Genomic DNA, 115,343 nt, shown 5'->3' with positions numbered 1-115,343 from the left:
ACTCGACACCGTATAGGCCAAAACCGCCGAGGGCTTTCACTACTTTTTCCGCCACGGCTTGAGCGGCTGTCAGCGCCGTTTGGCTCATCTGTTGTGGTTGCCAGCTTTCCCGATAATCGCCATCTTCCTGCCTGTGGCCGATCGGATCACAGAAATGCACACCGTCAGATGCCAATACCGTGAGTAGGGTGATCTCATAATCGAAGTCGACAAACCCTTCAACGATCACGCGGCCACCACCAGCGCGTCCTCCTTCCTGAGCGTACTGCCAAGCGTCGGCGATATCACTGGTTTGGCGGATCACACTCTGACCTTTACCAGAAGAGCTCATGATGGGTTTTATCACACACGGCATGCCAACCGCGGCGACACCAGCAGTGAGTTCTTCCTGCGTATCAGCAAAGCGATAGGGTGATGTGGGGATCTGTAGCTCTTCAGCAGCTAGTCGTCTGATGCCTTCGCGATTCATGGTGAGTTGCGTGGTGCGGGCGTTGGGAACGACTTTTACTCCCTCTTGCTCTAGGGCAATCAAGGTATCGGTGGCGATCGCTTCGATTTCAGGAATTATATAATCCGGTTGTTCTTTCTCGACGATCGCACGCAATGCATCGCCATCAAGCATATCAATGACATAACTACGATGGGCTACCTGCATCGCAGGAGCATCGGCGTAGCGATCGGTGGCGATGGTTTCAACCCCTAATCGCTGTAGCTCGATGACCACCTCTTTGCCTAATTCACCACTGCCCAGCAGCAGTGCTTTGGTGGCGTGAGACGCGCCTGGTGTACCTATCATCCCATGTTCCTTTTCATTCAATAGTGAATTGAAATTTCCGCGACATTATAGCCGTGGTTAGTCTCTTTGAGTTGACTAGGCGCAGTTTCTTTTGCGCATTTTGTTGACGCCGTTGCCTGGCGGCCTGCAGGTAATGGAATTGTCATAGTCATTGCTGGCATGACTGGCTAAACTCCGAACCTTTGATCTTTCGTTGCACCGAATATTCAGGTGTTGGAAATAGGATGAGGGTGGAGAGTTGTTGTGAATGATGTGAAAGGTATTAAGCGGATCGTGAATGCCACCCGATATTCATGGCAGGGTTTTAAAGCTGCATGGCGCGGTGAAGAGGCATTTCGTCAGGAGTTGCTGCTGGTGTTGGTGATGATCCCTGTGGCTATCTGGCTCGGCACCAATGCCGTTGAACGTAGTTTATTGATCGGTTGTTTGTTATTGCTATTGATTGTTGAAATGCTTAATTCTGCGGTAGAAGCGGTGACCGACCGGGTGGGCACAGAACGCCATGAACTTAGTGGCAAAGCTAAAGATATGGGCTCAGCAGCGGTACTCCTTGCACTCATTAATGTTGCTGTGGTGTGGGGGCTGATCGCCTATCAGCGTTTTATCGCCTAGCTTGCCTTGTTTCGCGCTGTAGCAAGCAACAAAGCGTTTAATCGAAGACGCCTTGTTGCTTTTGACCGCGACCTAAGCCAACAAGGTTAGCGGTTTAGTGTGCTCTCTTTGTACTGTTCAACCCACATCGCCGTCGCGCCGCAAACGGCCACAGGCATCACGACTAAGTTAACCAGCGGGATCATGGTGAATAGGGTCACTATGCTGCCAAAGCTTAGGCTGGCGCCTTTCTGCTCGGCTAGTTTTTCTCTCATTACGTGGAACGGTACTTTGTGATTATCAAATGGATAATCGGCATATTGGATAGTCATCATCCAGGCAGTAAATAGGAACCAGATCACCGGTGCAACGGTCTGGCCGATAACTGGGACAAAAAATAGGATGAGGCAACCAAGGGCTTTCGGCAGGTAATAGACAAATTTCTGCCACTCCCGTTTGAATATTCGAGGTAGGTCTTTGACCATATCCATCATGCCACCAGTGTTGAATGGCTTGTCGCTAAGCATCAACTCGACTTTCTCTGCCAATAGGCCATTAAAGGGGGCGGCTATCCAGTTGGCCACTGTGCTGAAAATGTACGAGAAGACCACTAACGTGGTGATAACCAAGAGCGGCCAGATCAGATAATTTAGCCAGCTTAACCACTCTGGGATATAGCCGTTAACATACTGAATGAATTCATCGATTTTTAAAAATAGGTAATAGAACGCGGCTGCAAATAACACCAGGTTGATGGTGAGCGGCACAATAACGAACTTTCTGAGTCCTGGGGTTTTAACCAGTTCAAATCCGCGAAAGAAGTAACTGGCACCGCTGTGGCCTTGTTTAAGCAGGTGATCTGCCATCTGGATTGTTTCCTTACATTACGATATCTGTGCAGTATAGAGAGAGCTGCCTCTCAGTAAAATGCCTGTCTTGTTACAAACTTTTATACAATCTGCTAAAGTCGCCGCGTCTCCATTTTCAAGATTACTCCGAAGCACCGAAGCCTCCATGAGATTGAAGCAGATCAAGCTGGCAGGGTTTAAGTCATTTGTTGACCCGACGACGGTGCCATTTCCCGGCAATATGACGGCAGTCGTTGGCCCTAACGGCTGTGGTAAATCGAACACCATTGATGCAGTGCGCTGGGTGCTGGGCGAAAGCTCGGCTAAAAACCTGCGTGGTGATGCCATGACAGATGTCATCTTTAATGGTGCAGCCTCCCGCAAGCCTGTTTCTCAAGCCAGTGTTGAACTCGTTTTCGAAAATCACCAAGGCCGTATTGGCGGTAATTATGCCAATTTTGCTGAAATATCGGTGAAGCGGGTCGTTACCCGCGATGCGGTGTCGACCTACCTGTTAAACGGCAGTAAATGTCGTAAGCGTGATATTACCGATCTGTTTTTGGGTACTGGTCTCGGCCCCCGTAGCTACGCCATCATTGAACAGGGAATGATCTCCCGGCTGATTGAATCAAAACCGCAAGAGCTACGCATCTTTATTGAGGAAGCCGCGGGGATCTCCAAATATAAAGAGCGCCGTCGTGAAACCGAAAACCGGCTTAAACATACTCGCGAGAATATGGAACGCTTGGCTGATGTACGGGATGAGTTGGGTAAGCAGTTAGAAAAACTGCAGCGCCAAGCGGTTGCCGCGAAACGCTTTAAGGAACTTAAAGCGCGAGAACGCCAGCTTAAAAGTGAGTTGTATGCGATCCGTTGGTATCAGTTGAATGAGCAGCTGAACCGCTGTGAGCGCGAGCAAGCGGAGCAGGAAACGGCGCTTGAGCAGTTTAATGCCCAGCAGCTAGGCAAAGAATCCCGTCTGATCGCTTTGCAGACAGAACGGGAACAGCTGAAAAGCGATCAGCAACATAGCCAACAAAAATTGTTCCAGTTAACGACTGAGATCACTCGCCTTGAACAGCAGATGATGGCAAGCCGTCAACAACGGGTGCGGTTAGAAGATGAATTAGCTCTGCTTGCTGCTAAGCAGGAGGAGCTTGAACTCTTGATTGCCAGCGAAGTTGAGCAGCAACAGATCTCAGCCGATGAATTAGCAGCGCAACAAGAAGCTGCACTGCTCCTTGATGAAGAGATCGAGCAAGCACAAAACATGCTCGATGACGCCGAATCGGCCGTTATCGATTGGCAGCGGCGCTGGCAAGCTTCAGAGCAGGCTGAGGCCGCAGTGCGGCAGCAACAAGCGCTGTTGGAGAGCAAGTTAAATCATTTAGTACAACTGTCTGCACAACAAGGGCAGCGTCTGCAGCAGGTCAGTGATGAACTGGTCGAATTAGATGATGCCGAATTAACGCTTGAGTTGAACCGGCTGGCAGAAAGCCTGGCGATGCAAACTGAGCAACTAGCGGAACAGCAACTATTGCTGGCCGAGAGTGAGTCAGTTGTCGGTGACGCGAAAATGGCGTTGACGGATCTCGATAGTAAGATCCATCAGAATGAATTAGCTCTTGCCGGATTACAAGCGCAGTGGCAAGCCCTCGATAGTCAGTTATCTCAGGCTGCGGAGAGCGAAGCTTTACCGGACGGGGTGAAGCCGCTGTATCAGGCGATGACGGTGGCCCCAGAGTGGACGCTGGCGGTTGAAAAGGTATTGGCAAGTTTTAGCCAGGCTCATCTATGTGATGCACTTGCCGCCGACACGGCGGGAGCCGCGGGAAGATTACTCCAGCTCAGTAGTGGCGCTGCGGCGGCGTCTCACCTCTTAGCCAGTAAAGTAGACGGTGAAGCTAAATATGCCGTAGCCAATCTGCTTCGTGGTATTGAGTGCGTAGATACGGCAGAGCAGGCGTGGCAACGGCAACCAACTTTAACTGAAGGGCAAACGGTGATCAGCCGCTGTGGCGTTTGGTTGGGGCAACACTGGTTACATCCGGATGTCGACACGGTGGCTGGGCCAATTAAGCTCCGCCAGCAGCAATTGATGTTGGCTGAACAGATCAGTCCGCTGCAAGTGCAACTGACCCGTGACAAACAGGATCTGCAACAGGCGCAGCAGCGAGTCGCTCGCTGTCAACAGCAATGCACTGAGCAGCAGGGGCTTTGTCGGCGTATTGACGCTGAGGTGGCTACACTGCGCCAACAACGGCATTTTGCCGACCAGCAGCACAGCGAACGCCAACTCAGAAAACAGCGACTGCAACAGGAGCAGACGCTGTTACAAGAACAGGTTGCAGAACATCAAGCGGAGCAGGAGTTACTGCTTGCACAACAGCTGGAGGTTGCCGAGCGTCTTGATGATATGGGGCAGCAGGATCAACTACGGCTGCAAAAAGAATCATTTGATCAGCAAGTGTCGCAGGCTAAGCAGCAGGTACAACAGCGGCAACAGCAACGCCAGGGGATCGCGTTGCGGCAGGAAAACCTCAAGGCACAACTTACTGCTTTGAGCCAGGCCCAGCAACGGACGGAAAAAGATCGCCACGAAGCCTTATTACGCAAGCAGCAGTTAGTTGAAGAGCTGCAGCAACATGAAACCCCCGATGTCGATCAAGCCGAGCAGCTGGAGATCTTGCTGGCTGAACGACTTGAACTCAGCAGTGAGCTGGAGCTACTGACCGAGCAGTTATCAGGCCTTGATGAGCAGACTCGCGAGCTAGAGATGGGACAGCGGGATGTGCTGCAACATCTGGAAAAACAGCGGGTCAGGATCTCTGATCTGCAGATTGAAGCTGAAGGTTTCCGTGTTCGTGCGCGCTCTGTGTTGGAAACCCTGCATGAAATGCAGGCCAATTTGAAAGAGTTATTGGTCGCGTTACCTGATAGCTATAGTGAAGATGAGTGGCAGCAACAGCTGGAAAAAACCACTCAAGCGATCTCTCGCCTTGGTGCTATCAACTTGGCTGCGATTGAAGAATATGAACAACAAGCGGAACGAAAACAGTACCTTGATAGTCAGAATGAAGACTTGGAAGGGGCGGTTGATACTTTGGAAACTGCGATACGTAAGATTGACAGAGAAACACGTCAGCGCTTCCGTGAGACCTATGAACAGGTGAACACGGATCTGCAGCATCTGTTTCCGAAAGTATTTGGTGGAGGGAGCGCACATCTAGCATTGACTGATGATGACTTACTGGAAACAGGTGTTACTATCATGGCGCAGCCTCCAGGCAAAAAGAATAGTACGATTCATCTGTTGTCGGGTGGCGAAAAGGCGTTGACCGCTTTATCATTGGTGTTCGCTATTTTCCGACTCAATCCGGCGCCGTTTTGTATGCTGGACGAGGTCGATGCACCATTGGATGACGCGAATGTCGGGCGGTTCTGTAATCTGGTGAAAGAGATGTCAGAAACAGTTCAGTTTATTTTTATCAGTCACAACAAAGTATCAATGGAAATGGCCAGTCACTTGACTGGGGTAACCATGCAGGAACCTGGCGTATCTAGGTTAGTCGCAGTCGACGTTGAGCAGGCTGTGGCGTTAGCTGAGCTAGGTTAGTCTAAGAATTATTACTAAAAGCAAGTGTGTATATGGAAGGATTTCGTATCATTCTCATCATTATTGGGGCTATCGCCATTGGCGCGATTCTTATTCATGGCCTCTGGTCTATTCGTAAGCAGAATAGCAATCATAGGATACATCAGGGCGACGTCGGCGTGCCTGATGTTGCATCCGGTGCTGAGTCTTCGTCAGTGTCTGATGGTTTTGATCAAGATGGTATTGGCAAAGTGCGGGTGCTTGGCAGTGCTGATGATGAGAGTATTCAACAGCAAAGTCTTCCAACGGATGCATCACTGCAAAGTGACGTTGAGCAGCGGATTGAACCGGGTATCGCAGGTTCCGGAGCCGGTGACGCCGGTTTTACTGAGACCTCGATTAAGGCAGAAAAAGTTGAACCGAGCTTCACTGTGCCTAAGGTTTCTTCAGAGCCGACTTCTGCCCCAGAATTAACAGAACAAGTGGATCTGTTTGCTGAGCCAGTTGAGGAAGTGGCAGAGATCAAGCCAGAGTCGCAACCGAGCTCTGCGGCTATCGATAAGCCAGCCGATAACGAAGCTGCGCAAGCGCCTGCGGCCGACGATGAACCATTGGGAGAGCCACAGGATGTGTTGGTTCTGAATGTGGTTGCAGGTTCCTCAGGGACACTTGAAGGCGCGGTAATGTTGCCTTGCTTGCTGACCTTGGGCTTAAAGTTTGGTGAAATGTCTATTTTCCATCGCCATCAGTCGCCAGCAGGCACCGGTCCAATATTGTTCAGCCTAGCTAATATGGTGAAACCGGGTACGTTTGATCCAGAATCGATGGAAAGCTTTAATACGCAGGGGATCTCGCTGTTTATGACGCTGCCCTGTTATGGCGAAGCGCAGAAAAACTTTGGCTTGATGTTAAAAGCCGCGGAACAGTTGGCCGCAGAGATGCGCGGGCAGGTGCTTGATGATCAGCGAAATGTGCTGACTAAGCAGAAGATCCAGCATTATCAGGAGCGGATCCGCGAGTTCGAGCGTAAGAAACTGCTTAGCGTCTAATTATCTTCTCTTTTTAAGAAAAGCCTCCGTTATGGAGGCTTTTTCACTTAACACTTTGAAACAGGGTTACCGATGTCGGATATACAATCGGAAATGGCAGCGCTGAGTGCGCAGATAGAAGAGTTTAATTATCAATATTACGTGCTGGATACGCCGACGGTGCCAGATGCGGAATATGACCGCGTTATGCAACGTTTACGCGCGTTGGAAGAGCAGAACCCTGAGTTGTTGCAGTCTGATTCGCCGACGCAAAAAGTGGGTGGACAGGCGTTGGCGGCTTTTGAGCAGGTGGCCCATGAAGTGCCTATGTTGTCATTGGACAATGTGTTCAATGATGAGGACTTTGTGGCATTCGCCAACCGTATCGAAGAGCGCTTGGATGGTGCCGCGTTCAGTTTTTGTTGCGAGCCGAAATTGGATGGTTTAGCGGTTAGCTTACTTTATGAAAATGGACGATTAGTTCGGGCTGCCACCCGTGGCGATGGTCAGACCGGAGAGAACATCACCGCCAATGCAAAGACGATAACCTCTGTACCCTTGAAGTTGCGAGGTGATGATTTTCCCCCACGCCTAGAAGTGCGTGGCGAAGTTTTTATGCCGAAGGCTGGTTTCGATGCACTTAATCAGCGTGCGCGGCAGCGCGATGAAAAGCAGTTCGCTAATCCTCGTAATGCTGCCGCTGGTAGTTTAAGGCAGCTGGATAGCCGCATTACGGCAAAGCGCCCACTGGCTTTTTATGCTTATTCTACCGGTGTCATCGAGGGGGATTATGCGGCTGTCAGTAGTCACTATGAGCAGCTAATGCAGCTGAAGTCATGGGGGCTGCCTGTGAGTCCGGAAGTGAAACGTCGTGACAGCCAAAATGATGTTATTGCTTACTATCGCGACATCATGGAGCGCCGCGCCGCTTTGCCTTATGAGATAGATGGTGTGGTGTTGAAGGTCGACAGCTTGGCCCAGCAAAACAGCCTTGGTTTTGTGTCTCGGGCACCGCGCTGGGCAACGGCGTTTAAGTTTCCTGCCGAAGAAGAGATCACCTTGCTGCAAGATGTCGAGTTTCAGGTGGGACGTACCGGGGCGATCACGCCGGTTGCCAGATTGCAGCCGGTGTTCGTTGGTGGCGTGACCGTGTCTAACGCCACCTTACATAACGCTGATGAGATCGCCCGTCTTGGTGTGAGGGTGGGGGATACCGTTATAGTGCGGCGTGCTGGGGATGTGATCCCACAAATTGTTGCCGTGGTTGCTGACCGACGCCCTGAAGATGCCAGAACCATTTCATTTCCAACGACTTGTCCGGTTTGTGAGTCCGTTGTCGAACGCGCCGAAAATGAGGCCGTTAGCCGTTGCAGCGGCGGACTCTACTGTGGTGCGCAGCGCAAAGAAGCGATTAAACATTTCGCTGCTCGGCGGGCGATGGATATTGATGGGTTGGGCGATAAGTTGGTTGAGCAATTGGTTGATGAGGGGTTGATAGCCAGCCCTGCAGACCTGTTTAAACTGTCTATCGTGGAACTCTCCGGTTTACCCCGCATGGGACGTAAATCGGCAGAAAATTTAATCGCGTCGCTGCAACAGAGTAAGCAAACGACATTGCCGCGGTTCCTTTTTTCTCTTGGTATTCGGGAAGTGGGGGAGGCCACCGCACTCAATTTAGCTAACTATTTTGGTACGCTCAATGAAGTGATGGCAGCAGATGAAGCTACCTTACTCAAAGTGCCTGATGTCGGGCCAATCGTCGCCCACCATATCGTTACCTTCTTTAAACAGCCGCATAATCTTGAAGTGATCGAAGCTTTGCTGGCAGTCGGACTGCATTGGCCTGATGTTGAAGTACGGGAAGCATCGGCGCAGCCACTTGAAGGTGAAACATGGGTGTTAACCGGCACATTGAGCCAATTGGGGCGTAGCGAGGCGAAAGCAAAGCTGCAGCTCTTAGGTGCTAAGGTGGCTGGCAGTGTGTCGAAGAATACCCATTGTGTGGTAGCGGGGGATGCTGCCGGATCCAAACTGACTAAAGCGCAGGATCTGGGAATAAAGGTGCTGGATGAACAGGCGCTGATTACGCTGTTTACCGAGCATCAAGTGTAGATAGCTGGTGGGTATACCTAGGCTATGAACATCAGAAATAGCCCGATTGAGAGTCAGTGTATGGCATTTAATCGGGCGGATTCAGAGGCAAAGTGAGTTGAAAGCGCACACCATGACCAATCTGACTGGACGCCTGGATTGTGCCGCCTAGTTTTTGGCGTACAACGTTATAGACGATATGCAGCCCTAACCCCGTGCCGCCGGATGCCCGTCGGGTGGTATAGAAAGGGTCGAATAACCGCTTCAAGGCTTTCTCTTCTACACCTTTACCATCGTCCTGATAGTCCAAGATCAAATTTTCCGTATCAGTATGGAAGTGGATGGAGATATGGTGCTGTTGCTGCGGATCGAACCCATGCCGAACGGAGTTGACTATCATGTTGGTCAACACTTGACTGAATGCACCTGGGTAACTGTTTAAGGTCAGGCTTTCATCGCCGGTGGTTGTTATCTCTACTTTATGATTTTTAAACTCTGGGGAGAGACTGGTGAGCAGATCTTTGATGTAGTCTAGCAGCACGAAGAAGCGTTTTTGTTCACTACTTTGGTCAACGGCCACCTCTTTAAAGTTGCGGATTAACTCAGCCGCTCGGTTGAGGTTGGATAGGATCATCTCAGCACATTGTGTCGTCTTATCTATGTGTTGCTCTAACCCTGAACGGGTGAGTTGATTCTCGCCGGCGGCTTTGTTTAGCTGTGTCATTTCATCTTGCAGCAGGGTTGCAGCGGTTACGCTGACGCCTACTGGGGTATTGATCTCGTGAGCGACGCCTGCGACCAGCTGCCCCAATTGCGACATCTTTTCCGCTTCGACTAGCTGGTCTTGTGTTGCTCTCAACCTTTCCATGGTTGAAGTGAGTTCTTCATTGGTGGTTTGTAGCTCACGGGTTCGACTGGCAACCCGCATCTCTAATTCTCTTTGATCATCCTGGATCCGCTCGGCCATTTGGTCGAGCACCAGGGCGATGCGCTGAAGTTCGATAAAAGGAAGCTTCAAGGTTTGTGCGTGATAATCTGCTTTGGCGTATCGTTCAACCAAGCCACTGATCTTAAGTAAAGGCTTTACCAGGCGACGAGATGCAAATAGGGCGATGCCGGCGAATAACAGCGCTAAAATACTGACGATGGTCCACTGTTGCAGCTCCAGATCCTTAACGGAGGCAAGCGCTTGTGAGCGATCGATACCCATAACAATTTCAATGGGTGTATGCTGATGGCTTAATTTCAGTGGTATCTGTATGGTGCGAAAGTCGTCGGTGGCGATATGTTGTGCTTCCAGCCTGAGTAGCGAGTCATCGCTTAAAATATCCAGCATCTCTATTTGTCCAGAACCAGCTTGCTTAAGCAGTGTATTCGCGTTTTCGAAAATGGCGTGGACAGGTAACAGCACGATGATGGCTCCCACAAGTTCGTGGGCTTCTGCGCGATCGACAGCCGATACCCATAGCGGTGAGTAGACGACAAACATGTGATCACTGGTGCGGGAGATGATTTTTCGATCTTTTTCTTTCAGACTAAAGATACGATCCAGGTAGGCGACATCGTTGAGATCGGTAATTTTCTGCGTAGCATTAACTGGATCGGCAAAAAATTGTTCTATCTCAGAATTAAGCGGATCCAAAGGCAGGAGCTCAAAACTGGTTGGAACAACCTCAACTGGCCAGCCAGATTTATCGACTAAAAAAATGCCGTAGGCAGCGGGATGCATCTCACTGAGGGCGGCGAGCTTTAGTTTTGCTTTTGGACCAAAAACTCCAGTGTATGCCGCATAGATAACATCAGGATCTTGACTGGTATTGTGCAAACTGGCGAAAAGTAGCTGATAGGCGCGCTCAATGTCGTTGGCGAGAACATTGGCAGTGAGTTTGAGTGAGCTAAATGCCGTCTCTTCTGCTACGCGTTGAAAACGATCAATCAAGTAGTATGAAGTCAGCAGAGTGGGGATCAAAGCGGCACTTAAAATGATCCAACTTAACGTCCCGCGTAGCGAACGACCCCTATTAAACTGCATTTGGATCCCTCAGTGTTTTATTGGCTATTTTTCTGCAATTCGTGTTCGGAGAATCTTTGCATCAGCGCTGTGGCTTCTTCTGCGCTGCCGTGGCCATCAATAAAAAGCGCGAACCCTTTTCTCATCCCTAACCATGCCGCTGACATCGCCGGTGTAGGAGGAGCCCCTCGCGCGAGTTCCAGCTGCTTTAAAAGTATCTGCATTTCAGGCGATGCGCTACTTTTGATTTTGGCAACAATCTGTTCGTTAACAGGCAGAGCACCCAAATCATCATAGTATCGCTGTTGCATCTCTGGCGACTGCAGATAGCTAGAAAAGCCCTTAATTGCTTCGGCAGCAGGGCTATTAAGCGAATATCCGGGATAGACCAGCGATAAAGTGCCGTACATAGGTTGTATTGGTTTGCCGTTGATCGTGGGCAGCAAGGTAATGCCAAAATCATCGCCTAGTGCGCTGGCTGTTTCCTTAAATGCCCAATCACCGTTGATGGCGTAAGCGAATTCACCGTTTTTAAAGCGATCAAAGCTGCAATCGTAGTCACAGTTGGGATCAATCAGCCCCTCTCGCGATAGATTGCGATAGAAGGTGAGGGCATCTCTCACTGCTTGGGTATCCAAGGTGACCCTATTATCGGCAACAGGAAAGCCACCGAACGGTGGTATAAATGCGCAGAACCAATACATTTCACCATACTTCCAGCCAATCGGTTGCACGTTGATTTCGCGCAGCGCTTTTGCTTGTGTGATGAGTTGTTGCCAGGTGGCCGCCGGCTGTTGGACAAATTTTCTGTTGTAGAACAGAAGCAGGTGGTTACCGCCTTGTAGCGGAACCCCATAATAGTTTTCGTCAAACATGACGGTCGCCAGTGACTCACTTGTTTGTGCGGGGGAGAGGAGTGATGCGTCTACGGTGGACAACTGCAGTTTGCCTCGGTCACCGATGAAGTCAGAAGGCACAAGAGCCATAGCAGGCGCGGTGCCATCAATCACTGAACGAACCAGTGTGGTTTTTAACTCTCCTGTTGGTAAAAAGGCGACATTGATTTTTACACCCGTTTTCTCTTCATATTCTTTGGCAACGTTTGGCAGCCAAAGTTTAGCTTCCTCTTTTTGATGCCAAAGCATGAGTTCAACGGCTTGGGAGCTAAAACTAATGAAGAGCAGCAGAAAACACCAATTTGCCATATAGATATCCCTGATAAATTCGAGATCTTAGGCAAAGTATAGATGTTTGAAATAAAGAGAGGGTTTTTCTTGATGAAGTGGTGGGCGGTACTGGGCTCGAACCAGTGACCCTCGCCTTGTAAGGGCGATGCTCTCCCAACTGAGCTAACCGCCCACTGTATCAATATTGTGTTGCAGGCCAAGAGTGGTGGGCGGTACTGGGCTCGAACCAGTGACCCTCGCCTTGTAAGGGCGATGCTCTCCCAACTGAGCTAACCGCCCATCTTGGTATCTTGCAGCTCAAAGTGGTGGGCGGTACTGGGCTCGAACCAGTGACCCTCGCCTTGTAAGGGCGATGCTCTCCCAACTGAGCTAACCGCCCACTTTGAGTATGTGAAAGATGGTGGGCGGTACTGGGCTCGAACCAGTGACCCTCGCCTTGTAAGGGCGATGCTCTCCCAACTGAGCTAACCGCCCATCGTTCACAGGACGCGTATTATAGGCAGGCTCTTTTTTCTGTCAACTGATTTATGAAGGGCATATGACGAGTTGGGCAAAGTTTAGGCTAATCGTTTGAATTTGCTACATTAGGAGGTAAAACGTTCATTTAATCAGCAGGTTGGACGATATTTGTCTAATTTTTCAGTCGCAGGAATATGTCAGCCTTGAGAACAAAAAAATCATTGACATGCTTAGGGGGGCTGCATAGAATGCGCCTCGCGTTTCGGGGCAGAACAGTTGCTTTGTGCTGCTATTAACTGAGATGCATGTGTGGGGCTATAGCTCAGCTGGGAGAGCGCTTGCATGGCATGCAAGAGGTCGGCGGTTCGATCCCGCCTAGCTCCACCAAAGTTTTAATGTGTATTGTTGCGTCCCCTTCGTCTAGAGGCCTAGGACACCGCCCTTTCACGGCGGTAACAGGGGTTCGAATCCCCTAGGGGACGCCATTCCATTAAAACCGTTATGTAAGTACGTCTAGTCCCCTTCGTCTAGAGGCCTAGGACACCGCCCTTTCACGGCGGTAACAGGGGTTCGAATCCCCTAGGGGACGCCACTTACATAACAACAAAGAAAGTTCCGGGTCCCCTTCGTCTAGAGGCCTAGGACACCGCCCTTTCACGGCGGTAACAGGGGTTCGAATCCCCTAGGGGACGCCATTACTTTCCGCCAGTTTACCAGTTTGCTTAGTCCCCTTCGTCTAGAGGCCTAGGACACCGCCCTTTCACGGCGGTAACAGGGGTTCGAATCCCCTAGGGGACGCCATTATTCGGGGCTATAGCTCAGCTGGGAGAGCGCTTGCATGGCATGCAAGAGGTCGGCGGTTCGATCCCGCCTAGCTCCACCAGAAACAAAAAACCACTCTATTGAGTGGTTTTTTTGTTTCTGCAGCTTATCTTATTAAGTTATCAGAATATAAATCTGGGAGACTGTTTCGCGAAACGAGCCTCCTTATATCGCAACCTATCTATGACAACTTGTCCCTAAACTCTTCATAATTGAACTGCTTAATTAGTTCAAACTCGCCATCTTTGCGCAAAATTCCGATGCTTGGATGTTCTACGCCATTGAAGAAGGTTGTTTTGACCATGGTGTAATGGATCATATCTTCAAAGATGACGCGCGCGCCGGGTTTAAGGGGCTCTTTGAAGCTATATACGCCAATGACATCGCCAGCTAAACAAGAGTTGCCACCTAATTTGTAGTTATAAGTGTGTTGATTGGGCTCACCAGCATCAGTGATAGCAGGGCGGTAGGGCATCTCTAATACATCAGGCATATGTGCCGTTGCACTGATATCTAGAATAGCGATAGCGCCTTCGTTATCTACTATATCTACGACCTCTGAGACAAGCGGCCCAGTTTGCCAAGCCACAGCTGACCCGGGTTCTAAAATAATCTCCAGATCATATTGCTGCTTTAGCCGTTTTAGTTGTGCGATAAGATGGTCGACATCGTAGCCATCTCTGGTCATCAGGTGACCACCACCAAGGTTTAACCATTTCATCTGATGCAGCAGGTGACCAAACTTTTCTTCGACGGCGGCTAAGGTTCGTTGCAACGCATAGGAATCACATTCACAAAGATTATGAACATGAAAACCTTCTATTCCGCTCAAATCTACACCGTTGAGATCTGCCGCAAGCACACCAAGGCGAGAGCCTGGAGCACTAGGATCATATAGCTCGGTATCGGCTTCCTGATGCTGAGGATTAATCCTTAGACCAGCGGTGACGCCACTTGCGCTTACCTTATCTTTATAACGTTGCCACTGGCTTAAGCTATTGAACGAGATATGCTCGACTAAGCTGAGTAGCTTATCTATATCGGCAGGCTTATAAGCAGGCGAGTAGGCATGAACTTCGCCACCAAACTCCTGTTTCGCTAACTTGGCTTCCCATACGGAACTGGCGGTGCAACCTGGTAAGTATTGCTTCACCAGCGGGAACGTACTCCACATAGAGAAACCTTTCAGTGCCAGAATGATCTTGGCACCACTTTCTTGTTGTACGCGCTGCATCAGTTGCAGGTTGGTTTCAAGTTTGGCTTCTTCGCAGACGTAGCAAGGAGAGGGGATATCGGCTGAGTGAAACGGATTATTCATCGCCATTGACCTTCAATACAGAAAACAACGGGGGAAGCATCATGCTTCCCCCTCGTCTTTACTTTATATCCAACAACGGATATCGCTATTTGCTAAAAGGGGAATCACACTCAATCACCTGCCATGGCAGGCCATATTGGTTAAGGCGCTCCATGAATGGATCGGGATCAAACTGTTCCATATTCCAAACACCTGGCTGCATCCAGTTGCCATCTAACATCAACGAGGCCCCGATCATTGCCGGTACACCCGTGGTGTAGCTAACGGCTTGCGCCCCCACTTCTTCGTGGCATATGGCATGCTCGCAGTTGTTCCAGATAAAGATGGTTTTCTCTTGGCCATCTTTAACCCCGGTGATGTAGGTGCCGATGCAGGTTTGGCCGGTATAACCTTCCGCCAACGAGCCAGGATCTGGCAGGACTGCTTTGAGGAACTCAAGAGGAACGATCTGCTGGCCTTGAAACTCCACTGGTTCAATCGACGTCATACCGATACCTTCAAGCACGCGCAGGTGAGTCAGGTATGCGTCGCCGAAGGTCATCCAAAAGCGTGCGCGCTTCAGGGTTGGGAAGTGTTTAACCAGTGACTCCAACTCTTCGTGGAACAACAGGTAGGATGCACGTTTACCGATACCGTGGTAATCGAGATCTTCACGCACGGAGATGGGGTCGGTTTCTTTCCACTCGCCATTTTCCCAAAAACGACCACGTTGAGTAATTTCACGAATGTTAATTTCGGGATTGAAGTTAGTTGCAAACGCCTGGCCGTGATCACCACCGTTACAATCAACGATATCCAAGTAGTGGATCTCATCAAAATAGTGCTTCGCGGCGTAAGCGGTGAAAACGTTGGTAACGCCTGGATCAAAACCTGATCCTAACAGTGCCATTAGGCCCGCTTGTTTGAACTTGTCTTGATATGCCCATTGCCATGAGTACTCGAACTTGGCGACCTCTTTCGGCTCATAATTAGCCGTATCTAAGTAGTGAACACCTGTCTCTAGGCAGGCATCCATGATTGTTAGATCCTGATATGGCAGAGCGACGTTAATGACTAGGGCTGGTTTTACTTTGTTAATCAAAGCGACCAATTCAGGCACGTTGTCAGCATCAACAGCAAATACCTCTTTTACGCGGTCTTTGCCTGCTTCTTGCTGCAGTTTTTCGCATTTGCTGACGGTGCGGCTAGCCAGATAAATTTCAGAGAAATATTGCGGCAGCATGGCACATTTCTTAACGACTACAGAACTAACGCCACCGGCGCCGATAATTAATACCCGAGACATAGGTTATCACCTTATTAAACGTCACTAATTCGAGAAGTTAGCAAAGCTCACTCATCTGTCCAGAAAGCCCCTGAAAAAGAGGTGCTTTAAAAACGCGCATCCTAGCACTAAATCATGAAAATTCTAGTTAAAAACACTGTCGATCGCGGTTTTTTATTGCTTACTAAACTCTGTTTCAGTGTCATTGAATTTACCGCAATGCCAAACGTCAGTGAGTCGCAGGCGTTCACTCGGCTGTTCCCGTTTGGCTAGCTCATCAGGTAGCGTTTCGGGTGGCGCCATTGCACCGATAGCAAATCCGCATACTACTTCATATTTATCCTCTGGTATTGCTAAGGCGGCGTAGACCGCTTGCTTCTTTATTCCACCCATACCATGGCTGTAGAGGCCAAACATCGCAGCTTGTAATGTCATCGACATCCATGCTGCTCCGCAGTCAAATTGTGCCCACTCGTTGGTTTTACCATTGGTAGGGAGGTGGCGTTGGGCAATAACAAAGCCGATCACCGAAGCGTTTTTAGCCCAGGTTTGGTTACTGTCTACAAGCAGAGAAAGAAACTTATCGAAATCTTTTTCATTCTGATTAGTGATAAAGCGCCAAGGCTGCGCATTAAAGCAACTCGGTGCCCACCTTGCAGCATCAAATATGGTGGTTAATACATGCGGCGGGATTGTTTGTTTGCGAAAGGCCCGCGGTGACCAGCGGCGCGAGAAAATATCACTCACGCCATCATCTGCATCTCGGTTGGAGAAGTCGGCGGTGTAGGATGTTTTGAATAGCATCGTGCGTGCTCACATCGTTGTATTTTTGGTCGGTTAGAGCAAGCTTAGTACAGGTGCTTTATTCACAGCATAATTACATGCGGTGACTTGGCTCTCGTTTCTTGGCTAGGAGGACGTTGGTTGCTTGATAAAATGGAGGCTATCGATAGATTGGATCAGATGCCTGAACCTAGCGAGATTGATGAGCAACAAATGCCAGATAGCGGAACTAGCCGATTGATCCATAAGCAGAGTTTTTGGTTTGTCGTGATGGCGTTTATGGGCGCAGTGGCGTATCGCTATACGCTGCCGGTGTTTGGCAATATCGAGCTGGTTTGTGGCAACCTGTTTCCTTTGTTGCTGGTCTATCGCTGCCGACCTTTAGTGGTTGGATTGTGCGCCTTTATTGCTGCGTTGTCGTTATGGCAAAACTGGGATAATCCCTATGTACTGCTGACGTTCACCTTGGAAGCGTTTGTTGTCTCGGTATTGGTACGTAGAAAGATAAATCTGCTGTTTGCTGATTTGGCCTATTGGCTTTTTGTTGGCGTGCCGGCGACCGGCATTATTATTATCTTCATCAATCCTATCGCTCCTGAATACATTATCCATGTGTTGATAAAGCAAGCCGTGAATGGTGCCGCATACGCCATTATTGCGATGGCACTGCTATCCATTCCGGTATTGAAGCGATTGTTGGTTGTGAGAACCAGTGAAACGCGAACCTTTCGGCGCCAAATCTCGCAGAGTCTGCTTAGTGTTATGTTCGCGGTGGTGCTGTTGGCGGGGTTAGTGGTTGAACAAGTGGAAGTCAATAATAGAGCCACTGCTTTACAGCGAGAAATGACTAGCTATGCCCAAAACTTGGTGCAAGGGTTAGATACACAGTTGCTCGTCAGCAAACGTCAAGTCACTGCGTTGGCGGAATTTTTTGGTAGTAATGAGAACTCGGCGTCGGACAGAGATAATTTATTACTGTCAATGCATCGTGCCAGTCCCAGTTTTTTAACCATGTTTATCAGTGATGAGGTCGGAGATATCATCAACGCCAGTCCGGCCTCTTTGATGAAGCTTTCCCATGAGAGTGAAGGTACCCACAATGTCAGTGATCGGCGTTATTTTCGTGTGCCCCGAGATACAGGTGAGTCATTTATTTCCGGTGCGATCCAGGGGCGCGGTTTTGGCAATGACGTGATCGTTGCTATCAGTGCCCCGATCCTTAGAGATAATAAATTTGAAGGTATCGTTGAAGGATCGATGAACCTCTATCGTTTGGGTAGTTGGGAGCAGCTGCAGCAACAAAAGGATTATCTTTGGCTGATTTTGGACGGTGAAGGTCGCACACTTTTCGCTGCAGACAAGCTAAGACTGCAGGCTTTTTCCGCCGCCCCAATCTCCGAGCTTAATCGGCGGGCTAATATCTTCGGCTTGCCCTCTCTTAAGTTGAGTGAGGAGCCTAGTGCCGCGCAATACCTTTACTCCGAGGTTGAATTAGACAACCGCTGGCGAGTCTTGGTGATGCGTGACTATCAGTTGGAGCTGGCAGATAACCAGCAACGATATATTCTATTTCTTGCGATGATTTTCGCAGGAAGTTTGGTTGTATTGGGCTTTGCTGGCTGGTTTGCTCACCGCACGACCCGCCCCATTGAACGTTTGGCGCAAAGCGCTTTGTCTGGGGATGTGGACTGCCTGGAAAAAGATCTATTCAGTGATTCACCAATGGAGATCCAAAAGCTTGCTACCGCAATCCAGGACAAAAGTGAGCAAATCGCAACGCACAACCGCCAGTTGGATGCACAGATCCAGGAGCGCACAGCGCAGTTAAGGGATGCCAATACCCGTTTGACCGAGTCGCAGCAACTGTTGCACAAAGTATTAGACGCTATACCGGCGCGGGTGTTTTGGAAAGACACGCAATTGAATTACCTCGGGTGCAATAGCCTATTTGCTGCCGACGCCCATGTTGCATCGTCTGCGGAAATTGTCGGTAAAAGCGACTTTGATCTGGTCTGGCATGATGTTGCGAGTAATTTTCAGGACGATGATCGCGCCGTGATTGCCAGCGGAGAAGCAAAACTGCACTATCTGGAGCCGCAAACTCGTGCAGATGGCAAAACAAGCTGGCTGGAAACCTCGAAGATCCCCCTGAGTAACAAGCAAGGTCAGGTGATCGGTGTGCTTGGCACTTACCAGGATGTCACTGACCGCATTGAACGAGAGCAAGCACTGAAAGAAGCCACGGTTGCCGCGGAAGCTGCCACCGAAGCTAAAAGCCACTTTCTGGCAAATATGAGTCATGAGATCCGTACGCCGATGAATGCGATTGTTGGCCTGGTTGAACTGCTGCTTAGCGATGAACTTTCAGCTCAGCAGAGCAAATACTTGCAGCGCGTACAAAGCTCTACAGAGCACTTGCTTTCGATTATTAATGACATTCTTGATTACTCTAAGATTGAAGCTGGCAAGCTAACGTTAAGTCCGGAAGCGACTGATTTACGCGTGCTACTAATGGAGACCGGTGAGATATTTGAGCAGGCCATCAGTCAGCAAGGACTCAGCTTTACCTGTGATATGCCTAAAGCGCTGCCTACCATGATGGTTGATCCGTTAAGGTTGCGACAAGTGTTGGTCAATTTGCTCGGCAACGCGGTGAAATTTACCCGCCGTGGAGGTCTGGTGTTGGGCTGTGAGTTGCAACAGGAGAGTGAAACGACAGCCGTTATTGACTTAACTGTGCGAGATACCGGCATTGGTATGAATGGTGAACAAGTCGCGCGTTTATTTACTCCCTTCACACAGGCCGATAGCACAACCACACGTCAATTTGGCGGTACTGGTTTGGGGCTGACTATTTGTAAGCAAATTATCAATTTGATGGGCAGTGATATAACGGTAGAGAGCCAGCCCAATGTTGGTAGTTGCTTTCAGTTTCGATTGCATCTGCCGGTGACTTCGGAACGGCCCGCTAATCAGCCTCAAGCACGTGTTCATCAGCAGTTTCAGCCTTTGGATTGCCACATTTTACTGGTGGATGATAACCAGATTAACCAAGAGGTGGCAGTGGGTATGTTACGGCGGTTAGGCGCAAGAGTCACCGTTGCGAATAACGGTGCAGAGGCGGTCGCTAAGCTCTCATCCGCAAACTATGATCTCGTGTTTATGGATATCCAGATGCCAATTATGGATGGTTATCAGGCAACACAAGCGATTCTTTTGCAGCATAAAAAGCCGCCGCCCATCGTTGCTTTGACGGCTAACGCGATGCCGGATGAGCAAACGAGAGCCATGACGGTTGGTATGTCTGGCTATATATCCAAGCCTGTCCGGCAAGCTGATTTATATCATCAGATCTTAGACAAGCTAGGGGAAAAGGCGTTATCGGCCGACACCACTTCGACACCCGTGCCGCCCGTTGCGGCGGTTAGTACTGAACTTGATACCGAAATAAGTATCGGTTTGTCGCAATGTGGGCAGGATCATGAGATGTATCAGCGTTTAGTTGCTCAGCTTGCAAAGCAGTGGCAAGGGATGTTGCAAACTTTGATAGCAGTCGATTTCGCTCACACATCAGAAACAGTCGTTGGATCTTTGATCGCGCAGATGCACTCATTGCGGGGGATCGCTGGCAATCTTGGCGCGAGAGGCGTTGCAGAAAATGCGGATGCAATGGAGTGTGGCTTGCGAGGAATTGCTGATAATTTGCCGCTTTCTAGCGCGGATCTGCGTGTAGGAGAGCTAATTGAGCAGCGTCAGGAGATAGCAAGGGCGATGGACGATTTCATTTGTCGTGTTAACGCAGCTTATCTGCCAAATAAAGCGCTTGTGAACTCTGACGGTGACCAAAAAGAAGCCCTAGCGGACCATGAAATTCAAGATTTTTTAGCGTTAGTAAAGCAGAGTCTGGTTGGTCATGACTACGTTGATACGGCGCCATTGCAGCGCTTTATACAGGTCACTGATAATGCAGAATTGAAAGCTGACGGTCAGCTTTTATTGGAGTCATTAGATGCGTTTGACTACGAGCAGGCCCAGATCCATTTCTTGAATATTGAGCAACGACTCAAAGCCTGATTGTCCGCCTGACGTGCCAGAAAATTTGCCGACAATTGCGCGGAGTCATTAACGCCTTTGTCTGGCTTTTGATATACTTGCGCTCCGGTTGTACCTGGCCTTCAGGTAAGTACTGTTCCGGACCGCTCCAAGGGATGCACAATGACCAACCCGCTCTATAACAAGCATATTATCTCTATCTCTGATCTGTCGCGAGATGAGTTAGAACTTATCGTTGCCACTGCCCACAAGCTCAAGCGTGAGCCTCAACCTGAATTATTGCGGAATAAGGTGGTGGCCAGCTGTTTTTTTGAAGCATCAACTCGTACGCGTTTATCTTTTGAGACGGCTGTGCAACGCCTTGGTGGCTCCGTCATTGGCTTTGATACCGCAGGCAATACGTCGTTAGCCCAAAAAGGTGAAACGCTGGCTGATTCGGTCAAGGTTATCTCTTCTTATACTGACGCTTTCTTTATGCGGCATCCAAAAGAAGGGGCTGCAAGATTAGCCTCCGAATTTTCGGCCGTTCCGGTGATCAATGGGGGAGATGGTAGTAATCAGCATCCGACGCAAACCTTGCTCGATCTCTATACCATCTATGAAACACAAGGCACCTTGGAAGGGCTAAAAGTCGCTTTCGTTGGGGATTTAAAATATGGCAGAACAGTGCACTCGTTGGCACAAGCTTTGTCACTATTTAATTGCGAGTTCTATTTCATATCGCCTGACGCATTGAGCATGCCGGAGTACCTGTGTGAAGAGCTGATGGATGCGGGTGTCAAGTTTACTAAGGTGGGCACCATTGAAGAGGTGGTGGCTGAATTGGATATTCTCTACATGACGCGAGTGCAGAAAGAGCGCTTTGATCCCACTGAATATCAGCATATGAAATCGAATTATGTACTTAGCGCCAGTATGTTAGCCGAGGTGAAGCCGACGTTGAAGGTGTTGCACCCATTACCGCGTGTCGATGAAATCACGAATGATGTTGATAGCACTCAGCATGCTTACTATTTCGAGCAGGCAGAGAATGGCGTTTATGCCCGGCAGGCTTTATTAGCTCTGGTATTAAGTGAGCAACTGTAAGGAGATGATGATGGAAACTAAAATGACAGTGGAAGCCATCGCTCACGGCACAGTGATCGATCATATTCCTGCGGGGCAAGGTGTTCGCATCCTACGCTTTTTTCAGTTAACCGATGGGAATGAACGGATCACCGTCGGCTTGAATTTGCGTAGTGGCGATAGCCAGGTGAAAGACATTATTAAGGTAGAAAATAATGTTTTTACTGCTGAACAGGCCAACCAGTTAGCGCTTTTTGCGCCTAATGCAACGGTTAACTTAATCGATAACTACCAAGTGGTTGATAAGTTTCACGTGACTCTGCCTGAGCAGATCTCTTCTGTATTAAGCTGCCCTAACAGTAATTGTATTAGCCATGATGAACCGGTGAATAGTCGGTTTTTTGTTGCCGTAAAACATGAAAAAGTGAAGCTGAAATGTCACTACTGTGAAAAGAGTTTTTCTGAAAGGCTGTTCAAAGAACTGAAATAAGTTAAGTCTCTTGCTTGGTCATTAATAAAGCCCGCTACAGCGGGCTTTATTAATTTTATCTCAGTATGTCGCCGTGTTTTCATGTGGGTTCAGCAGTGGTACTGGCTGTCCCATCATATGCCGAAACACCACATTGTATGACAGCACCGCTTGCACGTAGCCTCGAGTCTCTTTGAAAGGAATGGTCTCTATCCAAAGCGCTGCACTGAGTGCTGTAATGTCTGTGTTTCGCCAACGGTCAACGCGATGGGGGCCTGCATTGTAGGCGGCAACGGCATAGATTCGGTTGTTAGAAAAGCGTTCCAAAAGTTCTTTGTAATAGGCACTGCCAAGTTTGATATTGGTTTCCACATCAAATAACTGACGTTTGCTGGGTTTCGCCCCTCCCAGTTTCTTCGACACCATCTTTGCTGTGCCTGGCATAAGCTGCATCAACCCTCTGGCACCAACCCGCGATTCAGCAAATGGGTAAAATGCGCTCTCTCGGCGAGCAATGGACATCAATTCACTCTTCTCTACGCCAGTTTTACTGGCATAGCGTTCAAAGGTATCGAGGTAGGGGGTGGGAAACCTAAGATCCAAAGAGTCCCAGGCAGCCGCTGTATTGGCTGCGGAGATGGCGAGGTTGTGCCATCCCTGTTTTGCTGCCATTAAACCGAGTTGTAACTGTTCACTCTCTTCAACGCCTTGGAGCAACAAACGCCACTCGCTGCTGGCCAGTTGGCGTTCATCATGATACATGAGCTCCTCAACCCGTCGAAAACCGGCTAAGTTAACCAGCTGCGCTTGGCCGTGGCTCGCTTCAGGGACTTTATTGTTATTGAGCTTGTAGGGCTTTTGGCGCAGATCGGCGGCGAGAAAGCCGTAATAAGATCGGTGCTCTGCTAGCTGATCCAGAATAGGTATAGCAGCTTGCGCTAACCCAAGTTCCTGATAACTGATGGCGCGCCAGAATCGCCAGCTATCATCTTGCTGTTTTTTCTTTGATAGGTAGGTGATGAGCTTTGATACGCTGTTCCAATCTTCATCTTTGAGGGCCCAGCGGATCCGTGTTTCTGTGATGACATCATTCTTTATATGGCTGAGTTGACTATCAAGCCATACTTTGTTGGCGGTAACTCTTTGAAAATTAGAACGTTGAGCTATTGTTTTTATTACCGCGGTCCGTTGCTGAGTTGAAAAGCGGTAGGTGAGTTGTGCTTTTTGCCAAAGCTTCAGTGCCGTTTCTGCATCTTCTCGCGCTAGTGCTTGTAAGCCATGGGACACAATATCTGCAGCGTAGGGTGATCCACTTGGCGGCAGTTCGTCTTGCAGTGCAGCGGGATCCCGATAAAGCTTGAGTAGTAGTTTCGCTGTCGGCGTTAGGGCAGGGCTGGTTTGCTTTGCTAGATAGCTCAGTAGGGATTTTTGCCGCGCATCAAATGACTTCAGCATGCGTGCCCAGATCAGCTCATCGGTCAATGGTTTCGCTTTTCGCCACGCGTTAAATAGAGGGTCACAAACATCAGGGCGAGATTTGCCATACACCCAGAGCTTTTCGGCGCCTTGCCAAGCTGTTTCGCTATGACTTTCAGCGAGCTGAGCACGGTAGTAATAGCATTTTAGCCGCGGATCATTGGGGGCGTCGGGACTCACGGTCAGAAAGTCTGCCCAGCGCCGTTCAGCGCCGCTCTTAAAAAGGTATTTACCTTTCATGCGGATCGATAGCGGGGTTCCCTGACTTAAGTTTATAAACTCTAATGCCTGGTCACCACTAACATGGGAGAGGTTGGGTACTAAGCGGTAATAGTCGAGGTAGATGGCCAACGGGTAGTGATTTAGTTGTTTTCTTAAGCTTTCATATTGTGGCCAATCTTTTTGATTTATTGCTTGCAGCGCTTGTTGATACTGATTTCTCTGCGTTGCCAAGTGTCCGCCATCTTCAGCTCTGGCCATCGAGCTCAAAAACAGTGTCAACAGCAGTATTGAGACTAGCCCAACGGGTGCGAAGAATCGTGCTGCAGTCGGTCTGTTCAAGGAATTTGTAACATCCTCTTGCTTAACACTTTCTTTAGCTAATCCAGCGCGTACACTGAAGCGTATAAGAGAAAAGTCATCGTAGGAAGTGTCGTTATGCAGCAACAGGTCCAGCAGGTTCTGAAGGCGCTTGATCAAGTAGTGCTCGGAAAGTCTCATCAAATTCGTCTCGCCGTGTCTTGTTTACTGGCCGGAGGGCATCTCCTGATCGAAGATCTCCCCGGCATGGGGAAAACAACACTTAGCCATGCATTAGCTAATGTGCTTAGTTTAGGCTATCGGCGCGTACAGTTCACAAGTGATATGTTGCCTGCCGATCTGATCGGTATCTCAATTTTTAACAAATCATCTCAAAGCTTTGACTTTCATAAGGGGCCTTTGTTCAGTCAATTGTTGCTGGCAGACGAGATTAATCGTGCCAGTCCTAAAACCCAAAGTGCATTATTAGAGGCGATGGCGGAACGTCAGATAAGTATTGAGGGCACCACATATCAGTTGCCTGCGCCTTTTTTTGTTATTGCGACACAAAATCCTGTGGATCAGTCTGGCACATTTCCTTTGCCTGAATCTCAGCTAGATCGTTTCATGATGAGGATCTCTTTGGGTTATCCCGATGCCAAGGCAGAGAAACGGATGTTGCTCGAACAGGGAGAACAAGCGCAGGTGATTGCAAGCCTTCAGGCGTTGATGTCGGTAGAGGATTTGGTGCGGATGCAGCTAGCGGTGCAGCAGGTGCATGTGTCAGATCCATTACTCGATTATTTGCTTGCGCTGGTAAATGAAACTCGTGCGGACAAACGTTACCCAAATCCGCTCTCCCCCCGAGGCACCAAAATGTTGCTTTCTGCGGCCAGAGCCTGGGCTTATATTGACGGTCGAGATCATGTGTTACCTGAAGACTTACAAGCAATACTGCCGTCGGTGGCTGAGCATCGCCTTCGCAGTAGTTTGGAAGTGAAAGCTATGGATAGTTATGGTTTAAGTGAACGCTTGCTTAGCCAAATTGACCCAGATAGAGCAGCTTAGAGGCGGTATTTCTTTATGTTGAAACGTTGGGTCTCTTCCTTTTTTGACGCTTGGTTAGTTCGCCGTATTCCAGCCAGTGAAGAGATTGCGCTAAGTCAACGTAACATCTTTATCTTTCCTAGTAATTTCGGCTTGGCCTACCTCTTGACCACGCTGGCTGTGTACTTGCTGGGAACGAACTACTCAAACAATTTGGCCTTGTTTCTTGCTTTCTTTCTGGTGAGCATTTTTGTTGGCAGTATTTGGCATAGCTTTCGTAATCTTTCCGGGCTGCATCTATCCAGTGAGTCAGCTTCCGAAGGTTATGTCGGAGATTATGGAAGTTTCTATGTCCGAGCTAAAGCGTCTCAACCCCATATCCAGATCGCCCTCAAGTTTGGCACGGAAACAGCGAGTTACGTAACACTGACCGAACCAGAGGTTACTCGCGTAACTGTCGTTAAGAGGTTGACAAAAAGGGGGCGATTCAAGCCGGGACGCCTAACGCTAGAGAGTTACTACCCTCTAGGCTTGTTTCGCACATGGACACACCTTGATCTCGGCCAAGCCACATTGGTTTATCCAAAGCCAATTGGTTGCCAACTGCCCCTGAGAGGCAGTCAATCAGGGCTAAATCAGGATGAGGGCGAAACAGCAACAGCCAAGGGCAATGAAGAGTTTGAATCTTTACGTAGCTATCAGGCAGGAGAGTCGTTACGCCAAGTGGCTTGGAAGCAATATGCCCAGGGACGCGGCATGATGACCAAGCAGTTTGAGCAACCAGAACAGGAAACCTGTTGGTTAGTATTGATGCATACGCCAGGGCGGGATATTGAAGAGCGTCTCTCCAAACTTTGCTACCGGGTGCAGGAGCTTAGCCGTCAAGGGGGCCTTTACGGATTAGATTTAGGCACAGAGCGTATAACGCCCTCCTTGGGGGAGAAACATCGTCAAACGTGCCTCAAGACGCTTGCGCTTTTTGGCACAGGAGGAGAAGCATGACAGCGGTGGTGCCTTCGCAAGTGGATAGCCGGCGCTTGTTTGTTTGCCTGATGTTGGTTCACTGGGCGGTATTTCTGCCTATTTATGATCAGATTTATCCTCTTTTTTATCTCATCAGCCTATTTGCTATTGGTTGGCGAGCCGGCAGCCTGTGGCTAGGGTGGCGATTACCTAGCAAGTTTGTGGTGACCACTCTCAGCCTAGGTGGCGCAGTGGCATTGGTGTTGTTGGCTAGGCAGCTGGGTTTGCTAGCGACCATGATTAATTTGCTGCTATTTGCTTACGCGCTTAAATTTATTGAGCTAAAGGGATTAAGGGATCTGTACACCCTTGTGTTGATTGGTATCTTTTTGGTTGGCGTCAGCTTTATTTTTCAGCAAGGCATGGGGATGGCTGCCTACCTGTTAGTGGTGACCCTGTTGAGTTTCTATTGTATGCATCTTTGTCAGTTGCCGGTGGTGCTTCAGGGCTATTCCTACTCCGCGATTTTTCGACAGCTCTTGGCGGCACTGCCTTTGGCACTGATCCTCTTCCTTATACTGCCGCGGCTAGGGCCATTGTGGAAAATGCCTGATGCGAAGAAGTCCGTCACTGGCCTAAGCGAGGAGGTCAGCCCTGGGGATATTGCTGAACTGGGGCGTTCCAGTAAACTGGCATTTCGGGTGACTTTTGATCGCGGTGCAGGGGTTAGTAGGGATCAATTCTATTGGCGAGCCATGGTCCACGAGCAATTTACCGGACGCAGTTGGCGTTTAGATCCGACGGTGAAAACCTGGAGACAGGATGTTCTGCGTGGCGCTGCCCGCCCAGAGTTTTATCCGGCTAAAGGCAGTAGCGTTTACTATACCATCATCGCAGAGCCGACTTTTCGCAATTGGTTGTATGGCCTGGATAACCCAAGAAGCGAAGACCGAAGTGTATTGAATGCGCCTGGCAACATTTTATACGCTAGACGAATTGTATCGAAAACCAAGCAGTATGCTGTTGCAAGCGTTATTAACGGCCAACAGAGTGAACTGTTGACTGATGAGCGACGCCAGCGCAATCTCGATCTACCTAACCGTGGCAATCCTGAAGCTAGGTTGTGGGCAGAGGAATTGGCGGCTGGTTATGATACTGCGGAGGAGATCAGTGATGTGATCCTGCAACGTTTTCGTCAGCAAGCATATTTCTACACCCTGCGTCCGCCGTTATTAGGTGATGATCCTATTGATCAATTTTTGTTTTCAACCCAAGCCGGATTTTGTGAGCATTACGCCAGCGCTTATGCCTTTGTAATGCGGGCCGCTGGCGTGCCTGCTCGGGTCGTGACGGGCTATCTGGGTGGCGAGTATAACCCTGGCGCAGATTATTACTCCATCTACCAATTCGATGCGCATGCTTGGGTTGAGATCTGGATCGATGGTGAGGGATGGCGACGGGTTGACCCTACTGCCGCAGTTGCGCCTGAGCGGGTGTTAGGCTCTCTAGAGGATGCTTTGGCAACGCCCGATGAGTTTGTCAGTGGCGATCCATTTAGTTTGGTACGTTATCGCAATATTGGCTGGATAACAGAGATGCGTCATTTGATGGCGCTGGTGGACTACCGTTGGACTGTTTGGGTGCTTAACTACAGTAATGAACAGCAATTATCGCTATTGCGTCATCTGTTTGGTCAGTTGTCCCATTGGAAGATGGTATTTATTGGCTTGGGTAGTTTGCTTGCAGGAGCGGGATTGCTATTTGTTTTTGGCAAGATCAACTGGCAAAGGCCACGCTCACCAATGCAACGCTTTTGTCGGAAAGTACAGCGACGCTTGCTAGCCAAAGGTATTGCTAAAGATGACGGAGAGAGCTTTGCCAGCTATTTAGCCAGAGCAGCAGACCTGTTGCAGCAAGATGAGTATCGACAGATCGCTGTTCACTATCGGGCGCTACGCTACCAAGCAATAGATGAAAGCAATCAACTTAGCCATTGGCAGTCCATGAAAAAAATATGGCGTAAGCTATGATTTAATTAATTTTTAATTGCATTTGGGAGTGCGAGCGTGAGTAAACCTTATGGTTTGACGAACAGCTTGATTATTGGCTTTGGGTTGCTCACCTCTATGCTGCTGCAAGCGAATGAAGCGCCAAGAGTGCTGCGTTTCATCAGTGACAGCGGCGTAACCTGCATAGGGCGCGTGGTTGTCACCTTTGAGGGGGCGCCGAGCGAGGTCGAAAACTTGGGAGGGTCTGATCCATCGTTTTGTGGTGAGGTCACAGATGATGAGCAATTAGCACAGCTCCTGAGAGCTTTTAAGCACGTCCGTACTACTCCTGTGCTGTCATCAGCTATCGAAAAGGTAGATAGCTCGCAGCTTGCAGAGCGTATTTTGTCTCCGGTTCAGATAAGTGAAAAATCGCTGCGTGACCAGCAACGATTTATTGTTGCCGCGGGCCTTAATTATGCAGATCATCGCTCCGAAACTGGATTTAGCAGCTCAGCCTCGGAGGACGACCTTCTGCTCTTTGCTAAACGCACAGCACCAACGGGGGCCTATCAGGATGTGCCTATTGGCTATCGCTTGGGAACGACAGAAAAAGTTGCCTTGCTTGATTACGAAGTGGAGTTAGCGCTCGTCCTGTTACAAGAAATCGATCTCAATAATTTGCCTGATGAATTTGTTTTCTCCCATAACATCGCCTTTATGGTCGCAAATGAATTATCTGATCGCGAGCCCATTATTATTGCACCAGATACTGGCTATGTGCAGGGCAAGTCTCACCCTGGTTACCTGCCCTTGGGGCCATGGATGATCCATGGTAGTGATATAGAGCCGAGCTGGCGCCAGGGGGGGCGCCACAGTTTGACTCTGAGTCTGCTGGTGCAAGATGAAGGCGGCTTTATTATCCGTACACAGCAACAGGGGCTCAGCTCGCAAATGCTTTTTAATGGCTACCGTATCTTGCAGATACTTGCAGACAGATATCAGCGGCAATCTCTAACCTGTATGCGTGACCGCTATGGTGTTCCAGCGGCATTGCACCTGGCTGATGGCAAGTTGCCGGCAGGCAGTCTCATATTGACAGGAACACCCGGTGGGACTGCGATTAAGGCGCCGTCACTGGCAGATAAGTTAGGTTTATTTATTGATGCCGGGTTAAGTTTGAATGGTGCCCGAGCGTTGTTTTTGCAAAGGCAGATGGAAGCGGCTGATCATCTTGGTTACTTGCAAGTTGGAGACTTGGTCTATACAGCGATAGGTCGACTAGGTCGTCAGCGGTGGCAAGTCGTTGAGGGAGCAGGGCAACCGCCAATAGATAGTTGGCCAAGCTCATCTTGTGATTAACGCTGATAACGGCTGTGAGATAGGGACAGTATGAGAATGAACAACGGCGACCTCAGTCGCCGTTGTTCATTTGCCAGTTAAGAACTGATCTGCGTGACATCCACATACAGGCGTAACATCTGACCTGGTTGCAGATATTTATTTTTATCCAATTGATTCCACTGCATAAGATCGCTTATCGATACTTTAAATTTTGAAGCGATGCGGGCGAGTGAATCGCCGGAACGGACCTTGTAGGCGATCTTCCTGGTGGTGGCGTTGCCATTACCTGTGGTTGCCGGCTTGCCTTTCTTCCAGATCACCAATTTTTGATTCAGACGTAAGGTATCGGTCGGCGCCATACCATTCCATTTAGCCAGTTGCCTGACATTTACCTTATGGCGTTTAGCTATCTCCCATAAGCTGTCGCCGCTTTTGACCTTATAGTCGATGCGCTGTGATGCCCGAGGTTTGGTTTGTGTTTTTGCTAACCGTTGGTCAGCACTGAAACCGTAGGAAGATAGCTCTGAAGCAGCAACAGGGATAAGTAGGTGTTCACCGACCCGTATGGTGTTGCCTTTGAGCTTATTGACATCCCTAATAACGCCCGTGCTTGTGTGATACTGCTTTGCCAGTTTGTTCAGACTGTCACCAGACTTAACCCGGTGGCGCACCCAGTTAAGGCGCTCAGTTCGTTCAAGGGATGCGAGTTTTGTCGTGAACTGTTCTGCTTTTTCAACAGGTATGAGTAACGAATGGGGGCCATCGGGTGAGGTGGCCCAGCGATTAAATGCCGGATTCAGCTTATGCAGTTGGTCGACAGATAATCCGGCAAGATCGGCGGCTAACGCTAGATCGATTTGCGATCCAGTCTCGATTTCTACCACCTTGGGTTGATTGCTGATTGTCATCCAACTCATGCCATATTCGTCCCTGCGTTTCAGCAGATCGCCCAAAGCGAGTAGCTTAGGCACATAGGCGCGGGTTTCTTTTGGCAGTGAAAGAGACCAAAAATCGGTAGGTTTGCCGAGTCGCTTATTCTTTTTTATTGCGCTTCTTACCCGACCTTCGCCGGAATTATAAGCGGCGAGTGCATGCAGCCAGTCACCCTTGAAATAACGATTTAGATACTCAAGGTAATCGAGCGCCGCATCCGTTGACGCGCTGATATCGCGACGGCCGTCGTACCACCAGTTTTGGTCTAAGCCAAAGCGTTTACCCGTACCAGGAATAAACTGCCAGATACCGCTTGCTCGTCCATGGGAATAGGCGAAAGGATCAAATGCACTTTCGACAATAGGCAACAGCGCGAGCTCCAAAGGCAGGCCCCGTTGTTCGATCTTTTCAACAATCAGAAAAAGATAGGGATCTGCACGTTTTGCTACGCGATCCATATAGGAGGGGTGTTTCTTATACCAATTACGCTGACTGGTGACTCGTTTGTTGTCTGGCACCTCGATATGTAACTGGTCGGCAATGCGTAGCCAGAGATCATCATAGGTTGGTGGCAGTGGTTCTTCGCTCACCGGTGTCGCGCTCAGCTCTTGTTCCTCTGGCATCTCGACAGCAGGAGGAACTGCTGGGATAACTTCTTCATCGACAGCGACTTCCGTTACGGCTGTGACAGGCGCAATAACGTCAGTTTGGACTTGGTTGTTGTCATTCGTATCTGCAACTTGTGCAGTTGTGGTTGGCGTGCTCTGGCATCCAGCCAATAGAAGCGCTAACAGGGAAAAACTCGCGGAATACGGCAGCTTCATGGTGACCTCACATACTTCAGTGGCGGCACATGGTAAGGAGCATCGAAGAACGGATCAAGCTAATTGGTTAAAAATTGTCCTTCCAAGATCTCAAACCAGCAAAAACCGCGCTTGGGGCCTTAACGGACTTTTCAAGATAGCCGCTGACAGCGGAGATAACTGTGATCTGGTCAACACGAAGGAAGGGGTTGATCTGTTTTTCTTGCTCTATTGTGCTGGGGATCGAGGGCTTATCTTGTTGGCGCAGGGCGCTGACAGCGGTTTGGTAGCTTTGCAGTGCGAGGTTGTCTGGTTCCACTGCCATTGCAAAGGCGAGGTTGGCCTGCGTATATTCATGGGCACAGTACACTTCCGTTGCGTCCGGTAGCGAAGCTAGCCGTTGCAGTGATTGGTGCATTTGGTCAGCTGTGCCTTCGAATAGGCGTCCACAGCCACCACTGAACAGGGTATCTCCGCAGAAAAGGCTGTTTTCTCCGTAATAGGCTATATGTCCTAATGTATGTCCAGGTACTGCCAGTACTTTAAGCTTCAACCCTGTATCTGCAACATCGATGATTTCGCCGTGACTAAGTTGAATATCACTATGTTCAACAGCTTCCGCTTTGGGCCCATAGACTTTGATGTCAGGGTAGGTTTGGCGCAACTTGGCTACGCCACCGACATGATCGCTGTGGTGATGAGTGAGTAAAACAGCTTTTAGTTTAATTTGTTGCGAAGTTAAGAAAGCGATTACCGGCGCGGCGTCTCCAGGGTCAACGACAATACCGCCGTTAAGCGTGTGTAATAGCCAGATATAGTTGTCGTTAAACGCCTTAATCGGTGATACTTGTAGCATGTGAGACCTTGTAATAGTGGCAATCACTTAACCATTGATTATGCATTAAGGCTGATTGAATTGCAGCGTATGTTCAAAACTCACCGAGGCAATATTGTTCGCATGCAACCTGATACTTGGCAGCAGTTGCCCCATGGGCTCTGGCTGCGTGGCTTAGCGGAAGAACGCCTCCGCCAGTGGTGGCCAAGGATGTTTGGCTATCATCTGTTAAAGCTAGGCGGGTTAAGTGCGCAATTGAGTCATGATGGCTGTCCCATTAAGCATGCTGTTAGCTTGGGGCGAAATCACGGTGATTATGGTATTACCAGCGCACTGGAGGCCTTGCCTGTCAGTGAATACAGTGTGGATGCTTGCTTGATGGCGTTTACGTTGAATTTTTCCTCTGATCCTCACCAATTGATGCGGGAAGCGCATCGCGTGTTGATTGCTAACGGCCACCTGATCACGCTGACCTTTAACCCATACAGTTTATTAGGGGCGGCGAAATATTGTCCCGGTAATAAGAGCAAGCTGCCTTGGACGGGGCAGATGTTGTCTCCGCATCGCTTAAAGGACTGGATGCGATTGTTGGGGCACGAAGTTATATGGCAGGAGCCACTGTTTCATGGCTCCTTGTGTGGTCAGACGCCTGCTTGGCCATGGTGGGAGAGGTCTGCGGCCAAAGTGGTGGCACCAATGGCGGGGGCGTCTTTGCTTATTAGTCGTAAGCGAGAATTGCCCTTAACGCCCATTAGGCCGTTACGGGCTTACTCAAAGCGGATGAAAGCGCCGGCATTGGCTGGCCAAGTTCGCTCGAATACTCTGAAGTAATTGCCACTGATGTAGCGTCGCTATGACATCATGTTGCACTATCACCTGAACTGTTATCATCGATATTTGTTGATAGTTAGGCTGTTTCGTCGTTTGAAAATGTTGGATTGGAGTAACGCTAGATGAGTGCGAATGAACACCGTCAGGTCGTACTGGACACCGAAACCACCGGTATGAACCAGGGCGGGGGACCTATTTATCTCGGGCACCGAATTATCGAAATCGGTTGTGTAGAGGTGATTAATCGACGTTTAACTGGTCGGCATTACCACGTCTATATCAACCCAGATATGCCGGTTGATCCAGAAGCGATCCAAGTTCACGGCATCACTGATGAGATGCTGGCTGATAAACCTCGATTTGCTCAGATAGCCGATGATTTTGTCGAGTTTATTCGTGGTGCTGAACTGGTCATACACAACGCTCCGTTTGACGTCGGCTTCATGGATCATGAATTTTCGCGTTTATCCGGTGGCAACTATCAGCCCACCGCGGATTTTTGTGGTGTGCTCGATACATTGCTCCTGGCGAAGCAGACATATCCGGGGCAGAAAAATAACTTGGATGCCCTTTGTCGCCGTTTAGGTATCGATAATTCCCATCGAGAACTGCACGGCGCACTGCTTGATGCTGAGATCCTCGCTGACGTTTATCTACTGATGACCGGCGGTCAGACTAGCCTAGAGTTGAGTGACTCCTCTGAAAGTGGCGGTGGCGACGGTAGCCAGATCCGCCGTTTAGGCGCGGATAGAACACCGTTGCAAGTTGTGATGGCGACCGCAGATGAGTTGAAAAAACATCAAGAAATTCTGGATCGTGTCGAAAAGAAAGCAGGAAGCTGTCTTTGGAGAGGCGAGGCTTAGGCCGAGACGTCGCACATTCATGACAAAAAAAAGTTTGGTTTTTAGATCTCTGAGCCTTTGTTGGGCGGCGTTAATGATGCTGCTTTCCTTTGCGAGTATTGCGGATAACCTGAGTCCGCTGCTTAAAAATCGTTTTCGCCTTGATCACGGTATTGAAGAGATCACCTTGGTTATTTACCGTCACGACGGTTCTGCTCCGGTGGTTTTGATCCAGCCTGATGGCAGTAAGCTGTATGCGTCTCGTCATCCTGAAGAGTCGGTGGCTTGGTTTGATGATGCCGCTTTTGATCTCATTACAATCAAAAAGCCGATGGCTGGGCCGTGGCAGGTAGTTGGTAGTGTTGATCCGCGTAACCGCATGGTCACTATGTCCGATGTTTCTCTGGTGATGGATGCGCTGCCTGAAGAGCTTTATGTTGGCGAACGTCTGCGTTTAACGGCGAGGGTCGTTAACCGTGGGCAAACCATTGCTTTGGCACCGTTTGTCGCCGACTTAAAAATGGAAATATGGGCAAGAGCTGTCGGTTTAAGTAGTAGCTATGATCTCTCCTACAATGGCCTCAAGCTTGGAGAGTTTATCGACGATGGTACCGGGTTTGATGAGTCGCCTGGTGACGGTGTGCTTACTGGTACACTGGATCTGAATATCTCAGCTGACCAATATGAGATGAGCCTGCGTGTTTACAATCCCACCTTTGAACGTGTCGCTAACCATTCGTTACGTCTTCTGCCTTCGCCGGTAACGGCTGATCTCGTTGTTGTTGAGGAAAAGCCTGTCGCTATCTACTTCCAATTTGATGGCAGCGCGGTTGAGTTAGATAACATTGCTCTCAGCGGCACTATTTTCGCGTCGGATGGCCGCGAACGAGAGTTTACGCTGTCCACACAGGGCCAAGATAATACCCAATTTTCACTTGCTGAATTGACCGAATCCGGTGACTACCGTATGGAGGCTGAAGTGTTTGGACGTTCGGTGACCACGGGACGGGATATGGCGTTGGCTACCAATGTTGTACGGTTTAGTGTTGTAAATCTGCCTCCGACCCCGCAGGAGCGTGTCGCTGAGGTTGTTGGTGGTGAAGCTCCTGAAAGAGTGCCTGAAGCCGGGTTAGGCCGTTTGATGGGCCAGATCGATGAAGAGTTTAATCGTCAACTGTTCGAACTTAATCAGAAAGTTAATAAACCTCAGCCTAGCGTAAATTGGTGGTTGATCGCGGGTATTAATCTCGGGCTGTTGTTACTCGCTGCCATTATGATGTTTGTCTATAAATGGATGATGCTGCAAAAGACCAAAGCAGCGGCATTAGAAGCAGAAAAAAGCAAAGGACCAGAGGTTGAGGAGCTCGATGAAGAGCTAATTGACCTATCATTGCCTGAAGATTAACCGAACGGTAAAAAAGGTATTGACTCACCCTAGGCCAATCCGTATTATCCTCGCCGCGCTTGAGGGGGCTTAATCGCAGATGCCGCAAGGTTATCCTGTTGAGTTCCTTAGTTATTCTGGAGTGGTAGTTCAGTTGGTTAGAATACCGGCCTGTCACGCCGGGGGTCGCGGGTTCGAGTCCCGTCCACTCCGCCAACTCCCTTGCAACCTCAAGCAACCAGTTTTTCGGTGGAGTGGTAGTTCAGTTGGTTAGAATACCGGCCTGTCACGCCGGGGGTCGCGGGTTCGAGTCCCGTCCACTCCGCCAACTTATTTGTCGTGCTAGAGACTTGTAAAGTCCGTCACGAGGTCGGGGAAAGGGCATAGTTTGCTCTGTCTCTAACCAAGAGTTTGCTTTGCTAAGCGCCGCTGCTTAGTTGAGCTGTCGGGTTCAGCGGAGTGGTAGTTCAGTTGGTTAGAATACCGGCCTGTCACGCCGGGGGTCGCGGGTTCGAGTCCCGTCCACTCCGCCAACATCCCGTCAAAGATTTTGAGTAGTGATACTCACACCAGTTAGTGCGGAGTGGTAGTTCAGTTGGTTAGAATACCGGCCTGTCACGCCGGGGGTCGCGGGTTCGAGTCCCGTCCACTCCGCCAATTATTAAAAAAGCCTCGTTTTTACGAGGCTTTTTTTTGCCTCAAATTTACCCTCCATCTTTTGGTGATCTGCCACCCAAAATTGTCTTTTGGGTTAATGGCTTTCCTGCGTCAGTGCTAATTTTGCTGCTGGTTTCTATTGCGATGAAGAGTCGATGGTTAAGGACACACAGCTACGCATGGCGAGCGCCACAGATCTTGCAGAGTTGAGGTCCTGGTTTAGCGCTTTGTCAGATCTTCGTTCGTGGGGAGGGCCAGAGATGGGCTGGGCCCGGGATGAAATAGATTGGTTGCACAAGTTACAGTGGCCTGACGCGCAAAGCTTTGCAATGCTCAACAGCCAACGTTTACTTGGCTTTGGACAACTGCGTTTTTCACTGGGGGAGAAGGGGGGTGGGTACTGTCACTTAGCGAGGTTGGTGGTCCATCCTGAAGCAAGGGGTCGCGGGTTCGGCATGCGCTTAGTAACGGGGTTGATGGCGCTAGGAGAGGCGCTGTGGCAACCAGATTACTACTCACTTTTTGTGTTTGAGAATAATCAGACGGCTTTATCGCTTTACTCCAAGCTTGGCTTTCAACAGGTGGGACATTATGGCAATAGGCGCAGTGTGTTGCGCTTGGAAAAGCGTGTGGGAACTGCAATTCAGCGCATCGGTTCGTAGACAAAAGAAAGCCCGGCATGGCCGGGCTTGGTATTAACTCTGGGGGAGAGGGTTATGCAGCTTTCTCTGATGAGCGCGCTTTGCTATCAACCAGTGTTGATTTATCGGCGACTAACGCTTCATTGTCGAAGTCATCAACATTAATGGTGTAGAGGCGACCCTCTTCAGCCTGTTTCAGAAGCGCAGCCTCATCCTGCTCTATCCAGCCTTCAGCCAGTGCTTCATCAGCGATCCGGTCGAGGAAGATAAAGGGTATTTTTTTACCCTTCTTCTTGGCTATCGCATCAACGATAGGTTCCACTTTCAGGAGTAGGGCTAATGTACCCTCAAGACGACCGATGGGGTTGCCTTCTTCATCGGTTAGGTATTGACCATGTCCTAAGCGGCTTCGAGCTTCAGATGGGGTTTGCAGTAGTTCGGCCACCTTGCGATCTAAGCTGTCACTAGGCTTGCGCAGTGGCGCCCCCCAAGGCATCAACAGTACCTTCAGGGTTGCTCCTAGCCAGCGAACAGGGAAATTATTCAATAGATCCCGTAGTGACTCCTGCAGCTTATATAACGCATCTTCTACAGCCCATTGCAGCAGTGGCAGATCTTCTTGCTGACGTCCCTCATCGTTAAAGCGTTTCAGTGCGCATGATGCCAAATAGAGTTGACTCAGTAGGTCGCCAAGGCGGGCTGAAATACGCTCACGGCGTTTTAGATCTCCACCTAGGGTCGCCATACAAAGATCTGATAATAGGGCTAGATCAGCGCTAAAGCGGCTCATCTGCTTATAGTAGCGACTGGTCTGATCCTTAAACGGCGATTTTGCCAATTTCGCTCCACTGAGGCCTAACCATGTGGCGCGGAAGAAATTGCTGATAGCAAAGCCAATATGGCCAAATACAGCGCGGTCAAAGCTGCCGAGCGCCTCACGATCATCCGTTAGCATCGCCGCTTGCATCTCTGGTAAGACGTAAGGGTGACAACGGATTGCACCTTGGCCGTATATCATCATCGAGCGCGTTAAGATATTTGCGCCTTCTACGGTGACAGCGATGGGACTGCCTTGATAAGCGCGAGCTAGGTAGTTCGCAGGCCCCATACAGACACCTTTACCACCGTGAATATCCATGGCATCGATGACTGTTTTTTGAGAGCGATCGGTCAGGTGATATTTACAGATCGCACCCAAAACGGATGGCTTTTCGCCTAAATCAATTGCCCCTGTGGTCATGGTCGTAACGCTGTCCATCAAGTAGGCATTGCCACCGATCCGTGCCAAAGGCTCCTGTATCCCTTCCATTTTGCCGATAGGCAGCTTGAATTGGCGACGGATCCGGGCGTATGCACCGGTTGCCATCGCAAGGCTTTTGGCTCCGCCAGCACTGTTAGATGGCAAAGTGATTGCGCGTCCCACGGAGAGGCACTCCACTAACATGCGCCAACCTTGGCCAGCCATCTTAGGTCCGCCGATAATGTAATCGATGGGAACAAATACATCTTTACCGTGGGTCGGGCCATTTTGGAACGGAACATTGAGCGGGAAATGTCGACGTCCCGTTTCAACGCCTGGTGTCGATGTGGGGATCAATGCACAGGTGATGCCTAACTCTTTTTCATCACCCAGTAACCCGTCTGGATCTCGCAATTTGAATGCTAAACCTAACACCGTCGCAATCGGCGCTAGCGTAATATAGCGCTTATTCCAGGTCAGGCGCATGCCAAGCACCTCTTCGCCTTGCCATTGATCTTTACAGACGATGCCAAAGTCAGGGATCGCTCCGGCATCAGAGCCAGCCTCGGGGCTGGTTAACGCAAAACAGGGGATCTCTTTGCCTTGTGCCAAGCGGGGGAGGTAATGGTTTCTTTGAGCCTCGGTGCCATAGTGCTGAAGTAACTCACCGGGACCTAATGAGTTCGGTACGCCAACGGTGGAAGCTAACACGGCAGAGCTGCCTACCAATTTTTGTAGTACGCGACTTTGAGCATAGGCAGAAAATTCAAGGCCACCATACTCTTTCTTAATAATCATGGCGAAGAACTTATGTTCTTTCAGGAATGACCAGATTTCAGGAGGCAGATCTGCGCGCTCGTGGGTGATCTCCCAATCATTGGTCATGCGGCAAACCTCTTCGACAGGACCATCGAGGAACGCTTGCTCCTCTGCACTGAGTCTCGGTGCGGGGTAGTGATGCAGCTTGCTCCAGTCGGGTGCGCCGCGGAAAAGTTCACCTTCCCACCATACGGTTCCAGCTTCGATGGCGTCTTTTTCTGTTGAAGACATCTCGGGCATGATGCTGCGGTAAACCTTTAGTAGCGGTTTGCTGATGTAGGTTTGCCTGATTGCTGCGATGTTTAAGGGCAGTGCCAGAAGTGCGAATACTAACCATGACCATTGGCCTGCATCGCCACTGATCGTGGCTCCCACCAGTATGGCTGCAATGGCGCCAGTAAATGTGGCCAGTGACGCACGGTGGTACGCCAGGATACCAAAGACGACAAAGCCTGCCGCCAACCAGATGAGAACATTCATAGTGTCTCCTTTTTAATGTTTGCTATGAGTCCTGTATATTATACAGGTCAGACCTCTTATCAGTTCATTATGGATGTAGATCAATGTTTTCTTCAACCCATGTGATTCACGGAAATGACAAATAGTTGCTTGATTCTTATTATGTGTCTGAAATTTATTGATTTATTTTTGAGTGTCGATTGATTCTCGCTGCTGAAATGCTGCTTTCATCTGGTTAATTGAGGAAAGTCATTTAATTCGTCACAGTAATCAGTGAGTAACCTTGTTTGCTGTAGTAAAATCCGCCTCCACGAAAAATTGAGCGGAATAAAGAGGTAAGCAAGATTATGTGTGAACTGCTCGGCATGAGTGCCAATGTACCCACTGATATCTGTTTCAGTTTTTCTGGATTAATGCAGCGCGGCGGCAATACTGGCCCACACCGTGATGGATGGGGGATCACCTTCTATGAAGGGAAAGGCTGCCGTAGTTTTAAAGATCCTAATCCAGCGGCAGAATCTCGTATTGCTGAGCTCGTGCAGAGCTACCCGATTAAGAGTCGCGCAGTGATTGGGCATATTAGGCAGGCGAACCGTGGTGGCGTTTGTTTGGAAAATACTCACCCGTTTACTCGGGACCTTTGGGGGCGATCGTGGACCTTTGCTCACAATGGTCAATTGTCGGGTTATAAAAAGCTGCCTGTCGGGCAGCACTTACCTATTGGCTGTACTGATAGTGAACGAGCTTTCTGCTTTATTCTCAATGCGCTAACTGAAAAGTACAAACGCAAGCCGGGAAACATGCCGGCGGTATTCAAGTTCATCGCGACTTTGTGTGATGAGCTAAGGGCGATGGGGGTTTACAACATGCTGCTCACTGATGGGGAGTATGTCATGGCGTATTGCAGCAACAATCTGCACTGGTTAACGCGTCGAGCCCCGTTTGGTGAAGCAGTGCTTAAAGATCAGGATTGGCAATTGGATTTTCATAAGGAAACCACGCCAGATGACGTGGTGACCGTGTTTGCTACCCAGCCACTCACCATCAATGAACAGTGGTACAAAATGGCGGCCGGTGAGTTTACTTTGTTTTGTCAGGGGGAGCAGATACTTTAAGCGCTGCTTTCAGCTCTGGGTGGGGGGCTTGCTTTAACCATTTGAAATGACTTATTTGCAGATCGGCTTGCTCTGAGCCGCCCTTGGCTTGCCATATTCGCGCAACCACATAGCCATACTCTTTGGCTAACCAAACATACGTCTGGCGTTTTTTGTTGCCGCGGATCCGTTCCAGTTTGACGGTAGCCAGTTTGCCAAATGGTGTTTCTAGCTCCTCTTCACCAATCAGTTTGAAGCGGTACTCTTTGTTCTCTCCACTCATAATAATGGGGTAGGTGATATCTTTCACGCCGGCCTGAATGTCACGCATCATCTGAAACTGGTAACTGGCGCCATCGAGAACGCCTGGCTGATAGACCGCCTCGAATTCGTCATAATCGCCGATCTCTTTTACTTTTTTTAGGCGGTGGTCAAATAGCACGAAGGAGAGGTAGTCGGGGCCGGTGCCAGAGCGTTTTTGTTTGTATTGCAAGGGAACGACATGGTCATCGAATACCTTAAACCAACTTTTTTCCTGACGCCGGTCCGAGAGAAATAGCCAGCTTACATCTGTGCTGGTTTCCAGATACCAAAGTCCATCCTCAACTTGCAGGAGTGAGCGCGAGCCTTTGCCATATTCACTGCCCCCTCTGAACACTTTGTATTCGGCTTGATAGGGACGGATGTCGAGCTCACTGCTCTGTGACTCAGGTGTACCCGAGTTATTCGCTTGGTCAGCGATAGTGGAGAAGGGAAGAAAAAAAAGGGCGCCTATCAGCGCCCGTTTTAGATTAGTCGTTTGCATAACCATCCGGCGGTAGGATATTTCCATCCAGTATCGCCTGTCCATCGCCCATCGACAAGCGTCCGCAGGCAAACCAGGTAACAACCATGGGATAGATCTGGTGTTCTTGTTCGTGAACACGGGCAGCCAGTTCGTCGACTGTATCTTCAGCAAACACTGGCACACGAGCTTGCAGGATCACAGGTCCACCATCGAGTTCTTCAGTAACAAAGTGTACCGACGCTCCATGCTCTTTATCACCTGCTTCAATGGCTCGCTGATGGGTATGCAAGCCTTGATACTTAGGTAACAAAGAAGGGTGGATGTTGAGCATTTTGCCGCTGAAGTTTGTAACAAACTCAGGGGTTAAAATACGCATAAAACCAGCCATCACCAGAAGGTCTGCTTGAAATTCGTTAATTAAAGTAATTAACGCTTTGTCATAGCTTTCTCTGCTCTCGAATGCTTTATGATCAAGCACCTTGGCGGCAATATTTGCTGCGCGAGCACGCTGAAGACCGTAGGCATCAGATCGGTTGCTGACGACTGCAACGATTTCAGCGCCATCTTGAAGATGGCACTTATCGATGATCGCTTGCAGATTGCTACCGTTTCCAGATATCAGGACGACGATACGACAATTAGGCATCGCAGTTACACCATCTCAACCTGTTCTTCATCGCCAGTACGTTCAGCAATCTGACCTACTATCCACGCGCTTTCGCCAGCTTCATTCAATGCTGCCACGGCGGCTTCCGCTTCATTGGCTGATAACGCAATAACTATGCCTGCGCCACAGTTAAATGTGCGATACATCTCGTGGGTTTCTACGTTGCCTTTTTCCTGCAACCAGTTAAAGATCTCTGGCCATTCCCAGCTCTTGCTATCAACAATCGCTTTGCAGGTCGCTGGCAGTACCCGTGGTATATTTTCCCAGAAACCACCACCCGTGATGTGGGAGATGGCGTGAATATCAAATTGTTCCATCAAGGCTAGTACGGGTTTTACATAGATACGGGTTGGCTCAAGTAAGGCATCAGCCAGTGTGCCGTTGCCAAATGCTTGCTGGGTATCAGCTTCGCTAATTTCAAGGATCTTACGAATGAGCGAGTAACCATTGGAGTGAGGGCCTGAGGAAGCCAGTGCGATCAGGGTGTCACCTGCGGCCACTTTGGTACCATCAATAACTTTAGATTTTTCAGCAACACCGACACAGAAGCCTGCGAGATCGTAATCATCTCCTTCATACATGCCAGGCATCTCTGCTGTTTCACCACCAATTAAAGCAGCACCAGCCAACGCACATCCATCACCGATACCTGATACCACATCGGCTGCCGTGTCGACATTCAATTTGCCTGTGGCGAAGTAATCGAGGAAGAACAGAGGCTCTGCACCCTGCACAATAAGGTCGTTAACACACATGGCGACTAAATCGACACCAACACCGCTATGACGGTTCAGGTCGATGGCCAGGCGCAATTTAGTGCCGACACCGTCTGTACCACTTACCAGTACTGGTTCTTTATATTTTTTCGGCAGCTCACACAGTGCACCAAAACCGCCTAATCCACCTATTACTTCGGGGCGTTGGGTTCGTTTTGCCACACCTTTAATACGGTCAACTAATGCATTACCTGCATCAATGTCGACACCTGCGTCTTTATAACTGAGTGATTGCTTCTGTTCGCTCACGGCTGCCTCATTTGGATCTTGGTCGTAATTTGGGCGCAATTCTAGCAGAGCATGGCGACGAAAGGGAGCAACTTGCGAAAGGTTCATTTATACGTTGTTATGGTATGATGCCGCAGCAACATACTGGACGGGTAAAATTCGTGGTGAAAGGAAGACTTTTCATACTGTTAATGCTGCTATTTGGCTTGTTTTCGGCTCGCCAAGCAGTGGCTATTGAAGTAAATAACCTCTATCAGGTCGACATTCTTGTTTCTGATAAAGGCTCAGCAGAGATGAACCAGGCACAAACGCAGGCTTTTAAAGTTGTGTTAGTACGTGTTGGGGGGACATCTGCGGTGTTAGAAAACCCCTTAATTAAGTCTCAGCTGACGAAAGCACAAGATTATATGCTTCAGTATGGCTATCAGGAGTCTGAGCAGACATTTGTTAGTGTTCAGTTTGATAGTGAAAGAATTAATCGCTTATTGCGCCAAGCCAACGAAGGCGTCTGGGGCAACCGCCGGCCATTAGTGATGGTTTGGTTGGTTGAGGAGCAGGCTGGCGAGCGTCATATTTTGGCCGACAGCACCGCATCTGAGCTGCCTGGGCTTATCAAGCAGGCCTCTGATGAAAGAGGGATGCCATCCTTGCTTCCGCTAATGGATCTTGATGATGCTATGCAGGTCTCTGTCTCTGATGTTTGGGGGCGTTTCCAAGCTCCACTGGCACAAGCTTCAAGCCGCTATGCTGCCGATGCAATGATTGTTGCTAAGTTATTTCAGGCGGGTGATGCCTGGGTGCTCGATTGGCAGTTGTTGACTTTGCCTGATATGCAGCCGCTAAATGATGTTGGTCAGTCACAATTGACCGGAACACGTGAAGAGCTGATGACGGCGATGGTTAATCAGTTAGCTGATGACTTTGCCAGTAAATATGCGGTAACGGGCGGCTCACTGGCTTCTGATTCAATTACCATTACGGTCGTTAATGTGGAGCAACCCGATATCTATGTCGCCGTGATGAAGCAGCTAGCCTCACTAACTCAGGTGTCAGCGGTTGAGTTAGTGAGTTTAAATGGTGCCAGAGCGCAGTTCCGACTGGGCTTGTTGGGTGATCCAACATCAGTACTTGCAGCTATTGAACTGGATGAACACCTGGTAGTTGTGGCTGGGGATGATATTACCCAAGAGAGTCAGGAGTATGCCTGGTTACCATGACTATTTGTTGGTGATACGAGCTTGAGTACGTTTGACAAACAGCTGCCATTGGCACTGAATCTGCCTGATGACGAAACATTTGCTAGCTATTACGGCGCGGCAAATGACTCCGTCGTAGAGCAGTTGAAGCTATTGCTAGACAAAAATGAGCAGCCATTTTACCTGTGGGGTGCGGCGGGCTGTGGCAAATCTCATTTGTTGCACGCTGCATGTGCCGATGGGGCAAACCGGGGGATGCAAGTCGCCTACCTACCGATGTCTATCTCATCTCAAATTAGTCCCATTATGTTTGAGGGACTCGAGCAATTGGATCTGGTTGCTATTGATGATGTGGATCATATCGCAGGTGATGCTGTTTGGGAGCGCGCGTTATTCGATCTCTACAATCGCGTCGGAGAGTTAGGCCAGGCTCGACTTTTGATGTCAGCCAAAGGAGCGCCCCGAACCTGCGGTTTTCAGCTGCCAGATCTGGGTTCCCGTTTAGACTGGGGCCTAGTTGCCAAACTTAGCTCTTTGGATGATGAGCAGAAAGTCGCCATGTTGATGCAGCGCGCGCAAAACCGTGGCATGAAGATGCCTGATGAAGTGGCCCGCTTTTTACTCAACCGAGTAGCTCGAGAGATGGGAGCGTTAACTGAGACATTGGATACGCTTGACCGTGCCTCGATGGTGGCGCAGCGAAAATTAACCGTGCCGTTTGTTAAGCAGGTATTATCACTCTAATTATAGCTATCGTTCAGGAATCGTTTTTACTCTGCTAGGGGTAACGGTTTGCCATGATATCTTAAGCGTTCAATCCCTTGCTCTTTCTTATCTCTATTTGTTCTTAAATTTTTGTTTTCTTGAGGGCCAAGTAGCAGGTTGTCAGCCCATGAATCACCCATATTCATCGGTATGGGGGTGATCAGACTCTCTACAACGCTATGCGGATCCAATTCAGACAGAATGTTCTCCAATACCCATGTCGCCCGTTCGGTAATCCAAGGTTCGGCGATGCGCCCGCGTTGTCCCCAATTGACGATGTAGTCACTGCTCGATGCATCTTCATCACTTGGATTATTGGTGATCGCCACATCCCGTTGTACTGATAAGCGATATTGCATCATCAACTCTTCAAATAGCATGGCCAGATCTTCCCGCTCAGAACTGTAATTATAAAAATCTACAGCGCCATCGGGTGGGAACATCAGGGCTACATCTTCGGGAAGTAATTCCTCTTGCTCAGCTGTTGGATCGATGCCCCTGAACGCCACTTGGGCAAGTTCGGTCATTGCGTTTGACTGCAGCGGTGATCGTTCTGTGAGTTGCTCTGATAACCAGTCCAGTTGATAGACAGCAGATAAGACGGAGTCTTGAGGAGCCAGTTGCCCGTGAGTTGCGGGCGGAAAGAAATCGTTAGCATGTGCCAACTCGTGATAGAGCAGGGCGCTAAAGCGGTTGGTGATATCGCTAAGCTCCCGTGTTGCTCTATTGTCTCGCGGCACTCTAGTGTAGGCGTATTCGTCGTTTTTGGTATAGCGCCACAGCATATCGAATTGCAGTGAACCGCCAAACCCGCTTCGGTAATCCGGTTGTTCGTTAATCAGATCTCGTTCTTGTGCTGTGCGCCAAAGGTTTTCTGGATCGAGATAGATAGCCCCTGTTGCCGCCCAATAGAAAGAGGGGCGGATATCATAACTAATGACGATGGCTGTCACGGCACTTAACAGATGATGAAAATCAGTGTGAGGTTGTGCGCTTAGAAAATCCTCAAATGCCTTACCCATCCACTCATGGGAAACAACAACTCGCTGCATTATCTGATCGGTTGTTGGGTACGCTAAGCCGTTGGCTTGAGCCTCGGCAGCAAGAAGTGGCAAACGTGCCAACAAGCAACTCTGGGTTAAGCTGTTGTTGTACACACAGCTGCTCAGTGCATCACTATAACGACTGTCTAGATAGGGGAAGGTGTGTGCCAGTGGCTCATCAAAATAGGCATTACCTGAGGGGGCTGCTGACGGTAATACTTGTACCCAAACTTCATCGGTATATGTTGCCCCGTTAGGGGCAGTGCCGTTGGCGACAAATGAAAGCAGGCTTGGCTCACTTACGATTGGTGCGGTCACAAATAGTAGCTCGTCTGCTGATTCCGTTAATGCTGTTGGACCGCTAGTTTGCTGCCAGGAGACTTCAGTGACGATTTGACCACTCATTAAAGCCGCTCGCAGAGAGAACTCACTACCCGCAGCGACGTTTCTGTCCCGCCTGATCAGTAGTTGCTCTTCAGAGGTTTCGCTGCTGAGCTCGAGTTGTTGTTCTATTAGTTCTCCATCTAGGTGATAACTTACTTGAAACCTATATGACGCAGGCGTGGTATCAAGTTCAACGCCAAGCAAACTCTGCTGTTCATCAAAAATAGGTACCCTGGGGCCATCTATTTGTTGCCAGTGAATATTGGTGATCTCCGAGCCATTCAGACTAAGGGCGATAGATGCTCCGCTGCCTAGGGGCAACGGCTGGAGAATGGTGACTTTAGCTTCTTCCGGTGAAGGAGATACAAGCTCTACCGCTGCATCACTGCTTCCTCCGCCGCAGGCCACTAGCAGCAGGACACTTATTAAGGTGACAGAGAACTTTTTGGCGTCAGCGATCATTATTCTTCTCACTTAGATCGTGCTTATTTGGGCTGCTTTCGCTTTTTTAAGCCAAGGCCTAACTCTCTCCCGCGGTGGCGTGCAAAGTAGACACAGCCAATAAAAGCGCCCGTGCTGAGGATAATTTCAATCAGTGCCCACCAAGCCTCTCCGGGGTTGGAATAGATAGCCGTTAGACCATGACCTAGGTAACAAACGATGATGAAATTAGCCCAAGCGTACGTGTATGGCTTTCCGGTCAGTAGCCCAGGTAAAGGCAGCAGCAGGGGTAAACAGCCAATAAAGAGAATGAAGCCCACTGACATTTCAGGGTGAGGAGCTAGGACAAAATGCCAGAGCGGAACCCAAAGGACTAAGCCTAAATAGCAGGATAAGGCCAGTCGTTGAAAACGGCGGGTAGTTGTTTCAATTTTGCTCATTAATTTAGCTGCTCGGATTCACTTTAAAGGATAGAAAGGACATTTTCTGGTGGGCGTCCGATGATCGCTTTGCCTTCGCTGACGACGATGGGGCGCTCAATTAACTTAGGATTTGCGACCATCGCCTCGAGCAATTGTTGTTCCTGTTCAATATTAGCCAGCTCTAATGTTGAATAGATCTCTTCTTTGGTTCGCATCAAATCACGTGCCGATAAGCCCAATTGAGTAAGTAGCTCCTTTAGTGCGGACACCGAGGGCGGTTCTTTTAAATACAAGATGATGTTTGGAGATATCCCCTGCTGGTCGATCAATTTGAGCGTTTCGCGGGATTTTGAGCAGCGTGGATTGTGGTAAATAGTAACTGATTTCATAGTGACTCTTTTAACTAAATCAGCTGGCGGTTGGCCGCCAGCATACCTATTGATAAATGAAGTACGGTAGGTGTTAAAGGTTCTTCAACTGATTTTCTAATTCGCGGAATTGCCGGATCCGTTCTTCCACACGTGATTGTTCTATAACATTCCCTTCCAACAACGGGTGTGCCACATGCAGTTCTTTGATCGCTCTGGAAAATGCACCAACGAGAGCGAACTGTTCTGCTTTCGCTTGGTGCATCTGCGCTTGTTTACCTGCGCCTTGATAGGCTTGAATCATCATGCTGTAAACCAGCATGTTGTCCTTTGCTAAAGGCTGGAATTTCTCCAGTAAGCTCGCCGCGTCGGTAAATTTTTGTTGCTCTATATAGACAGATGCGAGATTAATATTGATGACATTACTGTCAGAGCGGAGCAAAAGTTGTTGCTGTAAGCGTTCCTCTGCGCCTTTGTAGTTTCGGGCTCTGACATCCAAATCAGTTAACGTGTCTATGTAGTAGAGGTTATTTGGGTCATTTTTATTGAGGCGTGTGAGCAGTTCTCTTGCTTTATCGGCATTTCCGGTGTCGGTGAGCGCCAGCGCATAGCCATACTCTGCTGCCTCCCTAATATTGTAGGTTTGCTTTTGCAGTGCTCGCTGCATGGTGTTCAGTATGGTTTGCGGTTTTTCTGGATTGAACCGCACTGTCACCCGCGCTTTAGCGAGTTCAAATTGCAAAGAGGCTTTCTTTGAAGCCTTGGGATATTGTTCTGCACGGTTTCTCGCATCGGATATCCGTGATTCGGGTAAAGGGTGAGTTAAGAGCATTTGTGGTGGTTTACTGGAAAAACGATATTTTGCTGCCATCTTGCCAAAAAATTCCGGCATACCTCTGGGATCGAAACCGGAAGCCGCAAGATTCTTTATCCCTATGCGATCAGCCTCTTCTTCGTTGGCGCGGGTGTAGTTGATGCTGGACTGCTGACTTGCTGCCATTGTCCCCGAGAGTCCTGCCATCCCTGCTTGTGGGTTCACTATGGCTAGTAGAATCGAACCCGCTATGGCAGCCATGGTTGCAGGAGCGGCTTTAGCTTGCGCCTCCATCATTCTGGCAAGGTGACGTTGGGTGACGTGGGCGATTTCGTGGGCAAATACGGATGCTAATTCGCTCTCTTGGTCGGCGTATAGGAACAATCCGGTATTAATGCCGATATGACCACCAAAGAAGGCAAATGCGTTAATCTCTGGGTTGTTAACCAAGAAGAAGGTGTAGGGGAAATTGATTGAACTGGCGTTGGCGAGCAGGCGATAGCCTAGTTGCTGTATATAGTCGGCAAGCAATGGATCGTTAACTAGTGGCTGTGTGCCACGCATTTGGCGCATATAAAAATCGCCAATTATAGCTTCTTTTTGCAGGGATAAGGTGCCAACAGCAGCGGTGCCTATGTCGGGTAGATCATTGGCTCTGGCGGTTTGCCCTAGGCAAAAAATAGCTACCGCAACGGCCGAAGCCAATGCTATCTTGCGACGCAAAGGCGCAATTCCTTGCTTGAGTGTGTTGACGTATTTCAGAGTGACACCTATTAACACTTCTCGATATTATTGTAATTACAGTAACCTGTGAGTGGAAACAAGTCCATGCACAGGTAAAATTACCACTGTTTCTTCATCTAACTTGAGGCCAGACAGCTTTTTCGCTGAAATATCACTTTGCAACACGACTATTTTGAACTCGATCTGAAAGGACTGCGCTGTCCACAGACACTAATTGACAGTAAATTGGCCATGGGAAAGCTCTGTATCGGTGATGTTTTGGTTATTCTGTTAGATGACTCTAGCTCTGCCAGTGACATTCTCGACTATGCCTACCGGAGGGGATTCTCTGTTAACAATATTGAACCTCAAAGCGGCTTGGCTTTGATGGCAATTGAAATAACTATTTCTCAGGAGAGCCGTTTTCATGTTTGAAATGCTCAACCGATGGTACCGTCGTAAGTTTTCTGATCCCGCCGCAGTGACATTGATGTTCATACTGCTTATGGGGTTTGCCATTATCTACTTTCTTGGCGGCCTACTGGCACCCATTTTAACAGCCATCGTTTTAGCTTACTTACTTGAATGGCCGGTTAGCCAGTTGACCAAAAGGAAATTACCTCGAGGGTTAGCTGCAACCATTGTGTTGTTGGCATTTTTGGGCCTCAGTTTATTGGCCATTCTTGTTGTTGTGCCAATTATCTGGCAACAAGCAAGCACACTTGTGACAGAGTTGCCCACTATGATAGGAGAGGCGCAGGTTTATCTGTCTGGGTTACCTGAACGCTACCCGGGTCTGATCCAAATGGAGCAGATTGATAATGTGGTAACAACACTCAGAACTCACCTTCTGGATATGGGGCAGGGCATTATCTCTATGTCTTTGAACTCACTCGTCTCATTAGTTGCGCTGTTGGTTTACGCCATTTTAGTGCCTCTATTGTTGTTCTTTTTCTTAAAAGATAAAGAGTTTCTGCTCAAAAGCATTGATCGTTTTTTACCTACCAATCGGGATCTCGCGTATAAAGTGGGTCATGAAATGAATGGCCAGATCATGAACTATATTCGCGGTAAGGTGATTGAGATATTGATTGTTGGTGGTGCCAGTTATATTACCTTCGTTGTCATGGGGCTTCGGTATCCTGCACTGTTGGGCTTACTAGTCGGATTGAGTGTGCTGATCCCATATATTGGTGCCACGGTGGTGACGATCCCAGTGGCGATGGTTGCACTTTTCCAGTGGGGCGTGAGCTCAGAGTTTTGGTATCTGATGTTGGCTTATTCGATTATTCAGATGCTTGATGGGAACGTACTGGTACCGGTTCTATTTTCTGAGGCGGTGAACTTACATCCTGTCGCTATTATCGTTGCGGTACTCTTTTTCGGTGGCATATGGGGGTTCTGGGGGGTGTTCTTTGCTATCCCGCTGGCGACCTTGGTCAAAGCTGTCGTCAATGTGTGGCCGAGCCATTATGTGGCTAAGGAACAGAAAGACGATTCGACTGTATCCGCATAACGTGGTGCGCTTTAGGCATGCTTGATGGGTTCTAAATCCATCAAGCAGCCATCGTTAATTACGAACTGCAACTTAGCTTGCTGTCAGTGCAGCTAACACAACATCGTGATGTTCTTTGGTTTTAAACTTGTTGAACACTTGAGCAACGGTGCCATTTTCATCGATTAGAAAACTAATGCGATGAATACCATCATACTCTTTGCCCATAAATTTCTTTAGCCCCCAAACACCAAAGGCCTCTGCGACAGCGTGGTCTTCATCGCCAAGCAGTGTAAAGTTAAGCTCATCACGCTCAGTGAACTTCGCCAATCGTTTTGGCGCATCAGGGCTAATGCCTAGCACTACGGTATTGCGCGCTTCAAGCTCGGCCTTGCTATCGCGGAGGCCGCAGGCTTGAACTGTGCAACCTGGTGTCATCGCTTTTGGGTAGAAGTAGACCAGGACTTTGCTTTTGCCTTTGAACTGGCTTAGCGACACCATGTCGCCGTTTTGATCTGGTAACGTAAAATCCGGAGCCGTCTTGCCGACCTCTAATGTATTCACAGCTTTTCTCCCATTATTTCTCGATTATTTGAGGCAAATGTTCTGTACAGTCAAAACTTGTGTTTGGATCGCACCGCATCTGCTTGTCTTATCCCGCCTCGAAAAGTACCATAGTTCGCCTTGATTTCGAGGAGTTAACGCCGAATGTTTGCTGGAAGCATAGTCGCCTTAGTGACGCCAATGGATGCAGAGGGTGCGATAGATTATGTCGCACTGGAAAAGTTGGTTGAGTTCCACGTTGAATCGGGAACCAACGGTATCGTGGCTATGGGTACGACCGGAGAGAGTGCCACGCTTGGTTTTGAAGAGCACCTGCAAGTGGTTCGTAAAATTGTTGAGTTCGCGGCAGGAAGGATCCCTGTCATCGCTGGCACTGGAGCCAACGCTACAGCAGAAGCTATTTATTTGACCAGCCAGTTGGAAGATAGCGGTATTGCCGGTTGTTTAAGCGTCACACCTTATTACAACAAGCCGACTCAAGAAGGTTTATATCTCCACTTTAAGGCGATAGCCGAAAGTACCAAGCTTCCTCAGCTACTTTATAATGTGCCCGGTCGGACCGCTGTGGATCTGTTGCCGGAAACGGTGGCTCGGTTGTCAAAAATTGACAACATTGTTGGTATCAAAGAAGCAACAGGCGATCTGGACCGTTTTAGGCAGATTAAATCGTTAGTTGATGATGACTTTCTTTTGCTAAGCGGTGACGATGCTACTGGGCGCGAATTTCTGCAACTGGGCGGCGATGGTGTGATCTCTGTGACTAATAACGTTGCACCCAAGGCGATGGCCGCTATGTGCCAACACGCCCGCGCAGGGGAAGCAGCCAAGGCGGCGGCATTAGACGAGCCGTTGTCATTGTTACATGACAAGTTATTTATTGAAGCAAATCCTATTCCTGTAAAATGGGCTTTGTCCCGTATAGGGCTAATACCTAATGCTTTTTTACGATTGCCTCTCACTGTTTTGAGTGAGCCAGCTCAACCCGAAGTTGAAAAAGCACTGCAAAAAGCAGGATTAATTTAATGAAGTTGAACGGTATGAAGTGGTTCCGTTTCTGTGTTGTCGCACTCTCATCGGTCTCAGTGCTTATCGGTTGCACATCAGCAGAAGATCGCCGTACCGCGAGTGGTAACTATGACTATCTGGATGTGATGCCATCTCGTGGTTTAGCGATACCTGAAGGTTTGAATGCGCCAGCTACCAATGAAGAGTATGCCATCGACGATTTAGAAAGTGCCAGCGCAGCCTATGGTCGTGAACTTGATATTCGGGCACCGGCTCAAGTTTTGCCCCTAGTAGAGGGGAGTAATGTTAAAAATAGTACTGGTAGTAAGATCTCTATCAATTTTTCTCTCGAAGAGAGCGGCGGCAACGTGCGGGATGAAGTTTGGCGTGTGCTTTGGGAGTATTTCTACGAGAAGGGTATACGTGCTCGGTTCTGGGACAAGCAAGGCGGTGTCCTAATTACCGACTGGTTTCATAGTGACATCAAACTAAGCGAAGATAATACGATAATAGATACCTTAACGTTCAGCGAAAAAGTGATACATATTCGCCAACGTTACTTGTTCTCTCTAGATGTTAATGAAAGGGAAGACAAGGGAACACTGACCGCATCATTATTGGGATATGAAGAGACTTTGGACAACCGTAAGGTAGCTGACACCTTAACCGATATAGATAAGCGTCGCTATACGGTGAACTTGCTAAATGGAGCTATCGGACATTATGAGTTTAAGAAGCGGGTTGATGCTCATCAAAAAGATCAGCAAAAATTGAAGCCGATAACTTTGTCTGTGGGTCAAGACGCTTCAGGTCTGCCGGCCTTTATTGCGTCAGCGGGCTTTGAACGAACTTGGTCGCGCTTGGCGTTAGTGATTGCAGATCTTGGCTTTACGATTGAAGATCGTAATAAATCGATCGGTACATACTATGTTCGTTATCATGGATCGCAGAGTTTGTGGGAGTCCATTTGGGGAGACGGTATCGACATTGATATCCCCAAGGAGCAATATCAGATATTATTAGGGGACTTGGGGAACTCAACCTCAATCACTTTATTGTCTATAGAAAATAGGCCTGTCGGAGAAGAGCGGCTGGCAGAAATATATGATGCACTGAAAGACGCGATGGAACGTGGCGTAATTAATCAATAGTTTTAAGCGGAGCAGAGATCCCGATGGAAAAGAAAGCAGAGTTGTACCGTGGTAAAGCGAAGTCTGTGTACACAACAGATGATGCAGATCGACTGATCTTGCAATTCCGCAACGATACATCCGCTTTTGATGGCGAGAAAATTGAACAGCTCGACCGTAAAGGCATGGTAAATAACAAGTTTAACCATTTCATTATGACTAAGCTTGAAGAAGCTGGTATCGCTACGCAGATGGATCGTCTGATTGCGGATGATGAAGCGTTGGTTAAGAAGCTGGATATGATCCCGGTTGAGTGCGTTGTTCGTAACGTGGCTGCGGGTTCCATCTGTCGTCGCTTGGGAGTCAAGGAAGGAATGGATTTGTCACCACCAACCTTCGAATTTTTCCTCAAGAATGATCAGCTTCATGATCCAATGATTAACGAGTATCACATCCAAAGCTTTGGTTGGGCGACTGCCGAACAAGTGACTGCGATGAAGGAGCAAACCTTCAAAGTCAATGATGTATTGAAGAAGCTGTTTGACGATGCTGGCCTGATACTTGTTGATTACAAGCTTGAATTTGGCGTGTTCAATGGTGAAATCATTCTTGGTGACGAATTCACTCCTGATGGTTGCCGTTTGTGGGATAAAGAAACCCGTGACAAGCTGGATAAAGATCGCTTCCGTCAAGGTTTAGGCGGTGTGGTTGAAGCCTATGAAGCCGTTGCTGCGCGCTTGGGTTTAAATCTCGACTAAAGTTGTTATCGTTTCATATCCAAATAAAAAACCCGCTGTCAGCGGGTTTTTTATTATGTAGAAAGAGGGGGTCATAGGCGTTTATGAGGTATCTCTTTTTCCCCTGGCTTAACGTCCTTCTTGATAACACCGATTTTCTTTCCATGTTTGAACTCATCAATACGCTTTTCCAGCTTAAATTTGGCGGTATGTTTTAACAGCATGAGGTTACTGATAATGAAGCCTAAAATTGCCGCGATGAGTAGTATTAGTTTCCAAGTTTCCATATCAGTGTTCGTTGTTGGGCCAATGGGCTACGTTAGTGACATATTTTACCATTAACGCTTCGATCTGCGGCCCCAGGTGTGCTAATCCAATAACTTGGTTTCTCGTTAATGCATCCATCACTTTGGTGCTTGTTAATTGCGATAGGGCCTGTTCTGCTATCTCACCGTAGCTAATATGCCAAGGCTCTTCGGCGACACCGCCGCGATATGTATTGTAGGGCCAGAAAAAGCCAAACTTGCCAGCATGCTCTCGCAACCAAAGATAGGTCGAGTGTTGCGGCCCACCAAGTGCGTACTCATCCGGCTCAAGCCGCAAAGGTTGTTCTCCCTGCTGCAGGCTACAAAAGATGTCTAGGTCTGTCCCCCAGTGATGTCGGCTTGTGCCAGGCAGTGCAGACCAATGAAGGATTGCAGCGATTTTTTCTGACTCACTTAAAGTGGTGATATCCAGAGGCTGGCTATCATGATTGAGCAACGGGCGAGTACCCAAAAACTTGGCTTGCCAGATAGCTTGCTGGCGTTCGAAACTGCGAAAACCGCTGGCGATCTGTAATGAAAAACCGTCATCAGCCGCCGCACTGATTAAGCTTTGTAGTGGTAGGCATACATCTTTATGAACCAGAGTCCCGCGCTGACCAAACAGGCGCAGGTGGGACTCAGATTCACCGGTTAGTTGCCGGTCATGGAGTTCAGTCAACAAGTAGCTGCACCATGGTTTTATAATACATCTCAGTTAATAGCTCCAGATCAGCAACCTTGACGCATTCATTCACTTTATGGATCGTGGCGTTACAAGGACCTAATTCAATCACCTCTGCGCCAGTTGGAGCGATAAAGCGGCCATCTGATGTACCACCCGCTGTCGATAGCTCTGTTGGCGTATGTACTGTATCCAGAATCGCTTGCTGAACTGCGGTGACCAAATCCCCATGGTCGGTTAGAAATGGTTCTCCGTTATAGGTCCATTTAAGATCGTACTCAAGGCCATGAGCATCAAACAGCGCATGTACTCTTTCTGTTAATCCCTTGGATGTGTTTTCGGTACAGAAGCGAAAGTTAAATTGAACCTCTAGCTCACCAGGGATAACATTCGATGCGCCTGTTCCCCCATTAATATTCGAAATTTGCAGACTGGTTGGGGGAAAGTAGTCGTTACCCTGATCCCAGCAGATCTGGCTAAGCTCGGTTAATGCCGGTGCGGCTTTATGAATGGGATTATCAGCAAGGTGAGGGTAAGCCACGTGGCCTTGATGTCCATGCACTGTCAGATCGCCAGTCAGCGAGCCGCGGCGACCATTCTTCACAATATCACCGCATCGGTGGGTGCTTGACGGTTCGCCAACAATACACCAGTCAATCTTTTCGTTTCTGGCTTCCAGTGTGTCAATTACACGGGTTGTGCCATTAATAAAGGGGCCTTCCTCATCACTGGTAATCAGATAAGCGATAGATCCCTTATGGTTTGGATAAGCATCAATAAAGCGCTCTGTCGCAATAACCATCGCCGCCAAGCTGCCTTTCATGTCGGCAGCGCCACGGCCATGAAGGTAGCCATCGATAACCGTGGGCTCAAATGGTGGTGTGTGCCACTTTTCTTCGGGGCCGCTGGGAACGACATCGGTATGTCCGGCAAAGCAGAAGAGTGGCGCTTGGGTGCCACGGCGAGCCCATAAATTGGTGGTATCTTCAAACACCATGGTCTCAATGGCAAAGCCAATATCGGCTAATCTCGCACCCATAAGTTCCTGGCAACCCGCGTCCTCAGGGGTAACAGAGCGACGGCTGATAAGTTCTTTTGCTAAATCCAGTACCTCTTCACTCATTACTAATCTACCTGCTGAAATAGTTGTTGATAGGCTTCGGGTTTGAAGCCTATCTGAATATGATCATTGAAGCTTAGCACCGGCCTTTTAATCAGGGTGGGGGTGGCTAACATTAGCGCGATAGCGTCTTCCGCATTATCGACCAACTTCTGCTGATCAGTTAGCTGGCGAAAGCTGGTGCTGCGTTTGTTCAGTAGTGATTCCCAACCTAGGTGATCGACCCATTTCTTCAAGGTCTTTTCATCTAAGCCGTCAGTGCGAAAGTCATGGAATTGGTATTCTTGCTGGTTTTGTTCAAGCCAACTGCGAGCCTTACGAACAGTATCGCAATTCTTAATGCCAAATAGGAGTGTCATAGATATGCCAAATAACGAGACGAAAAATGTTGCAGCAAGATTATCTAAGCTAGACAAAAAAGGCACTCATTGGAGTGCCTTTTTTTTGCTATTTGATGACGGTGATGATGACATCCTCGGCTTGAGTGACCTTACCGCTGTGTTTTGCTAACTGTTTTACTTCATCAACGTTGGATATGACGACGGGGGTGAGTGTTGACTTGGCTTTCTCTTCTAAAAAAGGCAGATCTAATTCGATTACCGGATCACCACATTTTACCTGTTGCCCCTCTTCCGCTACGCGACGGAAGCCTTCTCCCTTCAGCTCGACGGTGTCGATACCGAAATGGACAAAAAGCTCGATCCCTTCGGGCGATTCAATACTGAATGCATGATTGGTTTCAAATATCTTACCAATGACACCATCACACGGAGCCACTAATTTACTGCCGGTAGGTTTAACTGCAACGCCATCCCCGACAATTTTTTCCGCAAATACCACATCCGGCACTTCTTCTATATCGACAATTTCGCCCGTTATTGGGGCATAGATCTTCACCCCATCCAAAGGGTCGTTGTCATCGCTTACCAGCTTTTTTAACGTGCTGAATAAACCCATGTTTTATAGCTCCCGCATCAGGCTTGGTATCTAGTAGTAAACCGTCTTGAGTGTAACAGAGGGACTGACACTATATAAAGTGATCGTGACAATAATCAATCCCTAGTTGATCCAAATTATCACTCAATGGGTTTCAATTGCGAATATTCTTTCTGGACGTCGGCACTATCATAACTATAGTTAATTAAACCAAAGAGTTATCTGGTGTGTCATGTGAAACTCTATGCCAACAAAATATTAACCTTAATGTTACTTTGTTTACCCCTTAGTGCCTTTGCAAATGACATTGTCTACCCGAGGGCCGAGTCAACATTCGATGAAAGGGTCAACTATCCATTAAGGTTACTGACGCTTGCGTTGCAGAAAAGTGGCTCTAGTCTGCAACTGAAGCCCAGTGAGTTGCCTATGCAACAGGGCAGAGCGCTTAAGCAGCTTGCAAGAAATGATGAGTTGGATGTGGTGTGGTCGATGACTTCTGTTGAAAGGGAAGCCAGTTTGTTGCCGATACGAATTCCGATCTACAAAGGTTTGGTTGGTTGGCGATTACTTCTGATCCGTGAGCAAAAACAGCAACTGTTTCTTCATCTAACTGATAGTAGTGTATTAAAAGAAGTGATTTTGGGGCAGGGCCATGATTGGCCTGATACGCAGATCCTTGCTGATAACGGGTTTAGGATCGTGCCATCGTCAACCTATGAAGGTCTATTTGAACAACTGTTGCGAGAGCGTATCGAAGCGTTTCCTCGGTCTGTCGCTGAAATATGGGCTGAACAGCAAACATACTCGGCTCAGGGGCTTGTCATCGAGCAGCGTTTTGCACTGCACTACCCGACTGCATTTTATTATTTTGTTAATCCCCATCGTACTGATTTGGCGGATATTATCACCAGAGGATTAGAAGCGGCGATTGCCGATGGCAGTTTTGATAAGCTGTTCAATCAAGAGCACGGCGATATCTTGCGAGCTGCCGATCTACAGCGGCGCGATATATTAACCCTGACCAATACTATTTTACCGAAAGCAACACCGGTTAATCGCTCTGAGCTTTGGTACGCGCCACAGTAGTTATGGCGCAACACCACATTTGTCGCTCGTTGTCATTGCGACTCTTTAGGCTTCAGAGAAGCGTTTTCCAATAACTGTGCCGTGACATGCTCTGCAAAACCCGCCCCGGCTTCTTCGTACAGATTGAACACAGAGTTAACGCCAAGAGCTTTTAACTCCTCCGCTTCGTCCGGGAAGTGCACAATGGCCGCGACTTGACCGTTGAATTGCATGCGCTGGAACTGCTTTGCAGCAAATTGATTACCGTGGTGGCTTGGCATTGCCAAATACACTAACTCAATGCCCTCTGCAGATAGTTTCTCCCAGAAATCAGAGTCAGTGGCGTCGCCCTGAATGACATTGCGGCCGTGCGTGCGATGTTCTTCTACACGATCCATGTCTGTTTCAACGCCGAGTATAGAATTCCCGTAACAGTCGAGCATTTCGTCGTAAACACCGGTGCCAATACGGCCCATACCAAAAATAACGCAGCGTTCACCTGATAATTCGATGTTGCTGTCGTATTTCAGGAGCGCGCTTCGTTGATATTTATGTAGGTTGGCTCTATAGCGCCGATAGAGGCTCGCAGCGTGTAAATTGAGCGGCGAGGCGATAGCCATGCTGAGTGAGAGTGCGATGGCGATAATCACCAACCATTCGGGACTCAGCCAGCCATTGCTGACTCCGATTGCACCCACGATCAGGCCGAACTCGCTATAGTTAGCCAAGCTCAGCGAGCTCAGGGTGGCGGTACGGGCGCGCAGTCGGAACTTGGTTAACAGGCCAAAGTAGATGATAACTTTGACTATCAGTACCAGGCAAAGCAGCGCAGCGATGGCAACGCTTTCCCAGGTTGGGAGCGCTTGTAGGCCAATGTTAAGAAAGAAAGCCACCAGAAATAGCTCTTTGAAACTGAATAATGATTTAGCTAATTCGCCAGATTTGGGGTGGTTAGCAAGCAAAATACCAATAATCAATGCACCGAGATCAGGTTTCAATCCAACCAATTCAAACAGACCTGCGCCAAGCAGTAGCGCCATCATTAAGCCGTAAAGAATAAGCATTTCGCCATGGCCTGCGCGGTCGAGTAAGCGGTACATTAGAGGGCGAATGAAGGGTAAGCCCAGCAAGCATACCGCCCAGACACTGGGGATCTTTCCCGTGGAAAGGGTGAGGTAGACGACGGCGAAAATATCTTGCATTACCAAGATACCAATGGCCACACGGCCATACAGAGACTGCATCTCACCCTTATCTTCAAGTACTTTTACAGCAAATACGGTACTGGAAAAACTTAATGCAAATGAAAGTAGTATCGCTGATGACCAGTTGAGCGTTGCGAACAGGGAGATTTTAAGCGCTGCCAACAGTATTAATGCAATGGTGAAGAAGCCAATCGTAATGCCCATGTGGAGGGTGGCTGTGCCCCATACTTCGGGTTTCAACAAACTCTTGATATTAAGCTTGAGCCCAATACTAAACAGTAAAAGGGTTACCCCAAGGTCGGCCACTTCTTGCATTGCTATTGAAGGTTCAAACCCTACTGCATGTAACAGAAAGCCACAGCCAAGGAACCCGATCATCGGCGGTAAGCCTATGCGGCTAACCAATAGGCCTAGGGTAAAAGCGGCGGCGATAACAATAGGATCCAAGGTGCCTCCTAATTTTTCTGAAAATAGTGGAGAGAATGCATAATGGGTTTAGAATACAGCACGTTGCAAACTTTACCTCAGTTACTTAGAGAAATATGCAGTTTCTTAATGTGCAATCACCCTGGTATCAGGCGGCGATCTATCAGGATTTAAGGCAGTTGTTGCCGATCTCAGCTTGGCAGACTTGGCCTGATACCGAGCAGATGACAGCGTTGTTGCCGCAACCGACCTGCAACAGTCACGGAAAATCGATACAGTTTGTTTGCCAGTCTACCTTGGATGCTTGCCCTGATGGTATCTACTACGAGCAGCGCATACTGGAGTCGGGCGCAGTACCTACTCGTCCCGCGCATTGGCATGATTTGTTTAATGCCTTGATATGGTGTCTGTTCCCAAAAGCAAAAAGTTTGATTAACCAACAACATTGCGATGACATCGCTAAATATGGACAAAAAAAACGCACGCCACGCCGTAACGCCTTAACCTTGTTTGATGAATGCGGTGTGATTATTGCTGTGGCTGATGATCACCTGAGCCAGGCTTTAAAACAACATGAATGGGAGGCGTTGTTCTGGCAACAGCGAGATGCTTGGGGTAATACCATACGTTCTTTTGTTTTTGGTCACGCCAGCTATGAATCATACTTGCAGCCATTTATTGGCTTATGTGGCAAGGCGTTATGTTTGCCGGTCTCCGCGGACTTCTTTACGCTGCCGTTGCTAAAACAATATCAAGCGTTGGATCAGCAACTGTCATTGGCACTGAGCGCAGATCTGCTTGCTGACAACCGACCGTTGTCGCCTTTACCTCTGCTCGGGGTGCCGGGGTGGTGGCCGGCGAATCAATCGCGGGAGTTCTATCTCGACAAAAACTACTTTAGGCCCCGTCCGCATAGGAAGTAATTGCGGGCAGAGTCTGGTCATGAATCACAGGTCAGGTTGGGGCGCTTGATGTTAATCATTTGAATTGTAAATTAGTTAAGTATGATGAGGAGGCTTCTTTCTGGCAGGGAAGCGTTGAAATAATACGTTGGATTTTGGGAGTGATGATATGGAAATTACAATGCTAACCGTTGTTGGAGTTGTCGGCATCGTATCTGTTTCAGCATTAGATGCTATCAGGAATGATGGTGTCGGTGTCGGTGACTATTTGCGACGAATGCGTAAGGGATTAGTTTGGGGAGGCTTTTTGTCTTTAGTGCCTTGTCTCTTGCTGTTTTTAGCAAATCAGGATGGAGTAAAAAAGGGGGAGCCCGCTTATACGTTGTTACAGTGGCTCATTGCTTTGCCTCTTTCCGCGCTGTTGTTTACTACACTGTTTACCTTGCTCTTTGTATTTAGGCCTCACCCTTCAAACAACAGCTTTGGTTTTTTGCAGAGCTTTACCCTGTTGTTTTGGGCGAGTGCAGTTGCGTTGTTGTTTTATCTCAGTGTTTATATTGTCAACCAAGCTGCATTACTGGCAGCTTAGCTTTTGATATCGTGTGTTTGTCAAACTGATGATTGGATAGGGTTAGCTATGTGTGAAGACTGGGGTTTTATTGTCATCTCTGCGCCGGAACACTTTCTAAGTAAATTGGATCCGGAGTCTGCTGATGGCTCGCCCTTGGTGGCTGAAATAGCTAGCCTAGCGGGCGTGACGCCTAATCTATTTAATGGCTTACACTTTCAATTTGAGCAATTAGGAAGAGCAAACGGTTTAGCTTGGTTTGTATTCGATTGCGCGCACTGGCCGGTGCTGCTTTCTAACTTGACTCTGCCCATCGCTGATATTCAGATTTATGCGCGGATCCAGGATGATGAAGGCCGTGAGCTTTTCTACGCGTTACCTGAAGAGGGTGAACGCTTGATTGTTATCTGGGATGGCGAGGAGATGTCGACTAATGCTTCAGTACAACCTGTTGCAGATGAAACATCTCTGTCTGCGTTGGCAAAATGGCAGTCACTAGTACCTGATAAGGTAAAATCTGCGGTGCCTGAATTTCTTGAGATTGAGTTATAGCCTCGATTTTTGTTCGATAGCTCTTCCATCACTTCCCATATTGCCGTTTTCCAAAAACAGCAGGAGCGCACCGTGGAAAATCTTGAAAAGATCCTCCGCTTTATTGTCGAAATAGAAAAGCTTAAAGATGTGCATCGAAAAACCCGCCCTGTTGGTTTGTCGCGCTATGAGAATTCAGCTGAACATAGCTGGCATGTTTGCTTGTCGGCTCTGATGCTTTATCAGCATGCTGATGAGCCGGTGGATATCGATCGCGTGATAAAAATGCTGTTGATCCATGATCTTGGTGAGATAGATGCGGGAGATACCATTATTTACGCCAGTGAGACACCAGAATTAAAAGCTGCTGAGGCAGAAGGAGTAAAGCGCGTATTAGGCTTGCTTCCTGAGGGGATGGATACAGAGTTCATTACGCTTTGGTATGAATTTGAGGCAGGCGAGACTGCTGATGCTAAGTTTGCCAAAGCAATTGATCGGGTGCCTCCGCTACTGCATAACCTGCATGGCGATGGTCATAGTTGGCGCGCCCACGATGTCTCTAAGGCGCAAGTGTTCTCGATTAATGAGCGGATAGGCAAAGGCAGCTCAGCCCTATGGGAGCTGCTCAAATCAAAGCTCGACGGCGCCGTCGCCAAGGGTTGGTTAAAGTAGTTCTGCATTGACCGATGTGACTAGCCTTTGAGACTAAACGTAAGCTTGAAATTTACCCTTACTTCTTGCCCGCGGTGCCTGCTGCCACTTTGCGATGGAACTGCCAAGGCTTCGTTGTCACTCTCCATAACTAATTGACCGAAATTAACTGGAGTAATGCGTCGGTCACCCCTCTGCTAGTGCTCTTCGAGTAGCTGTTTGAGCTTTACCTCTCTTGCCATCGGTGACCCGCTGAATCTGCCAAGCAGATGGTAAAGGCAGGGGATGATAAACAGTGTGATGACGGTTGCTAGGAGCATGCCACCGAAGATCACGACACCGATGGCAAAGCGATTTTCCGAGCCAGCGCCGCTGGCAAATAACATAGGCAGAGCGCCGAGTAGCGTTGTCATTGCGGTCATGAGAATAGGCCGTAAGCGGTTCACTGCCGCCTGACAGGTCGCAGTGGTGATATCCAATCCTTTGTCGCGCAGTTGATTGGCAAATTCGACGATAAGAATGCCATTCTTTGTCGCCATGCCTATCAACATGAGTAGGCCAAGTTGGCTGTAGATATTGAAGCTCTCTCCGGCTAACAACAGTCCTACCAAGCCGCCAAGGATCCCTAACGGTACGGTAAGCATCACAACTGCCGGGCTAATAAAGCTTTCAAATTGAGCGGCGAGTACCAAATAGCAAACCAGCAAAGCGAGGCCAAACAACAGCGCGATCTCTCGCTGATTGTCGTAGTACTCTTTCGATTCGCCAGCGAAGTCAAAAGTATAGCCAGGTGGGAGCATGGGTTCGGCATGCTCAATAAGAAAATCGAGGGCTTCACCTAAGGTGGCCTGTTCGGTCAGGTTAGCTTTGAGGTTGATAGATTTCTTCCGCTGATAATGAAACAGACCACGCGCAGAGGCCGTTTCTTGCGCTGAAACCAGAGTGTCTAAGGTGACCAATGCTCCGGCGTCACTGCGCAGGTAGACTTTGGCAAGATCCGCTGCTGATAGAAAGCGATCTTCATTGGCTTTGAGGTAGACGTCATATTCGTCACCGCGTTCTTCGAAGCGTGTTTGCGCTCGCCCGCCCAATAATACTTCCAAGGTGCTTGCAATATCGTCCACCGAGACGCCTAATTCTCGGGCTGCTGGGCGGTTAACCTGCAATACCAATTCTGGTGTGGTTGGGTTGTAGTCAAGCTGAGCGCCATGCATTAGCCCGCTTTCGTCGGCTAATTTCTCCAGTTGCTTGGCATAGCCGAGTAGCTCGGTGTAGTCCTCGCCTTGCAGTACGAACTGCACAGGCTCTCCCATAGAGCCACCAAACCCGGGTTGATAGGGGTAAACTTTTACATCAGGGATGTCGTGTGTCGCCTCTCTGATCATTTCTACAACTTCAGCAGCAGACTCTGAACGCTCACTCCAGTCTTCTAACTGCAGGATAAAAAATCCCTGATGGTCCGCCCAAGTGCCGAAAGCTGGTGCTGAATAATTCAGTGAGCGAACCGGGCCATCGTCCCTTAGCGGTATGAGACGCTGCTCTATCGCTGCCATGCTGTCGAGCATGCGATCATAGCTGGTGGCTTCCATACCACCGACATAGATATTAACGACGCCACGGTCCTCTTTCGGCGCGTAAGCTTTTTGTTGTAGTTGATAGCTGTAAACTAACAAGCCTAAGGCGATACCAATGACCAATAGCGCTGATTTTTGAAACGGCAAGATCTGCTCTAAGACTGCAGCATAGCTATGTTGCAGCTTATTCATCAAACTGTTCATAAACCGGTTTATAAAGCTTGGCGGAGGGGGGGGGCGGTTGAGTAGCTGGCCAGCCATCACAGGGGCAAGCGTCAGTGCGACGATGGAGGAAAAGACCACCGCAGCAGAGAGTAATACGGCGAATTCACTAAATAGCCTTCCCATCTTGCCTTCCATAAACATGAGAGGCAGGAAAACCATCACCAGTACCAAAGTGGTCGCGATCACAGCAAAATTTAGCTCTTTGGTGCCTCTAAAAGCGGCGACTAGCGCTGGTACACCATTGGCGCGATGACGAGATATATTTTCCACCACCACAATGGCGTCATCGACAACCAAACCGATGGCAAGCACCAAGGCCATCAGGGTGATTAGATTGATACTGTAGCCAAGTAGATAAGCAACAGTGAACGCCGAAATCAGCGAGACGGGTACGGTGATCGCCGGGATCAATGTGGCGCCAAGACGACCAATAAAAAGATATAACACCAGCAGCACGAGCACAGCGCAGATAATCAGAGTGGTATATACCTCGTTAATGGCATATCGAATAAATATGGTGCTATCGTAATCAACCGCTAAGCTCGCCCCTTGGGGCAGAAAGCGTTGTAAGTGCGGGAGTTGTTCTCGGATGGTTTGTGCAACGTCAAGGGGGTTGGCTTGCGACATTGGCACGATCCCTAAGCCAATACTGTCAATGCCATCGCTTTTGAACGTGGTGGTGTCTTTCTTCGCACCGATATAGATCTGGGCAATATCGCCCAAGTGTACGCTGTCGCCATCAATATTTAATAGCTGGATCTGTTTGAAGTCATCCGCTTGCTGATATTGTCGGGCAACGCGTACCACCATGTTGAGGCTGTCATTACGTATATAGCCAGCGGGCAGCTGAATATTTTCCTGATTGAGGGCATTGATCACCTCTTTGGTTGTTAAACCACGGCCGGCCATCTCTAAAGGATCCAGCTCAATGTACATCACGCGCTCGACCATGCCTGAGCTATTGACGGCGCTGACGCCGGGCATCAAGCTGAGCCTTTCTATCAGGATCCGTTCGGCAAAATCACTGAGCTCGACTCTGTCCTGCAACGTTCCGGTGAGATTCAACCACATGATAGGCGCATTGTTACCATCATCTTTGCGCACAACAGGTTCATCGACATCATCGGGCAGGCTATTTCTGGCACGGTTAACGGCGTCCCTGACATCACTCAGGGCTTCGAGCATATTGTGTCCCTGCTGGAAGGTGATCGTGATCCCCGACCAGCCATCCCATGATGATGACCAGATGTAGTCAACGCCGTCTATGCCGCTGAGTTCATCTTCAATTGGGTTCGTGATCTGGGATTCTACGATGGAGGAAGCGCTGCCACGATAGGCTGTGCCGATTGATATGACTGGGCTGTCAATGTCGGGCATCTCCCGCACGGCTAACAAGTTGAATGATACCGCCCCAAACAACATGAAGAGTAAGCTCAGTACGATGGCCGATACTGGCCGAAACATGGCGATATCAGAAAGCTTCATACACCCGCACGTGCTATGACGGTGACTTCCATTCCATCTCGGACTTTAACCAAACCTTGATGAACCACTTGCTCTCCAGCACTTAGGCCGCTAGTGACTTCAGCAAGATCGCCATCACGAATGCCGAGGGTAATCTCGACTTTTTCAACGTGGTCGTCAATCAGACGATAGGCATAACGCTTGTGGCCTTCGTAGGCGATTGATTGCACCGGCAGTACTACATTGACTTGCTCCGTCAGCTTTAGCCTACCGGTCACTAAGCTGCCAGGTGTTAATTTGCTGTCACGGTTGTCTATCGATAGTTGTAAATAGACATTAAGGCTTTCGCCACGAACGCGGCTATCGATGCTGGTGATCTCCGCTTCGACCAAGTCACTATTAAGGTGGGTTTGTTGTAGAGTCACTGTTTGTGCGGTAGATAGTCGCCCCAAGTATTTTGAAGCGACAGGTACATTCAGACGCAGCACCGTGGCGTCATCTAACGTAGTGAGTCGTGTTTCTCTAGACACCAGCTGACCTGGGCTGAGGTCAACCAAGCCAACTTTGCCATTAAAGGGAGCTCGGATCGCTCGGTCTTCAAGTGCAGCCAGAGCGAGTTCTACTTCTGCCTGTTGTATCTGTACATCTGCATCTGTCTTATCAACGTCTGATTGAGTGACCGCGCCTTTCGGGAGGAGCCGATGAATGTTGCCCTGGTGGCGTATGGTGTCCTGCAGCTTGGCCTGCTCACGCTTGAGTACAGCCTGTTGATGTCGATCGTCTAGCTGTACCAGCAAGTCGCCCTGTTCTACTTGTTGTCCCGAACGAATTTTTATGTCGCTTATCCGGCCGTCTACCTCGGGAGTGATCTCCACCGCTTGTCTTGAAAAGACCGTACCCTGCAGTGGCACGGTTTCAGCCAGTGCCTGCTCTGATAATGTGACTACCGTGATGGCGACAGGTTTGGTTTCGGCGACAGGCGGGTGAGCACTGGAGGTTCGCCAGCTCCAGCCAATAATTAGCACGATAACAACAGCTAACAATGACAACATCTTCATAAGCTAAGAGACTTCTCTGCAAAAAACTGAATGCTGACTAATTCTTGAGCAGCGACAATCGCGATTGTCGCAGGAATAGCTGTTACATGTCTTGAGACAAAAAGTTAAATCGTACGAGTTAATTGTTAATAAACTATGATTTTTAGTCTGTTACGCACAACGATTACTGGTATGGCCGTGCTAATTCATTGTCAGTTGATGAGATATGAAGGTATTAAGGGCATGATGACGGCGACCCGTCACCATGGATGTGGAACTTATTTTGTTGGGGTGATGTTGCAACGCCTTTGGCTGTGATTAACTCGGTTGTTTTCAACCACAATAAGAGGTGTATTGCCAGATATACCACTATACTGGAAAGCAGAAAACAGCCTTGAATGACAAGACATTTTTGCATTTTCATTCGCCTGTTGAATGACGGTGTTGCAGCCGGCAACTCCTTTGGCCCTTGGTGGCTGACCGATGATTTAAGGTGCTTGATGTAACTATGAAATTTCAAGGCAGATCAACATTCGCGCTGCACAATCGATACATCAGCACCATTGCTTTACTGCTGGTTATGGTTGTACTCGAATTTTGTGCGAGCAAGAGTGCAGCAGCTGATATTGGATTAAGCAGCGACCCCACCGCGGAATTGGTTAATGGCGAGCTGCGCCCAGGCTCTCATGTGAAACTGTTTTTGCCGAATTTACCTTACCTTGCCATCTCTCACGCGGTGAATGCTGCGTTGCTGCGGCCCGAAAATAATGAACGGGGATGGCAGTATGATCTCGCCATTAGCCATACCAGTCATGATGATAAAGTATGGGATTTTGAGTTGCGCAAAGATGCTTTTTTTCATGATGGTCGAGCTTTTAACGCTGATTCAGTCATTGAGAACATGCGCTTTTTTAAGCAGGCGCCTTTCACCTTCTCAAAGTTGCATCTACTGTTTGAGCGGGCTGAGAAACTGGGTGAATATCAGGTCAGGTTTCATCTCAAAGAGCCTTACGGCGCGTTTCTTCACGATGCCATCTGGCTACAGTTTTATACGCCTGAATATTTGGCGAAACATGGTTGGAACGGCAAGCCGACCTGTCCCAACTTAGCTGAGCCAGGACTTTTTGGTATGGGGCCTTATGTGCTGCACAAGGGCTATATCGAGGGAGACAGAAGCAGCCCTGAAGTGGTATTGAAAGCGAATCCTATTTACTGGGGAGAGGATAAAGCCAAGGTCGAAACCATCACTATTTATACCAACCTCACGTTAGCTCAAGCGCGGGAGCAGGTGTTGCAGGACGAAGCGGTTCTGGATCTGACCCCTGTCTCTTTCGCCGACCAGTTGGATACTGTGATGTCACCCTACGCAAAACTGGCGGTGTCGACATCGCTGAATAACTATGCCATGCATATCAATATGATCAATGGCGATCCAGCTCTGCTAGATCAACGGATCCGCTTTGCTATCAATCATGCCATTGATCAGGAGTATCTGCTGAATCTGTCGATGCTAGGGGAGGGCGTGATGTCGCCAACCATGGTGTCTCCGAACTTTTACAAAGTGGACGGTGCGATAGCATCTCTGGCACCGTTTTTTGCTAAGTATCATCAACAAAATCAGACAGATATTGAGAGTTTGAAGCGGCTGGTCAGCGACTATCAGAAAGAGCAGGGGTTAGATCCCAATCAGCCTCTGCAATTGACGGTGGTGGCGCAAGAAAGCTTTCAGTTTTTGATTGGCGATATTCAGTATTTTCTTAGTCAGATCAATATTGCGCTGCAAGTTGAAGTGGTGTCTGCTGAAAAGATCGTTTTTGGACGCTTGTTCGATACATGGCAAGGCAAGAATAAGCCATGGGATCTGTTGTTGTGGGGAAACTATGATTGGTTTAAACACCCTTGGTCTGCATTTTTTGTTTATCGCCCCTTTAATGATTGGTCGACACTTCCTCCTAACCCTTATTTAGATGCTTTGAGTGATCAGCTGCTGAAGTTTAATGTTGAATCCGATGAGTACCAGTCGTTGCTCGCAGAGGTGATCAGGCACGTTTACGAACAAAACTACATGGTCTTTTTACCCACACCTAACAACGTCTACGCGGTCAACAAAGAGGTTAAGTTCGACCCCGGTCGTTCGGCTTTTGTTTACCTTAGAGATCTTGAAGTGACAGATTGGCACTGGTCTATACGCGGCGACAAGCCTTATCCGAAACCGCGAATGGTGCCATTACAGATCAATCGGCAGAACTTTTAAACGAGTGCAAAATGGATGTGATTCAATCGGCGCAGCCGGAAGATAAAATTGCTAAAGAGCGTGTGTTACTTAGACGTGTCGTGCTTCTTTTGATTGCGGCGATGGCGATGCTTGTGATTGAAAGCGTTGTTAATTTGTCTAATCAGAGTCAGGTCGATCGCTCGATTGCAACGATGCAGGCTGCTGCCAACCGTATGGAACGATTGGCCAATCGATTGGCGATGCCACTTGCCGACCTCCGCATATTATCAATGCAGATGGTCACGGCACCCAATGCGCAGGCTATTGCTGATAATGGGCGCTTGATTGATGAAAAGGTGCAGGATCTAGATCAGCGCCTTGAAAAAGCGCGTTCCTATTTTGAAGGCAAGAACGCAGACGAGATAGATCAGGCTTTGTTGGAACAGCTTATTCATGGCTGGGATGCTTATAAGCAGGCATTGGCCGTTACTCGCAGCTATACCGAACAAGGTGTCAGGGTGGCGGCGTTTATTAGCGTGACGCAGCAGGAGCGTGAACATTACGCTGCTTTGCAATGGGCCTTAAAAGAGTTCACCCAAAGCCAATTGCGATTGAGCCAAGTGGTGTATCAATCTACCCAAGATAAATCGGCGCTCAGCTATTACACCATGTTGGGCTCTGCAGTACTCAAAGTGTTGGTTTTTGTCGCAATCCTGTTTTTTGTTTATCGCATGTTCCAGTCTTATATGCAGTCAGTGAAAAGCCACGAACAGGAACAGGTGGCTTTGATTGCCAAGGCGGAGTCTGCCAATCAGGCGAAAAGCGATTTTCTTGCCAACATGTCCCACGAGATCCGTACGCCTATGAATGCCATCATCGGTATGAGTCACTTGGCGCTGCAGACCGAATTGGATCCAAAACAGCGTAATTACATCGAGAAAGTAAATCGTAGCTCGGTGGCACTATTGGGGATCATCAACGACATACTCGATTTTTCTAAGATAGAGGCAGGCAAGTTAGATCTGGAAGTGATTGAGTTTTCGTTGGATAAAGTGATGGATGATCTGGCTGGCATCTTGTCCGTGAAGACTCAGGAAAAGGGGCTGGAGCTGCATTACGATGTTGCTCCTGATGTGCCTGTAGAGTTAAAAGGTGACCCACTTCGTATCGGCCAGGTGCTGCTTAATATTGGTAATAACGCCGTTAAATTTTCTGATGCTGGCGGTGAAGTGGTCGTTTCTGTGCGGGTCGTTTCTGAGACCGATACGCGAGTGACGTTGCGTTTCAGTATTCGCGATGCGGGTATTGGTATGTCGGCAAGTCAGCAGGCGAAACTGTTTGAGTCGTTCAGCCAAGCAGATTCGTCCACGACTCGCACCTATGGCGGCACTGGTCTTGGGCTCGCCATCAGTAAACGTCTCACAGAGATGATGGGCGGGGAGATCTGGGCTGAAAGCGAAGAGGGGCTAGGTAGTGAGTTCTTCTTTACCGTCGATGTCGAGAAAGTCGCTAACGCGGCGGCGCGTTTAAATTTACTGCAAGCGGTTGAGCGGCAAAAGACCCTAGTCGTGGACGACAACGCGACGTCAAGACAGATACTGACCAGTATTTTGCAAAGTTTAAAGTTTGAGGTGACCAGCTGTAGTTCGGGCTTTGAGGCGCTGGAGATCCTTGAACGCACCAGCGCGTCTAATCAGCAGCCGTATCAACTGGTACTCGTGGATTGGCTAATGGATGGCATGGACGGTGTAGATACTGTGCGCATGATCCTGAGCAATCAAAGTATTGTACCAACTCCTGCCATATTAATGATGACAGCCCATGGTCGGGAAGAGCTATTAGCCGCCAGTGCTGAGCTGCAAATTCAAGGAACGTTGTTCAAGCCGATCACCTCATCCACTTTGCTGGAAACCATCCAAAATGCCAGTGGTGGGGCGATTGTAACGCCGAGGCGTCAACCTGGTCACTGCGCGTCTGATCACCAACAAAATGTAGAAAAACTCAAAGGTGCTCAGCTACTGTTGGTTGAAGATAATGTTATTAATCAAGAGCTGGCTATCGAAATTCTAGAGACCCATGGTATTAACGTGACGCTGGCAGAAGATGGCAAGCAGGCGTTGCAAAAACTACGCAAACAGACATTTGATGGTGTGCTGATGGACTGTCAGATGCCTGTCATGGACGGATACACCGCAACAAAGAAAATTAGGCTGCAGCCGGAGTATCAAGATCTGCCCGTGATCGCGATGACAGCTAATGCGATGGCTGGAGATAAGGAAAAAGTACTGGATGCGGGGATGAATGATCATGTCGCCAAGCCGGTGGATATCGATGAACTGTTTAGCACGATGGCGAAATGGATCACTCCTCAGGTTCGCCCTCAGTATGACGCTTCAACTATGACGGGAGACAAAGAAGAAGGGCAAGAGGGCTACCTACAAGATTTCGGTCAGCAACAGACCGATGTGCAGTCTGAGGGTGCAGCTGATGACGTGAACAGTTATAGGCATTTGGATCCTCAGCAGGGTCTACGTTACGCGATGGGCAAGCCGTTTATGTACGTCAAGCTGCTAGGGCGTTTTATTGAGCTGTATGGTGATGACTTTACTGCGCAATATCGCGAATGCTTAGACTTGGAGCCGGAACGCGCGGCCGCGATAAGGTTAGCGCATTCATTGAAAGGTAATGCTGGCAACATTGGCGCTAGTCAATTGCGCATGTTGGCTGAAAAATTGGAGCATGAGACGACTGCTGGTGAGGCTACAGAGCAAAGCCTGGCTCAGGCGCAACAGGTGTTGTCGGTTGTGTTGACGGAGATAGAGCAATACCTTTTAGAGCATAAGCAAAGCGGTCTGCAAGGCGAACAGCCTGAAAACTGCGAACAAATACTCGAGCTGTTGCGCAAGGTGGAAGCAAAGGCGGAAGATTTTGATATTGAGGCCGGAGAGTATCTACCTGAACTTGCACCTTTGCTCAAGTCGGCAGGGATGGACGCGCAGTTGAACCAATTGCGTAAAGGCATAGAAGAGTATGATTTTGATGTTGTCGCTGACGTGATTAGTGAGCTTCGTGGCCAGTTAGTAGGTGGCTGATGGGAAACTAGAGCATCATTGACCTATTGGGTTCTGCGTGCCATTAGCTGCGTTTGTCCTGTCATCTAACTAACCTACTATTTTGCCACGGCACATGATTATTAATTGCTGAGTTAAGTCACAGCGTTGATTTGAACGGTTGGCTTCGTTGCGCTCGTTTCACATATAGTAAAACTATTCTCTATGTTCCCAGAAGGGATGGGTGGCTTGCTAATCAAGAAGTGGTATGCGGTCTTGCTTTATCTGTTTTGTTTTGGCTGTTTTGCCGACGCGTTAACTTTGTCCGCTGACATGAAGCAAACTAGCTTGGTCGGTTATGCCGAGATCTTGGTTGAACCTCAACATGAGATCTTATTTGAGCAGATCATCACGTCCGACTTTGCATCCCGATTTCGACCATTTTCTCAAGCGGAAGTGAATCGAGGTATCACCCATCAAGCGGTATGGCTAAAATTTAGCATTCACAATCCCAGTTCTCGTGCGATCGAGTGGGTGCTGACGCCAGAAACTAGCTACATCGATAATATAGATATCTACTTTACCGCGGGATCTAATTCGCAACAGGCAACCCTTAACCTTTCCTCACGTAATACCCGAGCTGGAGCTAGCTCCGATAGTTGGCAGCATAGGAGGCTTTCTGATTACTTAGCATTTTCTAGTCGAGATATCGCATATCGATTGCTCAATGCTAAGTTTGTCGCGCAACCAGGAGAATCCAGTAGCTTCTACGTGCGATTGAGCTCTAATACGTTAGAAACGATGAATGTGCAGCTGTTTGTTGAAGAAAAGGGGGCATTTAAAGATCGGACACTAACGGAATACTTTCTGTTTGGGATCTACTTTGGTCTGTTTACCGCTTTGGCATTGCTGACGGTCATTTTGTGGTCTTATACGCGCTCCTACTCCTACAAGTACTACATCTATTTTCTTAGCTATCTGGTGTTTAACATCGTTATGTGGACATCCTTAAATGGCTTTAGCTTTCAGTATTTTTGGCCAGGTAGTCCGCAAATTTTTAATCAGAGCTTCCATATTCTTTATCTCTGTGTCGCGATTTTTTCGTTTCTATTTGGTCGCCAACTGTTAAACACCAGGTTGTTGCTACCGAGACTAGATAAACTGCTTTTGGGACTGATTGCACTGTATGTGTTCGCCGTCATTTTGCGCTTGTTTGGTGTTTACGATCTGGTGCTATACATATCGTTCTTCAGCTTGTTATCGATGGCCTTTCAACCTGTGTTGGGCTGGCTTTGCTATCGCAAGGGGAACACCTATGTGTTGCTCTATATTGTCGCCTGGGTGCCTTATGGAATAAGTCTTATCTTGAGTTTGATCTCTGCGTCCAGTCAGTGGTCAGCTTTTGGTATGGGTTTGATCCATCTGACTCAAGCGGCCGTATTATTTGAGTGTTTGATGTTGATTTTGGCGACGCTGGATAAGATGCGTTCAACATCAAGTAAGTTACAACGTCAAGCCCAACTGTCCAAACTTGATCCGTTAACTAACTTGGGAAATCGTCGCCACCTCTCTGACCATATTGCTTACCTTGCTGATTTGGAGGAGCGAGAAGGTGAGTATTGGTTGCTACTTATCGACATTGATCACTTTAAGCAGGTTAATGATCGCTACGGTCACGCTACAGGTGACAAGGTACTGGTTGAGTTAGCCCAGATCCTGAAAAACGAGTGTCGATCGGTGGATGTTGCTATCCGCTGGGGCGGAGAGGAGTTTATTGTACTGATTAATGTGGCGAGCCAAAAGATGGCTTATAACATTGCTGAACGTATCCGCCAGACGTTTATGAACAGTGTGAGCGAGTCAGGTAATCAGACCTTTCGCCATACGTTAAGTATCGGCATGGATGAATTGATATTTGAAAGTCCTGACGCATTTTCGGTTGGTTTAGAAGGGGCTGATAAAGCGCTCTATCAGGCAAAAAATGCTGGCCGCAATCGCGTTGTGTCATTTGCCGATGGCGTTGCAAAGTAGCCTGTTCGTGCTTCGCTAGTCGGCTGTTCGCGACCGCTATTTGATGTATGGGATGACATTAAGCCCTGTGCCAGAAACTAACAAATTCAGGTTTTTCTGGCTAATACTCCGATCTATGGTTTAATCAAATAGGGATGAAAAAACACCTATAGAGTGTTCATCCTGCAAAAAATCACACCTGGATATTCTGTAAGACTGTAAGACTGTTTGGCTGCGTTAAGGCCCTGTTGCGACCCTCGTGATTATATCATCGGCGAGGGCATTGCTGTGGCCAACAAAACATAGCCAGGGAGTAGAGCGGATGACAGTGCTGGATTGGTGGGTAATCGCCGGATACCTCACATTGATGATGTTGGGAGCGGTTTATTTAGGCTGGCGGCAAAAATCCCGAGCAGATTATTACTTGGGTGGCTATAACCTCCCTAGTTGGACGTTAGCGACCTCGATTATCGCAACTCAGTGCTCCACCAATAGTCTGTTGGGAGCGCCCGCATTTGTTGGTTTCGTCGCCGGTGGCGGCCTGCTATGGCTGCAATATGAATTGGCCGTTCCTGTTGCTATGCTGATTCTTTGTTTTGCGTTTTTACCCCTGCGCCATGCTGGCGTGATCTCTATCTATCAGTTCCTTGAGCAACGTTTAGGACTCTCCAGTCGATTATTGGCTAGTGGCTGTTTTCTCGTTTTCCGAGGCGTTGCCACGGGAGTGACAGTTTATGGTGTCGCCTCTGTGATAGCGCTTATTTCGGGGATCTCTTTTGACCTTTCGGTCGTCATTCTTATGGGGATCACTATTGCCTATGATTTGATGGGCGGTATGCGCGCGGTTGTTCTCAGCGACGTCGTACAAATGTTCTTATTGCTTGGCGCTGTGGTATTAGCCTTGGTATTCCTTGCTGATCCGCTGATAGATCATTTTCAGTTGATCAGTGAGAGAACACCGGCCCTGATGAATGATTGGGGGCTCGCATCAGGTAATAATTATGGCTTTTGGCCGATGTTCTTTGGGGGGCTGTTTTTGTATATGGCTTATTATGGTTGTGATCAGAGTCAAGCACAGCGACTACTCTCCGCTGCTGATAGCCATCAAACGCAACGGGTGCTGGTGATGAACGGCTTGCTCCGCTTTCCCCTAGTACTTGCTTATTGCACTGTGGGTTTAGGTTTGGCCGCTTATGCCATTGAGCATGTTGATTTCGTTTCCTCTTTGCCAAAAACAAGTGATGGTTCACCTAATTTCAATATGGTGTTTCCCGCTTTTGTCTCCAGAGAATTTGCTCCAGGATTGGCGGGATTGGCCATTGTGGGCCTGTTTGCCGCCGCTATGTCCTCAATTGACTCGGCACTCAATAGTTTATCTGCCAGTACTGTAGAAGACTTTATCGCGCGTTTTAGAACGTGCAGTGAACGGCAGCTGTTTATCTATTCCAAGTTGTCTACGTTGGGTTGGGGGGTATTTGCTATCGCTTTCTCGTATCAAGTTGAGCGTATCGCGCCGACTATTCTGGAAGCGATAAATAAAGTTGGTTCAATGGCCAATGGCCCGTTGTTGGCGCTGTTTTCAATGGCGGTGTTTATGCCCTCCGTTGGACAACGTGCGGCCATTACGGGTTTTATCATGGGACTGCTCACCAATGCAGTGGTCTGGAAGTTTCTGCCTGAAGTGTCATGGCTATGGTGGAATGTTGTGGGGTTCTTTGCGGCTTGGTTGACCGCTATGTTAGTTGTTTTCCTGAACCGAACCCCGCTTACGTCGCACTCTCAAGGCTTGTCTGTACCTAAACGTATGGTTTATCAATTAGTCGCGATGGCGGCAGTGATTCTACTTTTTTGTGCTTTGGTGACATACTTGGCGGATACGTAAACAGAAAAAGGATGTTTCGATGAAACTGGTTGGTATGTTGGATTCACCATTCGTGCGGCGCGTTGCGATCTCGATGCAATGTCTGCAACTACCCTTTGAGCACCAAGCGCTGTCGGTATTTCGTGATATAGATGAATTTAAAAAACTGAGTCCAGTCGTTAAAGCACCTTCATTGCTGTGTGATGACGGCACCGTGCTGCTTGATTCCAATCTCATACTCGATTACCTGGAAACCTTAGCCAGTCAAAATAACGCAGAAAACCGGTTATTGCTGCCGACGGATGTTGCGCAGCGGAGTCAGGCGTTGCACTGCATTGGATTAGCCATGATTGCTTGTGAGAAGAGCGTACAGATTTATTATGAGTGGAAGTTAAGGCCTGTGGAAAGCCAGTTCCAAGCATGGCTGGAGCGAATATCCGAGCAGCTTGAAACCGCTTATCGAGAGTTGGAGCTTTCATTGAGCCAATGGCCTGCTGCGACTAAACCAAGTGAATTAGATCAGGTTTTGATCAGCGCTGCTGTCGCATGGCGTTTTACCTGTGAGTATTTGCCCGAGTTGGTTCCGCAGTGGCAGTTGCCGATCTTGTCCGAGCTATCGCAGTGGGCAGAAAGCCGACCTGAATTTCAGCGAGCAGGCTTTGGTGAGGATCCCTATCCAGTCATGCCAACGGGGGCTATTTAGTCAATGAATACACACGAAAAGATCAATTACTTAGAGTTTCCGGCGACAGATCTTAATGTAGTCAAAACCTTCTTTCATACGGTGTTTGGTTGGCAATTCATTGATTACGGACCTGATTACACCGCATTCAGTGGCGCTGGAATCGATGGTGGATTTTATCGTGCCGATATTTCTGCCAGATCGTCTAACGGTAGCGTGCTAGTGGTATTTTATAGTGAAAATCTGCACCACACGCAGGAAAAGATAACCACCGCGGGAGGTCAGTTGGTGAAGGATATATTCGAGTTCCCCGGCGGCCGTAGATTCCATTTTGCTGATCCTACGGGTAACGAGTACGCGGTTTGGTCTGACAAGTAAGTCGTTAGCGCGGCGGCAGGTGACCAGATTTCCAGTATAGCTTTGTTAACTCAGTGGTCAGGAACTCATCTCGTTCATGACTCGCAAACCGTAACCAGCTATGCAACGGTAGCTTGCGATCTCGGTGCTCAATACTACCGCTGATTAGGAGGAGTTCATGGCCGCCTTTCTCTGGGCTGATCGGGAGTTTTGTGCCCGCTTGGATCTCCAGCAATTGTACGCGCTCTTCACCGTGGTGATGGAGTAACAGGCTAACTATATTGTCATCGACTGCTTGCCAATGAGCCGTGCGGGTGTTGATCTGTGTTTGTACCTGATCTGCAGGCTGGAATTGACGCAGCTTTACCAGCAGTAAGCAACCATCAATGCTGAATGGTGCATGTGTTGTACCGTTCGGATTACGCAGATAGGTTCCTGCGCGATAATGACCATGCTCGTCATTAAAATCACCTTCCAGCACCAAAATTTCTTCACCGGCAGGGTGTTGGTGGCGATTAAATTTACTGGCCGGAGCATAACGAACCAGACTGGTAGCTCGCGCCTGTTCGTCGCCGATCCTGTCGAGCATGGCACGATGCACGCCAGCCATAGGACTTTTACTCCACACCATATCATCGGCAGAGATGAAGACAGAGGTTTGAAAGTCGGCATTTATCTGCATGTTGGCATTGCCTCTACCGTTCGCTGTTTGGTGGTGTACCAATAGCAGCATAGCAAATATCTGATCTGCTGAAGTGCTGTTGAGCTACAGCCAAGTTATATGGCAGATATAAAAAAAGCTGCCGAAGCAGCTTTCTTTGTCAGTTCTACCGCAGTGATTTAGATAACGGCGGCAATGGCGCTACAGAGTGCGTCCATGTTGTTGCGGGTCATACCAGCAACACTGATGCGGCCTGAGCCAACGATATAGAGGCCGTGCTCATCCTTTAGTGTCGCGACCTGTTCTTTAGTCAAGCCAGAGAAGCTGAACATACCGTTCTGACGAGCGATAAAGCTGAAGTCGCGATCGACGCCTTTCTCCTTTAGCGTAGCAACAAATAGATCTCGCATCTGCTGAATGCGGTCACGCATCTCCGCAACTTCTTTATCCCACTCGGAGTAGAGAGCGGCGTCGTTTAAGATAGTGGTAACGACGGCAGCACCGTGTGCGGGTGGATTTGAGTAGTTGGCGCGGATTAATGATTTTGCCTGACTGAATGCTGTTTCAGCGGTGTCGCTGCACTTCGCAACGAGGGTGAAAGCACCCACTCGTTCATTATAGAGGCCAAAGTTTTTTGAGAATGAGCTGGCAACCAGTAGCTCTTGGTTTGCTTCGGTGAAGATACGTAGACCTTTCGCATCTTCTTCAACGCCGCTACCAAAGCCCTGGTAGGCGAAATCAAACAGAGGTAACCAGCCTTTTTCTGCACTCAGTGCGGCCAGTTGTTGCCATTGCGCTTCTGTTGGATCAATCCCCGTTGGGTTATGGCAACAGCCGTGGAAGAGGACCAAATCCCCTGCAGCAGCGCCTTCCAGTGAGCTAAGCATGGCATCGAAGTCCATATCTTTGGCATCGGCGTTGTAGTAGTTGTACTGCACAATTTCTAAACCTGCAGCAGCAAAAACATTGTTATGGTTTGCCCAGGTCGGATTGCTGACCCAAACTTTTTTGTTTTCAAATTGTGAAGCGTAGAACTCTGCTGCGATACGGAGCGCACCAGTACCGCCTGGCGCTTGTGCAGTACGCGCACGTTTATTGCTAACAATATTGGAAGCTTTACCAAACAGTAGCGCCTGCACTGCAGCGCCATAAGCCGCATTACCTTCAATGCTCAGATACGACTTGGTTTTCTCACTCTCTAGCAGAATAGCTTCGGCTTTTTTTACGGTCGCTAAAATAGGGGTTTGGCCCGCTTCATCTTTGTAGATGCCAACACCGAGGTTGATTTTGGTATCACGAGGATCAGCTTTGAATGCTTCTGTGAGGCCAAGAATGGGGTCAGCTGGAGCGGCTGAGATCTGCTCGAACATAAGTGGGTCCCTATACAATTTGTGATTAAAAAAATGGCGCAGCCGAAGCGCAATGGCGCTAAGCGTATATGATGCGTGAATAACAGACAAGCGCTGCGGCAGTTGAAGTTGCTAAGGGATTGATCTGGTTAAAAGGAAGAGCCTGGCAGGGTGAGAAATTCCAGTTCCTCTTGGCTGCTGTTTCGGCCTAAAGTCGCATTGCGGTGAGGGTAGCGTCCAAAACGTTCAATGATAGCTTTATGTTGCAGCTCTGAGTGTAAGTTGCGTTCTAACCCAGGCTGAGAAAACAGAACGACCGCTTTCTCATGCGCCGATATCGATTCACTGTGCATAAAGGGCATATAGATAAATGCCCGTTGATTGATCGGCAAGGTTTTGTCTGCCCCGCAGTGAACAGCCTGTTCTGCGAGGGCAAGTGCTTGTGGATCCTGGGCAAAGGCTTGTGCTGTATTGCGCCAGATATTTCGCGAGAATTGATCTAACAAAATAATTTCCGCCAAGCGACCTTGTGGGTCGCTACGCCAATGATCAAGTTGCTTTTCGATCGCTAACTCGAGTAACGGCAAAAAACGTTGCTCAACGATGCGATCAAACGATTCGGACTTTTGCCACCATTGTATTGGTTCGCATTCGTTAAACCAAAAATCGGTGACAGCATTGAACTCATCGCGGGCCATAGGTTAGATCCCGTCAGGGCGTTCGTAACAGTATTTCACTGCGTCAGCGAGCAGTTGCAATGCGGTTTGTTCACAAGGAGCGAGTTGCGCATCTGTTTGTTTTAAAGGTGTGACTCGCTGACCCCAGCGGATCAGGGCTGATGCCCAGGTCAATCCGGCGCCAAATGCGGCTGTTAGTATCTTATCACCCGGTTTAATCCGTCCTTGCTCCAGCGCTTCGCAGAGAGCAATGGGCACTGTTGCAGCGGAGGTATTGCCGTAATTCTCTATGTTCACGAAAGCTTTTTCCTGCGGCACATCCATCTGCTGACAAAGGGCTTCAATTATTCGCTTATTGGCTTGATGAGGGATGACAATATCAATATCGTCTTGGTTCCAACCTTCTCGTGCCATCACGGTTTGTGCCGCACCACACATCCCCTTAACTGCACGTTTAAATATCTCTCGACCAACGAAGTTGAAGTCAAAGTAGCCGTTATTTTGATCGAATCTATCCATGGCTGAGCCAAAGTTTGGGATTGCTAATATATCTCTGCCTTCGGCATCACAACCTAATTGAGATTGTTGTAATCCTAATGGTTCATCCGTCTCTCTAAGAACCACTGCACCTGCGCCGTCGCCAAATAACACTGCAGTGTCTCGTTGGCTCCAATCTAACAAGAATGACAGCCGCTCGGCACCGATGACCAGAGCGTGTTTGTAAGCACCGCCTTGGATCATGCGAGTCGCTAATTCTAAGCAGTAAACGAAACCGGTACAGGCAGCATTCACATCCATTGACGCAGCGTTAATCGCACCTAACTGGCGTTGTACCTTGGAGGCGATATTGGGTACTAAGGTATCAGGGCTGGCGGTCGCTATGATGATGAGGTCGATCTGATCCGCGGATATGTCGGCGGCAGCAATGGCTTGTCGTGCTGCTTGTTCGGCAAGATCGGAAGTGTGCACATGACTGATGCGCCGGGCAGCAATGCCTGTTCTGCTTCGGATCCACTCATCAGAGGTTTCCATAAAGCTACTCAGATCATCATTAGTCAATTCCGCTGGAGGTAAGCACTTACCCCATCCAACAATTTCTGCGTATGTCATAGCATCTCGTTTGTCTGATCACATCTCACTCTATTCTTGCACATCCAGCAGGAACAATGCACGAGGGCGCGGTGATACTCTGTGATCAACACCTCGTACCAGTTGTTGTTAGTGATAGCAAAGCGTCTATTTGTTGACTACTTTTAGAAGGAGTAAATTGTCTCTTGAGTGAGGGAAAGGCGATGGATTTAACAAATTGTCACGCATTTGATCCTAATATCTTGTTGGGTATTGTGAATGAGAAGCTCCGCTTAGAGTGCACTGATGTCGGGGACCTTAGCAGCTGTTATGACATGAACGCAGAGTCGGTGAGCGACCGATTGGCGGAAATAGGTTATCAGTATGACCCATTGACGAATCAGTTTAAGGCTCGTTAACTGATGACGGTCGATTTCTTCCATCAAAAAAGGCGCTTAAAGCGCCTTTTTTGATTTTCAATTGCGACTTAACAATTGAAGTTATGATAGACCGGCGTATAGATTTCGTAATCTACTTTGACGCGCTTTAAACCGTATTTTTTGGCGTGTTTGCTGGAGCCAATCTTCTCTACTTTGTCACTGCCGGTCCACTCCATGATGGGATCACCGGCAGATTTTGCATAAACGTAAAATGCTTTTTCTTTTGTGCTTGCGACGTAAGCACTTTCGCCACCGTCTAATTGCCGCCACCCACTCGTTACCCATTCTCCGTTTAGGTTTTTGTAGTTGATCGCAGCATAAACAGGAAAGCGGCACTCGTTTACGAGATGGACATTATGATACTTCTCATGTTGGAAGTTATGAACCATGGTTTGATCGTCTTCTATACCGTTTTTCCAGCCTATCAGACGTTCACGCAGGTTATTGTCGAATGGGGTGGCAAAGTTATGACTCATGGTACCAACAGAAAACAGCCCCACAGCGTAATATTTGTCATCGAAATCTTTGACGTAGGCAACGGCGCCACTCATGCCGGGGCTGGTATCACATTTATGTACTAGGGTATCGCCCATCGGGGAGTGGTCTTCATCCCATGAGCTTTGGCAGTGGGTTGTCCACTGTGTGTGTAGTGTTTTGTCGGAAGGGTAGCCGGTTAAATGGATGTAGGGGGCTAGGCTCTTTTGGTCAACCGTTTTTAGCTCCATAAAACCAATACGCTTGGCGACAGGGCGGTCCAATTCCGCAATCGCGATGTCGAGATCTAATGCATCGGTGAGGAAAGAGTGAAATTCAGCATTAGATTGCGCGTTGTACTTAGCGAGTGCGACAGGCTTAAGCTTCTTGGCTTGGCGTATATAACGCTTGTCAACGTAGGCACGCTTAATCTGGTAGACACCAAAGGGGCCATGGGCACTACCATTTTTACCTGGAATAAAGTACGGGTTGCGCTTCCATTGCTTGTTTTCCTGCACATCAAAGAGACAGTGAGCAGCCGTGACTACATGGGTCTTGTCAATCAGTGTTGCAGTGCAGGTAGCTTTATCGGCCTGTATTAGGCCTATTGCGCGGTAAGGGTACACGTGGGTGCTGACAACGTGTGAACGTTCATCGCTCCCTATCACTTCAGCACCTAGTTGGGCGCTTGTCACTACTGTCAGCGCCAAAAGCGCACTGGTGAGTAACTTTTTCAACGTGTATACAACCTCTTGAAATGTTCCATAAATAGTAGCATCTGCTTAACCGGATACAACATCTTGTGTCCCAAGCTGTGATCTAGTCGAAGATTTGCTCATTTCGTTGGTATCTTAGCATGTTTAGGCGGAGCTTTTTTCCTGTTTTTTTCTCATGTAGAGCTTACTTAAGCGCAACTTTCGCTTGTCGAAAATCGTTTGCGTGGGTTCAGCAACATCATTCAGTGATTATAGGGCCAAGGTTATCAGCCTTTTTAAATATGTCTGAATGAGAATATCTTGTTAATTATTTATATTTATAATGTTTATTATTAATTAATTGGCTATAAATTGAACTTCTTTGTCATGCTGTAATTTATAGGTTTAAGTTAACCGTTTAATTTGTTTTTGTTGTAAATGTAAAATACTTTGTGATTATTTCTTTTAAATATATATATACATTGTTCCGCTGTTCCTATTTTATTTGACCTTCTTCTCATAATTATTCTCTTCCTGTTTTTAAATGAACTTTCTATTTTAATGTTCACCACGAGCTATGAAGTGTTAGCCAGATTGGCTATTAATAAAACGAAAGGAAGTAATAATGAATAAAATAAATAGTAAGCTCGTGCCTTTAGCTTCAGCTGTTGCTATGGCAATTTTTTCTTCTCAAGTGGCTGCGGTTGAGTTTCATGGTTATGGTCGTGCAGGTCTTTCAACAACCACAAATGGTGGAGAGCAGGCCTGCTTTGGCAGTGGTGGCGGTGGCCACTGGGTAGGGCGTTTGGGTGATGAGTGCGATACCTATATGGAGATTGGCTTAGGGCAAGAGTTATATAATAGAGATGGTGTCACCTTTAAAATGGAAAGCATGATTTCCTATCGTCAATTTAATCAGGGCAATGATTATCAAAGTGTTGCTGGTGAAAAAGCAGGCGATTCTAATCCATGGAGTGGTGGTGATACTGCACTGCGTCAATTAAATGTACAAGCGAAAGGATTATTTGATTTTGCTCCTGAATCTACTTTGTGGGTCGGTAAAAGATTTTATCAGCGTAAAGATGTTCATATCATGGACCTCTATTATGTTAATAATTCTGGTTATGGTGTGGGCCTTGAGGGGATTGGACTTGGACCAGGTAAATTGTCAGTAGCTTTGACTCAAATGGATACAGAAGATGCCAGTCTTATTCTTGATGGTATTGAGATTGACGAGCCAACTAATGACCGTGCCAATGTTCAGCACAATAAATTAGATGTGCGTTATGCGGGTATTCCTCTTTGGCAAGGCGCTTCACTTGAGTTAATTGGTATCTATGGTTGGACAGACTTCACTGACGACCAGGAAGACGCTAATGATTATTTAGATAAGCAAGATGATGACGGCATGTTCTTCACGGCAGAAGTGAGTCATGCATTGATGGGCGGATTCAATAAGGTTGTATTCCAGTACTCCACGGATGCATTGGCTGAGTCAGGTTGGGGCAACCATGGTGGTGGTAACGTCTGGCATGATGGTTGGACCGAAGCATCTGAAAAAACATTCCGTATTCTGGATTGGGGTGTGGTGAAACTGCATCAAGATGTGGATTTAGGCTATGCCTTCCTCTATCAAAAAGCCGATCAGAATGGCATGTCAGCTAATGGACGGGATGAAAAAGAGCGCGTCAGTGCGGTTCTTCGTCCGAGCTATAAGTGGAATAACTATACCAAGACAACCCTTGAACTGGGTTATGATCGCGTGAAACAGGGGCATTGGGCTGATGATGAACGTGGGCGTGATTTAGATGACGGTGTCGATCTGTACAAGGTCGTTGTTGCTCAGGAATTCACTGCGGGTCGTGGTTTCTTCGCGCGCCCAGCACTGCGTTTGTACGCAGGTTCGTTTTGGGGTGACCAAGCGAAAAATAACTATTTCTTAGATCGTGAACCAGATGATGGTCATACCGGCACGACTGACTACCAGGGAATTGATGGGGAAGTTCGTTTCGGTGCGCAGGTTGAAGCCTGGTGGTAAGCGAAACCTTCGTTGAGAAAACCCACACTCTGAGTGCCAATTAGAGTGTTTTGATTTTAGTCATATATATTATTTGCCAAGTGTTTTGGTGGCCCGGTGACTTTCACCGGGCTTTTTTATTGCTGAAATCGGTATCAAGCCCCTGTTCTAGGGTCGCTGCGTTGAACTAATCTTACTACTGGCTTATCCAACTCTTTACTGAGGTATGACTCTGAACATGATTGGAGGCAGCTTGGCATTTGGGCATTTAACTCAATATTTTATGGCATTCATTGTCAGCTTGAGTCTGTTGCTTAGCAGTGCGGACCTGTTTGCTGCGGCAAAGGCGCGCCCGCCGATAACATCCTCTAAATATCCGGTTAAGCTGAAGCCTTTCTGGGCCAAGCCAATGTCACAGCGTATTTTACCCAGTACCAAGCCAGACTATAAGCCTTATGATCCTTATGCCTATGGCTCTAACGAGAGTAAACAAAGGGAGCCTTTGCTTGTGCCGCGGGGCGATGGTGCCAGAATAGGACAAGATTTAGATTTGAATCTGTTACGGCCAATAGAGATTCAGCCGAGAGTGTATCCCTGTGCGGATGGCTATGAATACAACCCCGCTTTGTTGCGCTGTCAGCCGACCCCATGATCTGATTACTGTTGAACGTGTAGCGGCATAAAAAAACCACCTTGTGGTGGTTTTTTTGGCTCGGATTGGTCATTCGGAGCTATTTATGGCGTTCCTGCAGTTTTGCCGATACATCAGCCAGGCATAACTCTTCCTGTTGCAGTAGCACTAACAGGTGATAAATCAGATCGGCACTTTCGCTAATCAGCTCTTCTTTATCATGGACGGTGGCCGCTAAAGCTGTTTCTACACCTTCTTCGCCAACCTTCTGTGCGATACGTTTAGTGCCTTTAGCATACAGGCTGGCAGTGTAACTGGAGCCGGGATCGGCACCTTTGCGAGAAGCAATCACTTTTTCCAACTGGCCGATAAAGCTTAATGTTGGTTGCTGCTTTGGTGTCCAACAGGTTTCAGTACCTAGGTGACAGGTAGGGCCGTTCGGGCGTGCTAAGACGAGCAGAGTGTCATTGTCACAATCGGCAGAGATCTCCACCAGATCGAGAAAGTTGCCTGAGCTTTCACCCTTGGTCCACAAGCGCTGTTTGCTTCGCGAGAAGAATGTGACTTGCTGGCTATCGACAGTTTTCTGCAAGGCATCTTTATTCATGTAGCCAAGCATCAGAACTTTACCCGTGTCGATATCTTGAACCACGGCGGGCATTAAGCCATCTACTTTTTCCCAGGCCAGGGCATCAAACTGTTGTTGATCCAACATGGTTATTCCTTAATTTATATATCTTCGTTGCCTGACGACTCAGGGACGGATGACGATACCTTGATCTCGTAAATAGCCTTTTAGATCCTGAATATCAATGACCGCTTTGTGGAACACGCTGGCCGCGAGAGCACCATCAACGTCTGCTTGTTGAAAAACGTCGCTGAAGTGCTCGATAGCGCCGGCACCGCCGGAGGCAATTAACGGCACATCACAGGCCGCACGCACTTTGGCTAACTGAGCGATATCATAGCCCTGGCGTACACCATCTTGGTTCATGCAGTTAAGTACGATTTCACCTGCGCCGCGCTTCTGTACTTCTTGTACCCAATCGACGGTTTGCCAGCTGGTTTTCTGAGTACGGCTTTCGTCGCCTGTGAACTGATAGACCTCGTATTGACCACTCTCTTTGTTGAAGTAGCTATCAATACCAACCACAACGCACTGTTTACCGAAAGCGGCTTCCAGATCGCTGATCAGCGTTGGATCTGCCAGTGCCGGTGAGTTGACTGAGATTTTGTCTGCGCCGTTGAGTAAGATACGGCGTGCATCATCCACACTCTTGATGCCGCCGGCGACGCAAAACGGAATATCGATCACTTCGGCAACGCGTGTCACCCAGCTTTTATCAACGACCCGAGCGTCAGATGATGCGGTGATATCGTAAAATACCAGCTCGTCAGCGCCTGCTTCAGCATAACGCTGTGCTAAGGGCACAATATCACCGATGATTTCGTGGTTACGGAACTGAACGCCTTTGACTACTTTCCCGTCACGAACATCTAGGCAGGGGATTATGCGTCTTGCCAGCATTGGAATGCCTCCTCAGCGGTGAATTTGCCTTCAAGCAGCGCACGGCCAACGATCACGCCGGCAACACCCGTGGGGCCAAGATCTGCAATATCACTCAATCCGCCGATGCCGCCAGAGCTCTGCCAGGCAATATCAGGGTATTTGGCTGTCATCTCTGTGTAGAGCGCGACATTTGAACCTTGCAAAGTGCCGTCACGGCTGATGTCTGTACAAAGTACATGCTTGAGCCCTGCGGCTTGATAGTGCTCAATCAGTTGTTCCAGAGTCATGGCTGAGCTTTCTTGCCAGCCTGAAATGGCGACATGTTTATTGCCCGCGTCATCGATGTTGATATCCAGTGCTAACACGATGTGTTCAGGGCCATACTTGCGCATCCATTCGGCGACTAGCTCTGGCTGTTTAACCGCCAGAGAGCCGATGACGACTCGTTGAGCGCCGATATCCAACAGTTGCTTGACGTCTTCTTCGGAACGGATCCCGCCGCCTACCTGGATCTTGGCGTCCGTTTTTTTAATCAGTTCGGCAATCGTGGTGAGCTGACGGGCACTGGTGTCTTTGGCGCCATCAAGATCAACAAGATGTAACCACTCTGCGCCAGCGGCCTGATAAAGCTGAAACTGTTCTACAGGATTAAAACTGTAAGTGGTCTTTTGTGCGTAGTCGCCTTGATATAAGCGGACAACTTCGCCGTTGATGAGGTCTAACGCTGGGATGATCATCCGTTACATCTCCAAAAAGTTTTTGATCAATTGCGCGCCGGCTTTAGCTGAACGTTCCGGGTGGAACTGCACGCCAAAGAAGTTATTGCGGCTAATCGAAGCTGAAAACGGCTGTCCATATTCGCTGCTCGCGGCGGTGTAGTCACCAACGGGAACGGCAAAGCTATGTACAAAGTAGAAATAGGTGCCGTTCGGAATATCTTTAAAAAGAGGGTGCCCCTCATTTGGCGTTATCGCATTCCAACCCATATGCGGCAGACGTAAGCCGTTACCGCCCTCTAGTGCCGCCACTTCGGTCGGTACTAAATCAAGGCAAGCCACATCCCCTTCCGCTGAGTGAGATGCCATTAATTGCATGCCCAAGCATATTCCAAGGACCGGCTGAGTAAGTTGCTGGACGAGCGCAACTAAGTCCCGTTGCTGGATATTTTTCATCGCTTCCGAAGCGCTTCCAACACCGGGCAGAAACACTTTGTCTGCATTTTTTATGATGTCGTGATCTGCTGAAACTTCGACCGCATAGCCTAAACGCTGCACGGCAAATTTTACTGATGCGATATTGGCGCAGCCCGTATCAATAATAACGACTTTTTGCGCGGTATTAACTGTGGTCATTAAAGCACCCCTTTGCTGCTCGGCAACGCATCACCGCTGACAGTGATCGCCTGCCTGAGGGTGCGACCAAAGGCTTTGAATAACCCTTCGACTTGGTGGTGACAGTTACCGTCTCCCACTTTTAGGTGCAGTGTTGCTAACAAGGTATCGCTGAGCGAACGGAAGAAGTGAGGCACCATCTCGGTCGCTAACTCTCCCACTTGCTCACGGCTGAAGTCGCCTTCAAAAACAAAATAGGGACGACCTGAGAGATCCATGGTGCAGCTGGCTTCCAGTTCATCCATCGGCAGTACAAAACCGAAGCGGCCAATGCCACGCTTATCTCCCAACGCTTGCTTCAGTGCTGCGCCAAGCGCCAACGCACAATCTTCAACGCTGTGGTGGTCGTCAATATGCAGGTCACCATCACAATTGAGCTTCATCTGAAACCCGCCGTGCGTGGCTATCTGTTCCAACATATGGTCAAAGAAGCCAACGCCAGTGCCAAATTCATTGTCACCTTGCTTGTCGAGGTTCACTTCGACGCGGATATTGGTTTCGCGAGTTTTGCGTTCGACACACGCGGTGCGTGACTGGTTCAGTAACTGATCCACAATATGGGTCCAGTTCAATGTCTCTGGATGGTAGCGTAGGCCATCAAGTCCCATGTTCTCTGCCAGCGCCATGTCGGTTTCTCGGTCGCCAATCACGTAACTGTTGGTGAAGTCTACGCGACCTTCTTTCAGATATGGTTTGACCAAGCCCAGCTTAGGTTTGCGGCAGCTGCAGTTGTCTTCATCGAAGTGAGGACAGATAAGTACGTCATCCCACTTTACGCCTTGGCTTTCGAACAGCTCCATCATCTTATTATGGGGCAGGTCGAAATCTGCTTGCGGATAGCTGTCAGTGCCTAAACCATCCTGATTAGTGACCATCACCAGCTTGTAGCCAGCGGCTTGCAGCTTTAATAGTGATGGGATCACCAGTGGTTCGAAAACCAGCTTTTCCAATGTGTCGACCTGGAAATCTGTTGGGGGTTCGACGATAAGGGTACCGTCGCGGTCAATAAACAGGATCTTTTCGGCGCTCATGCTGCCTCCTTCAAAAACACCCGTAACGCGGCAAGGGTACGTTCCATCTCTTGCTGACTGCCGATAGTGACACGGACACAGCCGTCGAGTTTCATCTGTTTGCTTTGATCGCGCAGGATAATTCCCGCATCCATCGCTGCTTTCATGCAGGCGCTCGGATCCTGAGTCTTAATCATCACAAAGTTACCCGCAGACGGCCAAGCATCAGCACCTAACGCCTTAAGGGCGTCAACAAAATGCTGTTTATAGCCATTTAGCTCTGCAACCTGTGAGGCCATCCGCTCTAACCCTGCCGTAGAGAGTGCTTGTGCGGCCACTTGGGCAACGGGCTCTGGCACAGGGTAGGGGGCAATCACTTTACTGATTTGCTGAATGATATCTGCTGAAGCCAAGGTGAAACCACAGCGCAACCCCGCTAAACCAAACGCTTTTGACAGGGTTCTTAAGATAACCAGATGAGGGTAATCGTTGAGCAGGTCCTGCATTGAGGTATCCGCAGCGAACTCGATATACGCTTCGTCGACCACCACCAAGGCTTTGTCTGCGAACAGATCCAGCAGGGTTAGCAAGCGGTCTCTTTCAAGCAAGTGACCGGTTGGGTTATTGGGTGAGCAAAGAAACACCAGTTTGACCCCATCCGCTTGTGCCTTGATGGCATCAACATCAGGCTGGAATACCTCATCGACGACCACTTTGACCACTTCAACCGCATTGGTTTCGGCGCTGATAGCGTACATGCCATAGGTTGGCGGACAGATAAGGACTTTGTCTTTGCCTGGATCGCAAAAGGTACGGATCAGTAATTCTATCCCTTCATCTGCGCCGCGAGTGCAGAGCACTTGGTCAGCGTTTAAGCCAGTATATTCAGCATAGCCATCTATTACTGCCGCGGGCTGGAACTCTGGATAGCGATTAAAGCGACTACAATCCAAATTGAATTCGCTGCTGTAAGGGTTTTCATTGGCATTGAGCCAAACATCGCCATTGCCACCAATGCGGCGAGCGCTTTCGTAAGGTACCAAGTCTTTTAAACTTGGGCGGATAAGCTTTTCACCCAGGCTCATGATAGGCCCTCCAAAAATTCAGTGCGGATGGTCACTGCGCGTTTGTGTGCATCTAACCCTTCAGCATCGGCAATTCGGGTGACACACGGAGCTAACTGACTCAGGCCATCGGCGGTGAGTTCTTGTACAGTAAAGCGCTTCGAGAAGTCGCTGAGGCTTAAGCTGGAGTAGGTGCGTACATAGCCGTACGTGGGTAATACGTGATTAGTACCACTGGCATAGTCACCGACAGACTCAGGGGACCAATCACCCAAGAACACGGAACCCGCGTGTTGAATATCATTGAGCAGCGCTCTCGGTTCACGGGTCTGGATAATCAGATGCTCAGGGCCGTATTGATTACTGATCGCCACCGCTTGGGTAAGATCGTGACAGATGATAATGACAGAGTTAGCGATGGCCTTCGCTGCTGTATCTTCACGACTGAGTTCGGCAAGTTGCTGCTGTACCGCTGCAGAAACTGCCGCGGCCATGGCGTCACACGGCGTGACTAGAACCACTTGGCTATCGGCACCATGCTCGGCTTGCGAGAGCAGATCGGCTGCGACAAAGTCTGGGTTCGCTTCTTCGTCTGCGATCACCAACACTTCTGATGGACCCGCTGGCATGTCGATGGCTGCACCATCGTGGTTCTGACTCACCTGGCGTTTCGCTTCGGTAACATAGCTGTTGCCTGGACCAAAAATCTTATCAACCTTGGCGATGGATTCAGTGCCATAGGCAAGTGCTGCGATCGCTTGTGCACCACCCAAAGAGTAGACCTCGTCTACACCACAAAGCTTTGCTGCATAGAGTATTTCTGGCGCAATCGAAGGGGGTGAGACCAGAACTGTACGAACACAACCCGCGATTTTGGCCGGAATGGCCAACATCATTACCGTAGACACCAATGGTGCCGTGCCGCCGGGGATGTATAAGCCGACAGACTCTATTGGACGGGAGACCATTTCGCAGCGCACACCCGGTTGGGTTTCAACATCAAGGGCGGTTGGACGTTGCGCTTCGTGAAATGCATGAATATTGTCACAGGCCTGTTGGATCGCTTGTTTCAGCGATTCATCGACTTGCTCTGCCGCTGCGTTGATCTCTGCTGCACTGACTTTGATTGAATCCAGCTTTACGCCATCAAAATTTTCAGTCAGCTGTTTCAGCGCTTGGTCACCATGACGACGTACCTTGCTTAATACCTGTTCCACGGCATCGCGGATCTGGTCGCCAGCATTTATCGCTGGGCGCGATAATGCTTCGGTTTGATCTCTTGTTGATAGTTGATCCCAATACACTGTACGCATCAGGCTTACTCCATCATTTTCTCAATTGGGAGCACGAGGATTGAGCTACAACCCAAGGCTTTTAACTGTTCCATAGTTTCCCAGAACAGATTTTCAGTACTGACAACGTGGATAGCAACGTTTTCGTCATCGTGAGCCAGCGGCATCACTGTTGGGTGTTCTGCGGGCAGCAGTTCGGTAATGGTATCCAACTTATCTTTTGGCGCGTGCAGCATGATGTACTTTGTCTCTTTGGCCTGCATGACGCCCTGCATACGGGTCAGGAGCTTATCCAGTAGCGCTTGCTTGTCATCACCAAAATCACCGCCGCGGCGTATTAGGCGAGCCTGTGAACGATAGATGACATCCGTTTCTACCAAGCCATTAGCTTCTAACGTGGCGCCTGTAGAGACTAAATCACAGATCGCATCTGCCAGTCCCGCGCGAGGAGCAACTTCGACCGAGCCGCTTAACAAGCAGACATCAAAATTGATCCCTTTCTCGTCAAAGTAACGACGTAGCAGTTCAGGGTAGGTGGTAGCGATACGCAAGCCCGCGAGTGACTCCGGCCCTTGGTAATCGAACTCTTTGTCGACAGCAAGAGAGAGCCTACAGCCGCCGAAGGCCATTTTTTGCAGTGGTACATAATCACATTTTTCATTGGCGCGCTGTCGCATCAGCAACTCTTCTTCCAACACGTTCTCGCCAACGATGCCAAGATCACAGACGCCATCCATGATCAGTCCCGGAATGTCATCATCACGTACGCGTAACAAATCAATCGGTGCATTTTCAACATGAGCGATTAGGCTTTCCCCTTTCATGTTGATTTTCAGGCCGCAGGCCTTCAGCAGAGCTTTTGATTCGTCGCTTAGGCGACCCTTTTTTTGAATCGCGATGCGTAAGCGCGTGTTGTCAGTCATCTGTTTTTCCTTGTCCAAAATTAAAAAACCCTCGGTGCGATGCATTCCGAGGGTTGTATGTCTGGTGTGACCGCCGGAGGGCATCTATATAGCCTCCAGCGAACAATCTTCCTGAAAGGCTAGTGTTCGTGATGATGGTGATGATGGATCACTGCTTTCAGAAATAAAGTCATGGAAATATCCGTGTCTGTCATGATTGGTTAAAACCGCGCCTAAGCAGGCACTAATTTGATGTGCTCAAGCTAACCAAGGCTGCGTTGGATTTCAAGTGTTTTTTGTGATTAAAAGCAGAATAAAGTGCATAAAGATGCATTTTTAATGATTTTCAATGCGAAATTGATTCGGTGGAACGATTTCCTGCCTCGTAGTTTACAGCGATAGATCAAGAGTAACGCTATAAAAACTTAAGTTTTTCTCAAAATTGACGATAATTTAATCAATAAAGGCGTAGTGGAGGCGCTTGTAATGAGTCAGGATCTATTGATTCCTTTCATTCCCAATATTAACTACACACAACCGATGACTAAGAGTGGGTTGACGGTCAGTCGCGTTAGTAAGCGGCCAATATCTAATAGGGATGAAGAGTCGCGCACTGAATCTGAGCAGATGGAAAATCTTACCTATCTTGATGCTCTAAAAGAGAAGATGCGCGACGCCCACCAGAATAGAACGATTGCATATGAGTTTGGCGATATGGAAGAGGGTGAAGAGGTTGAGCCAGGCAAAAGCATGCTAGCTGAAGCTATCGAAAGGGTGTTAAGTGGTCAAATAGAACAGAGGGTAACGCCTGCTAAAAGTAAAAAAAGTCATTCAACATCCACACCTGAAATATCGCCGCGCAAGCATTTAGATGTTTTTGCCTGAATCTATGTAACCTACTGTAGTTATTGCTAATAATTGTGTAAAGTTTATCCGTAGACAAAGAATTACCAACCAATCTCATACTTTTACTGATTCAGTCTTTACAACTTTTTAACAACCAATAGGGTGTCAGGCATCATAACCTCAGTGATTGGACTTGAGTGATGCGCCTCTTTGTTTTCATTATCCTGATCCTCCCCTTTTTCAGTGTGCAAGCGGGCCTTGAAGAGCTAAAACAGAGTATTTCCATATTTCATGAAGCCCGTGACAATTTTGAATATGTTACAGACCAAGATAACGAAGTTCGTATTTACACCGATATTGAGAGTGGCTTCTCTGGTGATTGTGAAGATTTTGCTTACTCGTTAGCTATGAAAATTGGTGGCACCGTTTGGTTTACCTTCAATGAGAAGAAACAAGCTCATGCGGTGGTACTCTCCGAAAGTGGCTTCGTTTTTGATAATGAGAAAGAGTGGCCAATGCGACAAGACGTGTATCCAAATAAGCTGTTGTTCAAACTTAGATTTAGCCACTTTGATACGGTTCTTTTAGATGGCGAGTTGATTAAGTCTAAGAGCTGATTTGGCGATAAATCCACTTGGGGCGGCGGCCTATCTCACGTAGAATATCTCTATCTCCTCTTTAGAGTTCAGAACTTGCATCCTATTACCCGCTTTTTCCAGTCTGACAGCCCCCTTTCTAAGGCTATTGATGGTTTTTCACCGCGTGAGTCGCAACGTAAAATGGCCGAAGCGATCGGTGAAACCATTGATGCTAAAGGGCAGCTGATTATTGAAGCTGGGACTGGCACAGGTAAAACGTTTGCGTATTTGGTGCCTGCGATTGAATCGGAAAAGAAGGTGATTTTATCGACGGGTACCAAGGCGTTACAGGAGCAGCTGTTCCATCGTGATCTGCCTCTGATCCGTGATGCACTGGCAAAGCCCTTGGACATTGCGCTGCTTAAGGGACGCGCTAACTATTTGTGCAGTTATCGCTTGGAGCAGCACCTTTTTCAGCAGTCAGAAATTCGCGATCCAGTGCTTATTGATGAGTTGGTAAGGGTCAAACGCTGGAGTAACGAGACGGAAAATGGTGATATCGGTGAACTGGCTGACATTGCAGAAGACAGCCGAGCGCTACCTTATGTCACTAGCACCGTAGATAATTGCCTCGGCAAAGACTGTCCAGACTTTCAAAAGTGTTATCTCACTAAAGCGCGAAAAAAAGCCAAGGATGCAGATTTGGTGGTGGTTAATCATCATCTGTTCCTCGCTGATATGGTGCTTAAAGACGTTGGCTTTGGTGAACTGATCCCCGATGCCCAGCTTGTTGTTTTTGATGAAGCGCACCAGCTTCCCGACATCGCGGCCAGTTATTTCGGTGAAACCGTTTCTAGTCGCCAGATTGTTGAACTAGCTAAGGATCTACGGCGTGTCTATCTGACCGAATTAAAAGATATGAAGCAGTTAGGAAAGGCGGCTGACATGATGGAGAAAGCCGCTGCTGACCTCAGGCTGCAATTCGGTGTCGACCCAGAACGAGGCAATTGGCGCGTGAAGAGTCAAGATGCTGGCGTGGAGATGGGGGTTGAGCGGTTAATTGATGCTATCGGTTTTGGTTATGATGTGATGAAACTGGCAGTGGGTCGCAGTAAAGAACTGGATGTGCTGTTTGAACGAGGAGCCAGTTATAAGTCGGCACTGGCTAAGATCTGCAATGTGAATGAGCTGGGTTATAGCTATTGGTATGAAACCACCAAGCGTCATGTCTCCCTGCATATTACGCCGCTGAATGTGGCAGAGCGTTTCAGCCAACACATGGGTGCACTAAAAGCCAGTTGGGTATTTACTTCGGCAACGCTGCAGGTCGGAGATAGTTTTGAACATTTCAGCGAACAGTTAGGGCTTAAAGATGCCAGAACCTTGTTTTTGCCTAGTCCGTTTGATTATCCAACCCAATCCCTCCTTTATGTGCCGCGTAAGCTTGCTGAGCCTGGCCCTAAGCTACAGGCGAAGGATCTTTTGCTAGCAGCTTTACCGCAAATTCAAGCCAGTGGAGGCCGCTGTTTTTTTCTGTTCACCAGTTATCGCATGATGAACCAAATTGCTGATCTATTACCTGAACTGGTTGATTTTCCGGTGTTGGTGCAGGGGACAGCGCCTAAGCGTTTGTTGCTGGAAGAATTTGTCGCTGCTGGAAATGCCGTGTTGTTGGCAACAGCAAGTTTTTGGGAAGGGGTTGATGTCCGTGGCGACGCATTAAGCTGCGTCATTATTGATAAATTGCCGTTTGCCGCCCCTGATGAGCCTTTGCTGCAAGCACGTATAGAAGACTGCCGCCTCAGAGGTGGAGATCCTTTTATGGAGGTTCAACTTCCCCAGGCCGTGTTAACCTTGAAACAGGGCGCAGGTAGATTAATCCGTGATATTCATGACAAAGGGGTGCTGATGATCTGTGATGGTCGTTTGGTATCTCGACGTTACGGTCAGGTTTTCCTGGCGAGTTTACCACCGATGCCTCGCACTAGGTGCGAGGAAAAAGCAAGCCAGTTTTTGCGTCAATTAGGCACCGAGGAAGGCGAGACTGAGAGTGAGTTGCAGGCATAGCTGTCACTCAACACCTCTTGTTATGTGCATTAGTTAATACAAGTTTTAATTGTTTGGAAAAGTATTCGTGAGTATGACAAGCCGTAAGATCCTAGCTTTAGATGCATGCACAGAAGTTTGCTCGGCAGCCATTTTGGATGGCGACCAGGTTATTGAACGTGAGTGCTTTGCGCCCCGTGAACATAGTCAACGTTTGTTGCCCATGGTGGATGAGCTATTAGCCGAAGCTGGTTACGGTATCCGTGACATGGATGCCATTGCATTTGGCCGTGGTCCAGGCAGCTTTACTGGCGTGCGTATCTGCGTTGGGTTTGCCCAAGGTTTAGCTTTGGGGGCTGACTTGCCAATGATTGGCGTTTCCACGTTAGAAGCGATGGCGTTACAGGCCAATCAGCAGCACCAAGTGAGCAAGGTGATTGCGGCGATTGATGCCCGTATGTCGGAAATCTATGTGGCAGCTTATGAGGTTGAGCAGGGGAACTGTCGGCCGGTATGGTCCGAAAAAGTGATTAAACCAGAGGTGTTGCTTCAGCGAGACCCGCTGCATGGCCATTGGTGTGGTGTCGGTTCTGGGTGGCAAACTTATGGCTCATCTCTGGTTGAATTAGCTGAACAGGTCGATATCAGTGAGCGGGTGTTGTTTCCAAACGCAGCCAGCATGGCGCGCTTGGCGCTGCCAAGGTTAGTTAACGGTGAGCTGCAGGATTGTGCGGAGGTTGAACCTATCTACCTTCGCAATGAAGTGACCTGGCAGAAACTGCCAGGGCGCTAGCAACTTCACGAGAGAAGCTTGAAACGTGCCCGAAAAGCTGTTTTATTTAGTCTGTGACCGTTAATTCAGTTGTGGAACGTGCAGATATCATCAATTAATCCATTTTTCGCTTATTCGGGACCAGCGGTACCGAAGACGGCGAGTGGAAATGAAACCAAGGCATCGGTGTCGTCTGCCGCTGCCGACGTAGCCCCTGTGGGCAGCACGCAAGGTGCTTCTGTCGCCGATCAACAACAGCTCGCGCTAAGCTTACTGCAGGCGCAGGCGACCAGTTATGACCAACCCAGTTCAAAAAATCTACGAGCAGTAGATGTGTACCAAGATATTGATTCAACGCCTCAACGAGAGCAGTTGAGCAGTATGCTTGGTATCGACCTATACGCCTAATCAGGCAATAAAAAATAATAAATACAATACTCCGAGGGAAAGCTTCATGATCACCAGATTCAATCGAGTTACAGTTGCGGCGTTGTTAACTTCAGTTAGTCTTGGCTTTTCGGCCAATGTTCTGGCTGATGAAACCACCCCCGCGTCTGGCTATGAAAAGCTGCAAGAGATTGCCGATGACAGTCGTCGCAGTGAGAAAAATCGAGCTAGAAATCAATATCGTCACCCAGTAGAAACGCTCGCTTTTTTCGGTTTAAAGCCTGATATGACAGTCGTCGAACTATGGCCTGGCGGCGGGTGGTATACAGAAATACTGGCGCCGTACTTGAAAGACAAAGGTCAGTTAATTGCAGCAAGTTTTCAGATTGATGGTATTGATGAAGATAACCGTCGCCAAGCCTATCGCGCCAAAGTTGGAAAGGCATATAGAGAAAAGCTGGACACCAATGCTGAGTGGTGGGGAGGCGTGAAAGAAACGACTTTGGCACCACCGGCAACGCTAAGCATTGCGCCTGCGAACTCTGCAGACATGGTATTGACCTTCCGTAATCTCCACAATTGGGAGATGAATGGTGAGTTAGAGATGGTATTCAAAGCTGCATTTGATGCGCTAAAGTCGGGTGGTGTGTTTGGTGTGGTGGAGCATCGTTCTGCACCAGCGGAAGATGATAAAGCGCGAGCAAAGTCTGGTTATGTCAGTCAGGAGCGAACCATTGCGGCGGCGCAGAAAGCCGGCTTTGTATTGGTTGAACAATCGGAAGTGAATGCTAATCCTGCAGATATCAAAGATTATCCAAAGGGAGTGTGGACGTTGCCACCATCACTGGCTATGGGTGACGAAGACCGCGCCAAGTATGAGGCGATCGGTGAAAGTGATCGTATGACGCTGAAATTCGTCAAACAGCCATAAGGTGTCATTGTTTGATTTATGAACATCAACTGAATGTAGAGGGTCGCCTTATCGCGGCCCTTTCTACATCTGCGTCGGTGCCGGATAATCCACTGCTTTGTCTACACGGTTGGTTAGACAACGCAGCGAGCTTTATTCCAATGATGCAGGCGGCTCCTTCATTGCCTTGGTTAGCAATAGATTGGCCCGGACATGGTGGTTCCGCACACCGTGAAGGACATTACCATTTAGTTGATTACGTCGATGATCTGTATGGGGTGCAGCGCCTGTTTGACAGCAAACTTTCGATAGTTGGCCATAGCTTAGGTGGATTGGTGGCCTCTATTTATGCTGGCAGTTTTCCCGAAAAAGTGAGGCGCTTGGTGTCTATTGAAGCGGTTGGTCCTATGGCATGGCCTGCCGAGAGTGCCCCACAGATCTTGCGTAAAGCGATGATTAGTCGGCGTAAACAAGCGGTAACGAAGCGTTGTTACCATTCGCTTGTTGATGCTGTAGCGGCGCGGATGGCGGCGCAAGCCTGTTTGCCTAGAGAAGCCGCAGAGTTGTTGGTTGAGCGAAATTTGATAAGGGACGGCGGGCGTTGGTATTGGCGCTCAGATCCCAAGCTTAGAACGTTATCACCATTGCGTATAACCTCCGAACAGGCGGAAGCTTGGGTGAGAGCTATCCGCTGCCCAACATTGATCATTGAGGGGCAAAGTGGCTTTCAAGAGGTAAAATTGGCCATCCATGAGCGTTTAGGTTGGTTTGCCGATGCCCGGCATAAGCAACTTGTTGGAGGGCATCACCTACATATGGAAAGGGGAGGTGATACGGTAGAGCTAATCCGTGATTTTGTTTAAGCAGATGCCTTAAATTTGTACTAAAATGTGCCCTGGAGCAAATACTTTAAACGCGCGTTTTATATTCTGACTCGTTCGATGCATACTTGCTCGGATAAGGTGTTAGCCAGCGACCCTGCCTGTTTGTGCTAACACAGCTAAAATCATAATTAATGGTGTCTTAAACACCTGTAGAGAAGGAGAAGCCTGTGGAGAAGGTTTGGCTGAAACGTTACCCGAAAGGGGTTTCTGAATTTATCGATCCTGACCACTACTCATCCCTACTTGATATTTTTGAAGAGGCGTTTGGCTCGTTTGCTGATCAGCCTGCTTTTATCAATATGGGTGAAACGATGACTTATCGTCATCTCGAGGAACAATCGCGGGCTTTTGCCGCCTACCTGCAGCAAGACTTGGGGCTGAAGAAAGGTGACCGTGTTGCGGTTATGATGCCCAACCTGTTGCAATACCCAATTGCTTTGTGTGGCATTCTTCGCGCTGGTTTAGTTGTCGTTAACGTTAATCCTCTCTACACGCCGCGTGAGCTTAAACATCAGCTGACCGATTCCGGTACCAAGGTCATCATTATTCTGTCTAACTTTGCGCATACATTAGAGCAGATTGTGGCTGAAACGCCGGTAGAGCATGTGATCCTTACCAAACTTGGTGATCAGCTCAGTGCGCCTAAACGTACTTTAGTTAACTTTGTTGTGCGCTACGTAAAACGTATGGTGCCGAAATACAATTTGCCCGGTGCTTTGTCTTTGCGTCATGCGCTCGCGCGTGGCAAGTACATGCAGTACATCAAGCCTGAGCTGACTGGGGATGACCTGGCCTTTTTGCAATATACCGGTGGTACCACCGGGGTAGCAAAGGGCGCCATGCTGACTCACCGCAATATGGTAGCGAATTTAGAACAAGTGTCTGAGGTGATAGGTCCCTTGCTGGAGAAAGGCAAAGAGTTTGTCGTGACGGCGTTGCCGCTTTACCACATCTTTGCGCTGACAGCGAACATGCTGACCTTTATGAAGCTGGGCGCGAAAAACCTGTTGATTACTAATCCCCGTGATATGCCTAACTTTGTTAAAGAGCTGGGAAAATATCCATTTACAGTGATCACCGGGGTAAATACTTTATTTAACGGCCTGCTTAATACCGAAGGTTTTTCCGACTTAGACTTCTCAAAAATGCGCCTCTCTTTGGGCGGTGGTATGGCAGTGCAACGTGCAGTCGCAGATAAATGGCAGCAAGAGACAGGTAAGCCACTGCTTGAAGGATATGGGCTGACCGAGTGCGCGCCTTTAGTTACGGTCTCGCCGTATGATTGCACCGGGTTTAGTGGCACGATTGGTTTGCCCGCACCTTCAACAGAAGTGCGAGTTGTTGATGACGAGGGTAAAGAGCAACCGATTGGTGCACCTGGAGAGCTACAGGTTAAAGGCCCGCAGGTGATGAAAGGCTACTGGCAGCGGCCTGAGGCTACCGCTGAAGTGATGCACGATGGCTGGTTTTGTACTGGGGATATTGCAACGGCTGATGATGAAGGTTTTTTCCGGATTGTTGATCGGAAGAAAGATATGATTCTGGTGAGTGGCTTTAACGTATTTCCAAATGAAATTGAAGATGTGGTGGCGCTGCATACGGATGTATTGGAGTGCGCCGCTATTGGTATTCCCCACGAGGTGAGTGGGGAGATAGTAAAACTGTTTATTGTGCGAAAAAATGAAGCATTGCGGCAGGAAGAGATACTTAAGCATTGCCGGAAGAATTTGACCGCCTACAAGATCCCAAAAATCATCGAATTTCGGGATGAACTGCCAAAGAGTAATGTGGGTAAGATTTTACGCAGAGAATTGCGTGACGAAGAGGTTAAATCCGCTTAATCGCTTTATCCCAAGGCGTTGCCCCGTTAACATTGGGGCATCGCCTATCTAATTAAGACCTTCCTTTGAATAACAATTTTGCTGCGACGGAATATGTCGAAACCGATGCCAGGCTGATAGAGCTCTGTCGTAACTGGCAGAGATGCGACATGCTGGCGATTGATACCGAATTTGTTCGGGAGCGTACCCTATATCCGCGACTGGGGCTGATCCAAGTGTGTGATGGTGTGGGGGTGTACTTGATCGATCCTTTGCCGATTCGTGACCTCTCACCGTTTGCTGCGTTGCTTGCAGACCAGAGCATCGTTAAAGTTCTGCATGCCTGTGGTGAAGATCTTGAAGTCTTTCGGTGCCACCTTGATGTCGTTCCTGCACCACTGTTTGATACTCAGATCGCGGCAACATTTACAGGCCTAGCCATTAACCCTGGCTACGGTAAGCTAGTTGAACTGCTGCTGGGCAAAGTGCTGGCCAAAGAGCACGCGCGGACTAACTGGCTGCAGCGTCCATTGACCGATGCCCAGCAGGAATACGCTGCCCTGGATGTTGATTACCTCTACAAAATATACCCTTTGTTAGTTGATAAACTGTCGGAGCAGGGGTGGCAAGAAGCGTGCGCAGAAGAGTGTGCTCGATTTGTCAGTGAGCGGTTAAAGGTGACTCCAGCAGCACTGCAATATCGTGATATCAAGAATAGCTGGCTATTGAATTCGGAAGAGCTGGCGATCCTGCAAGAGTTGGCTAATTGGCGAAACAGTGAAGCTGCGCGCAGGGATCTGCCACTTGGTTTCGTTTGTAAAGACGAAATGTTGATCTTGTTGGCTCAGCGTCAACCGCAATCGATGCATGACTTACGACAGCTAAGTGGTTTACCGCCGGCATTGGTGAAGCGGTATGCTGCAAAATTGCTTGAATTAGTTGAGCACGGTAAGTCTTGGCCCCAAACAAGCCGACCGGCGAAGCTTAAACGTCTCGTGGATTACGCTGGTTATAAGCCGGCGTTGAAGCAATTGAAAGATGTGGCGTTAGCTGCTGCAGAAAAGAGCCAGCTGCCGGTCGAATTAGTCGCGTCAAAGCGCCTTCTAAATGATTTTCTTAGCTATATATGGAAATGGGATGCTGAAGAGCGTGCGGCAAGAGGTGAGCCAGCAATCACTATCGGTTGGCGTCAGCCTCTATTTGCAGCCGTGTGTCAGGCGCTAATTGACAAAGTCTCAAACAGCGAATGATTTGTTATCAGTAAAAATAAAAAAACCACCACGATATCGTGGTGGTTTTTTATTACTCACATTTGTTTATGACTGACGCTTATCGTCAGGCAGCATCACATTGAGTTCCAATACCGATAGATCTGAGCCTTTTTGATCTAAGGAAACACTCACCTGATCGGGAGTGATTTCAACGTAACGTTTTATCACTTCAAGAATATCCCGCTCTAACTGAGGTAGGTAAGAGGGGCTATTTCGACGGCTGCGCTCATGGGCAACAATGATCTGTAGGCGCTCTTTAGCTAAAGAGGCCGTGTTCTTCTTGGTAGAACGAAAGTAGTCCAACAAAGACATGTCCGGTTATCCTCCGAATATACGTTTGAAAATTCCCTTTTTCTGCTCAGTAAGGAAGCGGTAGTCCACTTCATTGCCAAGCAATCTATCGACGGCGTCTTGATATGCCAGTCCTGCGTCACTCTCTTCATCGAGGATCACAGGCGCGCCTGAGTTTGATGCTTTTAGGACGGCTTGTGACTCAGGGATAACGCCTAACAGTGGCACTGCCAGAATGTCCTGAACGTCTTCTACGCTGAGCATATCGCCGCGCTCAACACGGGCGGGCGAGTAACGAGTTAGCAGCAAGTGCTCTTTAACCGGCTCATCACCAGACTCAGCACGGCGAGATTTGCTTGCTAAAATCCCCAGGATTCGGTCTGAATCGCGTACAGATGAGACTTCAGGATTGGTAACGACAACTGCTTCATCGGCGAAGTAGAGTGCCATTTGTGCGCCCATCTCAATACCTGCAGGGGAGTCACAGATGATGTAATCAAAGGTCTCTGCTAGTTCTTCAAGTACTTTACCAACACCTTCTTTGGTGAGGGCGTCTTTATCCCGAGTCTGGGATGCAGGCAGGATATAGAGGTTATCTACGCGTTTGTCTTTTATCAGTGACTGATTCAGATTCGATTCGTTATTGATCACATTAACGAAGTCATAGACGACGCGGCGTTCACAACCCATGATCAGATCTAAGTTTCGTAAACCTACATCGAAGTCGATAACGACAGTCTTATTGCCTTTTAGCGCCAAACCGGTTGCGATGGCCGCGCTGGTGGTGGTTTTACCCACACCACCTTTACCCGAAGTGACAACGATTATCCGTGCCATAATTTATGTTCCTGTCTGAATTCGTTATTAATTCAATGTGTCGATAGTCAATTTTTCATCTTGCAGATAGATAGCCGTGGCTTGCTGCCAGTGGCTTTCCTGCAAAGCATCGCTAAGCCAGTAATGCCCACAGATCGAAACCAGTTCGGCCTGCAAGTTCTGGCAAAATATTCTTGCATCGAGATCGCCTTTCGCACCTGCGATGGCACGCCCTCGTAGGGTGCCATAGACATGAATGTTGCCGTCGGCAATGACTTCCGCGCCGTTACTCACTTGTCCCATGACGATTAAATCGCAGTCTTTGGCATAAATCTGTTGCCCAGACCGCACCGGCTGTCTTACCACCATGGTCTCTTGGCGACCAGGCTCTGCTACCTTTTCAGTGGTTGGTGCTGCAGCTGCCGGTTTGGTTTCCTGCTTTGTTTGGCTTTTGGGGCGGGTTAATGAAGCGAACCCTGCCGCTTTGGCCGCCAGCTTTTGGCTGTCATCGGCGTTGGTGACACCCACTGGCACCAGTCGAAGTTGCTCTAGGCATGATTTTAATGCCTCGAAGTCAATGCTCTGTTCAGCAAGCATTTCAAGATCAACAACGATAGGGGCTCGATCGAAAAAGTGAGGGACTTGAGCAATTTTTTGTTCAAGTTGCGCCGCGATGGCATCGATTTCGGTACTGCTAAGTTTCAGAACTGAAAGGGTAAATGCACTGCCTTTCAATTCGAGCGCGGTTTGCGACATAAGAAGACGATACCTGTCTTAGTAATATTTTGCTCGGTCTTAAATGACCCTGTACGGTCTGACGCCGCTAATCTACTGGGTTTTGTGTCCCAAGTTGGTGTGGTCATGGTATAGTCTGCGCCCCTTTTATGGCAAGTAAGATTCAGCGAGATTTTTCAACTATGTGGTGTGCGATCTACAAGAGCAGCAAAAAAACAGGCAGTTACCTCTATATTGAACGTAAAGATGATTTCGAAAGAGTACCTGAAGCGCTCTTGGCACAGTTTTTAGCCCCTGAATTGGTGATGGTAATTAATTTAGATAAACGTGAACATTTGGGGTTTGCTGATATCAAACGTGTGAAAGCTGAATTGGTAGAGAATGGTTTTTACCTTCAATTACCACCTCCTGTGGATAATTTGTTGAAAGCGCACCGACTGGCTAAGGGCATAGAAGAATGATGAGTGTTTCTCGCAGCATTTCGCTGCTATTTTTAGTTGTGATCTCATTGACCACGTTAAATGTGGCAGCTAATCAGGCCGCTCCTGAGGGGTTTGACGGTTTTATCGAACAGATGAAACAGCAGGCTGCCGATGAAGGGATCAAACCTGAGATCATCGCAGCGGCATTCGCCGATGTGACTTTTATGCGCCGAGCGGTCAAGCAAGATAAAGCACAGCCAGAATTTAAGAAGTCGACGCTCGATACTTATATGGCTAAGCGGGTGCCTGATTGGAAAGTAAAAAAGGCCCGTGAACTCTATAAAAAGCATCGCCGTGTGTTAGACAAAATTGGTTCTGAGTACGGCGTCCAACCCCGCTTTATTGTTGCTTTATGGGGGTCAGAATCAAATTTTGGTAGTTATCAGGGAAATTTCCCCGTTGTTTCAGCGCTCAGCACCATGGCGTTTGAGGGGCGTAGGGCAGAGTTCTTTCGAAAAGAGTTAATGAATGCGCTGTTCATCCTCGATCAGGGGCATATCAGCATTGATAAGTTCAAAGGCTCATGGGCCGGAGCCATGGGGCAAACCCAGTTCATGCCGAGCTCTTTCCTTAGTTTCGCTGTGGATTACAATGGCGATGGCAAGAAAGATATTTGGGGCAGTGAGGAAGATGCATTTGCTTCTATCGCAAATTATTTGAGCCAAAGTGGTTGGGATGATTCGTTAACTTGGGGGCGTCAGGTCAAGGTGCCACAAACGATAGATACCGCAGTGGCGGGTATCAAAACCAAATATACGTTAGCGGAGTGGCAAGCTAAAGGTGTGAGACGCTATGACGGCAGCGACTTGCCGGTTAATCCGATTCAGGCGTCTTTGATCATTCCTGATGATACTGATGGTCGTGTATTTTTAGCGTATTCCAATTTTGATGTACTGATGCGCTGGAATCGCTCCTATTACTTTGCTTGTACCGTTGGCTATTTGTCTGATCGTATTCGTTATCCATCACTCTAAATAAGCCATCATTAGATACACTTATTATATGTTAAAACGCCTTGTTACTCGCTGGGTTGCCGCTGTCAGCGTCGTCTATCTTTCTATGGTTTGTGGGGTCGTATCCGCAGCTGAGCCGGTGAATGTTTGGGTCGATTTCGCTGTCAGTGATTTTGATGGTACCGATGAAACACGCTGGCATTCGACAGAGTATGCGCTGTTGCGGATTTTGCTGCCGGAGTGGCGCAAGCAAACAGAGGTCGAGTTACTGCAAAGTAATACGGGCCGAGCAATAGCGCAGATTAGAGAGCAAAGGGCAGGCTGCGTTAGTAACCTTCTGTTAACCCCTAAACGTGCTGAAGAGCTCTATTTTAGTGAGCCGTTTTCGCTCTATTTTGGTCTGAAACTGTATTACTTGAGCAATAATGAAAAGGTTAAAGCTGAACTTGCTCATATTTCATCGCGCAGGGCTGTCAGCTTGGCTGATATATTAGGCGCAGACTCCGCTGGAAGACTTGGCGTCGTGTCTGGCCGAGCTTATGGTGCAGAGATTGATGCGATCATTAAGCAGCCGGAGATGCGCTATAAACTCTATGTGCGAGGCGCTAATGATATGGCTGAAGGCTTGCTGGATATGTTGTCTCAAGGGCGGGTTGATTATGTGCTGGAGTATCCGGAAGTGGTCGATCACTACGTCGCGGAGCATGAGTTGGTGCTATCCAGTGTGAGTTTGAAAGAGAGCAATGAGATGACGACCGGGCACCTGGCCTGTGCTAAAACGGCGCAAGGGCAGAGAGCCATTGAGCAATTCAATCAGGTATTAGCTGATCTGGTCGTGCAACCTGCTTACTTAGATGCCCACCTTGCTGGATTACCTGAAAGTTTGCAGAAGGTGTTTAGACAGCGTTTTAAGCAGACATTCCTGGAGTCATCAAATGGCCGTTAAGACACTATTTTGGCGTCACAAGACTCTAGCGCAGATGACAGAGCAAGAGTGGGAATCTCTTTGTGATGGTTGCGGAAAGTGTTGTTTGCATAAGGTGATTGACGATGACACGGATGAGCTCTATTTCACCGAGATAGCTTGTCGCCTTTTGGACAGTCACAGCTGTGCTTGCTCTAACTATGCCGATCGCTTCTCGCAAGTAGATGACTGTGTGAAAGTCACTTTGGATGATATTGAGTCTTTTCATTGGTTGCCTCCGACCTGTGCTTATCGTCGCTTGGCGGAAGGTCAAGATCTGCCTAAATGGCATCCATTGATTACCGGTACCTCTGAAACGATGCATCAATTAGGTCACTCGGTGCGAGGTAAAACGGTACTAGAAGAAGACGCCGGACCAACGCTAGCGGAGCATATTGTTTGGTGGCCGTTGGATGAAGAGGGTAACGGTAGCACCGTTGTGGAGGAAGATTAATCTAGGGTGGCTAAGCAGATAGCCACCCAGATTGACGCACGTGATTTCTATTACGCTTTCTTTAGCTTACTGATTCCCCAACAGGCGATCACAGCGAACAAAAGTCCAAGGTAGACAATAAAGCTGACCACAAGCCATTGTGGCATCGACCAGCCTAAGAATGACCAAGCTATTTCTCCGCAATCACCTGTCGCCTCAAAGAAGATTGGTAGCAATTTATGCAGTTGCAGCCACTCTGGAAAGTTCGGTTCAAAATCACAAGTATGGAAAGGGGACGGATAGAGCTGCAGTTGTACATGCTCCCATGCCAGTATTAATCCCCACCCGGCAGAGACTAACCAACCACAAAACCCGAGCAACCTAAGCCATAAGAGTTGTGGTGAGATAGCCGTGATAAGCCCAGTCAGCATGATCCCAAGCATAGCCACGCGTTCGTAAATACACATGATACACGGAGCTAAGTCCATGCCATATTGAAAGAACAGCGCACAGAGCTCAAGTGCTAATGCTGAGCCTCCTAGCAACAACCACGGCCAGCGTTGCGTTGGCCAATTGCCGATTTGTGTGATCACGTTGATTCCTTGATAACAGAGGTGAATGGAGCAAAGCGTCGATTTTACTCCGCTTACAGGCTTCGCCAAGTCATTGACATCAATATTTACAAAGAACTGGAGAAAACGCACAAAAAAGCCCAGCGGCGTTGCTGGGCTTTTAGCTTCTAGTATATGGCGCCAGCTAGTGAGCGGGTGCCGCAGCCGCAGCTGCTGGTTCTACGATATGATGGATCCAGCCTGTGTCATAAAGCAGTTGGGTGGCAGGCTCCAGTATAAAGAGCGTGGCTGCTAGGCTGACTGACAGCATGACGATGGTATAGGGGAGAGCCATCCATACCATACGACCATATGACAGGCGCAGTAAAGGTGCTAAAGCCGATGTTAATAAAAACAGGAATGCCGCCTGGCCATTTGGTGTGGCAACGCTTGGCAGGTTGGTGCCTGTATTGACGGCGACAGCGAGCAGATCGAATTGGTCGCGGCTGATGCTGCCATTATTCAACGCCGCATACATCTCTTCGATATAGACGGTGCCGACGAAGACGTTATCTGACACCATGGAAAGAATGCCGTTCGCCAAGAATACTCGCCATAATTGGCCGTGCCCCTCAAATGAAAGTACCCATTGGGTAACTGGCGCAAACAGGTCTTGCTCAATGATCACGGCAACAATCGCAAAGAATACCGATAGCAGCGCGGTAAATGGCAGCGCTTCTTCAAACGCCTTGCCCAACTGATGCTCTTCAATCACACCTGTGGCTGACGTTGCTAAAACGATCACGCTCAAACCAATCAGGCCAACGTCGGCGAGGTGTAATGCTAAGCCAACGATCAGCCAGAGAGCGATAATCCCTTGCACGATCAAGTTGGCAACGTCGCGCTTGGTGCGACGTTCGGTAGAGTACTTCTCAAAGTCGGACAAGATTGTGCGCACGGCGTCTGGCAATTTTGCGCCGTAGCCAAATACTTTGAATTTTTCTAATAGTAGGCAAGTCGCTAACCCAAACAGCAAGGTTGGAAATGAGATCGGTGCGACGCGGATGGCAAAGTTAACAAAATCCCAGCCCGCTCGGTCGCCGATAATCAGGTTTTGTGGTTCTCCGACCAAGGTACATACGCCTCCTAGTGCGGTACCAACCGCTGCATGCATCATCAAGCTGCGTAAGAAGCTACGGAACTGCTCCAAGTCATCACGGGTCAGATCATGCAGATTCTCATCGGCAGTATGATCATGACTGTGGTGGAACTCTTTGCCTGAAGCCACCTTGTGATAAATGCTATAGAAACCCGTTGCGACGGCGATGACCACGGCGATTACGGTTAACGCATCAAGAAACGCTGATAAAAATGCAGCAGCAAAACAAAATGCCAGAGAGAGCATCGCTTTTGAGCGAATTTTAATGAGTAGTTTGGTGAAGAAAAAGAGCAGTAGCTCCTTCATAAAATAGATGCCAGCGACCATAAAGATCAGTAGCAAGAGCACTTCGATATTGGCTGAAATTTCGTGCATTACCATGTGCGGAGATGTCATGCCAAGGGCGACGGCTTCTAGCGCCAGCAATCCCCCCGGTTGCAGTGGGTAACATTTGAGAGCCATTGCCAGAGTAAAAATAAACTCGATAATGAGTAACCAGCCAGCAGTAAATGGGCTGATGTAAAAGACAATTGGATTGATAAGCAGAAACAGTAGAATGGTTATTTTAAACCAATCAGGGGCTTGACCCAGAAAGTTCCTTAAAAAGGCCTCTCCTAAAGTCTTGGTTTGTGGCATGGAGTGCTCCCAGGTACGCTAGATTTTTGTTGGCAAAAATGCCTTTATAAAATTTTCGGCTATTGTACCTATTTCTAACCGTTTTCCTACGCGGATATGCACCAAAACTGACACATTTCAGTGATTATTTATGTCGGTTAACGTGAATGTTTAGCAGCGAGTTTAGTCAAAGTGTGAGTAACTTTTCACTTTTATAGTGCTTATCTTGCTTGTTGCTGGAAAATAGCATCTGGTATGATGAGTTTCTTATACTGTTAACAGTTTTGCCCGCGACAGGACGCTAAATGATAATTAAAGCCCAGAGCCCAGCCGGATTTGCCGAAGAGTATATCGTCGATTCAATCTGGAACAATCGTTTCCCCCCCGGCTCGATACTGCCAGCGGAAAGAGAACTTTCTGAATTAATCGGCGTAACGAGAACGACGCTGCGTGAAGTATTGCAACGGCTGGCACGCGATGGTTGGTTAACTATTCAGCATGGCAAGCCGACTCGAGTGAATAACTTTTGGGAAACGTCGGGTCTGAATATCCTCGAAACCATTGCTCGATTGAATCAAGACGGGATCCCTGAGCTGGTTGATCATCTGTTATCAGCAAGAACTAACATCAGTAGTATCTATATTCGAGCTGCGCTGAAGAACAATTCGGATAAAGTGGTCGAAATAATCAAGGATGCGGGGAATATTCCCGATGATCCAGCCGCCTGCGCGGAGTTTGATTATCAGGTAAACCATGCGTTGGCGTTCGCCTCCAACAACCCTATCTATGTGTTGACCTTGAATGGTTTTAAAGGGCTTTATTCGCGGATCGGCGCTTACTACTTCTCATTGCCTGAATCACGCGAATTGCTAGCTAAGTTTTATGCTGAGATCCAAGGGTTAGCTGAGCAGGGCAAATATGATGAAGCGATCAGTTTAGTTCGTCGTTTTGGTTATGAAAGCGCGAAACTATGGCAGCGGCTGCGGGACGATGTTCCTAGTGATATCGTTGATATTGCGCGCTAATCACACTGAATAGCGGTCAAAAAGGGGCTAGTGATAGCCCTTTTTTGTTGGCTAAATGGCGTTGGCCGGATCGCTTTCTTCGCTAACCTGCTCCGGGCAGCGGCCAATGAGCTCAACGCTCTCATCAGCCTTTTCCATCTCTAGCTTTATCTCAAACCCCCACAGTCGGTGCAGATGCTTCAGTACTTCAGGGTAGCTTTTGTCTAAAGGGATTTGCTGGTGCGGCGTGTATCTCAACGTGAGTGAGCGGTCGCCTCTCAAATCAACGTCATAGACTTGAATGTTAGGCTCGCGTTGGCTGAGGTTATATTGTGCAGCGAGTAGCTCTCTGATCTGTTGGTAGCCGGCATCATTGTGTATCCAGCCAATCTCTAAGAAATTGTGCTTTTCGATATCAAGAAGCGAGAACAGCTTAAATTCCCTAATGAGACGAGGTGATAAAAACTGGGCAATGAAACTTTCATCTTTAAAGTTTTCCATGGCAAAGTGCACTGTTTTCAGCCAATCACTACCGGCAATGTCAGGAAACCAGCGACGGTCTTCTTCGTCTGGTGTTTCGCAGATACGGCGAAGGTCGCGGAACATGGCAAAGCCCAATGCATATGGGTTAATGCCTGAGTAATAGGGGCTGTTGTAGGAGGGTTGCGCGACGACGTTGGTGTGGGAGTGTAAAAACTCGAACATAAATTTATCGGTTAGCTTGCCTTCGTCGTAAAGGTGATTTAGCAGGGTGTAATGCCAGAAACAAGCCCACCCTTCATTCATTACTTGGGTCTGTTTTTGTGGGTAAAAGTACTGCGATATTTTACGTACGATCCGGATCACTTCCCGCTGCCAGGATTCAAGTAACGGCGCATTCTTTTCGATAAAGTAGAGTAAATTTTCCTGCGGCTCAGATGGGAAGCGTTCCGGCTGCTCAATGACGTCGATAGCCTGCTTGGGCAGCGTTCGCCAAAGGTCGTTAACCTGTGATTGCAGATACTCTTCGCGCGCCTTTTGCCGTTTCTTCTCTTCTGCTAGAGAGGTTTCTGCCGGACGTTTGTAACGGTCAACGCCCTGATTCATTAAGGCATGGCAAGAGTCGATAATCGCTTCCACTTCGCTGGTGCCGTAGCGTTGTTCACAGTCGGCGATATAGTTTTTGGCGAAGACCAGATAGTCGATAATCGAGGAAGCATCAGTCCAGGTTTTGAACAGATAGTTATTTTTGAAAAAGCTATTGTGGCCATAGCAGGCATGGGCCATCACTAGCGCCTGCATGGTCATGGTGTTCTCTTCCATTAGATAGGAAATACAAGGATTAGAATTGATCACAATCTCGTAAGCCAAGCCCATTTGGCCGCGTTTATATGTTTGTTCGGTCTGAATAAAGCGTTTGCCAAATGACCAGTGTGTGTAGCCGATTGGCATACCGACACTGGCATAAGCATCCATCATCTGCTCAGCAGTGATTACTTCGATCTGATTAGGGTAGGTATTTAATCCGTAGTGCTTTGCTACCCGATCAATTTCATCTTCATATTGTTGTAATAGTTTAAACGTCCAATCAGGCCCATCACTGAGCGGCTTAGAGTGTTTTTTTCTTGGTGCCGCCATTGTCGCCTCCTATGCCGCTTGACGGCGAAATAGCTCTCTGAAAACAGGGTAGATATCTTCGACCGTTTTGATACGTTGCATGGCGAAAGAGTCATAGGTCGCCACCAGTTTTTCATATTCGTGCCAAAGGGTTTGATGAGGTCGATGGGTGATCTCGATATAGGTGTAATAACGAAGTAAGGGTAAAAGGTTGTTACTCAAGATATCAGAGCATTGAGGGCTGTCGTCCGCCCAGTTGTCACCATCAGAGGCTTGCGCCGCATAGATGTTCCATTGATCAGGAGGATAACGATCCGCAATGATCTCCTGCATCAATTTGAGGGCACTGGAGACTATGGTGCCGCCGGTTTCCTGACTATAGAAAAACTCATGTTCATCGACCTCTTTGGCTTGTGTGTGGTGGCGGATATAGACGACGTCGATGTTTTCATAAGTTCGAGTAAGAAATAGGTAGAGCAAAATATAGAAACGCTTGGCCATCTCTTTGGTTGCTTGATCCATGGAACCACTGACGTCCATTAGACAAAACATCACCGCTTTAGACGTAGGCACAGGGCGTTTAACGAAATTATTAAACCGTAAGTCGAAGGTGTCGATGAAAGGCGTTGCAGCAATTTTCTTCTGTAGGCTCTTTATCTGTTGCGCTACTTCTTTAAGTGCAGCTTTATCGACTGGCTCGCTGCCCTCTATGCGTTCAAGCTCTGCTTGTAGCGCCCGTAGTTCTCTCTTCTTGCCTGCATTCATCGCAATACGTCGGGCTAATGATTGGCGTAATGAGCGAACTACATTGATATTGGTTGGTACACCGTCTGAGGTATAACCGGCGCGGTAGGTTTTGTATTCGGTTAACTTATCTAAAGTGTTCTTCTTTAAATTTGGCAGCTCCAAATCTTCAAATAGAAGGTCTAAGTATTCATCTTTGGAGATGCTGAAGACAAATTCGTCTTCACCTTCTCCACTATCGCTTGCTTCACCTTCACCGCTGCCGCCACTGCCCCCTTGAGGGCGCTCTATTCGATCTCTCGGAACAAAGCGATCATTGCCCGGTAGGACTCTTTCTCTATTTCCCCCAGGGCCTTGGCCAAAAATGGGTTCGGATATATCTCGGGTCGGGATACTGACTTTTTCTCCTTTCTCGATATCTGTAACGCCACGTTTAGAAATAGCATCAGACATCGCTTTTTTGATCTGCTGTTTATAGCGTCGTAAAAAGCGCTGTCTGTTGACTGTACTCTTCTTCTTGCTGTTAAGCCGCCGGTCAATAAAATGCGCCATCGGTACCTCCGGGTAGCATTAAGACGACTTGCGTACCCTTAGGTACCATTCCGAAAGAAGATGGACCTGTTTCTGTGTATAGCCTTTCTCCATCATACGGGCGACAAAATCTTGGTGCTTTTTCTGGTCTTCCGCAGACGTTTTGGCATTAAACGAGATAACGGGTAACAGATCTTCAGTATTTGAGAACATTTTTTTCTCAATTACGGTGCGGAGCTTTTCGTAGCTAGTCCATGCTGGGTTTTTGCCGTTGTTATTGGCTTTTGCTCTCAGCACGAAGTTAACTATCTCGTTACGAAAGTCTTTCGGGTTGCTTATCCCAGCCGGTTTTTCTATTTTTTCCAGCTCGGCGTTTAGCGCTGCGCGGTCAAATAGTTGTCCGGTTTCCGGATCTCGATAATCCTGATCTTGGATCCAAAAATCTGCGTAGGTGACGTAGCGGTCAAAAATGTTTTGGCCGTACTCGGAGTAGCTTTCCAGATAAGCGGTTTGGATCTCTTTGCCGATAAATTCGACATATTTCGGTATCAGGTAGCCCTTCAGGTGTTCAAGGTAAAGATCTGCCGATTCTTGAGGGAACTGTTCTCGTTCTATCTGCTGCTCTAAGACATAAAAAAGATGCACGGGATTAGCGGCAACCTCTCCGTGATCAAAATTAAATACCCGTGAGAGGATCTTGAAAGCAAACCGAGTCGACAGCCCGTTCATCCCTTCATCTACGCCAGCAAAATCGCGGTACTCCTGATATGACTTCGCTTTAGGATCTGTATCTTTGAGGCTTTCTCCATCGTATACGCGCATCTTTGAATAGATACTGGAGTTGTCAGGATCTTTGAGCCTTGAAAGTACGCTAAAACGCGACAGTATGTCGAGTGTTCCTGGGGCACAGGGGGCGCCGCTCAGTTCTGAATGTTCAATCAGTTTGTTATAAATCTTAATCTCTTCGGAGACGCGCAGACAGTAAGGCACCTTGACGATATAAACTCGGTCAAGAAAAGCCTCGTTGTTCTTATTGTTGCGAAAACTTTGCCACTCAGATTCATTCGAGTGAGCGAGAATAATCCCTTTGAAGGGCAGGGCAGAGAGGCCCTCGGTTGGGTTGTAATTGCCCTCTTGTGTTGCTGTGAGCAAGGGATGTAATACCTTGATCGGCGCCTTGAACATCTCGACAAATTCCATCAAGCCTTGGTTGGCACGGCAGAGTGCGCCGGAATAGCTGTAGGCGTCAGGGTCATTTTGTGAATAGTGCTCTAGTTGGCGAATGTCTACTTTGCCAACGAGGGAGCTGATGTCTTGATTGTTTTCATCTCCGGGCTCTGTTTTGGCTACGGCGACTTGGTCTAGCACCGAGGGAAAACGCTTAATTACTTTAAATTGGCTGATGTCACCACCGAACTCTCTCAATCGTTTGGCGGCCCACGGTGACATAATGGTACCTAGGTAGCGGGCGGGTATTTTGTACTCTTTTTTAAGGATTGCAGCATCCTCTGCCGGATCAAACAGGCAAAATGGATGGTCGTTAACCGGGCTGCGTTCACCGTTGGCCGACAGTGAATAGATAGGGATTTTCTCCATTAGCTGCTTCAGTTTTTCTGCCAATGAAGATTTACCACCACCTACGGGACCCAATAGGTATAGGATCTGTTTCTGCTCCTCCAGTCCTTGGGCTGCATGTTTGAGATAGGCAACAATCTGTTCTATCGCGTCTTCCATGCCGAAGAATTCAGCAAAAGCGGGGTAACGGGCGACCACACGGTTAGAAAACAGGCGAGACTCGACGGCGTGTTGTGATGTATCGATCATCTCGGGGGTGCCGATGGCCAGCAGCAGCCTTTCAGCGGCTGATGCGTAGGCGCTGCGATCTGATTTACACAGTTCAAGAAACTCTTGTATCGAGTACTCTTCTTCCTGAGCTGCCTCGTAGCGTTGCTGATAATGTTCGAAGATCCCCATCGGAAACTCCTCCATAGTAGGACGCGAGAAGACACGTGCAGTGTCAGGCTGTCACCTTATCTATATATACTAAGAGTAGTCGGTAGCGGATTTACTTGCGGTGAGAAGAAAAAAAGTTAGCTCTTTTTTTGTAAAGCAGATAACAAAACGCCCCGCTAAAGCGAGGCGTTTTGTGACTAAGCTAGAAAATGTGATTAAGCAAAGTTGCTTGTCACGAATTCCCAGTTTACCAGTGCCCAGAATGCTTTCATGTAGTCAGGGCGCAGGTTGCGGTAGTCGATGTAGTAAGCATGTTCCCACAGATCTACCGTCAGCAGAGGAGTTACACCCTCTTCAGTCAGCGGAGTTGCTGCATTAGAAGTGTTCACAATGTCCAGGCTGCCGTCAGCTTTCTTCACCAACCAAGTCCAGCTTGAACCAAAGTTGTTGATTGCGCTGTCAGTGAATTTTGCTTTGAAATCTTCGAAAGAACCGAACGCAGCCGTGATTGCTTCTGCTAATGCGCCAGTAGGTTCGCCGCCGCCATTTGGGCTCAGGCAGTGCCAGTAAAAAGTATGGTTCCAGATTTGCGCAGCGTTGTTAAAAACGCCGCCAGAAGAGGTTTTAACGACATCTTCTAGGCTCTTGCCTTCAAATTCAGTGCCTTCGACTAAACCGTTTAGTTTAACGACGTAGGTGTTGTGGTGTTTACCGTAATGATACTCAAGAGTCTCAGCTGAGATATGAGGTTCTAAAGCGTCTTTTGCGTACGGCAGGGCAGGAAGTTCAAATGCCATCTGTCCTTTTCTCCATGTCGACGAGCCTTTAATTAGGCTCTTAAGGGGTTGGGAATCTCCCAGCATTCTACTCGGTTATGGCAAAGTTTGAAGTAGCTAACGGAAAATTTATCTGAACGCAAAGAAAGGCCTTAGCAATTGTGGGCTGATATTTGCCTCGGTAAACCGTACAATGGGTCGATTAGCTTTGTTTATTGATAGAGAGTAACAATGGATACTGTAGAGCGTATTAAAAAGCAGATTTCTGAAAATCCGATCCTTCTTTACATGAAAGGTTCTCCGAAACTTCCTAGCTGTGGATTTTCATCGCAAGCTTCTCAGGTATTAATGAATTGTGGTGAGAAGTTCGCCTATGTTG

At 48.4% G+C, this 115,343-nt stretch carries 101 protein-coding genes and 14 tRNA genes (2 of these 115 cut by a window edge); 62 read left to right on the top strand and 53 right to left on the bottom strand.

Annotation, left to right across the window (positions count from 1 at the left end; all coding sequences use genetic code 11):
• On the bottom strand, nt 1-796 hold the 5' portion of the coding sequence (gene purT, locus EXY25_RS05650; protein ID WP_130565997.1) for a formate-dependent phosphoribosylglycinamide formyltransferase. 389 nt of this gene lie to the left of the window's left edge; 796 of the gene's 1,185 nt are visible here — the first part of the coding sequence; the start codon lies at nt 794-796; the stop codon falls past the left edge of the window.
• A 243-nt stretch (nt 797-1,039) separates the two neighbouring features.
• On the opposite strand from purT, the gene EXY25_RS05645 reads away from it, so the two are divergent.
• Nucleotides 1,040-1,408, top strand: a complete 369-nt coding sequence (locus tag EXY25_RS05645) for a diacylglycerol kinase (RefSeq protein ID WP_130565996.1) — start codon at nt 1,040-1,042, stop codon at nt 1,406-1,408.
• 86 nt (nt 1,409-1,494) lie between these two features.
• Here the strand turns inward: EXY25_RS05645 and cysZ are convergent, their stop codons facing one another.
• Nucleotides 1,495-2,253, bottom strand: coding sequence for a sulfate transporter CysZ (cysZ, locus tag EXY25_RS05640; protein WP_114337794.1), 759 nt, complete (start codon nt 2,251-2,253; stop codon nt 1,495-1,497).
• Nucleotides 2,254-2,401: 148 nt separating this feature from the next.
• Between cysZ and smc the strand changes: the two genes are divergently transcribed.
• From smc to ligA, 3 genes are all read left to right on the top strand, one after another.
• Nucleotides 2,402-5,851, top strand: coding sequence for a chromosome segregation protein SMC (gene smc / locus EXY25_RS05635; RefSeq protein WP_130565995.1), 3,450 nt, complete (start codon nt 2,402-2,404; stop codon nt 5,849-5,851).
• 32 nt (nt 5,852-5,883) lie between these two features.
• Entirely contained in the window at nt 5,884-6,879 is a 996-nt protein-coding gene (gene zipA / locus EXY25_RS05630; protein WP_130565994.1) for a cell division protein ZipA, read from the top strand.
• 72 nt (nt 6,880-6,951) lie between these two features.
• Nucleotides 6,952-8,970 (top strand): NAD-dependent DNA ligase LigA, encoded by a 2,019-nt coding sequence (gene ligA / locus EXY25_RS05625; RefSeq protein WP_130565993.1) that lies wholly within the window; start codon nt 6,952-6,954, stop codon nt 8,968-8,970.
• A gap of 67 nt (nt 8,971-9,037) precedes the next feature.
• On the opposite strand, the gene EXY25_RS05620 is transcribed toward ligA, so the two are convergent.
• From EXY25_RS05620 to EXY25_RS05595, 6 genes are all read right to left on the bottom strand, one after another.
• Nucleotides 9,038-10,981 carry a sensor histidine kinase gene (locus EXY25_RS05620; protein ID WP_114337797.1) on the bottom strand — a complete coding sequence of 648 codons (1,944 nt, stop codon included), beginning with the start codon at nt 10,979-10,981 and terminating at the stop codon, nt 9,038-9,040.
• 17 nt (nt 10,982-10,998) lie between these two features.
• On the bottom strand, nt 10,999-12,165 hold the full coding sequence (locus tag EXY25_RS05615; protein ID WP_114337798.1) for a sugar ABC transporter substrate-binding protein: 1,167 nt from the start codon (nt 12,163-12,165) through the stop codon (nt 10,999-11,001).
• Nucleotides 12,166-12,243: 78 nt separating this feature from the next.
• Nucleotides 12,244-12,319, bottom strand: a tRNA-Val gene (locus EXY25_RS05610).
• Between the two features lie 31 nt (nt 12,320-12,350).
• Nucleotides 12,351-12,426: transfer RNA gene (locus EXY25_RS05605), tRNA-Val, on the bottom strand.
• A gap of 24 nt (nt 12,427-12,450) precedes the next feature.
• A tRNA-Val gene (locus EXY25_RS05600) sits at nt 12,451-12,526 on the bottom strand.
• Between the two features lie 19 nt (nt 12,527-12,545).
• Nucleotides 12,546-12,621, bottom strand: a tRNA-Val gene (locus tag EXY25_RS05595).
• Nucleotides 12,622-12,917: 296 nt separating this feature from the next.
• On the opposite strand from EXY25_RS05595, the gene EXY25_RS05590 reads away from it, so the two are divergent.
• The 6 genes from EXY25_RS05590 to EXY25_RS05565 all read left to right on the top strand — a co-directional run bounded on the left by EXY25_RS05590 (nt 12,918) and on the right by EXY25_RS05565 (nt 13,489).
• Nucleotides 12,918-12,993, top strand: a tRNA-Ala gene (locus EXY25_RS05590).
• Nucleotides 12,994-13,015: 22 nt separating this feature from the next.
• A tRNA-Glu gene (locus EXY25_RS05585) sits at nt 13,016-13,091 on the top strand.
• Nucleotides 13,092-13,122: 31 nt separating this feature from the next.
• Nucleotides 13,123-13,198 (top strand) — tRNA-Glu (locus tag EXY25_RS05580).
• A gap of 27 nt (nt 13,199-13,225) precedes the next feature.
• A tRNA-Glu gene (locus EXY25_RS05575) sits at nt 13,226-13,301 on the top strand.
• Between the two features lie 30 nt (nt 13,302-13,331).
• A tRNA-Glu gene (locus tag EXY25_RS05570) sits at nt 13,332-13,407 on the top strand.
• A gap of 6 nt (nt 13,408-13,413) precedes the next feature.
• A tRNA-Ala gene (locus EXY25_RS05565) sits at nt 13,414-13,489 on the top strand.
• A 120-nt stretch (nt 13,490-13,609) separates the two neighbouring features.
• Here EXY25_RS05565 and nspC read toward each other — a convergent pair.
• The 3 genes from nspC to EXY25_RS05550 all read right to left on the bottom strand — a co-directional run bounded on the left by nspC (nt 13,610) and on the right by EXY25_RS05550 (nt 16,814).
• A complete protein-coding gene (gene nspC / locus EXY25_RS05560) occupies nt 13,610-14,746 on the bottom strand; it encodes a carboxynorspermidine decarboxylase (RefSeq protein ID WP_130565992.1) in 1,137 nt (378 codons plus the stop codon).
• An 85-nt stretch (nt 14,747-14,831) separates the two neighbouring features.
• Nucleotides 14,832-16,031 (bottom strand): saccharopine dehydrogenase family protein, encoded by a 1,200-nt coding sequence (locus EXY25_RS05555; RefSeq protein WP_114337799.1) that lies wholly within the window; start codon nt 16,029-16,031, stop codon nt 14,832-14,834.
• Between the two features lie 153 nt (nt 16,032-16,184).
• Nucleotides 16,185-16,814, bottom strand: a complete 630-nt coding sequence (locus EXY25_RS05550; protein WP_130565991.1) for a nitroreductase family protein — start codon at nt 16,812-16,814, stop codon at nt 16,185-16,187.
• A gap of 120 nt (nt 16,815-16,934) precedes the next feature.
• On the opposite strand from EXY25_RS05550, the gene EXY25_RS05545 reads away from it, so the two are divergent.
• From EXY25_RS05545 to pyrI, 3 genes are all read left to right on the top strand, one after another.
• Nucleotides 16,935-20,867, top strand: a complete 3,933-nt coding sequence (locus EXY25_RS05545) for an ATP-binding protein (RefSeq protein WP_130565990.1) — start codon at nt 16,935-16,937, stop codon at nt 20,865-20,867.
• Between the two features lie 141 nt (nt 20,868-21,008).
• Nucleotides 21,009-21,932, top strand: coding sequence for an aspartate carbamoyltransferase (gene pyrB / locus EXY25_RS05540; RefSeq protein ID WP_130565989.1), 924 nt, complete (start codon nt 21,009-21,011; stop codon nt 21,930-21,932).
• 10 nt (nt 21,933-21,942) lie between these two features.
• Nucleotides 21,943-22,401 (top strand): aspartate carbamoyltransferase regulatory subunit, encoded by a 459-nt coding sequence (gene pyrI, locus EXY25_RS05535; protein WP_199405196.1) that lies wholly within the window; start codon nt 21,943-21,945, stop codon nt 22,399-22,401.
• A 60-nt stretch (nt 22,402-22,461) separates the two neighbouring features.
• Here the strand turns inward: pyrI and EXY25_RS05530 are convergent, their stop codons facing one another.
• Nucleotides 22,462-24,417, bottom strand: a complete 1,956-nt coding sequence (locus tag EXY25_RS05530; RefSeq protein WP_165419271.1) for a transglycosylase SLT domain-containing protein — start codon at nt 24,415-24,417, stop codon at nt 22,462-22,464.
• Nucleotides 24,418-24,513: 96 nt separating this feature from the next.
• Between EXY25_RS05530 and EXY25_RS05525 the strand changes: the two genes are divergently transcribed.
• From EXY25_RS05525 to EXY25_RS05510, 4 genes are read left to right on the top strand one after another with little or no spacing between them, the layout of a single operon-like run.
• Nucleotides 24,514-25,443, top strand: a complete 930-nt coding sequence (locus tag EXY25_RS05525; protein WP_130565987.1) for an AAA family ATPase — start codon at nt 24,514-24,516, stop codon at nt 25,441-25,443.
• A gap of 15 nt (nt 25,444-25,458) precedes the next feature.
• Complete coding sequence (locus tag EXY25_RS05520; RefSeq protein ID WP_130565986.1) at nt 25,459-26,424, top strand: DUF58 domain-containing protein; 966 nt, start codon at nt 25,459-25,461, stop codon at nt 26,422-26,424.
• Nucleotides 26,421-28,415: a transglutaminase TgpA family protein gene (locus tag EXY25_RS05515; RefSeq protein WP_130565985.1), complete on the top strand. Its 1,995-nt coding sequence runs from the start codon at nt 26,421-26,423 to the stop codon at nt 28,413-28,415. The genes EXY25_RS05520 and EXY25_RS05515 overlap by 4 nt, the downstream gene beginning before the upstream one ends.
• Nucleotides 28,416-28,451: 36 nt before the next feature.
• Nucleotides 28,452-29,735: a fumarylacetoacetate hydrolase family protein gene (locus tag EXY25_RS05510; protein WP_130565984.1), complete on the top strand. Its 1,284-nt coding sequence runs from the start codon at nt 28,452-28,454 to the stop codon at nt 29,733-29,735.
• A 77-nt stretch (nt 29,736-29,812) separates the two neighbouring features.
• Here EXY25_RS05510 and EXY25_RS05505 read toward each other — a convergent pair whose 3' ends face one another.
• Nucleotides 29,813-31,474: a lytic transglycosylase gene (locus EXY25_RS05505; RefSeq protein ID WP_130565983.1), complete on the bottom strand. Its 1,662-nt coding sequence runs from the start codon at nt 31,472-31,474 to the stop codon at nt 29,813-29,815.
• Between the two features lie 67 nt (nt 31,475-31,541).
• On the bottom strand, nt 31,542-32,309 hold the full coding sequence (gloB, locus tag EXY25_RS05500) for a hydroxyacylglutathione hydrolase (RefSeq protein ID WP_130565982.1): 768 nt from the start codon (nt 32,307-32,309) through the stop codon (nt 31,542-31,544).
• A 102-nt stretch (nt 32,310-32,411) separates the two neighbouring features.
• On the opposite strand from gloB, the gene EXY25_RS05495 reads away from it, so the two are divergent.
• From EXY25_RS05495 to EXY25_RS05460, 8 genes are all read left to right on the top strand, one after another.
• Nucleotides 32,412-33,119 (top strand): class I SAM-dependent methyltransferase, encoded by a 708-nt coding sequence (locus EXY25_RS05495; RefSeq protein ID WP_158537998.1) that lies wholly within the window; start codon nt 32,412-32,414, stop codon nt 33,117-33,119.
• A 122-nt stretch (nt 33,120-33,241) separates the two neighbouring features.
• Nucleotides 33,242-33,982, top strand: coding sequence for a DNA polymerase III subunit epsilon (gene dnaQ / locus EXY25_RS05490; RefSeq protein WP_114337812.1), 741 nt, complete (start codon nt 33,242-33,244; stop codon nt 33,980-33,982).
• Nucleotides 33,983-34,055: 73 nt separating this feature from the next.
• Nucleotides 34,056-35,366: a hypothetical protein gene (locus EXY25_RS05485; RefSeq protein ID WP_130565980.1), complete on the top strand. Its 1,311-nt coding sequence runs from the start codon at nt 34,056-34,058 to the stop codon at nt 35,364-35,366.
• A gap of 118 nt (nt 35,367-35,484) precedes the next feature.
• Nucleotides 35,485-35,561: transfer RNA gene (locus EXY25_RS05480), tRNA-Asp, on the top strand.
• A gap of 35 nt (nt 35,562-35,596) precedes the next feature.
• A tRNA-Asp gene (locus EXY25_RS05475) sits at nt 35,597-35,673 on the top strand.
• A 128-nt stretch (nt 35,674-35,801) separates the two neighbouring features.
• A tRNA-Asp gene (locus EXY25_RS05470) sits at nt 35,802-35,878 on the top strand.
• 47 nt (nt 35,879-35,925) lie between these two features.
• Nucleotides 35,926-36,002 (top strand) — tRNA-Asp (locus EXY25_RS05465).
• 155 nt (nt 36,003-36,157) lie between these two features.
• Entirely contained in the window at nt 36,158-36,664 is a 507-nt protein-coding gene (locus EXY25_RS05460) for a GNAT family N-acetyltransferase (protein ID WP_130565979.1), read from the top strand.
• Nucleotides 36,665-36,716: 52 nt separating this feature from the next.
• Here the strand turns inward: EXY25_RS05460 and fadE are convergent, their stop codons facing one another.
• Nucleotides 36,717-39,182 (bottom strand): acyl-CoA dehydrogenase FadE, encoded by a 2,466-nt coding sequence (fadE, locus tag EXY25_RS05455; RefSeq protein WP_130565978.1) that lies wholly within the window; start codon nt 39,180-39,182, stop codon nt 36,717-36,719.
• Nucleotides 39,183-39,508: 326 nt separating this feature from the next.
• Here fadE and EXY25_RS05450 point away from each other — a divergent pair, with 326 nt between their 5' ends.
• Nucleotides 39,509-40,276, top strand: a complete 768-nt coding sequence (locus EXY25_RS05450; RefSeq protein WP_130565977.1) for a class II glutamine amidotransferase — start codon at nt 39,509-39,511, stop codon at nt 40,274-40,276.
• Here EXY25_RS05450 and EXY25_RS05445 read toward each other — a convergent pair.
• The 3 genes from EXY25_RS05445 to purM are packed head-to-tail and all read right to left on the bottom strand — an operon-like array spanning nt 40,242 to nt 42,734.
• Nucleotides 40,242-41,060 (bottom strand): DUF3108 domain-containing protein, encoded by an 819-nt coding sequence (locus EXY25_RS05445; protein WP_207232109.1) that lies wholly within the window; start codon nt 41,058-41,060, stop codon nt 40,242-40,244. The two genes, EXY25_RS05450 and EXY25_RS05445, sit on opposite strands and share 35 nt — an antisense overlap.
• Complete coding sequence (purN, locus tag EXY25_RS05440) at nt 41,047-41,688, bottom strand: phosphoribosylglycinamide formyltransferase (RefSeq protein WP_114337818.1); 642 nt, start codon at nt 41,686-41,688, stop codon at nt 41,047-41,049. Before purN ends, EXY25_RS05445 begins: the two co-directional genes overlap by 14 nt.
• A gap of 5 nt (nt 41,689-41,693) precedes the next feature.
• Nucleotides 41,694-42,734, bottom strand: coding sequence for a phosphoribosylformylglycinamidine cyclo-ligase (gene purM / locus EXY25_RS05435; RefSeq protein ID WP_207232108.1), 1,041 nt, complete (start codon nt 42,732-42,734; stop codon nt 41,694-41,696).
• 29 nt (nt 42,735-42,763) lie between these two features.
• Here purM and EXY25_RS05430 point away from each other — a divergent pair, with 29 nt between their 5' ends.
• Nucleotides 42,764-43,930, top strand: coding sequence for a DUF2066 domain-containing protein (locus EXY25_RS05430; protein ID WP_170308594.1), 1,167 nt, complete (start codon nt 42,764-42,766; stop codon nt 43,928-43,930).
• Between the two features lie 21 nt (nt 43,931-43,951).
• The gene (gene hda / locus EXY25_RS05425) at nt 43,952-44,653 is read left to right on the top strand and encodes a DnaA inactivator Hda (protein WP_130565973.1); all 702 of its coding nucleotides are present in this window, start codon (nt 43,952-43,954) and stop codon (nt 44,651-44,653) included.
• Nucleotides 44,654-44,679: 26 nt separating this feature from the next.
• Here hda and EXY25_RS05420 read toward each other — a convergent pair whose 3' ends face one another.
• The 4 genes from EXY25_RS05420 to bepA form a co-directional block, all read right to left on the bottom strand.
• On the bottom strand, nt 44,680-46,563 hold the full coding sequence (locus tag EXY25_RS05420; protein ID WP_130565972.1) for a hypothetical protein: 1,884 nt from the start codon (nt 46,561-46,563) through the stop codon (nt 44,680-44,682).
• 23 nt (nt 46,564-46,586) lie between these two features.
• Nucleotides 46,587-46,982: a DUF2069 domain-containing protein gene (locus EXY25_RS05415; protein WP_130565971.1), complete on the bottom strand. Its 396-nt coding sequence runs from the start codon at nt 46,980-46,982 to the stop codon at nt 46,587-46,589.
• A 23-nt stretch (nt 46,983-47,005) separates the two neighbouring features.
• Entirely contained in the window at nt 47,006-47,353 is a 348-nt protein-coding gene (arsC, locus tag EXY25_RS05410; protein WP_130565970.1) for an arsenate reductase (glutaredoxin), read from the bottom strand.
• 73 nt (nt 47,354-47,426) lie between these two features.
• A complete protein-coding gene (gene bepA, locus EXY25_RS05405) occupies nt 47,427-48,869 on the bottom strand; it encodes a beta-barrel assembly-enhancing protease (RefSeq protein WP_246019504.1) in 1,443 nt (480 codons plus the stop codon).
• A 177-nt stretch (nt 48,870-49,046) separates the two neighbouring features.
• Between bepA and EXY25_RS05400 the strand changes: the two genes are divergently transcribed.
• Entirely contained in the window at nt 49,047-49,304 is a 258-nt protein-coding gene (locus tag EXY25_RS05400; RefSeq protein WP_165419268.1) for a sulfurtransferase TusA family protein, read from the top strand.
• Complete coding sequence (locus tag EXY25_RS05395; RefSeq protein WP_130565968.1) at nt 49,297-50,385, top strand: AI-2E family transporter; 1,089 nt, start codon at nt 49,297-49,299, stop codon at nt 50,383-50,385. The genes EXY25_RS05400 and EXY25_RS05395 overlap by 8 nt, the downstream gene beginning before the upstream one ends.
• A 72-nt stretch (nt 50,386-50,457) precedes the next feature.
• Here EXY25_RS05395 and bcp read toward each other — a convergent pair whose 3' ends face one another.
• On the bottom strand, nt 50,458-50,928 hold the full coding sequence (gene bcp / locus EXY25_RS05390) for a thioredoxin-dependent thiol peroxidase (RefSeq protein ID WP_114337827.1): 471 nt from the start codon (nt 50,926-50,928) through the stop codon (nt 50,458-50,460).
• A gap of 144 nt (nt 50,929-51,072) precedes the next feature.
• Here bcp and dapA point away from each other — a divergent pair, with 144 nt between their 5' ends.
• The 3 genes from dapA to purC are packed head-to-tail and all read left to right on the top strand — an operon-like array spanning nt 51,073 to nt 53,821.
• Nucleotides 51,073-51,951, top strand: coding sequence for a 4-hydroxy-tetrahydrodipicolinate synthase (gene dapA / locus EXY25_RS05385; RefSeq protein ID WP_130565967.1), 879 nt, complete (start codon nt 51,073-51,075; stop codon nt 51,949-51,951).
• Nucleotides 51,951-53,084, top strand: a complete 1,134-nt coding sequence (gene bamC / locus EXY25_RS05380) for an outer membrane protein assembly factor BamC (RefSeq protein WP_130565966.1) — start codon at nt 51,951-51,953, stop codon at nt 53,082-53,084. Before dapA ends, bamC begins: the two co-directional genes overlap by 1 nt.
• Nucleotides 53,085-53,107: 23 nt before the next feature.
• Nucleotides 53,108-53,821 carry a phosphoribosylaminoimidazolesuccinocarboxamide synthase gene (purC, locus tag EXY25_RS05375; protein WP_114337830.1) on the top strand — a complete coding sequence of 238 codons (714 nt, stop codon included), beginning with the start codon at nt 53,108-53,110 and terminating at the stop codon, nt 53,819-53,821.
• 71 nt (nt 53,822-53,892) lie between these two features.
• Here the strand turns inward: purC and EXY25_RS05370 are convergent, their stop codons facing one another.
• The 5 genes from EXY25_RS05370 to crr form a co-directional block, all read right to left on the bottom strand.
• Nucleotides 53,893-54,087, bottom strand: coding sequence for a DUF2897 family protein (locus EXY25_RS05370; RefSeq protein WP_130565965.1), 195 nt, complete (start codon nt 54,085-54,087; stop codon nt 53,893-53,895).
• 1 nt (nt 54,088) lies between these two features.
• Nucleotides 54,089-54,787, bottom strand: a complete 699-nt coding sequence (locus EXY25_RS05365) for a M15 family metallopeptidase (protein WP_246019503.1) — start codon at nt 54,785-54,787, stop codon at nt 54,089-54,091.
• Complete coding sequence (dapE, locus tag EXY25_RS05360; RefSeq protein WP_130565964.1) at nt 54,777-55,910, bottom strand: succinyl-diaminopimelate desuccinylase; 1,134 nt, start codon at nt 55,908-55,910, stop codon at nt 54,777-54,779. Before dapE ends, EXY25_RS05365 begins: the two co-directional genes overlap by 11 nt.
• Nucleotides 55,911-55,912: 2 nt before the next feature.
• A complete protein-coding gene (locus EXY25_RS05355) occupies nt 55,913-56,266 on the bottom strand; it encodes an ArsC family reductase (RefSeq protein WP_130565963.1) in 354 nt (117 codons plus the stop codon).
• A gap of 88 nt (nt 56,267-56,354) precedes the next feature.
• Entirely contained in the window at nt 56,355-56,864 is a 510-nt protein-coding gene (gene crr / locus EXY25_RS05350; RefSeq protein WP_114337833.1) for a PTS glucose transporter subunit IIA, read from the bottom strand.
• Nucleotides 56,865-57,269: 405 nt separating this feature from the next.
• Between crr and EXY25_RS05345 the strand changes: the two genes are divergently transcribed.
• Nucleotides 57,270-57,929, top strand: coding sequence for a type 2 periplasmic-binding domain-containing protein (locus tag EXY25_RS05345; RefSeq protein ID WP_130565962.1), 660 nt, complete (start codon nt 57,270-57,272; stop codon nt 57,927-57,929).
• A gap of 32 nt (nt 57,930-57,961) precedes the next feature.
• On the opposite strand, the gene EXY25_RS05340 is transcribed toward EXY25_RS05345, so the two are convergent.
• Nucleotides 57,962-59,560, bottom strand: a complete 1,599-nt coding sequence (locus EXY25_RS05340; protein WP_240695152.1) for a cation:proton antiporter family protein — start codon at nt 59,558-59,560, stop codon at nt 57,962-57,964.
• Nucleotides 59,561-59,655: 95 nt separating this feature from the next.
• Here EXY25_RS05340 and EXY25_RS05335 point away from each other — a divergent pair, with 95 nt between their 5' ends.
• The 4 genes from EXY25_RS05335 to EXY25_RS05320 all read left to right on the top strand — a co-directional run bounded on the left by EXY25_RS05335 (nt 59,656) and on the right by EXY25_RS05320 (nt 62,212).
• A complete protein-coding gene (locus EXY25_RS05335) occupies nt 59,656-60,462 on the top strand; it encodes a DUF3025 domain-containing protein (protein ID WP_130565961.1) in 807 nt (268 codons plus the stop codon).
• Between the two features lie 148 nt (nt 60,463-60,610).
• The gene (locus tag EXY25_RS05330) at nt 60,611-61,030 is read left to right on the top strand and encodes a hypothetical protein (RefSeq protein WP_130565960.1); all 420 of its coding nucleotides are present in this window, start codon (nt 60,611-60,613) and stop codon (nt 61,028-61,030) included.
• A gap of 48 nt (nt 61,031-61,078) precedes the next feature.
• Nucleotides 61,079-61,561: a hypothetical protein gene (locus EXY25_RS05325; protein ID WP_114337836.1), complete on the top strand. Its 483-nt coding sequence runs from the start codon at nt 61,079-61,081 to the stop codon at nt 61,559-61,561.
• Between the two features lie 72 nt (nt 61,562-61,633).
• On the top strand, nt 61,634-62,212 hold the full coding sequence (locus tag EXY25_RS05320; RefSeq protein ID WP_130565959.1) for an HD domain-containing protein: 579 nt from the start codon (nt 61,634-61,636) through the stop codon (nt 62,210-62,212).
• Between the two features lie 176 nt (nt 62,213-62,388).
• On the opposite strand, the gene EXY25_RS05315 is transcribed toward EXY25_RS05320, so the two are convergent.
• On the bottom strand, nt 62,389-65,475 hold the full coding sequence (locus EXY25_RS05315) for an efflux RND transporter permease subunit (protein WP_130565958.1): 3,087 nt from the start codon (nt 65,473-65,475) through the stop codon (nt 62,389-62,391).
• The gene (locus EXY25_RS05310) at nt 65,472-66,512 is read right to left on the bottom strand and encodes an efflux RND transporter periplasmic adaptor subunit (RefSeq protein WP_130565957.1); all 1,041 of its coding nucleotides are present in this window, start codon (nt 66,510-66,512) and stop codon (nt 65,472-65,474) included. The genes EXY25_RS05315 and EXY25_RS05310 overlap by 4 nt, the downstream gene beginning before the upstream one ends.
• Nucleotides 66,513-66,999: 487 nt before the next feature.
• On the opposite strand from EXY25_RS05310, the gene EXY25_RS05305 reads away from it, so the two are divergent.
• The 6 genes from EXY25_RS05305 (at nt 67,000) to EXY25_RS05280 (ending at nt 76,687) form a co-directional block, all read left to right on the top strand.
• Nucleotides 67,000-68,745: an ABC transporter substrate-binding protein gene (locus tag EXY25_RS05305; protein ID WP_130565956.1), complete on the top strand. Its 1,746-nt coding sequence runs from the start codon at nt 67,000-67,002 to the stop codon at nt 68,743-68,745.
• A gap of 11 nt (nt 68,746-68,756) precedes the next feature.
• Nucleotides 68,757-71,798 (top strand): response regulator, encoded by a 3,042-nt coding sequence (locus EXY25_RS05300; protein WP_130565955.1) that lies wholly within the window; start codon nt 68,757-68,759, stop codon nt 71,796-71,798.
• A 207-nt stretch (nt 71,799-72,005) separates the two neighbouring features.
• Nucleotides 72,006-73,787: a sensor domain-containing diguanylate cyclase gene (locus EXY25_RS05295; RefSeq protein WP_165419267.1), complete on the top strand. Its 1,782-nt coding sequence runs from the start codon at nt 72,006-72,008 to the stop codon at nt 73,785-73,787.
• A 301-nt stretch (nt 73,788-74,088) separates the two neighbouring features.
• Complete coding sequence (locus EXY25_RS05290) at nt 74,089-75,648, top strand: sodium:solute symporter family transporter (RefSeq protein ID WP_130565953.1); 1,560 nt, start codon at nt 74,089-74,091, stop codon at nt 75,646-75,648.
• Between the two features lie 19 nt (nt 75,649-75,667).
• Complete coding sequence (locus EXY25_RS05285; protein ID WP_130565952.1) at nt 75,668-76,330, top strand: glutathione S-transferase; 663 nt, start codon at nt 75,668-75,670, stop codon at nt 76,328-76,330.
• 3 nt (nt 76,331-76,333) lie between these two features.
• Entirely contained in the window at nt 76,334-76,687 is a 354-nt protein-coding gene (locus tag EXY25_RS05280) for a VOC family protein (protein WP_114337846.1), read from the top strand.
• A 4-nt stretch (nt 76,688-76,691) separates the two neighbouring features.
• Here the strand turns inward: EXY25_RS05280 and EXY25_RS05275 are convergent, their stop codons facing one another.
• The 4 genes from EXY25_RS05275 to EXY25_RS05260 all read right to left on the bottom strand — a co-directional run bounded on the left by EXY25_RS05275 (nt 76,692) and on the right by EXY25_RS05260 (nt 80,463).
• Nucleotides 76,692-77,399 carry a cupin domain-containing protein gene (locus tag EXY25_RS05275; RefSeq protein WP_246019502.1) on the bottom strand — a complete coding sequence of 236 codons (708 nt, stop codon included), beginning with the start codon at nt 77,397-77,399 and terminating at the stop codon, nt 76,692-76,694.
• A 107-nt stretch (nt 77,400-77,506) separates the two neighbouring features.
• On the bottom strand, nt 77,507-78,697 hold the full coding sequence (locus EXY25_RS05270) for an amino acid aminotransferase (protein WP_130565951.1): 1,191 nt from the start codon (nt 78,695-78,697) through the stop codon (nt 77,507-77,509).
• Nucleotides 78,698-78,825: 128 nt separating this feature from the next.
• The gene (locus EXY25_RS05265; protein WP_114337849.1) at nt 78,826-79,374 is read right to left on the bottom strand and encodes a DUF924 family protein; all 549 of its coding nucleotides are present in this window, start codon (nt 79,372-79,374) and stop codon (nt 78,826-78,828) included.
• A 3-nt stretch (nt 79,375-79,377) separates the two neighbouring features.
• Complete coding sequence (locus tag EXY25_RS05260) at nt 79,378-80,463, bottom strand: ketoacyl-ACP synthase III (protein WP_130565950.1); 1,086 nt, start codon at nt 80,461-80,463, stop codon at nt 79,378-79,380.
• Nucleotides 80,464-80,645: 182 nt separating this feature from the next.
• Here EXY25_RS05260 and EXY25_RS05255 point away from each other — a divergent pair, with 182 nt between their 5' ends.
• Entirely contained in the window at nt 80,646-80,840 is a 195-nt protein-coding gene (locus tag EXY25_RS05255; RefSeq protein WP_130565949.1) for a DUF4250 domain-containing protein, read from the top strand.
• Between the two features lie 68 nt (nt 80,841-80,908).
• On the opposite strand, the gene EXY25_RS05250 is transcribed toward EXY25_RS05255, so the two are convergent.
• Nucleotides 80,909-82,072 carry a trypsin-like serine protease gene (locus tag EXY25_RS05250; protein WP_130565948.1) on the bottom strand — a complete coding sequence of 388 codons (1,164 nt, stop codon included), beginning with the start codon at nt 82,070-82,072 and terminating at the stop codon, nt 80,909-80,911.
• 583 nt (nt 82,073-82,655) lie between these two features.
• Between EXY25_RS05250 and lamB the strand changes: the two genes are divergently transcribed.
• A complete protein-coding gene (lamB, locus tag EXY25_RS05245) occupies nt 82,656-84,068 on the top strand; it encodes a maltoporin LamB (RefSeq protein ID WP_114337853.1) in 1,413 nt (470 codons plus the stop codon).
• Between the two features lie 232 nt (nt 84,069-84,300).
• On the top strand, nt 84,301-84,699 hold the full coding sequence (locus tag EXY25_RS05240) for a hypothetical protein (RefSeq protein ID WP_207232107.1): 399 nt from the start codon (nt 84,301-84,303) through the stop codon (nt 84,697-84,699).
• Nucleotides 84,700-84,778: 79 nt separating this feature from the next.
• Here the strand turns inward: EXY25_RS05240 and hisIE are convergent, their stop codons facing one another.
• From hisIE to hisG, 8 genes are read right to left on the bottom strand one after another with little or no spacing between them, the layout of a single operon-like run.
• Nucleotides 84,779-85,393, bottom strand: coding sequence for a bifunctional phosphoribosyl-AMP cyclohydrolase/phosphoribosyl-ATP diphosphatase HisIE (gene hisIE, locus EXY25_RS05235; protein WP_114337855.1), 615 nt, complete (start codon nt 85,391-85,393; stop codon nt 84,779-84,781).
• 39 nt (nt 85,394-85,432) lie between these two features.
• The gene (gene hisF / locus EXY25_RS05230; RefSeq protein ID WP_114337856.1) at nt 85,433-86,206 is read right to left on the bottom strand and encodes an imidazole glycerol phosphate synthase subunit HisF; all 774 of its coding nucleotides are present in this window, start codon (nt 86,204-86,206) and stop codon (nt 85,433-85,435) included.
• Nucleotides 86,188-86,925, bottom strand: coding sequence for a 1-(5-phosphoribosyl)-5-[(5-phosphoribosylamino)methylideneamino]imidazole-4-carboxamide isomerase (hisA, locus tag EXY25_RS05225; protein WP_130565946.1), 738 nt, complete (start codon nt 86,923-86,925; stop codon nt 86,188-86,190). Before hisA ends, hisF begins: the two co-directional genes overlap by 19 nt.
• A 3-nt stretch (nt 86,926-86,928) precedes the next feature.
• Nucleotides 86,929-87,540, bottom strand: a complete 612-nt coding sequence (gene hisH, locus EXY25_RS05220) for an imidazole glycerol phosphate synthase subunit HisH (RefSeq protein WP_130565945.1) — start codon at nt 87,538-87,540, stop codon at nt 86,929-86,931.
• On the bottom strand, nt 87,540-88,610 hold the full coding sequence (hisB, locus tag EXY25_RS05215; RefSeq protein WP_130565944.1) for a bifunctional histidinol-phosphatase/imidazoleglycerol-phosphate dehydratase HisB: 1,071 nt from the start codon (nt 88,608-88,610) through the stop codon (nt 87,540-87,542). The genes hisH and hisB overlap by 1 nt, the downstream gene beginning before the upstream one ends.
• Complete coding sequence (gene hisC, locus EXY25_RS05210) at nt 88,607-89,674, bottom strand: histidinol-phosphate transaminase (RefSeq protein WP_130565943.1); 1,068 nt, start codon at nt 89,672-89,674, stop codon at nt 88,607-88,609. The genes hisB and hisC overlap by 4 nt, the downstream gene beginning before the upstream one ends.
• Nucleotides 89,671-90,966, bottom strand: coding sequence for a histidinol dehydrogenase (gene hisD, locus EXY25_RS05205; protein WP_130565942.1), 1,296 nt, complete (start codon nt 90,964-90,966; stop codon nt 89,671-89,673). The genes hisC and hisD overlap by 4 nt, the downstream gene beginning before the upstream one ends.
• Nucleotides 90,967-90,971: 5 nt before the next feature.
• Nucleotides 90,972-91,868 (bottom strand): ATP phosphoribosyltransferase, encoded by an 897-nt coding sequence (hisG, locus tag EXY25_RS05200; RefSeq protein ID WP_114337862.1) that lies wholly within the window; start codon nt 91,866-91,868, stop codon nt 90,972-90,974.
• A 465-nt stretch (nt 91,869-92,333) separates the two neighbouring features.
• On the opposite strand from hisG, the gene EXY25_RS05195 reads away from it, so the two are divergent.
• From EXY25_RS05195 to rnd, 9 genes are all read left to right on the top strand, one after another.
• Nucleotides 92,334-92,732 (top strand): hypothetical protein, encoded by a 399-nt coding sequence (locus tag EXY25_RS05195; RefSeq protein ID WP_130565941.1) that lies wholly within the window; start codon nt 92,334-92,336, stop codon nt 92,730-92,732.
• 161 nt (nt 92,733-92,893) lie between these two features.
• Entirely contained in the window at nt 92,894-93,310 is a 417-nt protein-coding gene (locus EXY25_RS05190) for a hypothetical protein (protein ID WP_130565940.1), read from the top strand.
• A gap of 75 nt (nt 93,311-93,385) precedes the next feature.
• Complete coding sequence (gene yoaA / locus EXY25_RS05185; protein WP_246019501.1) at nt 93,386-95,338, top strand: DNA repair helicase YoaA; 1,953 nt, start codon at nt 93,386-93,388, stop codon at nt 95,336-95,338.
• A 73-nt stretch (nt 95,339-95,411) separates the two neighbouring features.
• A complete protein-coding gene (gene tsaB / locus EXY25_RS05180) occupies nt 95,412-96,110 on the top strand; it encodes a tRNA (adenosine(37)-N6)-threonylcarbamoyltransferase complex dimerization subunit type 1 TsaB (RefSeq protein ID WP_130566061.1) in 699 nt (232 codons plus the stop codon).
• Between the two features lie 78 nt (nt 96,111-96,188).
• Nucleotides 96,189-96,497 (top strand): hypothetical protein, encoded by a 309-nt coding sequence (locus EXY25_RS05175; RefSeq protein WP_130565939.1) that lies wholly within the window; start codon nt 96,189-96,191, stop codon nt 96,495-96,497.
• A 46-nt stretch (nt 96,498-96,543) separates the two neighbouring features.
• Complete coding sequence (locus tag EXY25_RS05170) at nt 96,544-97,407, top strand: class I SAM-dependent methyltransferase (protein WP_130565938.1); 864 nt, start codon at nt 96,544-96,546, stop codon at nt 97,405-97,407.
• Between the two features lie 11 nt (nt 97,408-97,418).
• On the top strand, nt 97,419-98,249 hold the full coding sequence (locus EXY25_RS05165; protein ID WP_165419266.1) for an alpha/beta fold hydrolase: 831 nt from the start codon (nt 97,419-97,421) through the stop codon (nt 98,247-98,249).
• Nucleotides 98,250-98,437: 188 nt separating this feature from the next.
• Nucleotides 98,438-100,111, top strand: a complete 1,674-nt coding sequence (fadD, locus tag EXY25_RS05160; RefSeq protein ID WP_114337869.1) for a long-chain-fatty-acid--CoA ligase FadD — start codon at nt 98,438-98,440, stop codon at nt 100,109-100,111.
• A gap of 65 nt (nt 100,112-100,176) precedes the next feature.
• Nucleotides 100,177-101,340, top strand: a complete 1,164-nt coding sequence (rnd, locus tag EXY25_RS05155; RefSeq protein WP_130565936.1) for a ribonuclease D — start codon at nt 100,177-100,179, stop codon at nt 101,338-101,340.
• Nucleotides 101,341-101,406: 66 nt separating this feature from the next.
• On the opposite strand, the gene minE is transcribed toward rnd, so the two are convergent.
• The 3 genes from minE to minC are packed head-to-tail and all read right to left on the bottom strand — an operon-like array spanning nt 101,407 to nt 103,224.
• Nucleotides 101,407-101,673: a cell division topological specificity factor MinE gene (gene minE / locus EXY25_RS05150; protein WP_114337871.1), complete on the bottom strand. Its 267-nt coding sequence runs from the start codon at nt 101,671-101,673 to the stop codon at nt 101,407-101,409.
• 6 nt (nt 101,674-101,679) lie between these two features.
• Nucleotides 101,680-102,489: a septum site-determining protein MinD gene (gene minD / locus EXY25_RS05145; protein WP_130565935.1), complete on the bottom strand. Its 810-nt coding sequence runs from the start codon at nt 102,487-102,489 to the stop codon at nt 101,680-101,682.
• Between the two features lie 27 nt (nt 102,490-102,516).
• Complete coding sequence (gene minC / locus EXY25_RS05140; protein WP_130565934.1) at nt 102,517-103,224, bottom strand: septum site-determining protein MinC; 708 nt, start codon at nt 103,222-103,224, stop codon at nt 102,517-102,519.
• Between the two features lie 161 nt (nt 103,225-103,385).
• Here minC and EXY25_RS05135 point away from each other — a divergent pair, with 161 nt between their 5' ends.
• From EXY25_RS05135 to EXY25_RS05120, 4 genes are read left to right on the top strand one after another with little or no spacing between them, the layout of a single operon-like run.
• Nucleotides 103,386-103,664: a YcgL domain-containing protein gene (locus EXY25_RS05135; RefSeq protein ID WP_114338075.1), complete on the top strand. Its 279-nt coding sequence runs from the start codon at nt 103,386-103,388 to the stop codon at nt 103,662-103,664.
• Nucleotides 103,661-104,659: a lytic murein transglycosylase gene (locus EXY25_RS05130; protein ID WP_130565933.1), complete on the top strand. Its 999-nt coding sequence runs from the start codon at nt 103,661-103,663 to the stop codon at nt 104,657-104,659. The genes EXY25_RS05135 and EXY25_RS05130 overlap by 4 nt, the downstream gene beginning before the upstream one ends.
• Before the next feature lie 28 nt (nt 104,660-104,687).
• Entirely contained in the window at nt 104,688-105,584 is an 897-nt protein-coding gene (locus EXY25_RS05125) for a transporter substrate-binding domain-containing protein (RefSeq protein WP_130565932.1), read from the top strand.
• A complete protein-coding gene (locus tag EXY25_RS05120; RefSeq protein WP_130565931.1) occupies nt 105,574-106,056 on the top strand; it encodes a YcgN family cysteine cluster protein in 483 nt (160 codons plus the stop codon). The genes EXY25_RS05125 and EXY25_RS05120 overlap by 11 nt, the downstream gene beginning before the upstream one ends.
• Nucleotides 106,057-106,106: 50 nt before the next feature.
• Here EXY25_RS05120 and dsbB read toward each other — a convergent pair whose 3' ends face one another.
• Together dsbB and nhaB are read right to left on the bottom strand one after the other, a co-directional pair.
• On the bottom strand, nt 106,107-106,628 hold the full coding sequence (gene dsbB, locus EXY25_RS05115) for a disulfide bond formation protein DsbB (protein WP_114337877.1): 522 nt from the start codon (nt 106,626-106,628) through the stop codon (nt 106,107-106,109).
• A gap of 163 nt (nt 106,629-106,791) precedes the next feature.
• Complete coding sequence (gene nhaB, locus EXY25_RS05110) at nt 106,792-108,381, bottom strand: sodium/proton antiporter NhaB (protein WP_114337878.1); 1,590 nt, start codon at nt 108,379-108,381, stop codon at nt 106,792-106,794.
• Between the two features lie 284 nt (nt 108,382-108,665).
• Here nhaB and fadR point away from each other — a divergent pair, with 284 nt between their 5' ends.
• On the top strand, nt 108,666-109,385 hold the full coding sequence (gene fadR, locus EXY25_RS05105) for a fatty acid metabolism transcriptional regulator FadR (RefSeq protein ID WP_114337879.1): 720 nt from the start codon (nt 108,666-108,668) through the stop codon (nt 109,383-109,385).
• Between the two features lie 51 nt (nt 109,386-109,436).
• On the opposite strand, the gene EXY25_RS05100 is transcribed toward fadR, so the two are convergent.
• From EXY25_RS05100 to sodB, 4 genes are all read right to left on the bottom strand, one after another.
• Nucleotides 109,437-110,981 carry a SpoVR family protein gene (locus EXY25_RS05100; protein WP_114337880.1) on the bottom strand — a complete coding sequence of 515 codons (1,545 nt, stop codon included), beginning with the start codon at nt 110,979-110,981 and terminating at the stop codon, nt 109,437-109,439.
• 9 nt (nt 110,982-110,990) lie between these two features.
• Entirely contained in the window at nt 110,991-112,256 is a 1,266-nt protein-coding gene (locus EXY25_RS05095) for a YeaH/YhbH family protein (RefSeq protein ID WP_130565930.1), read from the bottom strand.
• Nucleotides 112,257-112,274: 18 nt separating this feature from the next.
• Entirely contained in the window at nt 112,275-114,209 is a 1,935-nt protein-coding gene (locus EXY25_RS05090; RefSeq protein WP_114337882.1) for a PrkA family serine protein kinase, read from the bottom strand.
• 194 nt (nt 114,210-114,403) lie between these two features.
• On the bottom strand, nt 114,404-114,985 hold the full coding sequence (gene sodB, locus EXY25_RS05085) for a superoxide dismutase [Fe] (protein ID WP_114337883.1): 582 nt from the start codon (nt 114,983-114,985) through the stop codon (nt 114,404-114,406).
• Nucleotides 114,986-115,195: 210 nt separating this feature from the next.
• On the opposite strand from sodB, the gene EXY25_RS05080 reads away from it, so the two are divergent.
• On the top strand, nt 115,196-115,343 hold the 5' portion of the coding sequence (locus EXY25_RS05080; RefSeq protein WP_114337884.1) for a Grx4 family monothiol glutaredoxin. The gene runs 197 nt beyond the window's last position; only the first 148 of its 345 coding nucleotides appear in the window; it begins with the start codon at nt 115,196-115,198; the stop codon falls past the right edge of the window.

Source organism: Corallincola spongiicola, assembly GCF_004284785.1.
Classification (GTDB): Bacteria; Pseudomonadota; Gammaproteobacteria; order Enterobacterales; family Neiellaceae; genus Corallincola; species Corallincola holothuriorum.
This window is presented reverse-complemented; position numbering and strand designations above follow the sequence as displayed.

What these genes read in the sequence shown, in the direction of transcription:
- EXY25_RS05335 (WP_130565961.1), top strand. Translation starts at nt 59,656, where the DNA reads ATGCAGTTTCTTAATGTGCAATCACCCTGGTATCAGGCGGCGATCTAT.
- dapA (WP_130565967.1), top strand. Translation starts at nt 51,073, where the DNA reads ATGTTTGCTGGAAGCATAGTCGCCTTAGTGACGCCAATGGATGCAGAG.
- hisC (WP_130565943.1), bottom strand. Translation starts at nt 89,674, where the DNA reads ATGAGCCTGGGTGAAAAGCTTATCCGCCCAAGTTTAAAAGACTTGGTA.
- EXY25_RS05270 (WP_130565951.1), bottom strand. Translation starts at nt 78,697, where the DNA reads ATGTTCGAGCAGATCTCAGCCGCTCCAGCTGACCCCATTCTTGGCCTC.
- EXY25_RS05520 (WP_130565986.1), top strand. Translation starts at nt 25,459, where the DNA reads ATGTTGAAACGTTGGGTCTCTTCCTTTTTTGACGCTTGGTTAGTTCGC.
- EXY25_RS05345 (WP_130565962.1), top strand. Translation starts at nt 57,270, where the DNA reads ATGCAACAGGGCAGAGCGCTTAAGCAGCTTGCAAGAAATGATGAGTTG.
- nspC (WP_130565992.1), bottom strand. Translation starts at nt 14,746, where the DNA reads ATGAATAATCCGTTTCACTCAGCCGATATCCCCTCTCCTTGCTACGTC.
- EXY25_RS05550 (WP_130565991.1), bottom strand. Translation starts at nt 16,814, where the DNA reads ATGCTATTCAAAACATCCTACACCGCCGACTTCTCCAACCGAGATGCA.
- EXY25_RS05100 (WP_114337880.1), bottom strand. Translation starts at nt 110,981, where the DNA reads ATGGCGGCACCAAGAAAAAAACACTCTAAGCCGCTCAGTGATGGGCCT.
- cysZ (WP_114337794.1), bottom strand. Translation starts at nt 2,253, where the DNA reads ATGGCAGATCACCTGCTTAAACAAGGCCACAGCGGTGCCAGTTACTTC.
- pyrI (WP_199405196.1), top strand. Translation starts at nt 21,943, where the DNA reads ATGGAAACTAAAATGACAGTGGAAGCCATCGCTCACGGCACAGTGATC.
- minC (WP_130565934.1), bottom strand. Translation starts at nt 103,224, where the DNA reads ATGTCGCAAACCGCGCTCGAATTGAAAGGCAGTGCATTTACCCTTTCA.
- minE (WP_114337871.1), bottom strand. Translation starts at nt 101,673, where the DNA reads ATGTCTTTGTTGGACTACTTTCGTTCTACCAAGAAGAACACGGCCTCT.
- EXY25_RS05290 (WP_130565953.1), top strand. Translation starts at nt 74,089, where the DNA reads ATGACAGTGCTGGATTGGTGGGTAATCGCCGGATACCTCACATTGATG.
- arsC (WP_130565970.1), bottom strand. Translation starts at nt 47,353, where the DNA reads ATGAAATCAGTTACTATTTACCACAATCCACGCTGCTCAAAATCCCGC.
- nhaB (WP_114337878.1), bottom strand. Translation starts at nt 108,381, where the DNA reads ATGCCACAAACCAAGACTTTAGGAGAGGCCTTTTTAAGGAACTTTCTG.
- hisD (WP_130565942.1), bottom strand. Translation starts at nt 90,966, where the DNA reads ATGCGTACAGTGTATTGGGATCAACTATCAACAAGAGATCAAACCGAA.
- hisG (WP_114337862.1), bottom strand. Translation starts at nt 91,868, where the DNA reads ATGACTGACAACACGCGCTTACGCATCGCGATTCAAAAAAAGGGTCGC.
- EXY25_RS05505 (WP_130565983.1), bottom strand. Translation starts at nt 31,474, where the DNA reads ATGAAGCTGCCGTATTCCGCGAGTTTTTCCCTGTTAGCGCTTCTATTG.
- EXY25_RS05305 (WP_130565956.1), top strand. Translation starts at nt 67,000, where the DNA reads ATGAAATTTCAAGGCAGATCAACATTCGCGCTGCACAATCGATACATC.
- purC (WP_114337830.1), top strand. Translation starts at nt 53,108, where the DNA reads ATGGAAAAGAAAGCAGAGTTGTACCGTGGTAAAGCGAAGTCTGTGTAC.
- EXY25_RS05415 (WP_130565971.1), bottom strand. Translation starts at nt 46,982, where the DNA reads ATGAGCAAAATTGAAACAACTACCCGCCGTTTTCAACGACTGGCCTTA.
- crr (WP_114337833.1), bottom strand. Translation starts at nt 56,864, where the DNA reads ATGGGTTTATTCAGCACGTTAAAAAAGCTGGTAAGCGATGACAACGAC.
- EXY25_RS05515 (WP_130565985.1), top strand. Translation starts at nt 26,421, where the DNA reads ATGACAGCGGTGGTGCCTTCGCAAGTGGATAGCCGGCGCTTGTTTGTT.
- EXY25_RS05300 (WP_130565955.1), top strand. Translation starts at nt 68,757, where the DNA reads ATGGATGTGATTCAATCGGCGCAGCCGGAAGATAAAATTGCTAAAGAG.
- EXY25_RS05265 (WP_114337849.1), bottom strand. Translation starts at nt 79,374, where the DNA reads ATGGCCCGCGATGAGTTCAATGCTGTCACCGATTTTTGGTTTAACGAA.
- EXY25_RS05120 (WP_130565931.1), top strand. Translation starts at nt 105,574, where the DNA reads ATGGCCGTTAAGACACTATTTTGGCGTCACAAGACTCTAGCGCAGATG.
- EXY25_RS05315 (WP_130565958.1), bottom strand. Translation starts at nt 65,475, where the DNA reads ATGAAGCTTTCTGATATCGCCATGTTTCGGCCAGTATCGGCCATCGTA.
- EXY25_RS05485 (WP_130565980.1), top strand. Translation starts at nt 34,056, where the DNA reads ATGATGCTGCTTTCCTTTGCGAGTATTGCGGATAACCTGAGTCCGCTG.
- hisH (WP_130565945.1), bottom strand. Translation starts at nt 87,540, where the DNA reads ATGACCACAGTTAATACCGCGCAAAAAGTCGTTATTATTGATACGGGC.
- EXY25_RS05130 (WP_130565933.1), top strand. Translation starts at nt 103,661, where the DNA reads ATGATGAGTGTTTCTCGCAGCATTTCGCTGCTATTTTTAGTTGTGATC.
- EXY25_RS05280 (WP_114337846.1), top strand. Translation starts at nt 76,334, where the DNA reads ATGAATACACACGAAAAGATCAATTACTTAGAGTTTCCGGCGACAGAT.
- EXY25_RS05285 (WP_130565952.1), top strand. Translation starts at nt 75,668, where the DNA reads ATGAAACTGGTTGGTATGTTGGATTCACCATTCGTGCGGCGCGTTGCG.
- EXY25_RS05355 (WP_130565963.1), bottom strand. Translation starts at nt 56,266, where the DNA reads ATGACACTCCTATTTGGCATTAAGAATTGCGATACTGTTCGTAAGGCT.
- EXY25_RS05095 (WP_130565930.1), bottom strand. Translation starts at nt 112,256, where the DNA reads ATGGCGCATTTTATTGACCGGCGGCTTAACAGCAAGAAGAAGAGTACA.
- pyrB (WP_130565989.1), top strand. Translation starts at nt 21,009, where the DNA reads ATGACCAACCCGCTCTATAACAAGCATATTATCTCTATCTCTGATCTG.
- smc (WP_130565995.1), top strand. Translation starts at nt 2,402, where the DNA reads ATGAGATTGAAGCAGATCAAGCTGGCAGGGTTTAAGTCATTTGTTGAC.
- EXY25_RS05525 (WP_130565987.1), top strand. Translation starts at nt 24,514, where the DNA reads ATGCAGCAACAGGTCCAGCAGGTTCTGAAGGCGCTTGATCAAGTAGTG.
- EXY25_RS05195 (WP_130565941.1), top strand. Translation starts at nt 92,334, where the DNA reads ATGAGTCAGGATCTATTGATTCCTTTCATTCCCAATATTAACTACACA.
- hisB (WP_130565944.1), bottom strand. Translation starts at nt 88,610, where the DNA reads ATGAGCGCCGAAAAGATCCTGTTTATTGACCGCGACGGTACCCTTATC.
- bamC (WP_130565966.1), top strand. Translation starts at nt 51,951, where the DNA reads ATGAAGTTGAACGGTATGAAGTGGTTCCGTTTCTGTGTTGTCGCACTC.
- EXY25_RS05260 (WP_130565950.1), bottom strand. Translation starts at nt 80,463, where the DNA reads ATGACATACGCAGAAATTGTTGGATGGGGTAAGTGCTTACCTCCAGCG.
- EXY25_RS05460 (WP_130565979.1), top strand. Translation starts at nt 36,158, where the DNA reads ATGGTTAAGGACACACAGCTACGCATGGCGAGCGCCACAGATCTTGCA.
- EXY25_RS05090 (WP_114337882.1), bottom strand. Translation starts at nt 114,209, where the DNA reads ATGGGGATCTTCGAACATTATCAGCAACGCTACGAGGCAGCTCAGGAA.
- purN (WP_114337818.1), bottom strand. Translation starts at nt 41,688, where the DNA reads ATGCCTAATTGTCGTATCGTCGTCCTGATATCTGGAAACGGTAGCAAT.
- EXY25_RS05395 (WP_130565968.1), top strand. Translation starts at nt 49,297, where the DNA reads ATGTTTGAAATGCTCAACCGATGGTACCGTCGTAAGTTTTCTGATCCC.
- hisA (WP_130565946.1), bottom strand. Translation starts at nt 86,925, where the DNA reads ATGATCATCCCAGCGTTAGACCTCATCAACGGCGAAGTTGTCCGCTTA.
- EXY25_RS05310 (WP_130565957.1), bottom strand. Translation starts at nt 66,512, where the DNA reads ATGAAGATGTTGTCATTGTTAGCTGTTGTTATCGTGCTAATTATTGGC.
- EXY25_RS05620 (WP_114337797.1), bottom strand. Translation starts at nt 10,981, where the DNA reads ATGCAGTTTAATAGGGGTCGTTCGCTACGCGGGACGTTAAGTTGGATC.
- minD (WP_130565935.1), bottom strand. Translation starts at nt 102,489, where the DNA reads ATGGCACGGATAATCGTTGTCACTTCGGGTAAAGGTGGTGTGGGTAAA.
- fadE (WP_130565978.1), bottom strand. Translation starts at nt 39,182, where the DNA reads ATGAATGTTCTCATCTGGTTGGCGGCAGGCTTTGTCGTCTTTGGTATC.
- EXY25_RS05445 (WP_207232109.1), bottom strand. Translation starts at nt 41,060, where the DNA reads ATGCAAACGACTAATCTAAAACGGGCGCTGATAGGCGCCCTTTTTTTT.
- tsaB (WP_130566061.1), top strand. Translation starts at nt 95,412, where the DNA reads ATGACAAGCCGTAAGATCCTAGCTTTAGATGCATGCACAGAAGTTTGC.
- dapE (WP_130565964.1), bottom strand. Translation starts at nt 55,910, where the DNA reads ATGAGTGAAGAGGTACTGGATTTAGCAAAAGAACTTATCAGCCGTCGC.
- EXY25_RS05370 (WP_130565965.1), bottom strand. Translation starts at nt 54,087, where the DNA reads ATGGAAACTTGGAAACTAATACTACTCATCGCGGCAATTTTAGGCTTC.
- EXY25_RS05330 (WP_130565960.1), top strand. Translation starts at nt 60,611, where the DNA reads ATGGAAATTACAATGCTAACCGTTGTTGGAGTTGTCGGCATCGTATCT.
- EXY25_RS05420 (WP_130565972.1), bottom strand. Translation starts at nt 46,563, where the DNA reads ATGATCGCTGACGCCAAAAAGTTCTCTGTCACCTTAATAAGTGTCCTG.
- fadR (WP_114337879.1), top strand. Translation starts at nt 108,666, where the DNA reads ATGATAATTAAAGCCCAGAGCCCAGCCGGATTTGCCGAAGAGTATATC.
- dnaQ (WP_114337812.1), top strand. Translation starts at nt 33,242, where the DNA reads ATGAGTGCGAATGAACACCGTCAGGTCGTACTGGACACCGAAACCACC.
- ligA (WP_130565993.1), top strand. Translation starts at nt 6,952, where the DNA reads ATGTCGGATATACAATCGGAAATGGCAGCGCTGAGTGCGCAGATAGAA.
- EXY25_RS05615 (WP_114337798.1), bottom strand. Translation starts at nt 12,165, where the DNA reads ATGGCAAATTGGTGTTTTCTGCTGCTCTTCATTAGTTTTAGCTCCCAA.
- EXY25_RS05325 (WP_114337836.1), top strand. Translation starts at nt 61,079, where the DNA reads ATGTGTGAAGACTGGGGTTTTATTGTCATCTCTGCGCCGGAACACTTT.
- lamB (WP_114337853.1), top strand. Translation starts at nt 82,656, where the DNA reads ATGAATAAAATAAATAGTAAGCTCGTGCCTTTAGCTTCAGCTGTTGCT.
- sodB (WP_114337883.1), bottom strand. Translation starts at nt 114,985, where the DNA reads ATGGCATTTGAACTTCCTGCCCTGCCGTACGCAAAAGACGCTTTAGAA.
- EXY25_RS05450 (WP_130565977.1), top strand. Translation starts at nt 39,509, where the DNA reads ATGTGTGAACTGCTCGGCATGAGTGCCAATGTACCCACTGATATCTGT.
- EXY25_RS05135 (WP_114338075.1), top strand. Translation starts at nt 103,386, where the DNA reads ATGTGGTGTGCGATCTACAAGAGCAGCAAAAAAACAGGCAGTTACCTC.
- EXY25_RS05170 (WP_130565938.1), top strand. Translation starts at nt 96,544, where the DNA reads ATGATCACCAGATTCAATCGAGTTACAGTTGCGGCGTTGTTAACTTCA.
- gloB (WP_130565982.1), bottom strand. Translation starts at nt 32,309, where the DNA reads ATGCTACAAGTATCACCGATTAAGGCGTTTAACGACAACTATATCTGG.
- hisF (WP_114337856.1), bottom strand. Translation starts at nt 86,206, where the DNA reads ATGCTGGCAAGACGCATAATCCCCTGCCTAGATGTTCGTGACGGGAAA.
- EXY25_RS05125 (WP_130565932.1), top strand. Translation starts at nt 104,688, where the DNA reads ATGTTAAAACGCCTTGTTACTCGCTGGGTTGCCGCTGTCAGCGTCGTC.
- EXY25_RS05555 (WP_114337799.1), bottom strand. Translation starts at nt 16,031, where the DNA reads ATGTCTCGGGTATTAATTATCGGCGCCGGTGGCGTTAGTTCTGTAGTC.
- EXY25_RS05495 (WP_158537998.1), top strand. Translation starts at nt 32,412, where the DNA reads ATGCAACCTGATACTTGGCAGCAGTTGCCCCATGGGCTCTGGCTGCGT.
- EXY25_RS05275 (WP_246019502.1), bottom strand. Translation starts at nt 77,399, where the DNA reads ATGCTGCTATTGGTACACCACCAAACAGCGAACGGTAGAGGCAATGCC.
- EXY25_RS05190 (WP_130565940.1), top strand. Translation starts at nt 92,894, where the DNA reads ATGCGCCTCTTTGTTTTCATTATCCTGATCCTCCCCTTTTTCAGTGTG.
- hisIE (WP_114337855.1), bottom strand. Translation starts at nt 85,393, where the DNA reads ATGTTGGATCAACAACAGTTTGATGCCCTGGCCTGGGAAAAAGTAGAT.
- EXY25_RS05255 (WP_130565949.1), top strand. Translation starts at nt 80,646, where the DNA reads ATGGATTTAACAAATTGTCACGCATTTGATCCTAATATCTTGTTGGGT.
- zipA (WP_130565994.1), top strand. Translation starts at nt 5,884, where the DNA reads ATGGAAGGATTTCGTATCATTCTCATCATTATTGGGGCTATCGCCATT.